The organism is Thiohalophilus sp. (assembly GCF_034521165.1).
Lineage (GTDB): Bacteria > Pseudomonadota > Gammaproteobacteria > UBA6429 > Thiohalophilaceae > Thiohalophilus.
The window spans coordinates 1-115,343 of record NZ_JAXHMV010000001.1 but is presented as its reverse complement, the minus strand read 5'-3'; the positions used below and the strand labels follow the sequence as shown (position 1 = coordinate 115,343).

The 115,343-nt window shown below is 55.1% G+C and carries 112 protein-coding genes and 2 pseudogenes (1 of these 114 running past the window's edge); 61 read left to right on the top strand and 53 right to left on the bottom strand.

Annotated features, from left to right (window positions below):
* The 5 genes from U5K34_RS00570 to dapA form a co-directional block, all read right to left on the bottom strand.
* Positions 1 to 1,959: the 5' portion of a methyl-accepting chemotaxis protein gene (locus U5K34_RS00570; protein ID WP_322566591.1), read on the bottom strand. It extends 102 nt beyond the left edge of the window; only the first 1,959 of its 2,061 coding nucleotides appear in the window; the start codon lies at positions 1,957 to 1,959; the stop codon falls past the left edge of the window.
* Positions 1,960 to 2,189: 230 nt separating this feature from the next.
* The gene (gene purC, locus U5K34_RS00565; RefSeq protein WP_322566590.1) at positions 2,190 to 2,903 is read right to left on the bottom strand and encodes a phosphoribosylaminoimidazolesuccinocarboxamide synthase; all 714 of its coding nucleotides are present in this window, start codon (positions 2,901 to 2,903) and stop codon (positions 2,190 to 2,192) included.
* A 39-nt stretch (positions 2,904 to 2,942) separates the two neighbouring features.
* The gene (locus U5K34_RS00560; protein WP_322566589.1) at positions 2,943 to 3,701 is read right to left on the bottom strand and encodes an MBL fold metallo-hydrolase; all 759 of its coding nucleotides are present in this window, start codon (positions 3,699 to 3,701) and stop codon (positions 2,943 to 2,945) included.
* Positions 3,702 to 3,733: 32 nt separating this feature from the next.
* On the bottom strand, positions 3,734 to 4,825 hold the full coding sequence (gene bamC / locus U5K34_RS00555; protein ID WP_322566588.1) for an outer membrane protein assembly factor BamC: 1,092 nt from the start codon (positions 4,823 to 4,825) through the stop codon (positions 3,734 to 3,736).
* Positions 4,826 to 4,856: 31 nt separating this feature from the next.
* The gene (dapA, locus tag U5K34_RS00550; protein ID WP_322566587.1) at positions 4,857 to 5,738 is read right to left on the bottom strand and encodes a 4-hydroxy-tetrahydrodipicolinate synthase; all 882 of its coding nucleotides are present in this window, start codon (positions 5,736 to 5,738) and stop codon (positions 4,857 to 4,859) included.
* Positions 5,739 to 6,105: 367 nt separating this feature from the next.
* Between dapA and U5K34_RS00545 the strand changes: the two genes are divergently transcribed.
* The 3 genes from U5K34_RS00545 to U5K34_RS00535 all read left to right on the top strand — a co-directional run bounded on the left by U5K34_RS00545 (position 6,106) and on the right by U5K34_RS00535 (position 9,537).
* Entirely contained in the window at positions 6,106 to 7,188 is a 1,083-nt protein-coding gene (locus U5K34_RS00545; protein ID WP_322566586.1) for a DUF4931 domain-containing protein, read from the top strand.
* Positions 7,189 to 7,389: 201 nt separating this feature from the next.
* Complete coding sequence (locus U5K34_RS00540) at positions 7,390 to 7,863, top strand: peroxiredoxin (protein WP_322566585.1); 474 nt, start codon at positions 7,390 to 7,392, stop codon at positions 7,861 to 7,863.
* 243 nt (positions 7,864 to 8,106) lie between these two features.
* Positions 8,107 to 9,537 (top strand): PhoH family protein, encoded by a 1,431-nt coding sequence (locus U5K34_RS00535; protein ID WP_322566584.1) that lies wholly within the window; start codon positions 8,107 to 8,109, stop codon positions 9,535 to 9,537.
* A 192-nt stretch (positions 9,538 to 9,729) separates the two neighbouring features.
* Here U5K34_RS00535 and U5K34_RS00530 read toward each other — a convergent pair whose 3' ends face one another.
* The 6 genes from U5K34_RS00530 to U5K34_RS00505 all read right to left on the bottom strand — a co-directional run bounded on the left by U5K34_RS00530 (position 9,730) and on the right by U5K34_RS00505 (position 17,862).
* Entirely contained in the window at positions 9,730 to 10,830 is a 1,101-nt protein-coding gene (locus tag U5K34_RS00530; RefSeq protein WP_322566583.1) for an AI-2E family transporter, read from the bottom strand.
* 5 nt (positions 10,831 to 10,835) lie between these two features.
* Positions 10,836 to 11,180 (bottom strand): hypothetical protein, encoded by a 345-nt coding sequence (locus tag U5K34_RS00525; RefSeq protein ID WP_322566582.1) that lies wholly within the window; start codon positions 11,178 to 11,180, stop codon positions 10,836 to 10,838.
* Positions 11,181 to 11,219: 39 nt separating this feature from the next.
* Positions 11,220 to 12,122 (bottom strand): selenium metabolism-associated LysR family transcriptional regulator, encoded by a 903-nt coding sequence (locus U5K34_RS00520; protein WP_322566581.1) that lies wholly within the window; start codon positions 12,120 to 12,122, stop codon positions 11,220 to 11,222.
* A gap of 157 nt (positions 12,123 to 12,279) precedes the next feature.
* Complete coding sequence (locus U5K34_RS00515) at positions 12,280 to 15,501, bottom strand: efflux RND transporter permease subunit (RefSeq protein WP_322566580.1); 3,222 nt, start codon at positions 15,499 to 15,501, stop codon at positions 12,280 to 12,282.
* Positions 15,498 to 16,511 carry an efflux RND transporter periplasmic adaptor subunit gene (locus tag U5K34_RS00510; RefSeq protein WP_322566579.1) on the bottom strand — a complete coding sequence of 338 codons (1,014 nt, stop codon included), beginning with the start codon at positions 16,509 to 16,511 and terminating at the stop codon, positions 15,498 to 15,500. The genes U5K34_RS00515 and U5K34_RS00510 overlap by 4 nt, the downstream gene beginning before the upstream one ends.
* A 163-nt stretch (positions 16,512 to 16,674) precedes the next feature.
* A complete protein-coding gene (locus U5K34_RS00505; protein WP_322566578.1) occupies positions 16,675 to 17,862 on the bottom strand; it encodes a methyl-accepting chemotaxis protein in 1,188 nt (395 codons plus the stop codon).
* 207 nt (positions 17,863 to 18,069) lie between these two features.
* Here U5K34_RS00505 and ettA point away from each other — a divergent pair, with 207 nt between their 5' ends.
* Entirely contained in the window at positions 18,070 to 19,734 is a 1,665-nt protein-coding gene (gene ettA / locus U5K34_RS00500; RefSeq protein ID WP_322566577.1) for an energy-dependent translational throttle protein EttA, read from the top strand.
* A 29-nt stretch (positions 19,735 to 19,763) separates the two neighbouring features.
* Here ettA and U5K34_RS00495 read toward each other — a convergent pair whose 3' ends face one another.
* From U5K34_RS00495 to U5K34_RS00485, 3 genes are all read right to left on the bottom strand, one after another.
* Positions 19,764 to 20,030, bottom strand: coding sequence for a DUF6763 family protein (locus U5K34_RS00495; RefSeq protein WP_322566576.1), 267 nt, complete (start codon positions 20,028 to 20,030; stop codon positions 19,764 to 19,766).
* A 242-nt stretch (positions 20,031 to 20,272) separates the two neighbouring features.
* On the bottom strand, positions 20,273 to 20,863 hold the full coding sequence (locus U5K34_RS00490) for a DUF2914 domain-containing protein (RefSeq protein WP_322566575.1): 591 nt from the start codon (positions 20,861 to 20,863) through the stop codon (positions 20,273 to 20,275).
* Positions 20,864 to 21,015: 152 nt separating this feature from the next.
* On the bottom strand, positions 21,016 to 21,987 hold the full coding sequence (locus U5K34_RS00485) for a 2-hydroxyacid dehydrogenase (RefSeq protein WP_322566574.1): 972 nt from the start codon (positions 21,985 to 21,987) through the stop codon (positions 21,016 to 21,018).
* A 107-nt stretch (positions 21,988 to 22,094) separates the two neighbouring features.
* Between U5K34_RS00485 and hemH the strand changes: the two genes are divergently transcribed.
* Positions 22,095 to 23,180 (top strand): ferrochelatase, encoded by a 1,086-nt coding sequence (hemH, locus tag U5K34_RS00480; protein ID WP_322566573.1) that lies wholly within the window; start codon positions 22,095 to 22,097, stop codon positions 23,178 to 23,180.
* A gap of 267 nt (positions 23,181 to 23,447) precedes the next feature.
* Here the strand turns inward: hemH and U5K34_RS00475 are convergent, their stop codons facing one another.
* The 3 genes from U5K34_RS00475 to U5K34_RS00465 all read right to left on the bottom strand — a co-directional run bounded on the left by U5K34_RS00475 (position 23,448) and on the right by U5K34_RS00465 (position 26,993).
* Positions 23,448 to 24,692, bottom strand: coding sequence for an ISL3 family transposase (locus U5K34_RS00475; protein WP_322566572.1), 1,245 nt, complete (start codon positions 24,690 to 24,692; stop codon positions 23,448 to 23,450).
* Between the two features lie 94 nt (positions 24,693 to 24,786).
* On the bottom strand, positions 24,787 to 26,604 hold the full coding sequence (gene soxB / locus U5K34_RS00470; protein WP_322566571.1) for a thiosulfohydrolase SoxB: 1,818 nt from the start codon (positions 26,602 to 26,604) through the stop codon (positions 24,787 to 24,789).
* Positions 26,605 to 26,852: 248 nt separating this feature from the next.
* Entirely contained in the window at positions 26,853 to 26,993 is a 141-nt protein-coding gene (locus U5K34_RS00465; RefSeq protein ID WP_322566570.1) for a hypothetical protein, read from the bottom strand.
* Positions 26,994 to 27,245: 252 nt separating this feature from the next.
* Here U5K34_RS00465 and U5K34_RS00460 point away from each other — a divergent pair, with 252 nt between their 5' ends.
* Positions 27,246 to 27,890 (top strand): hypothetical protein, encoded by a 645-nt coding sequence (locus U5K34_RS00460; RefSeq protein ID WP_322566569.1) that lies wholly within the window; start codon positions 27,246 to 27,248, stop codon positions 27,888 to 27,890.
* A gap of 154 nt (positions 27,891 to 28,044) precedes the next feature.
* Here the strand turns inward: U5K34_RS00460 and clpB are convergent, their stop codons facing one another.
* Entirely contained in the window at positions 28,045 to 30,636 is a 2,592-nt protein-coding gene (gene clpB / locus U5K34_RS00455) for an ATP-dependent chaperone ClpB (RefSeq protein WP_416223984.1), read from the bottom strand.
* Between the two features lie 316 nt (positions 30,637 to 30,952).
* Positions 30,953 to 31,306, bottom strand: a complete 354-nt coding sequence (locus U5K34_RS00450) for a TraR/DksA family transcriptional regulator (protein WP_322566567.1) — start codon at positions 31,304 to 31,306, stop codon at positions 30,953 to 30,955.
* A gap of 255 nt (positions 31,307 to 31,561) precedes the next feature.
* Between U5K34_RS00450 and U5K34_RS00445 the strand changes: the two genes are divergently transcribed.
* Both U5K34_RS00445 and U5K34_RS00440 read left to right on the top strand, forming a co-directional pair.
* Positions 31,562 to 33,052 (top strand): SulP family inorganic anion transporter, encoded by a 1,491-nt coding sequence (locus U5K34_RS00445; RefSeq protein ID WP_322566566.1) that lies wholly within the window; start codon positions 31,562 to 31,564, stop codon positions 33,050 to 33,052.
* Positions 33,053 to 33,065: 13 nt separating this feature from the next.
* A complete protein-coding gene (locus U5K34_RS00440; RefSeq protein WP_322566565.1) occupies positions 33,066 to 33,908 on the top strand; it encodes a universal stress protein in 843 nt (280 codons plus the stop codon).
* An 8-nt stretch (positions 33,909 to 33,916) separates the two neighbouring features.
* Here the strand turns inward: U5K34_RS00440 and U5K34_RS00435 are convergent, their stop codons facing one another.
* The 3 genes from U5K34_RS00435 to rluD all read right to left on the bottom strand — a co-directional run bounded on the left by U5K34_RS00435 (position 33,917) and on the right by rluD (position 36,695).
* Entirely contained in the window at positions 33,917 to 34,690 is a 774-nt protein-coding gene (locus U5K34_RS00435) for a ZIP family metal transporter (protein ID WP_322566564.1), read from the bottom strand.
* Between the two features lie 290 nt (positions 34,691 to 34,980).
* Positions 34,981 to 35,724, bottom strand: a complete 744-nt coding sequence (gene pgeF / locus U5K34_RS00430; RefSeq protein WP_322566563.1) for a peptidoglycan editing factor PgeF — start codon at positions 35,722 to 35,724, stop codon at positions 34,981 to 34,983.
* Entirely contained in the window at positions 35,721 to 36,695 is a 975-nt protein-coding gene (gene rluD, locus U5K34_RS00425) for a 23S rRNA pseudouridine(1911/1915/1917) synthase RluD (protein WP_322566562.1), read from the bottom strand. Before rluD ends, pgeF begins: the two co-directional genes overlap by 4 nt.
* Before the next feature lie 74 nt (positions 36,696 to 36,769).
* Between rluD and U5K34_RS00420 the strand changes: the two genes are divergently transcribed.
* Complete coding sequence (locus U5K34_RS00420; RefSeq protein WP_322566561.1) at positions 36,770 to 37,540, top strand: outer membrane protein assembly factor BamD; 771 nt, start codon at positions 36,770 to 36,772, stop codon at positions 37,538 to 37,540.
* A gap of 540 nt (positions 37,541 to 38,080) precedes the next feature.
* On the opposite strand, the gene U5K34_RS00415 is transcribed toward U5K34_RS00420, so the two are convergent.
* From U5K34_RS00415 to sucC, 4 genes are all read right to left on the bottom strand, one after another.
* Positions 38,081 to 38,419, bottom strand: coding sequence for a P-II family nitrogen regulator (locus U5K34_RS00415; RefSeq protein WP_322565148.1), 339 nt, complete (start codon positions 38,417 to 38,419; stop codon positions 38,081 to 38,083).
* Positions 38,420 to 39,093: 674 nt separating this feature from the next.
* A complete protein-coding gene (locus tag U5K34_RS00410) occupies positions 39,094 to 40,755 on the bottom strand; it encodes an NAD+ synthase (protein WP_322566560.1) in 1,662 nt (553 codons plus the stop codon).
* Between the two features lie 158 nt (positions 40,756 to 40,913).
* Entirely contained in the window at positions 40,914 to 41,786 is an 873-nt protein-coding gene (gene sucD, locus U5K34_RS00405; RefSeq protein ID WP_322566559.1) for a succinate--CoA ligase subunit alpha, read from the bottom strand.
* Positions 41,786 to 42,952 (bottom strand): ADP-forming succinate--CoA ligase subunit beta, encoded by a 1,167-nt coding sequence (gene sucC / locus U5K34_RS00400; protein WP_322566558.1) that lies wholly within the window; start codon positions 42,950 to 42,952, stop codon positions 41,786 to 41,788. Before sucC ends, sucD begins: the two co-directional genes overlap by 1 nt.
* Positions 42,953 to 43,239: 287 nt before the next feature.
* Between sucC and U5K34_RS00395 the strand changes: the two genes are divergently transcribed.
* The 8 genes from U5K34_RS00395 (at position 43,240) to U5K34_RS00360 (ending at position 50,296) form a co-directional block, all read left to right on the top strand.
* Complete coding sequence (locus U5K34_RS00395; protein WP_322565144.1) at positions 43,240 to 43,488, top strand: PP0621 family protein; 249 nt, start codon at positions 43,240 to 43,242, stop codon at positions 43,486 to 43,488.
* A gap of 41 nt (positions 43,489 to 43,529) precedes the next feature.
* The gene (locus U5K34_RS00390; protein ID WP_322566557.1) at positions 43,530 to 45,143 is read left to right on the top strand and encodes a sensor histidine kinase; all 1,614 of its coding nucleotides are present in this window, start codon (positions 43,530 to 43,532) and stop codon (positions 45,141 to 45,143) included.
* A 198-nt stretch (positions 45,144 to 45,341) separates the two neighbouring features.
* A complete protein-coding gene (locus U5K34_RS00385; protein ID WP_322565142.1) occupies positions 45,342 to 46,694 on the top strand; it encodes a sigma-54 dependent transcriptional regulator in 1,353 nt (450 codons plus the stop codon).
* 278 nt (positions 46,695 to 46,972) lie between these two features.
* Complete coding sequence (locus tag U5K34_RS00380) at positions 46,973 to 47,158, top strand: type IV pilin protein (protein ID WP_322565141.1); 186 nt, start codon at positions 46,973 to 46,975, stop codon at positions 47,156 to 47,158.
* Positions 47,159 to 47,197: 39 nt separating this feature from the next.
* Positions 47,198 to 47,599 (top strand): hypothetical protein, encoded by a 402-nt coding sequence (locus U5K34_RS00375; protein WP_322565140.1) that lies wholly within the window; start codon positions 47,198 to 47,200, stop codon positions 47,597 to 47,599.
* A gap of 95 nt (positions 47,600 to 47,694) precedes the next feature.
* On the top strand, positions 47,695 to 48,510 hold the full coding sequence (locus tag U5K34_RS00370; protein WP_322566556.1) for a hypothetical protein: 816 nt from the start codon (positions 47,695 to 47,697) through the stop codon (positions 48,508 to 48,510).
* A gap of 5 nt (positions 48,511 to 48,515) precedes the next feature.
* Positions 48,516 to 49,364 (top strand): hypothetical protein, encoded by an 849-nt coding sequence (locus U5K34_RS00365; RefSeq protein ID WP_322565138.1) that lies wholly within the window; start codon positions 48,516 to 48,518, stop codon positions 49,362 to 49,364.
* Positions 49,361 to 50,296 (top strand): ABC transporter ATP-binding protein, encoded by a 936-nt coding sequence (locus U5K34_RS00360; protein WP_322565137.1) that lies wholly within the window; start codon positions 49,361 to 49,363, stop codon positions 50,294 to 50,296. Before U5K34_RS00365 ends, U5K34_RS00360 begins: the two co-directional genes overlap by 4 nt.
* 52 nt (positions 50,297 to 50,348) lie before the next feature.
* On the opposite strand, the gene U5K34_RS00355 is transcribed toward U5K34_RS00360, so the two are convergent.
* Complete coding sequence (locus U5K34_RS00355) at positions 50,349 to 51,845, bottom strand: O-antigen ligase family protein (RefSeq protein ID WP_322565136.1); 1,497 nt, start codon at positions 51,843 to 51,845, stop codon at positions 50,349 to 50,351.
* Between the two features lie 223 nt (positions 51,846 to 52,068).
* On the opposite strand from U5K34_RS00355, the gene U5K34_RS00350 reads away from it, so the two are divergent.
* The 8 genes from U5K34_RS00350 (at position 52,069) to yacG (ending at position 59,993) form a co-directional block, all read left to right on the top strand.
* Positions 52,069 to 53,606 (top strand): IS3 family transposase gene (locus U5K34_RS00350; RefSeq protein ID WP_322565135.1). Its coding sequence is split into 2 segments (ribosomal slippage): positions 52,069 to 52,531 and positions 52,531 to 53,606, totalling 1,539 coding nucleotides; the frame shifts between segments, so codons are not numbered across the junction.
* Positions 53,607 to 53,648: 42 nt separating this feature from the next.
* Entirely contained in the window at positions 53,649 to 53,783 is a 135-nt protein-coding gene (locus tag U5K34_RS00345; RefSeq protein ID WP_322565134.1) for a hypothetical protein, read from the top strand.
* A gap of 528 nt (positions 53,784 to 54,311) precedes the next feature.
* On the top strand, positions 54,312 to 56,030 hold the full coding sequence (pilB, locus tag U5K34_RS00340; RefSeq protein ID WP_322566555.1) for a type IV-A pilus assembly ATPase PilB: 1,719 nt from the start codon (positions 54,312 to 54,314) through the stop codon (positions 56,028 to 56,030).
* Between the two features lie 20 nt (positions 56,031 to 56,050).
* Positions 56,051 to 57,274 carry a type II secretion system F family protein gene (locus U5K34_RS00335; protein ID WP_322565132.1) on the top strand — a complete coding sequence of 408 codons (1,224 nt, stop codon included), beginning with the start codon at positions 56,051 to 56,053 and terminating at the stop codon, positions 57,272 to 57,274.
* A 9-nt stretch (positions 57,275 to 57,283) separates the two neighbouring features.
* Entirely contained in the window at positions 57,284 to 58,180 is an 897-nt protein-coding gene (locus U5K34_RS00330) for an A24 family peptidase (protein WP_322565131.1), read from the top strand.
* A gap of 29 nt (positions 58,181 to 58,209) precedes the next feature.
* The gene (gene coaE / locus U5K34_RS00325; RefSeq protein ID WP_322565130.1) at positions 58,210 to 58,809 is read left to right on the top strand and encodes a dephospho-CoA kinase; all 600 of its coding nucleotides are present in this window, start codon (positions 58,210 to 58,212) and stop codon (positions 58,807 to 58,809) included.
* Positions 58,810 to 59,022: 213 nt separating this feature from the next.
* Positions 59,023 to 59,790 carry a cell division protein ZapD gene (gene zapD / locus U5K34_RS00320; RefSeq protein WP_322565129.1) on the top strand — a complete coding sequence of 256 codons (768 nt, stop codon included), beginning with the start codon at positions 59,023 to 59,025 and terminating at the stop codon, positions 59,788 to 59,790.
* The gene (gene yacG, locus U5K34_RS00315) at positions 59,787 to 59,993 is read left to right on the top strand and encodes a DNA gyrase inhibitor YacG (protein ID WP_322565128.1); all 207 of its coding nucleotides are present in this window, start codon (positions 59,787 to 59,789) and stop codon (positions 59,991 to 59,993) included. The genes zapD and yacG overlap by 4 nt, the downstream gene beginning before the upstream one ends.
* Positions 59,994 to 60,225: 232 nt before the next feature.
* Here yacG and U5K34_RS00310 read toward each other — a convergent pair whose 3' ends face one another.
* From U5K34_RS00310 to U5K34_RS00285, 6 genes are all read right to left on the bottom strand, one after another.
* Positions 60,226 to 60,732, bottom strand: a complete 507-nt coding sequence (locus U5K34_RS00310) for a hypothetical protein (protein ID WP_322565127.1) — start codon at positions 60,730 to 60,732, stop codon at positions 60,226 to 60,228.
* Positions 60,733 to 61,680 carry a Nudix family hydrolase gene (locus U5K34_RS00305; RefSeq protein WP_322565126.1) on the bottom strand — a complete coding sequence of 316 codons (948 nt, stop codon included), beginning with the start codon at positions 61,678 to 61,680 and terminating at the stop codon, positions 60,733 to 60,735.
* 257 nt (positions 61,681 to 61,937) lie between these two features.
* Complete coding sequence (gene argJ, locus U5K34_RS00300; protein WP_322565125.1) at positions 61,938 to 63,146, bottom strand: bifunctional glutamate N-acetyltransferase/amino-acid acetyltransferase ArgJ; 1,209 nt, start codon at positions 63,144 to 63,146, stop codon at positions 61,938 to 61,940.
* A gap of 21 nt (positions 63,147 to 63,167) precedes the next feature.
* Positions 63,168 to 65,879: a preprotein translocase subunit SecA gene (gene secA / locus U5K34_RS00295; RefSeq protein ID WP_322565124.1), complete on the bottom strand. Its 2,712-nt coding sequence runs from the start codon at positions 65,877 to 65,879 to the stop codon at positions 63,168 to 63,170.
* Positions 65,880 to 65,959: 80 nt separating this feature from the next.
* Entirely contained in the window at positions 65,960 to 67,117 is a 1,158-nt protein-coding gene (locus tag U5K34_RS00290; protein WP_322565123.1) for a CapA family protein, read from the bottom strand.
* Positions 67,118 to 67,149: 32 nt separating this feature from the next.
* A complete protein-coding gene (locus U5K34_RS00285; protein ID WP_322565122.1) occupies positions 67,150 to 68,085 on the bottom strand; it encodes a M23 family metallopeptidase in 936 nt (311 codons plus the stop codon).
* An 82-nt stretch (positions 68,086 to 68,167) separates the two neighbouring features.
* Between U5K34_RS00285 and U5K34_RS00280 the strand changes: the two genes are divergently transcribed.
* A complete protein-coding gene (locus U5K34_RS00280) occupies positions 68,168 to 68,623 on the top strand; it encodes a DUF721 domain-containing protein (protein WP_322565121.1) in 456 nt (151 codons plus the stop codon).
* 141 nt (positions 68,624 to 68,764) lie between these two features.
* Here the strand turns inward: U5K34_RS00280 and lpxC are convergent, their stop codons facing one another.
* The 12 genes and pseudogenes from lpxC to U5K34_RS00220 all read right to left on the bottom strand — a co-directional run bounded on the left by lpxC (position 68,765) and on the right by U5K34_RS00220 (position 82,206).
* Complete coding sequence (gene lpxC, locus U5K34_RS00275) at positions 68,765 to 69,676, bottom strand: UDP-3-O-acyl-N-acetylglucosamine deacetylase (RefSeq protein WP_322565120.1); 912 nt, start codon at positions 69,674 to 69,676, stop codon at positions 68,765 to 68,767.
* 248 nt (positions 69,677 to 69,924) lie between these two features.
* A complete protein-coding gene (ftsZ, locus tag U5K34_RS00270) occupies positions 69,925 to 71,070 on the bottom strand; it encodes a cell division protein FtsZ (protein ID WP_322565119.1) in 1,146 nt (381 codons plus the stop codon).
* A 63-nt stretch (positions 71,071 to 71,133) separates the two neighbouring features.
* On the bottom strand, positions 71,134 to 72,369 hold the full coding sequence (ftsA, locus tag U5K34_RS00265) for a cell division protein FtsA (RefSeq protein WP_322565118.1): 1,236 nt from the start codon (positions 72,367 to 72,369) through the stop codon (positions 71,134 to 71,136).
* A 24-nt stretch (positions 72,370 to 72,393) separates the two neighbouring features.
* Positions 72,394 to 73,146: a cell division protein FtsQ/DivIB gene (locus tag U5K34_RS00260; protein WP_322565117.1), complete on the bottom strand. Its 753-nt coding sequence runs from the start codon at positions 73,144 to 73,146 to the stop codon at positions 72,394 to 72,396.
* Entirely contained in the window at positions 73,130 to 74,122 is a 993-nt protein-coding gene (locus U5K34_RS00255; protein ID WP_322565116.1) for a D-alanine--D-alanine ligase, read from the bottom strand. Before U5K34_RS00255 ends, U5K34_RS00260 begins: the two co-directional genes overlap by 17 nt.
* A complete protein-coding gene (murB, locus tag U5K34_RS00250) occupies positions 74,109 to 75,029 on the bottom strand; it encodes a UDP-N-acetylmuramate dehydrogenase (protein WP_322565115.1) in 921 nt (306 codons plus the stop codon). The genes U5K34_RS00255 and murB overlap by 14 nt, the downstream gene beginning before the upstream one ends.
* A gap of 4 nt (positions 75,030 to 75,033) precedes the next feature.
* Complete coding sequence (gene murC / locus U5K34_RS00245; RefSeq protein WP_416223977.1) at positions 75,034 to 76,482, bottom strand: UDP-N-acetylmuramate--L-alanine ligase; 1,449 nt, start codon at positions 76,480 to 76,482, stop codon at positions 75,034 to 75,036.
* Positions 76,475 to 77,563, bottom strand: a complete 1,089-nt coding sequence (gene murG, locus U5K34_RS00240; protein WP_322565114.1) for an undecaprenyldiphospho-muramoylpentapeptide beta-N-acetylglucosaminyltransferase — start codon at positions 77,561 to 77,563, stop codon at positions 76,475 to 76,477. The genes murC and murG overlap by 8 nt, the downstream gene beginning before the upstream one ends.
* Complete coding sequence (gene ftsW / locus U5K34_RS00235; RefSeq protein ID WP_416223983.1) at positions 77,560 to 78,738, bottom strand: putative lipid II flippase FtsW; 1,179 nt, start codon at positions 78,736 to 78,738, stop codon at positions 77,560 to 77,562. The genes murG and ftsW overlap by 4 nt, the downstream gene beginning before the upstream one ends.
* 23 nt (positions 78,739 to 78,761) lie before the next feature.
* Positions 78,762 to 80,129 (bottom strand): UDP-N-acetylmuramoyl-L-alanine--D-glutamate ligase, encoded by a 1,368-nt coding sequence (gene murD / locus U5K34_RS00230; protein ID WP_322566553.1) that lies wholly within the window; start codon positions 80,127 to 80,129, stop codon positions 78,762 to 78,764.
* An 18-nt stretch (positions 80,130 to 80,147) separates the two neighbouring features.
* Positions 80,148 to 81,047 (bottom strand): annotated as a pseudogene (mraY, locus tag U5K34_RS00225) (phospho-N-acetylmuramoyl-pentapeptide-transferase); the annotation flags it as partial.
* 700 nt (positions 81,048 to 81,747) lie between these two features.
* A pseudogene (locus U5K34_RS00220) lies at positions 81,748 to 82,206 on the bottom strand (S24 family peptidase).
* Between the two features lie 2,123 nt (positions 82,207 to 84,329).
* Between U5K34_RS00220 and U5K34_RS00215 the strand changes: the two are divergent.
* The 14 genes from U5K34_RS00215 to U5K34_RS00150 all read left to right on the top strand — a co-directional run bounded on the left by U5K34_RS00215 (position 84,330) and on the right by U5K34_RS00150 (position 94,337).
* Positions 84,330 to 84,617 carry a hypothetical protein gene (locus U5K34_RS00215; RefSeq protein WP_322566552.1) on the top strand — a complete coding sequence of 96 codons (288 nt, stop codon included), beginning with the start codon at positions 84,330 to 84,332 and terminating at the stop codon, positions 84,615 to 84,617.
* 231 nt (positions 84,618 to 84,848) lie between these two features.
* The gene (locus U5K34_RS00210) at positions 84,849 to 85,343 is read left to right on the top strand and encodes a hypothetical protein (RefSeq protein WP_322566551.1); all 495 of its coding nucleotides are present in this window, start codon (positions 84,849 to 84,851) and stop codon (positions 85,341 to 85,343) included.
* Positions 85,279 to 85,617: a hypothetical protein gene (locus U5K34_RS00205; protein WP_322566550.1), complete on the top strand. Its 339-nt coding sequence runs from the start codon at positions 85,279 to 85,281 to the stop codon at positions 85,615 to 85,617. Before U5K34_RS00210 ends, U5K34_RS00205 begins: the two co-directional genes overlap by 65 nt.
* Before the next feature lie 43 nt (positions 85,618 to 85,660).
* Positions 85,661 to 86,230 carry a hypothetical protein gene (locus U5K34_RS00200; RefSeq protein WP_322566549.1) on the top strand — a complete coding sequence of 190 codons (570 nt, stop codon included), beginning with the start codon at positions 85,661 to 85,663 and terminating at the stop codon, positions 86,228 to 86,230.
* A 359-nt stretch (positions 86,231 to 86,589) separates the two neighbouring features.
* Positions 86,590 to 87,150 (top strand): ATP-binding protein, encoded by a 561-nt coding sequence (locus U5K34_RS00195; protein ID WP_322566548.1) that lies wholly within the window; start codon positions 86,590 to 86,592, stop codon positions 87,148 to 87,150.
* Positions 87,143 to 87,376 (top strand): hypothetical protein, encoded by a 234-nt coding sequence (locus tag U5K34_RS00190; RefSeq protein ID WP_322566547.1) that lies wholly within the window; start codon positions 87,143 to 87,145, stop codon positions 87,374 to 87,376. The genes U5K34_RS00195 and U5K34_RS00190 overlap by 8 nt, the downstream gene beginning before the upstream one ends.
* Positions 87,377 to 88,574: 1,198 nt before the next feature.
* Positions 88,575 to 89,228, top strand: coding sequence for a hypothetical protein (locus U5K34_RS00185; RefSeq protein WP_322566546.1), 654 nt, complete (start codon positions 88,575 to 88,577; stop codon positions 89,226 to 89,228).
* Between the two features lie 263 nt (positions 89,229 to 89,491).
* On the top strand, positions 89,492 to 90,148 hold the full coding sequence (locus U5K34_RS00180) for a hypothetical protein (RefSeq protein WP_322566545.1): 657 nt from the start codon (positions 89,492 to 89,494) through the stop codon (positions 90,146 to 90,148).
* Positions 90,149 to 90,644: 496 nt separating this feature from the next.
* Positions 90,645 to 90,812 carry a hypothetical protein gene (locus U5K34_RS00175; protein ID WP_322566544.1) on the top strand — a complete coding sequence of 56 codons (168 nt, stop codon included), beginning with the start codon at positions 90,645 to 90,647 and terminating at the stop codon, positions 90,810 to 90,812.
* A 286-nt stretch (positions 90,813 to 91,098) separates the two neighbouring features.
* Positions 91,099 to 91,434, top strand: a complete 336-nt coding sequence (locus U5K34_RS00170) for a hypothetical protein (protein WP_322566543.1) — start codon at positions 91,099 to 91,101, stop codon at positions 91,432 to 91,434.
* 238 nt (positions 91,435 to 91,672) lie between these two features.
* Positions 91,673 to 91,936, top strand: a complete 264-nt coding sequence (locus U5K34_RS00165) for a hypothetical protein (RefSeq protein ID WP_322566542.1) — start codon at positions 91,673 to 91,675, stop codon at positions 91,934 to 91,936.
* 12 nt (positions 91,937 to 91,948) lie between these two features.
* On the top strand, positions 91,949 to 92,257 hold the full coding sequence (locus tag U5K34_RS00160; RefSeq protein ID WP_322566541.1) for a hypothetical protein: 309 nt from the start codon (positions 91,949 to 91,951) through the stop codon (positions 92,255 to 92,257).
* Positions 92,199 to 92,780 carry a hypothetical protein gene (locus U5K34_RS00155; RefSeq protein ID WP_322566540.1) on the top strand — a complete coding sequence of 194 codons (582 nt, stop codon included), beginning with the start codon at positions 92,199 to 92,201 and terminating at the stop codon, positions 92,778 to 92,780. Before U5K34_RS00160 ends, U5K34_RS00155 begins: the two co-directional genes overlap by 59 nt.
* A gap of 633 nt (positions 92,781 to 93,413) precedes the next feature.
* Positions 93,414 to 94,337 carry a hypothetical protein gene (locus tag U5K34_RS00150; protein ID WP_322566539.1) on the top strand — a complete coding sequence of 308 codons (924 nt, stop codon included), beginning with the start codon at positions 93,414 to 93,416 and terminating at the stop codon, positions 94,335 to 94,337.
* A gap of 721 nt (positions 94,338 to 95,058) precedes the next feature.
* On the opposite strand, the gene U5K34_RS00145 is transcribed toward U5K34_RS00150, so the two are convergent.
* The 7 genes from U5K34_RS00145 to U5K34_RS00115 form a co-directional block, all read right to left on the bottom strand.
* Positions 95,059 to 95,232, bottom strand: a complete 174-nt coding sequence (locus U5K34_RS00145) for a hypothetical protein (RefSeq protein WP_322566538.1) — start codon at positions 95,230 to 95,232, stop codon at positions 95,059 to 95,061.
* 364 nt (positions 95,233 to 95,596) lie between these two features.
* Positions 95,597 to 95,869 carry a hypothetical protein gene (locus U5K34_RS00140; RefSeq protein WP_322566537.1) on the bottom strand — a complete coding sequence of 91 codons (273 nt, stop codon included), beginning with the start codon at positions 95,867 to 95,869 and terminating at the stop codon, positions 95,597 to 95,599.
* 310 nt (positions 95,870 to 96,179) lie between these two features.
* The gene (locus U5K34_RS00135) at positions 96,180 to 97,451 is read right to left on the bottom strand and encodes a phage portal protein family protein (RefSeq protein ID WP_322566536.1); all 1,272 of its coding nucleotides are present in this window, start codon (positions 97,449 to 97,451) and stop codon (positions 96,180 to 96,182) included.
* Complete coding sequence (locus tag U5K34_RS00130; RefSeq protein ID WP_322566535.1) at positions 97,448 to 97,813, bottom strand: hypothetical protein; 366 nt, start codon at positions 97,811 to 97,813, stop codon at positions 97,448 to 97,450. Before U5K34_RS00130 ends, U5K34_RS00135 begins: the two co-directional genes overlap by 4 nt.
* Positions 97,810 to 98,658 carry a hypothetical protein gene (locus U5K34_RS00125; RefSeq protein ID WP_322566534.1) on the bottom strand — a complete coding sequence of 283 codons (849 nt, stop codon included), beginning with the start codon at positions 98,656 to 98,658 and terminating at the stop codon, positions 97,810 to 97,812. Before U5K34_RS00125 ends, U5K34_RS00130 begins: the two co-directional genes overlap by 4 nt.
* Positions 98,659 to 98,886: 228 nt before the next feature.
* Positions 98,887 to 99,093 carry a hypothetical protein gene (locus U5K34_RS00120; protein WP_322566533.1) on the bottom strand — a complete coding sequence of 69 codons (207 nt, stop codon included), beginning with the start codon at positions 99,091 to 99,093 and terminating at the stop codon, positions 98,887 to 98,889.
* Positions 99,093 to 99,353, bottom strand: a complete 261-nt coding sequence (locus tag U5K34_RS00115) for a hypothetical protein (RefSeq protein WP_322566532.1) — start codon at positions 99,351 to 99,353, stop codon at positions 99,093 to 99,095. Before U5K34_RS00115 ends, U5K34_RS00120 begins: the two co-directional genes overlap by 1 nt.
* A gap of 337 nt (positions 99,354 to 99,690) precedes the next feature.
* Here U5K34_RS00115 and U5K34_RS00110 point away from each other — a divergent pair, with 337 nt between their 5' ends.
* From U5K34_RS00110 to U5K34_RS00065, 10 genes are all read left to right on the top strand, one after another.
* Positions 99,691 to 100,131, top strand: coding sequence for a phage protein Gp36 family protein (locus U5K34_RS00110; RefSeq protein ID WP_322566531.1), 441 nt, complete (start codon positions 99,691 to 99,693; stop codon positions 100,129 to 100,131).
* The gene (locus U5K34_RS00105) at positions 100,124 to 100,249 is read left to right on the top strand and encodes a hypothetical protein (RefSeq protein ID WP_322566530.1); all 126 of its coding nucleotides are present in this window, start codon (positions 100,124 to 100,126) and stop codon (positions 100,247 to 100,249) included. Before U5K34_RS00110 ends, U5K34_RS00105 begins: the two co-directional genes overlap by 8 nt.
* 16 nt (positions 100,250 to 100,265) lie before the next feature.
* A complete protein-coding gene (locus tag U5K34_RS00100) occupies positions 100,266 to 100,571 on the top strand; it encodes a hypothetical protein (RefSeq protein ID WP_322566529.1) in 306 nt (101 codons plus the stop codon).
* Positions 100,564 to 101,082 carry an ATP-dependent Clp protease proteolytic subunit gene (locus U5K34_RS00095; protein ID WP_322566528.1) on the top strand — a complete coding sequence of 173 codons (519 nt, stop codon included), beginning with the start codon at positions 100,564 to 100,566 and terminating at the stop codon, positions 101,080 to 101,082. The genes U5K34_RS00100 and U5K34_RS00095 overlap by 8 nt, the downstream gene beginning before the upstream one ends.
* Positions 101,079 to 101,243 (top strand): hypothetical protein, encoded by a 165-nt coding sequence (locus U5K34_RS00090; RefSeq protein ID WP_322566527.1) that lies wholly within the window; start codon positions 101,079 to 101,081, stop codon positions 101,241 to 101,243. Before U5K34_RS00095 ends, U5K34_RS00090 begins: the two co-directional genes overlap by 4 nt.
* The gene (locus tag U5K34_RS00085; protein ID WP_322566526.1) at positions 101,240 to 101,530 is read left to right on the top strand and encodes a hypothetical protein; all 291 of its coding nucleotides are present in this window, start codon (positions 101,240 to 101,242) and stop codon (positions 101,528 to 101,530) included. The genes U5K34_RS00090 and U5K34_RS00085 overlap by 4 nt, the downstream gene beginning before the upstream one ends.
* A 370-nt stretch (positions 101,531 to 101,900) precedes the next feature.
* Positions 101,901 to 102,173 carry a hypothetical protein gene (locus tag U5K34_RS00080; protein WP_322566525.1) on the top strand — a complete coding sequence of 91 codons (273 nt, stop codon included), beginning with the start codon at positions 101,901 to 101,903 and terminating at the stop codon, positions 102,171 to 102,173.
* A gap of 712 nt (positions 102,174 to 102,885) precedes the next feature.
* Positions 102,886 to 103,104, top strand: a complete 219-nt coding sequence (locus U5K34_RS00075) for a hypothetical protein (RefSeq protein WP_322566524.1) — start codon at positions 102,886 to 102,888, stop codon at positions 103,102 to 103,104.
* Positions 103,101 to 103,382 (top strand): hypothetical protein, encoded by a 282-nt coding sequence (locus tag U5K34_RS00070; protein ID WP_322566523.1) that lies wholly within the window; start codon positions 103,101 to 103,103, stop codon positions 103,380 to 103,382. The genes U5K34_RS00075 and U5K34_RS00070 overlap by 4 nt, the downstream gene beginning before the upstream one ends.
* Before the next feature lie 39 nt (positions 103,383 to 103,421).
* The gene (locus tag U5K34_RS00065; protein ID WP_322566522.1) at positions 103,422 to 103,628 is read left to right on the top strand and encodes a hypothetical protein; all 207 of its coding nucleotides are present in this window, start codon (positions 103,422 to 103,424) and stop codon (positions 103,626 to 103,628) included.
* Positions 103,629 to 103,669: 41 nt separating this feature from the next.
* Here the strand turns inward: U5K34_RS00065 and U5K34_RS00060 are convergent, their stop codons facing one another.
* Positions 103,670 to 103,840 carry a hypothetical protein gene (locus U5K34_RS00060; RefSeq protein WP_322566521.1) on the bottom strand — a complete coding sequence of 57 codons (171 nt, stop codon included), beginning with the start codon at positions 103,838 to 103,840 and terminating at the stop codon, positions 103,670 to 103,672.
* 178 nt (positions 103,841 to 104,018) lie between these two features.
* Here U5K34_RS00060 and U5K34_RS00055 point away from each other — a divergent pair, with 178 nt between their 5' ends.
* The 11 genes from U5K34_RS00055 (at position 104,019) to U5K34_RS00005 (ending at position 115,309) form a co-directional block, all read left to right on the top strand.
* Positions 104,019 to 104,510, top strand: coding sequence for a CHAP domain-containing protein (locus U5K34_RS00055; protein ID WP_322566520.1), 492 nt, complete (start codon positions 104,019 to 104,021; stop codon positions 104,508 to 104,510).
* A gap of 181 nt (positions 104,511 to 104,691) precedes the next feature.
* On the top strand, positions 104,692 to 104,958 hold the full coding sequence (locus U5K34_RS00050) for a hypothetical protein (protein ID WP_322566519.1): 267 nt from the start codon (positions 104,692 to 104,694) through the stop codon (positions 104,956 to 104,958).
* A gap of 96 nt (positions 104,959 to 105,054) precedes the next feature.
* On the top strand, positions 105,055 to 105,300 hold the full coding sequence (locus U5K34_RS00045) for a hypothetical protein (protein WP_322566518.1): 246 nt from the start codon (positions 105,055 to 105,057) through the stop codon (positions 105,298 to 105,300).
* Positions 105,301 to 105,404: 104 nt separating this feature from the next.
* Positions 105,405 to 105,584, top strand: a complete 180-nt coding sequence (locus U5K34_RS00040) for a hypothetical protein (RefSeq protein WP_322566517.1) — start codon at positions 105,405 to 105,407, stop codon at positions 105,582 to 105,584.
* A gap of 2,462 nt (positions 105,585 to 108,046) precedes the next feature.
* A complete protein-coding gene (locus tag U5K34_RS00035; protein WP_322566516.1) occupies positions 108,047 to 108,358 on the top strand; it encodes a hypothetical protein in 312 nt (103 codons plus the stop codon).
* 99 nt (positions 108,359 to 108,457) lie between these two features.
* The gene (locus tag U5K34_RS00030) at positions 108,458 to 108,607 is read left to right on the top strand and encodes a hypothetical protein (RefSeq protein WP_322566515.1); all 150 of its coding nucleotides are present in this window, start codon (positions 108,458 to 108,460) and stop codon (positions 108,605 to 108,607) included.
* 1 nt (position 108,608) lies between these two features.
* Positions 108,609 to 109,292, top strand: coding sequence for a phage tail tape measure protein (locus U5K34_RS00025; RefSeq protein ID WP_322566514.1), 684 nt, complete (start codon positions 108,609 to 108,611; stop codon positions 109,290 to 109,292).
* A 1,633-nt stretch (positions 109,293 to 110,925) separates the two neighbouring features.
* The gene (locus U5K34_RS00020) at positions 110,926 to 111,246 is read left to right on the top strand and encodes a hypothetical protein (protein WP_322566513.1); all 321 of its coding nucleotides are present in this window, start codon (positions 110,926 to 110,928) and stop codon (positions 111,244 to 111,246) included.
* A 2,212-nt stretch (positions 111,247 to 113,458) separates the two neighbouring features.
* Complete coding sequence (locus tag U5K34_RS00015) at positions 113,459 to 113,767, top strand: hypothetical protein (protein ID WP_322566512.1); 309 nt, start codon at positions 113,459 to 113,461, stop codon at positions 113,765 to 113,767.
* Between the two features lie 478 nt (positions 113,768 to 114,245).
* The gene (locus U5K34_RS00010) at positions 114,246 to 114,518 is read left to right on the top strand and encodes a hypothetical protein (RefSeq protein WP_322566511.1); all 273 of its coding nucleotides are present in this window, start codon (positions 114,246 to 114,248) and stop codon (positions 114,516 to 114,518) included.
* 473 nt (positions 114,519 to 114,991) lie between these two features.
* The gene (locus tag U5K34_RS00005; protein ID WP_322566510.1) at positions 114,992 to 115,309 is read left to right on the top strand and encodes a hypothetical protein; all 318 of its coding nucleotides are present in this window, start codon (positions 114,992 to 114,994) and stop codon (positions 115,307 to 115,309) included.
* The last annotated feature ends 34 nt before the right edge of the window (positions 115,310 to 115,343 follow it).

The window sequence follows — 115,343 nt, the reverse complement described above, 5'->3', positions numbered from 1 at the left end:
CGCCACGTGCGTAATATTGATAATACTCTCGTTAATCTCCTCGGCCACCTGGCCCTGCTGGCGGGCCGCTTCAGCGATTTGCTGATTCATACTGGTAATCCGGTTGACCGCCTCGGTAATGCTTTGCAATGACTGCCCGGCCTGCCCGGCCTGTTCCACGCTGGAGCCGGCCTGGCTGCGACCTTCCTCCATCACCTTGACCGCATCCCGGGCGCCGGCCTGCAGCTTGTCGATCATCTGTTTGATCTCTTCAGTCGACTCCTGGGTACGGCTGGCCAGGTTACGCACTTCATCGGCCACCACCGCAAAACCGCGACCCTGTTCCCCGGCGCGGGCCGCCTCGATAGCGGCGTTCAACGCCAGCAGGTTGGTTTGTTCGGCAATGCCCTGGATCACCTCCAGCACGGTGCCGATCTGCTCGCTGTCTTTCTCCAGGTTGTTGATGACATTGGCGGCCTTTTCCACTTCCGAGGCCAAACGGTCGATCGAGTCAATTGTATTGTTGACCACTGAGCGACCTTCCACCGCCTGGTTATCCGCATTGCCGGCCGCTTCGGCCGCCGAGTCGGCATTATTGACCACTTCCTGCACGGTGGCGGTCATCTCGTTCATGGCGGTGGCCACCTGCTCGGTTTCATTACGCTGGCGATTCACCCCGTCGCTGGTTTCGTTGGTAATGATCGACATTTCCTCGGCGGCCGACGCCAGTTGCGTGGTCGCGCCCGAAACCTGTTTGATGGTTTCCTGAATCTTGTCGGCAAACCTGTTAAATGCTCCCGCCAGCTGGGCCATCTCATCCTTGCCCTGCACCTCCAGGCGCCGGGTCAGATCGCCTTCCCCTTCGGAAATATCTTCCATGGCGGTGACGGCGGCACGCATGGGCCGGGTAATCAACCCCGCCAGCAACAGACCGCCGCCCACACTGACGATCAGACCGATGATCAAGAGGATACCGACCAGGCCCTGGGTGGCCGTCACTTCCGTCAGCAATGATTGGGAAGATGCTTCCACTTCGGTACGTTGATCGTTAACCAGCCAGTCGATGTCGGTTTTGATCGCATCGATCAGCGGACCGATCTCGGTCCGGATCAGATGGGAATCGGTGCGCCATTGCTCACCACTGTGGACCTTGAACAGTTGATCCTGAAAATCAATATACTCTTGTGCCAGGGATCGGATCGACCCCACCGCATCCAGCTGTTCGAAGGTCAGCAACGCCTCCTGGGCGGCAATTTTATCCAGCGCCTCGAGAAACCCCTCGCGATAGAGCTTGACGTTGGACATATTCGAAGGGCCGCGGAAGGAGATAAAGGCCCGGTTCTCGTTCAGCACGTTCATCCAGATCTGGCGCAGCTCAACCATTTCCAGTAGCAGCTCACGGCGTTGCGGGGTCGCCGGTTCGGTGCTTTCGGAGCGAATCATCTGGCTCAGGTATTGCTGGATATCGGCGGCCAGCGGGGCCATCTTGGAAGAGGAGAGACCAATACCGGGCTGGTTCTGATCAAAGTTGGTCGCCAGCTCCAGCATCCGCGGTTTATAGGTGGCATATTCGGCAATGTTGTCGGCAATCTGGTTAATGCGTTGCTTGATTTGCGGGTCGTCCACCCGTTCGGTCAAGACTTTTAACTGATTCAGTTCGACGTCCAGTTCCTGCAGATTGCGTTCATACTCCTGTTTATCGCTTTCTTCCTTGCTCAACAGATAAAAGCCCAGTGCCGCACTGGTTCGATCGAGCCGGTCCGCCAACTGCATCGACGCCAGCACCATCGGCTGGCTCACTTCGACGACTTCGCCCAGTTTGTTCTGCGCACTGTTGAGACTGGTCAGGGCCGTGACAGAGACGATCACCAGCAGCACGGCCATACTGCCAAAACCCAGCCACAGCTTGTGACTGATCTTGAAACGCGCGAACAGGGACTGGACGGGACTCCAGAAGGAATTTTTGTTCGATGGGGACATGTGTCACCTCCGTCTCTGCGACAAGTCCTTCTGTGCAAGACCTCGTATATAATGGTTTACTGATATTGCTCGGCAGCGACAGAAACAACCCTGTCGCCTTAATTTACATGTCGGCCCAACGGACGGTAACTTTATAGTAATAATCAGGGTTTACCCTGAGAAAGTTTTAGCGCGGGGAAATTTCCTTATCGAATACCGTGGTTTGAGCGGGGTCAAAAACGCCCGGCGAGTCAACTCAAAGCAATGCCCAGCCGGCGGGCGACTTCCTCGTAGGCTTCGACGACGCCGCCGAGTCCCTGGCGGAAACGATCCTTGTCCAGCTTGTCGCGGGTTTGCGCATCCCACAGACGACAGCCATCGGGCGTGAACTCATCGCCCAGCAGCAGTTCCCCCTCGAAGCGGCCGAACTCCAGCTTGTAATCCACCAGCAACAGCCCGGCCTGTTCAAACAAGCGCTTCAGCACGTCATTGACCGCAAAGGTCAGCTGTTTCATGCGTTCGATTTCCGCCGCCGTGGCCCAGTCGAACGCCAGGATGTGGTAATCGTTGATCATGGGATCATGCAGCGCATCGTCCTTGAGAAAAAATTCGAATACCGGCGGATTCAACGACTGGCCTTCCTCGACGCCGAGGCGGCGGCACAGACTGCCGGCGCTGAGATTGCGCACCACGCATTCGATAGGCAACATCGCCAGTTTCTTGACCACCGATTCCTGATCGGACAGCAGGCTTTCAAAATGGGTGGGGATACCGGCCTGTTGCAATTGCTGCATGATGAAGGCATTGAACTTGTTGTTGACCATACCCTTGCGTTCCAGCTGGGCCAGTTTCTCCCCGTCGAAGGCCGAGGTGTCGTTACGAAACTCCAGGATCAAGCGATCCGGGTCATCGGTGGTAAAAACGGTTTTGGCCTTGCCAGCGTAGAGTTCCTGCTGTTTTTGCATGCGGTGTATCCTCACAAGCAGTTATGCGGTTAATGGGCTTCAGACATCGCGCCAGTCGGTTCCCTGTTCCTGACAGGCCACTTCGATATCGGCGAGCTTGCAGCCCAGCGCCCCGGCCAGCGCGTCACGCGCCAGTGCCGGGGTATTGTTCTTGTCGCTCAAATGGGCCGCCACCAGATAATGCAGGCCACCGGTATCGATCTCGGTCAGTATCCGCGCGGCCTGGGCATTACTCAAGTGGCCCCAGTCGCCGCCAACCCGTTGCTTGAGACCCGTTGGATAGGGCCCTTCGGCCAGCATCTGCGGATCGTGATTGCATTCGAGAATCAGCGCATCGCAATCTGACAGGCAGGCATGAATATGCGCTGTACTGCAGCCGGTATCGGTCAACAGCCCCAGCGTCCGATCGCCGTCACTGAACAGAAACTGGCAGGGTTCGCGGGCATCGTGCGGGACCGGAAACGGCTGCAGCTCGAGATCGCCAATCGCCAGTGACTGATGGACATCAAACAGGTTCAACTGCGGCACCTTGCCCGGCTGCGTGCCATTGACCGTGCCGCGCGTGGCCCAGACCGGCACCCCGTAGCGCCGCGCCAGCAGCCCCACGCCGCGAATATGATCGCCGTGTTCATGGGTTACCACGATCGCATTCAGCGACTGTGGTTCGCAGCCCAGTCGCCGCAGGCGCGCTTCGGTCTCGCGCAGGGAGAAACCGCAATCGATCAGAATACGGGTTTGCCCGTGCTCGATGAGCGTCCCGTTCCCCTTGCTGCCGCTGCCGATCAGTGCAAATCGCACAACTGCTCCCCATTCATGCCCGAGGCGACCGGTTAGCGCAGGTGGACTTCAATGTCCTCCAGCAGGCGTTTGACCAGTGCCGGTTCGACCTGCGCGCCGTCTCTGTCACGCAGTCGTATATTCGTTACCTCTCCCTGCTGTTGCACCCGTAACAGCAGCTCATCGACTGTTTCGCCCTGCTCCTCGTCACTCAACAGGCTGGCCCAGAATCCTTTTTGTTCCTTGGCCTTGAACTCCTCGGTCAAACGGATGAAGTAGGTGCCTTCGGAACGATTGCGATCCTCGACCCGCAAACCGACGCGATCCAGCGCCAGCCCGACCCGGCGCCAGGTGCGGGCAAAGGTCTCGTTGACCTGCAAAACCCGTTCATCCTGTTGCTGCACGAAACGGGTCCGCTTGGCCGGTTCACTGTCAGCGACGATCTGCTCGGCCTGCTCCGCCTCACCGCCCAGCGAGATCAAAAAGCGTTGCAGCAGTTCGGTTTCCAGACCCGGGTCCGGCTCGCGCGGGACCCAGGCGGTCTCGACAACATCAACCCCGCCTCCGCCGGTGACGATCTCTTCCAGTCCCCGATGGCTGATAAAGACCCGCGAGCCCCCCTGCGGCAGACGTTCCAGGCGCAGCCGGTAACGATCCTGATAACCGCTGGAACTGAACTTATCGAGCATTTTTGTCAGCCAGTTGCCCGGGATCCGCTCGCGCCGCTCCTGCCAGTTGGTCTCCATCACCCCGACCTGCCGGTCTTCGCGGGTAATCTCGAAGCCCAGTGACTGGAAAAACTCGCGACCGGCGTCCCAGACCTGTTCCGGGGCCAGGGTCACTTCCAGCCAGTGCATGTCCCCTTCGCGAACGAAACGGGCCTGCCGGGAAGTGGCGACGACGCGGTCAGTCGCGCCGGCGTCCGGCTGGCCCGAATAGCGGGCCTGATCGCCGATCGAGGGGATCTGCATCTGCGCGTTGCCCCGCGGGCGACCAAGTTCCGGGGGCACATCCAGCGTTCGGGCTTGTTTTTCCTCCGCCTGGGAATAAATCGCCCGATAATCCTTTTCCGGCGATCCGGCACAGGCGCCGAGGCCCAGGGCCAGCGCCAACACAATCAACTCATAGCCGTAACGGCGCGTCATGTAAGTCAGTCCTTCTGCAAATGAAAATCAATCAGGCGTCGACCAGGCCCAGTTTGCGCAATTCGTCATGCACAATGGTCTGATGCTCGGGGGCGAGTACCGTCAGCGGCAGGCGAATCCCGATCGGAATCAGCCCCATGTCGTACAGGGCCCATTTGACCGGAATCGGGTTGGCTTCGAGGAACAGGTTGTTGTGCAGCCCCATCAGCTGATCGTTGAGGCGCGTCGCGGTCTCCCGCTCGCCGGCGATCGCCGCCATGCACATCTCGTGCATCATTTTGGGCGCCACATTGGCCGTCACCGAGATATCGCCGTGGGCGCCGGCCAGCATCAGCGCCATGGCGGTCCCATCGTCGCCACTGTAGACCTCGAAATCCGGACCACACTGAGCAAGAATATCGCGGGCCCGTTGCACATCCCCGGTGGCATCCTTGATACCGACAATATTGTCGATGGCCGACAGGCGGGCCACGGTCTCGGGCAGCATATCGACCGCCGTGCGCCCCGGGACGTTGTACAGGATCTGCGGGATCGCCACCGCCTCGGCCACCGCCTTGAAGTGCTGATAGAGCCCTTCCTGGGTCGGTTTGTTGTAGTAGGGCGTCACCAGCAAACAGGCGTCCGCGCCGACCTCTTTGGCACAGCGGGTCAGCTCGATGGCTTCACGGGTGGAATTGGAGCCGGTACCGGCGATCACCGGAATCCGGCCACGGGCCTGCTCGACCACCTGTTTGACCACCTGGCAGTGCTCGGTCTCATCCAGTGTCGCCGATTCACCGGTGGTGCCCACCGCGACAATGGCGTCGGTCTGGTTCTCGATATGGAACTCCACCAGCGCCGTCAGCGCGGCCTCATCGACCCGGCCATCCTCGTGCATGGGGGTGGCCAGTGCCACCATACTCCCCTGAAACATACCCCTCTCCGCAAAAAACGCTCATGGTACTTGGGCCCACCAGCCCTGACAAGCGGCCCGCCACCGGACTCAAACCGGGGGTTGCCGCCAAATTTACCGGTTTGCGCGCCGGCCACCCGGGAATACCGGCACCAGCGAGCACACGGAAAACACCGGAGTCACTGAACAGAAATTCACCATCAGCTGGCCCGTTTTCGGTGTTTTCCGCATAGTTGGTGCTTTCGGTGGTCAACCGACCTGGCTGACAACCTCGCCCTGCCGGGCGAATATTAAGCCACCCTGTAGGGCCATAAAATATAACTGTTCAACAAGCGCGGCGAATCCCGGTATTTTCACCCGAATCCCCCGCATAATACAGGAGTCGGGCATGTCCGAAACGGAAAATGGTATCCGCGAAATCCGCATCAACCCGATTGTGCCCAGCGAATCGGTCCTGATCGCCACCGCCCGCAGCATGCGCCCGCGCAAGGAGGAGGCCCCCGCCCCGCGCGACACCCGCCGGCATGTGGAAACGTGTCCGTTCTGTCGCGGTAACGAGGAAAAAACCCCCCCGGAACTCAAACGCTACGAAGAAAATGGCGAATGGATCGTGCGCCTGGTGGAGAACCTCTATCCGGTGCTGGGCGATGACCGCGACAAGGCCGGGCTGGTGTTTGGTCTGCAGCAGGCCATTGACGGCTATGGCCGGCACGAGGTCATCATCGATCATTACGCCCACGGTATTGCCGTTCATGAAATGAGCGAATCCCATCTGGCCACGCTGTTTCAGGCCTATCAGGACCGTTCCGCCGAACTGTATGCCCTGGATGACCGGCTCAAATACATCCTGATTTTCAAAAACTTCGGCCCCGCCGCCGGTGCCAGCATGGCCCATACCCACAGCCAGCTCATCGCCCTGCCGGTGGTCCCCCAGAATCTGCACGAAGAGGTCGAACACAGTCGCGAATATTACAAAAAACACCACCACTGCATCTTCTGCACTCTGATCGACGAGGCTCTCACTTTCGAGACTACCATCTACGATCGGGACTCGGGCAAGATCGTGCGCCGAATCAATGTCGGCCAGTATGTGGTCGAACGGGGGGAGCGGTTTATCGCCATCAAGCCCTTCGCCAGCCGCTATGAATGGGAAATTCACATCCTGCCGCTGGAACACAACAGTGATTTTCTCGACGCGTCGGCCGAAGATCTGGCGGATCTGGCGCGGGTACTCAAACGTACCATGGCCCGGCTGGACGCGGTCATCGGGGGCGCGCAATACAATTACTTCTTGCACACGCGACCGCGGGGCGAGGACTACGGCGATTGCCGCGGCAGCTATCACTGGCATCTGGAGATCTGCCCCCGCACCAGCATCCCTTCCGGGTTTGAGCTCGGTTCCGGGCTGTTCGTCAACACCATCAGCCCGGAAGAAGCCGCCGAGCAACTGCGTACGGTTAATATCGACTGAGCAGGAATATGCTGAACCACCGGCAACACCGAAAGCACCGAACCCACTGAAACAGAAACTGCACAAAGAGCAAAAAAGCTACTTTTATTTCGGTGCATTCAGTGTTTTCGGTGATCCCGTTGTCGTGATTTGCCCATGGAGCCGGTTTGAAGCTACTATCATTTACAGGCGACATTTTTTAGCAGGGAGAATCAAACCGTCATGAGCGACACAGTGAGCCTCGGCAAGAAAGTCCCTGACTTCACCCTGCCGGCCACCGGCGATCAGGACATTGCCCTGTCCGATTTCAAGGGCAAGAACGTGGTACTGTACTTCTATCCCAGGGACAGCACCCCCGGCTGCACCCGCGAGGGGCAGGCCTTTGGGGACAACCACGCCAAATTCAAACGCCAGAATACGGTGGTCCTCGGCATCTCCCGCGACAGCATCAAATCGCACGAAAACTTCAAGGCCAAACAGGAATTTCCCTTCGACCTGTTGTCCGACAAGGAAGAGACCGTCTGCAACCTGTTCGATGTCATCAAAATGAAAAATATGTACGGCAAAAAGGTGCGCGGTATCGAGCGCAGCACGTTTCTGATCGACGATAAAGGCAAGCTTCGTCAGGAATGGCGCAAGGTCAAGGTCAACGGCCATGCCGAGGAAGTCCTCGCTGCCGTCAAGCAACTCAACTAGACCTGGATCCGGCAACGGATCTTCGTTTGCATGCGGCTTTGCCTGTATTCCAGGGCATGAGGAATTTGACCACCGATGACACTGAGTACACCGAAAACACTGAAAAATATTCCAGCAAAATGCTTCACTATTGGTGACATCGGTGTATTCGGTGTTTCGGTGGCGACACTTCACAATCGAACCAGCGCACTGCATTGCCCGAAGCGGGCCCCTTCATCCCAACAACCAGGTTGTCAGTAATTTATGAGTAAACGTCTGTTCGTCGTGGATTCCAATGTACTGATGCACGATCCCACTTCTTTGTTCCGGTTTCAGGAACACGATGTGTTCGTGCCAATGATGGTACTCGAAGAGCTGGATAACAATAAAAAAGGCCGTACCGAAGTCGCGCGAAATGCGCGTCAGGCCAGTCGCTTTCTGGACGAACTGCTCTCGGGCGCCAGCCATGAAACGATCGAACAGGGATTGCCGCTAAACGCGCAACTGGAATCGCTGACAAATCAAAAACCGCAAAACGGCAAGGAGCTGGCTCAACAGCTCAATGGCAAACTATTTTTCCAGACCCGCGCCTATCCCGATTCTCTGCCCCATCACCTGCCCGGTAACCTGCCCGATAACAACATCCTGGGCACCGCCCTGGCTCTGCAGGAAAACCGGCAGGACCAGCAGGTCACCCTGGTCACCAAGGATATCAATCTGCGTATCAAGGCCGCCGTGGTCGGCATCCACGCCGAGGATTACCGTAACGACCGGGTCCTGGAAGATGTGGACCTGCTGTATACCGGGCATTATCAGCTGGAAAAGGCGTTCTGGGATCGCCATGCCCGTGAGATGGAATCCTGGATCGAGGAGGGGCGCACGTTCTATCGACTCAAGGGGCCGGATATTGAAAACTGGTCACCCAACGAGTTTCTGTTCAGCGATCAGGAGAGTACCCCGTTTGATGCCATCGTGCGTCGCATCGAGGGTGACGACGGCGCCGTCATAGAAACGGTTCGCGATTACCGTAATCCCAATCATGCCGTGTGGGGTATCAACGCCCGCAATCGCGAACAGAACTATGCGCTCAACCTGCTGACGGATCCCGACATCGACTTTGTCAGCCTGCTCGGCATGGCCGGCACCGGCAAGACCCTGCTGACCCTGGCCGCCGGCCTGGAACAGACGCTGGAGCAAAAACGCTACAGCGAGATCATCATGACCCGGGTCACTGTCCCGGTGGGCGAGGATATCGGCTACCTGCCCGGCACCGAAGAAGAGAAAATGACGCCCTGGATGGGGGCTTTAATGGACAATCTCGAAGTGCTGACCAACACCGAATTCGGTGGCGAATGGGGACGTCAGGCCACCAACGATCTGCTCAGCAAGCGGATCAAGATCCGCTCGGTGAACTTCATGCGCGGGCGAACCTTCCTGAACCGCTATATCATCATCGACGAGGCGCAGAACCTGACCTCCAAACAGCTCAAGACCCTGATCACCCGCGCCGGCCCCGGCACCAAGGTCATCTGCCTGGGCAACATCGCCCAGATCGACACCCCCTACCTGTCCGAAACCACCTCCGGACTGACCTACGTGGTGGATCGTTTCAAGGGCTGGGAACACAGCGGCCACATCACCCTGGTCCGCGGCGAACGCTCCCGCCTGGCCGACTACTCATCGGAAGTGCTCTAGATATACTGCTGGAAAAAACGCGGAGGACGCAAAGACGCCAAGAACGCAAAGAAGTCTTTTATAAAGTTTTTAGAATATAAGAGTTTTGGCGGCTGGTTACGACAGATATAACCCCGGGGTAAATTCAAAAACCAATAACTTTGCGTCCTCCGCGTCTTTGCGTTCTTGGCGTTACTTTCCACAACTCTCTCACTACTGGGTTTGCTGGGCCTGTTGTTCGCGTTGTTCTTCCTCCTTGTGGATGCGTTCGGAGGCGCGGGGCCAGGCGCTGAGGGAGGCCTTGACCAGGGTGGCGAGCGGGATGGCGAAGAAGATGCCCCAGAAGCCCCACAATCCGCCGAACACCAGCACGCTGACGATGATGGCGATGGGATGCAGGTTGACCACTTCGGAGAACAGCAGCGGTACCAGCACATTGCCGTCCAGCGCCTGGATGATGCCGTAGGCGACAACGACCCAGACAAAGTCCGGTCCCACGCCCCACTGCATGTAAGCTACCAGCGCCACCGGTATCGTCACCACCGTGGCGCCGATATAAGGTACCACCACCGAGACCCCGACCAGTGCCGACAGCAGAATGGAATATTTAAGGCCCAGCAATTCGAAAGTTACATAGGAGGTAATACCGACGATCAGAATTTCCCAGAACTTGCCACGCACATAGTTTCCCAGTTGCTGGTCCATCTCGGCCCAGACCTGGTTGGCCAGGGCGCGTTCCTTTGGCAGGAAACTGGTAGCCCAGGCAATGATGGGCTTTTTGTCCTTGAGAAAGAAGAACACCATCAGCGGCAGCAGCACCGCGTACACCATCAACACCACCAGGTTGGTAATCGATGCCAGTGACAGGGTCACGATCTTTTGCCCCAGTGAGGCAATCTCGCGATTAACCAGCTGGGTCAGATCCTTGACCTGCTCTTCGGAAATAAAAGCATAGTGTTCCGGCAGCTCCAGCAGGCTCTGTTGCAAACGATAAAAATACCGGGGCAATTCCTGGATCAGTTCCTGTAACTGCGAGGTGATGACCGGTGCAACGCCCAGAAACAGGAAGAATAAAAAGATCAAAAACACGATAAAGACCAGCACCACTGCCCAGAAACGCGGAACCCGGTGATCTTCCAGCTTGCACACAATGCCTTCCAGCAGATAGGCAATGACGACGGCCGCCAGCACTGGGGCGAGCATGTTGCCCAGAGTGAGGATCACGGTAAAACCGATGATCAGGATGAATGCCAACAGCACCGCCTGGGGATCGGAAAAATAACGGTTGTACCAGTTTTTGAGCAGTTCCAGCATGCGGCTTATTCTTCTTTGTTGAGCGACTGATAATGGCGCTCGAAAATGCGCTCCAGTTCATCGATCACTTCGACCGCATCGCGCCCGCGCATCATGTGTTCGGTGACCAGTCCGGAGGTCTCGTGCAGCAGCTTGTCCTTGTTCAGCATCGGGTAGGTGCGGGAGAGGCGCTTGATGGCCGCGATCACGGTTTCATTGTCCGGGCGGGGCAGATTCAGGGGCTCATCGGTTACCGGCGAGCTCACGGCATGGCGCTGCACCAGAAATTCGGCGAAATCCAGCAGATTTTGCCGCGCCTCGTCAGGTAACTGATAAAAACAGTCAAGTAGTTGGTTTTCGGGCTTACTCACTGATCGGTCCCGTGTTGAGAGTCACAGACCGATGATAAATCAATGTGGGTGGGACTTGCAGTAGGCGCGGGCGAAACTGAGCAGCTCATCCATCGCCCGAATCTTGAATTTCTGCTTTTGATGGACGAAGGAAAAGGGCCGTTCCACCGGGGGATCCAGCTTGACCGCCACCAGGGTCCCCAGCTTGAGCTCTTTTTCGATCGTCGCGCTGGACAGTACCGAGACGCCCATGCCGGCCTCCACCGCGCCCTTGATCGCCTCCAGACTGCCGAGCTCCATGGACAGATTCAGATCGGTGGCGTGGATCCCGGCCCGGGTCATACTCTCCAGCATCACCTCGCGGGTCCCGGAGCCTTCTTCGCGGCAGATAAAGGGATAATCGGCGATCTGCTTGACCGGTACCACGTCCTGCTGCGCCAGGGGGTGTTCCGGGGGCACGATCAGCACCAGCTTGTCGGTGCGACACTCCTCGACCACCAGATTCTTGTTGCTGACCGGCGCCTCGACCACGCCCAGGTCGATGGCATTGTTCTCCACCATGCTGACGATACCGTCGGTATTGGCCACGCGCAGGCGGATGGTGACATCGGGGTATTGTTTTTTGAAATCGCGCAGCAGCTCGGGCAGCATGTATTCGGCAATGGTCGAACTGGCACCGATGATCAGTACCCCGCTGACATCCCCGGTCAGCTCGCGCACCGCGTTGTCCATTTCGGCATACAGCTCGAAGATCCGGTTGGCACACTCATACACGCGCTGTCCCGCATCGGTCAGGCTGATGCGGTTGTGAGTGCGATCAAACAGGCGGGTATTGAACTGCTCTTCCAGCTGGCGCACCTGGAAGGTCACTGCCGGCTGGGTCATGTGCAATTCTTCGGCCGCCTTGGTAAAGCTCAGCAACCGGGCCACGGTCTGAAATACCTGTAATCGTCTGTCCGCCATCCGTCCTCTCGGGCACTACCGTGATAATAATCTTTATCTATGTATGCATCGGTAAAACTAAGGGACGAAATGGTAGCAAGTCTGGCGGCAAAACAAAACGCATTTTTGCCGCCTGGGACCGTTTTAACCTGCTGAATTTCAGGATTTTTCGTTCGGGCTAGGCTTCCATACGCTTGTACATGAAGGCGTAGTACAGCACCGGAATCACCACCAGGGTGAGCAGGGTCGAGACCAGAATCCCGAAGATCAGCGACAGGGCCAGTCCGCTGAAGATGGGGTCATCCAGAATAAACATGGCGCCGAGCATCGCCGCCACCCCGGTCAGGGCAATCGGCTTGGCCCGCACCGCGCCCGAGCGCAACACCGCGTCCTGGAATGGCACGCCGGCGGCGACCTCCTGATTGATGAAATCCACCAGCAGGATCGAGTTGCGCACGATAATCCCCGCCAGGGCGATCATGCCGATCATAGAAGTAGCGGTGAACTGGGCGCCCCACAGGGCGTGGCCCGGCATGACGCCGATGAGCGTCAGCGGAATCGGCGCCATGATGATCAGCGGCACCAGATAAGAGCGGAACTGCCCCACCACCAGCAGATAGATCAGCAGCAAGCCGACCGAATAGGCGATGCCCATGTCGCGGAAGGTCTCGTAGGTCACCTGCCACTCGCCGTCCCACTTGATGCCGTACTGATAGGGATTGTCGGGCTGACTGATCAAAAACTGGTTGAGCGGCCGCCCCTGACCGATATCCAGTTCGTCCAGACTGCCGTAGATATCGAACATGGCGTACAGGGGACTGTCGAGCTGGCCGGCCGCATCGCCGTTAACAAACACCACCGGCAGCAGATCCTTGTGATAAATGGCATGTTCGCGACGGGTCGGCACGATCTCGACAAAGTCGGACAGGGGCACCAGGTTGCCCTCACGGCTGCGAATCGGCAACAGCAACAGACTGTCGAGCCGCGCCTTGTCGGCCACCTTGAATTCCATCCGGATCGGCAGCGGGTACTTGAGATTCCCCGGATGCAGATAACTGGCATCCTCGCCGCTGAGCGCCGCCGACAGCGCGGTCACCACCGACTGCTGGCTGATGCCCAGCAGGGCAGCCTTCTGTTGATCGACCCGCAGGATATATTTGGGCGACTGGACCTCGATGCTGTCATCCACGTCGACCACATCCGGGGTCTGTTCAAACACCTCGCGTACCTGCTTGGCCACGCGGATCTGGCCCTCGTAATCCAGCCCGTAGACCTCCGCCACCAGCGGCGACATCACCGGCGGACCGGGCGGCACTTCGACCACCTTGACGTTGGCGTCATAGCGGCGCCCGATCTCCTGCAAGGGGCCGCGCACGGCCTGGGCGATCGTATGGCTTTTGCGATCCCGTTTGTCCTTGTCGACCAGATTGACCTGAATGTCCCCGACATTGGCCCCTTCACGCAGATAATACTGGCGCACCAGCCCATTGAAATTGATCGGCGAGGCATTGCCGGCATACATCTGGTAATCGGTCACCTCGGGCACACCGGCCAGGTAACGACCCAGTTCACCCAGTACCCGATCGGTCCGCTCCACGCTGACCCCCTCGGGCATGTCCACGACCACCTGGAATTCGGATTTGTTATCAAACGGCAGCATTTTCATCACCACCAGCTTGAACCCGACCAGGCTGACCGACAGGACAATCAGCGCCATGATCACATAGAACAGCTTGCGCCGCCGCGACTTGCCCTGCTCGCGGTTCATAAACGGCGCGAGATATTTTTTGAACAGCCCGTGCAGATATTCGGTGACCCGATCTTCGCTGGCTTCATGCGAGGTGGCGTGCTGGCGGCCCAGTACCTTGTTGGCCATCCAGGGTGTCACCACAAAGGCGATGATCAGCGAGATCAACATCCCGATACTGGCATTGATGGGGATGGGACTCATGTAGGGCCCCATCAGGCCGGTCACAAACGCCATGGGTAGCAGCGCGGCGATGACCGTAAAAGTAGCCAGAATCGTCGGCCCGCCCACTTCATCCACGGCCACGGGAATCGCTTCCAGCAGTTTCTTGCCGCCCATCTGCATATGCCGGTGAATGTTCTCCACCACCACGATGGCATCGTCGACCAGAATGCCAATGGAGAAGATCAGCGCGAACAACGAAACACGGTTGAGGGTAAAGCCCCAGGCCCAGGAGGCGAACAGGGTTATGGCCAGCGTGATCACGACCGCCGCGCCAACGATCAACGCCTCGCGCCAACCCAGTGCCAGCAGGACCAGCAAGACCACCGAGGCGGTGGCGAAGACCAGCTTGGTGATCAGGGTCATGGCCTTGTCATTGGCGGTCTTGCCGTAATCACGGGTTACGGTGACATTGACCCCGTCGGGAATAAAAATACCCTTGATCTGTTCCACCCGCTCGATCACATTCTCGGCAATATCGACCGCGTTGGTGCCCGGCTGCTTGGCAATGGCGAGCGTCACGGCCGGAAACTCGCCTTGTGCGCCAATCCCCTTGTCCGCTGCCGACGGGCCGGTACCCAGACGCACATAGTGTTCGGGTTGATCCGGCCCGCGCCGCACAGTCGCCACATCGCGCAGGTAAACCGGTTTGCCCTCATGGACGCCGACGATCAGATCCTTCACCTCGGCCTCACTGCTCAGAAAGGTCCCGGTCTGGACCGGAATTTCCCGGTTCTCATTGACCAGATAACCGGACGGCCGGGTGGCGTTACTCTGTTGCAGGGCGCGACGCAGATCGGAGACCGCCAGGTTATAGGCGGCCAGGCTGGCAGGATCGAATTGCACATGCACCACCTGATCCGGCCCGCCGATGGTGTAAATATCCCGGGTGCCCTTGACGCGTTTGAGTTCCGATTCGATCGAATGGGCGACCTTGCCCAGATCCTCACCGCTGTAACTGTCGTCCTCGCTCCACAGGGTCAGGGAGACGATGGGCACATCGTCGATGCCCTTGGGCTTGATGATCGGCTGGGCCACACCGAGGCCCGGCGGTAGCCAGTCCTGCTTGGAATACAGCGCGTTATACAGGCGCACGATCGCCTGGGTGCGATCCTCGCCCACTTTGAACTGCACGGTAATGGTCGACATGCCGGGGCGCGAGACCGAATAGACATGCTTGAGTCCTTCCAGCTCGGAGAGAATCTGTTCCGCCGGGGTACTGACCAGCTCCTCGACCTCTTTCGCCGAGGCGCCGGGAAAACCGATAAAGACATTGGCGAAGGTGACATTGATCTGCGGCTCTTCCTCACGGGGTGTCACCATCACCGCAAATACCCCGAGCAAAAAGCCGACCAGCGCCAGCAGCGGGGTAATTTCCGAGGTCAGAAACTTCCGGGCCAGCGAGCCCGAGACACCCAGCTTATCGCTCATTGTGCATCACCCGTCCACTGTTCCTTGTAGGCCGCCGTGGCCCGGATTGGATCCAGCGCCACCCGCTCGCCTTCGGCCAGGCCGGCCAGAACCTCGACCATGCCGTCGGCGAAGTGCTCGCCGGTTCGAATCTGACGCAATTGCAGCTGTTCCTGCGCATCGATCACGTACACCCCGGTCACTTCGCTGCGATGCACAATCGCTCCGGCCGGAATCACCAGTCGCTGTGTCTCATCCACCACAAAAGCGACTTTCGCAAACATACCGGGATAAATGCCATGCTCGCCCTCGGGCAAACGCACCCGCACATTAAAGGTGTGACTTTGCGGATTGGCATACGGTGAAATGCGTAACGTCTCGCCGGGAACACTGGTCTGGCCATTGGTGTCGAGTATCACCCGTGCCTGCTGACGTTCGCGGACCACGCGCACCATATCCTGCGGAATATCCACCGAAACACGCAGCAGCTCCAGGGAAATGCCGGTAAACAGCGGTTGTCCGACGTTGGCCAGCTCACCGACCTCCACATGGCGCTTGACCACGATGCCGCTGTAGGGCGCCCGCACGCGGGTATTCTCCAGCTCCTCAGAGGCCAGCTCAAAATCCGCCCGGGTCGACTTCAGGCGTGCCTCGGCCTTGTCGAGTGCCGACCTGGCCACCAGTTTTTTCTCGTAGATATCCTGGACCCGTTCGAATTCGGCGCGCGCTTCGTCGTAATTGGCCTTGGCCGCGTTATAGCGTGCCCGCTGATCCTTGTCGCGGAAGCGCAGTAATATCGCATCCTTTTCCACGTAATCATCAACATCGTAATTGATCTCGACCACGCGGCCGGAGGTCTGGGCCGAGACCGTCGCCTCATGCACCGCCTCGACCTTGCCATCGAGGACCCGCTCCAGGGGCCGGCTCTGCAATGTCGCCGCCGCAAAGTCCAGTTGCACCGCACCGGCCACGGGAAGCCCGCCGATAACCAGACTTATAATCAGGACAGATTGGGATAATGCGGACCGCATGCGCTGCTCCTCGCAGAAAGTTCGATGCGGTAATCATATCAACATCAGCCCGGCAGGGAACCCCTCCTGCTCAGGGACGAGTGACGAGGTAAAAACAGGCGAAACGCAGGGTTAGAGTTTGCGCTTTTCGCAAACCGTTCTTTGTGGTTTGGAATCCGTTGGTTTATTGCAGGCGGAAGTCGCTGACCAGCTGGTGGAGGCTGTCGGCCATGCGGGAGACTTCCTGGCTGACGCCGCTCAGCTGGGCGGTGCGCTCGCTGCTGTGCACGCTGGCATCGTTGATTTGCACGATTTGCTGGTTGACCTCTTCGATGACCGTACTCTGGTCTTTGGCGGCATGTGAGATCTGCTGGCTCATCTCGGCTATCTGCCCAATCGAGGCGGCAATCTCCGCCAGGGCGCTGGCCGCCTGTTCGCTCAATCCCGCGCCGCGCCGGGCCAGCTCACCGCTGCTGGACATGACGCTCACCGCGTCCCGGGTACCGGCCTGCAGGCGCTCGATCATGCCCCGAATCTCTTCGGTGGACTGCTGGGTGCGCGTGGCCAGGGTGCGCACCTCATCGGCGACCACGGCAAAACCCCGGCCCTGTTCGCCGGCGCGCGCCGCCTCGATCGCCGCATTGAGCGCCAGCAGATTGGTCTGTTCGGCAATCCCGGTGATCACCGTCAAAACGTTACCGATGTTATCGCTCTCCTGTTCCAGGTGACCGATCGTGGTGTCAGCCTGTTCCACATTGCGCGCCAGGGTATCGACCGCCTGTTTGGCTTCGCCGACCACTTCCCGGCCGGTACGGCCCTGCTCATCGGCCTGGCTGGCGGCACCGGCCGCGTCTCCCGCATGGCCCACCACTTGCCGGGCACTGGTCGCCATCTCGTTAATCGCGGTGGCAACCTGTTCCACCATGGTGCGCTGCGTCTGGATCTCGCTCGCATTGGTGTCCATGACCACCGACATATTATTGGCCGCCCCGTTGAGGGATTCGGCCTCATTGTGCAGGTTTTGAAGAATATGGCGCAGATTGTCGATCATGGTGTTAATGCTGGTGACAATCTCGCCCACCACATCATGACTTTCGATCGTGCAGTTATGGCTGAGATCCTTTTCACTGACCGATCGGGCCAGAACCGATATCTGACGTAGCTTGCTCAGCAGGATCCAGCGGACCAGATAATAATTGACGATACCGATCGAGGTCCCGGCCAGGATGCAGCCCAGGACAAACCAGACATACATGCCCGGTTTCCACTCGACAAAAAACTCCGCATAAAACGGAAAAATCAGCGCCACCGCTAACCCGAAGGTCAAAAAGGAAACAAACAGCCGCCGCAAAATGCTGGGGCGTGCACGCATAGGGGTTCGCATAGGACCTCACCAGTACCGGGGGCGCAGCCAGACGCGCCGCATCAATCATGACATCAGGCTGACAGCTTATCGGCCCGCTTCGGGCGAAACTTGATGCCCGGGTGAGCCGGGGCTATCCCGTATCCTCCTCGCGCCCGGATCCGGTACAATGTCGGCTTCTGAATAGAGACGATTTTCCCGGAGAAAAGCAGACCGATGGCTCAATATATCTACACCATGAACCGCGTCAGCAAGGTAGTCCCGCCCAAGCACACGATCCTCAAGGACATCTCCCTGTCCTTTTTCCCCGGCGCCAAGATTGGCGTACTGGGGCTCAATGGCGCGGGCAAATCGACACTGCTGCGCATCATGGCCGGGCTCGATACCGAGATCGAGGGCGAGGCCCGCCCGCAACCGGGCATCAACATCGGTTACCTGCGCCAGGAGCCGGAGCTGGACGACACCAAAACCGTGCGCGAGAACGTGGAAGGCGCCCTGCAGCACATCAAGGACGCCCAGGCCCGGCTGGAAGAAATCTATGCCGCCTACGCCGAACCGGACGCCGACTTCGACGCCCTGGCCGCCGAGCAGGGCGAGCTGGAAAACCTGCTCCAGGCCACCGACGGTCACAACCTGGAGCGGACCCTGGAGATCGCCGCCGACGCCCTGCGCCTGCCCCCCTGGGATGCCGAGGTCAGCAAACTCTCCGGCGGCGAACGACGCCGCGTCGCGCTGTGCAAATTGCTGCTCTCCAAGCCCGACATGCTGCTGCTGGACGAGCCCACCAACCACCTGGATGCCGAGTCGGTCGCCTGGCTGGAACGCTTCTTACATGAGTACAGTGGCACCGTGGTAGCGGTAACCCATGACCGCTATTTCCTCGACAACGTGGCCGGCTGGATCCTGGAGCTGGATCGCGGCGAAGGCATTCCCTGGCAGGGCAACTATTCCTCCTGGCTGGAACAAAAAGAAAAGCGACTGGAGATGGAAGAGAAGCAGGAGCAGTCACGCATCAAGACCATCAAGAGCGAACTGGAGTGGGTACGCACCAATCCCAAGGGGCGCCAGGCCAAGAGCAAGGCGCGCCTGGCTCGCTTCGAGGAGCTCTCGTCAAAGGATTATCAGAAGCGTAACGAAACCAACGAGCTGTTCATTCCGCCCGGACCGCGGCTCGGCGATCTGGTGGTCGAGGCCAACCACATTCGCAAGGGTTTCGGCGACAAGCTGCTGGTGGATGACCTCAGCTTCAACCTGCCGCCCGGCGGCATCGTCGGTATCATCGGCCCCAACGGCGCCGGCAAGACCACCCTGTTTCGTATGCTGGTCGGCCAGGAACAGCCCGATGACGGCGAACTGCGCGTCGGCGACACCGTGCAACTGGCCTACGTGGATCAAAGCCGCGATGCGCTGGATGGCAGCAAGACTGTCTGGGAAGAGATTTCCGACGCTCAGGACATCATGAGCGTCGGCGATTTCGAGATCAATTCCCGCGCCTATGTCGGGCGTTTCAACTTTCGCGGCAGCGATCAGCAAAAGCGGGTCGGCGACCTCTCCGGCGGCGAACGCAACCGGGTGCATCTGGCCAAGCTGCTTAAAAGCGGCGGTAACCTGCTGTTGCTGGACGAACCGACCAACGATCTCGACGTGGAAACCCTGCGCGCGCTGGAGCAGGCGTTACTCGAATTTCCCGGTTGCGCGGTGATCATCTCGCATGATCGCTGGTTCCTGGATCGCGTCGCCACCCATATGCTGGCCTTCGAAGGCGACAGCCAGGTCACCTGGTTCGAAGGCAATTACGCCGATTATGAAGAAGATCGCAAACGCCGGCTCGGCGATGACGCCCAGCCCCATCGCATCAAATATAAAAGTCTCGACAAGTAACAGGCACGCTGGTGGCAAGCCACCGGCTTTTATGCGCTCCACTGGCGGGGATGATAATCCTCGGCCAGAATATTCAGCTCATCCTCGAACTCGTCAAACGGGCCACTGGCATCATTGGGTTCGGCAATGGCAATGACCGCCAGTTCGTCCCAGATATCCATTTCCAGCTCTTCCACATCCCCGTCATAAAACTGGATTTCGATGCTGTCCTCGTCACTCGCCACGACTTCGAAAATCCTGTCATCAACATCCCGATACCACTGGCCCACAACAGGCTCAATTTGATTTTCTCGCATACGCCCTCCACCCGGACCAGTGCCGGCCGGGAATGATGCTGGATAGTTTGCGGCTCAGGCCGCCAATAATACAGTAGCAGCAGGACGATAAATGTCACCCCCGGGGCGACAAACGGAAGTTTATGCTCATTTTGAAACAGCCATTCAATATGGCGCGGGGTTGTGACCGGTATAACAACCAAAAAGGCCTTTCATCTCTGAAAGGCCTTGAAGTTTACTGGCTGAGTCGTTGAATCGCCGGACTATTCAAGATCACCGGTATTTTCCATGTCACCGGTGTTTTCCATCTCGACAGCGGCGGGCTCTTGGGACTCGGCGACATAGTCAAAGCTGTCTTCGGCAATCACTTCGTTGGCGGCGTTGACCACACTGACACGCCACTCGCCCGTCCAGTCCGGCACAAACCGTTTGCTGGACCAGACCCGCCAGCGCGGTCCCTTGACGTCAAATTCAACTTCAGCCATGACTTCGCCCTGATATTCCCAGCGATGCCTGGCGGTCTGACCTTCCATGTCGCGCAGTTCGGTGAAGTAATAAACTTCCTCGGTATCATTCTCCAGCCGGGCAACATCGTCCACCGGCTCACGATCCTCGATGCGGGTGGTGAATGCCGAGCGCATGACACTACCGGAAGAAAAACCGCTCTGCTCCATCGCCGCGGCCTGGGCCTTGCTGACCTGATCGTCGCCGGCCTGATCCTGGCTGGCCTGTTGCGATTCCTGTTCGGCCGGGATGTAAGGCATGCTGTCCTGTTCGTCCGCCGCGTCGTCGGCGGCGACCAGCTGGCCGCTGGCAAGCAGCAGGGCCAGGGTGAATCCGTAGTATGCTTTCATGATTTCGCTCCCCTTGAGTCGGTATGCATGAATTATTGGGCCGCCTATGTAACGGCGTTTTGACAAAGAGTTCTGTGAGTTTAATCACAGCCTGTCATGCCCTGGTGTGACCCGCTTTGCAGCCTGTGAAAAAACAAAAGTGATGCCAGCGGCTACAACAGGGCATTGGGAACATGCCCACCGTCCAGATAACCGGCAATGTTATCCGCCACCTGATCGAGCAGCCGCTGACGCGCGGCCCGGCTGGCCCAGGCAATATGCGGCGTCACGATCAGGTTATCCAGTGGCGCTGCTAGCAACGGATTATCCGCTGCCGGCGGTTCCTGCGCCAGCACATCCACACCGGCGCCGCCGAGGTGGCCTTCCTGCAGCGCCTGGTATAACGCCGACTCATCCACAATGCCGCCCCGGGCGGTATTGATCAACAGGGCACCGGGTTTCATCAGAGCCAGCTGTTCGGCGCCGATGAGATGGCGGGTCTCCTCGCTGAGCGGGCAATGCAAAGAGACAACATCCGCCTTTTGCAACAGTTCCGTCAGTGCCAGCCGGCCGGGACGCCGATCGTGTGCATTGCGTCGCGCGATCAGGCAATGCATCCCGAACGCCTCCCCCATGCGGGCCACGGCCTGGCCCAGTTCGCCGTAACCGATGATCCCGAGTCTCTTGTTCTGCAACTCGTCGACAGGATAGTCGAGCAGACAAAAATGCCGACTCTGCTGCCAGCGTCCGTCCCGCACTGCCGCACGATAGGCCGGCAGCTGGCGCAACAGGGCGAGAATCAACATGAACACATGTTGCACCACCGACGGGGTGGCATAACCGGTCACGTTGCACACCTGAATGTTTTGCCGGCTGGCCGCGTCCAGGTCCACATTGTTGACGCCGGTGGCCGCCACCGCGATCAGTTTCAGATCCGGCAACCGGGCAAGCTGCGCCGCATCCAGTACCACCTTGTTGGTCACCACCACCTCGGCCCCTTGCAAACGGTCCACGACCGCCTCGGATTCGGTGAACGCATGATAATGCCAGTCGATGGGCAAGGCTTTAATGGCCGCAAAATCGAGATCGCCGCGCTCCCCCGCTTTGGCCACCAGACTGCCTGTATCCAGAAAAACCCCGCGCATATCCCGCTCCCGTGCGGCTGCGATAATGTACCGAGTATATTTGCCACTTTTGCCGGCGCGCAAACTCCGGGATAATCCCCGCTACACTCATTAACAAGGTTTGGCGCATGGCTTTCAAGGGCACGCCCGGTTTCACCCACGATCAACCCGATCAGATCGGCATTCTGCTGACCAATCTCGGGACCCCCGACGCGCCGGATACGGCAGCGGTGCGCCGTTATCTGGCCGAGTTTCTCGCCGATCCGCGCATCGTGGAGATGCCCCGCTGGCTGTGGCGAATCATTCTGCACGGGGTGATCCTGCGCATTCGCCCGCCGAGAGTGGCCCATGCCTACGCCAGTGTCTGGCGCGAGGACGGTGCCCCACTGCTCGCCTATACCCGCAAGCAGGCACAGGCCCTGCAACCGGTACTGGAAACGAAATTTCAACAACCGCTTAAAGTGGCTATCGGAATGCGTTATGGCAATCCGTCGCTGGCCAACGGCCTGGCCGAACTGCAGGCTGCCGGGGTGCGTCGAATTCTGGTGCTGCCGCTCTATCCACAATATTCGGCCACCACCACCGCCTCCACTTTCGACGCCATCGCCGACGAACTGAAAACCTGGCGCTGGTTGCCGGAGCTGCAGATGCTGACCAGCTACCACGATCACCCCGGCTATATCAGCACCCTGGCCGACAGTATCCGGCAATACCAGCAAGAACACGGCACACCGCAAAAACTGCTGTTCTCTTTCCACGGTCTGCCCAAACGTTATCTGCTGGCCGGTGATCCCTATTTCTGCCAGTGCCACAAAACCGCGCGTCTGGTCGCCGAACAGCTCGCTCTGCCCGACGACGCCTGGCAGGTCACCTTCCAGTCCCGCTTTGGCCGGGAGGAGTGGCTGCAGCCCTATACCGACTTCACCCTCAAGGCGCTGCCCGGCGAAGGCATTCGTCACGTACAGGTGATCAGCCCCGGCTTTGCCAGCGACTGTCTGGAAACCCTGGAAGAGATCGACATGCAGAACCGGGAATTTTTCCTCGAGGCCGGCGGCGAACAGTTCGACTACATCCCGGCATTGAACGACCGTCCCGAACACATCCGCTTTCTCGCCGATCTGATCGGCGAGCACACAGGCGCCTGGCACGCGCTTTCGGCGACCGATACAGATGCCCGCCAACGGTTGGCGCAGGGGCTGGGGGCTAGTCTCTAGGACCTAGGACCTGGATCCTGGAAACAGAAAAGTCACGTAGGCTTCGCCAACGTGACCTACCCACTTGATAAAAGAAATTAACGCAGAGGCGCAAAGGCGCAGAGAACGCAAAAATTTTATTCAACTAAAAAACCCCGGCTCCACAGTTACACGAATACCAGCGTTTGTTGTTATACAGTTCATCAGATTTTATTTTAACTCTGCGCCCTTTGCGCCTTTGCGCCTCTGCGTTGAAAAGATTTTTCATAAAAAGGGTCTTCACCAGTTCTAGTGGGTTCCCATTTCGTATTTTTCGGGCATTAGCGATAAGCCACCAAAATGAAACAGGATGGCGGTTTTAAATCGCTCCCGATTTCGAAAGCCGCGCGCCTTGTCTTTGAGCATTTTGATTTTGCTGTTGAGACTCTCCGCCCGGACATTGGTGACATTTAATACGATGGCGTTGATGATACCCCACAGGTGTTGTTTAACCATTCGCGCGACTTTTTTGATCGGGGCCAGGCGGCTGCGAATGGCCCACTGATACCATTGCTGCCAGGCACGCTCGGCCCAGCCTCGGCGGAGGTAATGCCATAGCCCCTTGGCGTGTTCCTTGATGGCCCAGGCCCGACCGGTTTGGCGCGCCACGCGACTGAGTTGCACCAGTTCCTGGCGCAGCTGGCGTCTCAAGTCGGCCGCATTGCGCAACCAACCGTACTTGGTGCCCTTTAATGTCGCATCGCCCTGCTTCATGCGTTGCCGGTGCTCTTGTTTGCGCACCGCGTCGACGGCCTGGTTGAGATGCTGGTTGACGTGGAATTTATCGAAGGCGATTTTGTCTTCGGCGCCGGGGATATGCTCGAGGGTGGCACGGATATAAGCTGGCCACATGTCCATCGAAATGCTCTGAATTTGCGCCTTCTGGGCGTCGCTCAGCGGGCCATAGAAGTCATTGAGGCTTGTGCCACGGCGGTCATCGGCGACGTGCAGGACATCCCCATGGGCGTCATTGACCACCGTCACGTATTCATGGCGCTTTTGAAAGGCGACCTCGTCGATACCCAGATGGGCTAACGCCGGGTGGCCCCGACGGGACAAGCCCCGCTGTACCGCGCGCTGCATGATGCCGTCCACGGCATTCCAGCTCAGCCCCATCTGTCGGCTGACGGCGGAGGCGGTGTTCTCTTTCAACAGCAGAATGACCATCGCCTCAAACAGGACCGTGTAGCGGGCGTTATCTTGTGCCCAGGGGACTTCAATGGTCTGAACGCCATGATCAGGGCATTGGACACGCGGAACATCGGCTTCAACCTGCGTTTTGAACTGGCGGGTATCCAGGTGCCGCCAACGACGCCGACGCTTGTCGTAGCGCGGTGTTGACCTGCCACAGGTCGGGCAACGCAATAATGAATCCGCTTCGAGTTCAACATGGACCTCGACCGTCTTGTCCGGTTCAATGAACTCGATGCCGCTAACAAACCAGGGCGAGGAGATTCCCAGGATCTTTTCATATAACGTCGCTTCATCCATCATCGATTTAACCTAGCAAACCCACCACAATTGGGGAAGAGCCCATAAAAAAAGGGGAGCTGACGCTCCCCTTTTTTATCGTGATACGACAAGTCAATCAGGCGTTATAGTCCGCCAGGCCGGGATTGTCTTTCACATTAACCAGCTTGGGGGTATTGAGTTTCTTGACGGTTGCCACTTTCTCCGCTCGCAGATACTCGGCCACCACGTCCCAGATATCCTTGCCTTCGCGCGGATTGGCTGAAACCGATGCCCAGCCGGCCACGCTGTACTCCTTGTCGGCCTCGATCGGGGTACCGTCATCCAGACGCATGTCCTGAATACGATTGCCGATCTTCCTGGTCGGGTCGATGGTGTAATCCAGGCCGCCGACACGTACCATGTCCCCGCCCTGCTGGCGATAGGGATCTTCATGGAAAATGTTGTCGGCCACGTCTTCGAGAATCAGCTTGATATTTTCACCGCTGATGTTGTCGACATAGGTTTCCGGATAGGTCAGACAGGTCTGGGTCATGACATGTTCCATGGTGATCGGCTGGCCCGGCAACACGGAAACACCCCAGCGGAAGCCCGGTGAGAAGGAGATCTGGGCACCGCCCACTTCGCGCAGAGCATCGCAGATCAGCTGATCGAAGGTCCCATTGAAGTTACCACGGCGATAAAGCAGATCATCGGCCACCGCCAGCTCTTCATTGAGGGTATCCAGATACGGCTTGCGGACCTCTTCAATGTAGCTGGCCATTTCCTGATCCGGCTCCAGGAAATTGGAGAAGACCGGCAGCAGTTTGTAGTCGTAACCCTGAACCTTGCCGTTACGAACATCAAACTGCATCACACCCAGGAACTTGCCGTTGGAGCCGGCATTGGTCACCAGCGTGGTGCCGCCCTTGTTCTTCACTTCCATGGCGCCCGGCATACCGTCATGGGTGTGGCCGCCGAAGATGGCATCGATACCGCTGACCTGGGAAGCCATCTTGATATCCACATCCATGCCGTTGTGCGATAGCACCACAACCGCATCGGGTTTTTCGGTTTCACGCACCTGGTTAACGATGGTCTGCATCGCTTCGTCACGGATCCCGAAGGTCCAGTCGGGAATAAAGCGCTCACCCGGGTTGGCGATCGGGGTATAGGGGAAAGCCTGGCCGATCACGGCGACACGAATACCGCCTTCCATCTCCTTGATGGTGTAGGGCTTGAAGGCGCGCAAGGAGGACTCATTATAATGCTCAAAATCCTCGAATTTGTAATCAAAACTGGCTTCGGGTTTGACGAACACGTTTTGACAGACAAAATCACCGTCGAAATCCTTGACGTTGGAGATCACTTCTTTCTCATGGTAGGTGAATTCCCAGTGACCGGTCATTACGTCCACGCCCAGCAGGTTGGTCGCACCGACCATGTCCTTGCCGCGGGTCCAGTAGGCGGTCCCGGAGCCCTGCCAGGTGTCGCCGCCGTCCATCATTAGTGTACGACCGGCACCGTGGTCGGCACGCAGTTTTTTGATCAGCGTGCGCAGATGGGAGAAGCCCCCGACCTTGCCATATTTTTCCGCCGCCTCGGCGAAATTCAGGTGGGTAAACGCGTGAGCCTCGGGCGTTCCCGGTTTAATACCGTAATAGTCGAGCAATTCATGACCCACGATATGTGGCGGGCGCCCCCTGGCGTCATGCAGACCCAGGTTGACGTTCGGCTCGCGGAAATAAACCGGATTCAACTGCGCGTGGCAGTCGGTCATGTGCATGAACGTCACGTTCCCGAATTTGGGCACGTTGTACATATCTTCGGGGGCTACACCCTGGCCGGTTTTGGTCACCCCGGCTGTACCGCTTGACTTGTTGTCGCAACCCGGCAACATGCCCGCAGCCGCAGCCATACCCATGACCTGGATAAATTCACGGCGATTGATAGACATTCAGTCCTCCTCGTATACCTTCAAATTGTAAGTCTTGGTTTTCACTGTTGTAGTTTTGTTGTTCACGCCTGTCTCTGCAGGCTGCTCACCGGAATCACATTGTGTGACCTCGCAGCGGGATTGCGACATGATAGTACAAACTTTACCCGGATTGCATAGGTTTACGCCGATTGGTCGACAAAACCGGCACCGGCTATGCGGATTGCAGCCCGGCTCTCACCCGTGCAATGCCCTGGTTGCAGATTGCATCAGCGTCCGACCAGCACCTCAAACGGGTTGGCACCCAGCTGATGCTGGAAGAAACCCCAGCTCAACCACAGCACCGGCAGCCGCGCCAGCACAAACAAGACGGCCCGGATACGGGATAATTGATGGGCAACGGCAAACATTTTTGGCGAGAACTTAGAAGAACTTGCGAGGTCCATACCTTATATAAAGATGAGCCACCTGTTCGGCATAGCCGTTGAACATCAGGGTGTCGAGCATAAGCGGCCTCTGATTCGGGGATAACAGGTCGGACACCCGCCACGGGCACAAGTTCATCTGCATCATTCTTCGCTAATATACAAGCCACACGGCTGTTGTGACCTCGCCGGCTGGGCTATGATGCAGGACGCCTGAATCAGAACAAGACCGACGCAATGAGCGCCACCGAAACGCCCCACTCCAGTGCCGGCACCCGGCGGATTAACACCGTTTTGTCCCAACACGCGCGCAGCATGGGACAACGACGGCGTATTGAAATCTATAACGACAAGTTCGTGAAGGTCGCGGACCAGGATCTGTTCGGTCGCCAGAGTTATCACCTGAACCTGGGCATGCTGGAGCCGTGGCCGGTGCGCCACCGGCGTATTGCCTGGCGCTGGTTGCTCGGCACAGCCTATTTTTTCCTGGCCACCCTGGTGTTCGGCGTTTATCTGTGGCAGAACCAGACCACCCAGACGCTGAACCAGGTGCTGCCGTTTCTGATCGCCTTTATCCTGCTGACCTGCGGTTGCCTGATTCTGTTTGTCTACTACTCACCCAATGTCACCGAATTTCGCAGTCGCTACGGCAGTTGCCCGTTGTTACGCCTGCTCTACAACAAACCCGACCCCGAAAGTTTTCGGCACCTCGTCGCCGAACTCAGGACCCGCATCCTTGCCGCCAGCCAGGCCATTACCTTTGATAAAAAAGAAATGCTGGCGATCGAACTGAAAGAACTGCGTCGGCTGTCGGATGAAAGCATCATCACCCAGGATGAATACCGCCGCGCCCGCCAGCGCATCATGAACATGCACTTTTAAAATAAAAATAATCACCACCAAGGCTCAAAGACACCAAGAAACACAGTAATAATATTTCGTAATCCTGCAAACAGATCATGTGCACATAAAAATGCCGGCTTTCGCCGGCAAATTTATTTCTAACTTGGTGTCTTGGCGTCTTGGTGGTGTGCTTTTACGCCGCCGAGGCCTTGCGATCGGATTTGCCGAACACGAACTGGTCGTCTTTGACATCGACCTTGATCACATCGCCCGGCACGAACTTGCCGGAGAGGATCTCCTGCGCCAGGGTATTTTCCACCTGTTGCTGGATGGCCCGCTTGAGCGGCCGGGCACCGTAGACCGGATCGAAGCCGGCTTCGCCAATCTTGTCCAGTGCCGCCTCGGTCAGTTCAACATCCATGTGCCGGTCCTGCAGCCGCTGGCGCAGGTAATCGAACTGGATGCCGGCGATGGCGCGGATCTGTTCGCGCGCCAGCGGATGGAACACGACCACTTCGTCGACCCGGTTGATGAACTCGGGCCGAAAATGCTGGCCGATAATCTCCATCACCGTGGATTTCATCGCCTGATAGTTTTCCTCGCCGGCCATATCCTGGATCTGCTGTGAACCCAGGTTGGAGGTCATGACGATCACCGTGTTGCGAAAATCGACCGTGCGACCCTGGCCGTCGGTCAGGCGACCGTCATCCAGCACCTGCAACAGAATGTTGAACACATCGGGATGGGCCTTTTCGACCTCGTCGAGCAAAATGACGGAATAGGGTTTGCGGCGTACCGCCTCGGTCAGGTAACCGCCTTCTTCATAGCCGACATAGCCGGGCGGGGCCCCGATCAAGCGAGCCACGGAGTGCTTCTCCATGAACTCGGACATGTCGATGCGCACCATGGCAGCCTCGGTGTCGAACAGGAAGGCCGCCAGGGATTTGGTCAGCTCGGTCTTGCCTACCCCGGTCGGGCCGAGGAACAGGAACGAGCCGTTGGGTCGATTGGGATCGGACAGCCCGGCACGCGAACGGCGAATGGCATCGGCCACCGATTTGACCGCCTCGTCCTGCCCCACCACGCGCTGATGCAGGGCCTCTTCCATGCGCAACAGCTTGTCGCGCTCGCCTTCGAGCATTTTGGAAACCGGGATGCCGGTCCACTTGGAAACCACCTCGGCGATCTCCTCCTCGTTCACCGAGGTACGCAACAAGGTGGTTTCCTGCATTTCCGCCTGGGCGGCCATGTCCAGCTGTTTTTCCAGCTCCGGAATCTTGCCATACTGCAGCTCCGACATGCGCGCCAGATCACCGGCGCGACGCGCGGTATCCAGTTCAATGCGCGTCCGCTCCAGCTCTTCCTTGATGTGCTGGGTGCCCTGTACGGCGGCTTTTTCCGAATTCCAGACCTCTTCAAGATCGTGATATTCACGTTCCAGCTTGTCGATCTCGTCTTCCAGTTTGTTAAGCCGTTCGAGCGAGGCTTCGTCGCTTTCCTTCTTCAGCGCCTCGCGTTCGATCTTGAGCTGGATCAGTTTACGATCCAGGCGATCCATGGACTCGGGCTTGGAGTCGATCTCCATGCGGATGCGGCTGGCCGCCTCGTCCACCAGGTCGATCGCCTTGTCCGGCAATTGCCGATCGGTGATATACCGGTGTGACAGGGTCGCCGCGGCAACGATCGCCGGGTCGGTGATATCCACCCCGTGGTGCACTTCGTATTTTTCTTTTAGGCCGCGCAGGATTGCCACCGTGTCTTCCACGCTCGGCTCATCCACCTGTACTTTCTGAAAGCGCCGCTCCAGGGCCGCGTCCTTTTCGATGTACTTGCGATACTCATCCAGGGTGGTGGCGCCAATGCAATGCAATTCACCGCGGGCCAGTGCCGGCTTGAGCATGTTGCCGGCATCCATGGAGCCCTCGGCCTTGCCGGCACCAACCATGGTATGGATCTCGTCAATGAACAGGATCACCTGCCCTTCCTGTTTGGACAGGTCATTGAGTACGGCCTTGAGCCGTTCCTCGAATTCACCGCGGAATTTGGCGCCCGCCAGCAGTGAGCCCATATCCAGCGACAGGACCCGCTTGTTCCTCAAACCATCCGGGACTTCGCCGTTGATAATCCGTTGCGCCAGTCCCTCAACGATCGCGGTCTTGCCCACGCCGGGTTCGCCGATCAATACCGGGTTGTTCTTGGTACGCCGCTGTAACACCTGGATAGAACGGCGGATTTCATCGTCCCGCCCGATCACCGGATCGAGTTTGCCCTGTTCGGCCCGCTCGGTCAGATCGATAGTGTATTTTTCCAGCGCCTGACGCTGCTCCTCGGCATTGGGATCATCGACCTGCTGCCCGCCGCGCACATTCTCGATCGCCTTCTCCAGGGCTTCCTTGCTGGCCCCGGCTTTGCGCAACAGCTCGCCCAGGTTACTCTTGTCGTCCACCGCCGCCAGCACGAACAGCTCGCTGGAGATGTATTTGTCCTGGCGTTTTTGCGCCAGCTTGTCGGTCAGATTCAGCAGGCGTGACAGATCATTGGAGATGTGCACCTCGCCGGTGGCATCCTCGATCTGCGGCAGATGGTCCAGCGCTTCACCAAGCTGGGAGCGCAGCAGATTCACATTCGCATCAGCCTGGGCCAGCAGGTGCGAGACGCTGCCGCCTTCCTGATCCAGCATGGCGCTCATCAGATGCACCGGTTCGATCATCTGGTGATCGCGGCCGACCGCCAGGCTCTGGGCGTCGGCGATTGCCATCTGGAATTTGCTGGTCAGTTTGTCCATTCGCATTAGTCGTTTTCCCCTGTGGAAGTAAAATTTCAAATACTCCAACAAAAATAGGGTCGGTTGTGGGGGATTCAAGGTCGGCGGGCAAAACAGACCTTGAAAGACAGACCGGGATCAGACTCAAGGCGGCGGTCCTGCCGGGCCATCCGGCAATCAACGCGGAGGACGCAGAGTCGCGGAGACGCAGAGATTTTCTACTATAGGATTGTTCTGACTGGATGCGAAACGGCAGGCGCTAAATATGATCGATTTTACTTCTCAGCGCCTCTGCGTCTCCGCGTCCTCTGCGTTTTCATTACCACATTTGCGCGAGTCATTGTTCACTGGCGCTGGCGCAGCGGATGCACAGGGTGGCGGCGGGATCGGCATGCAGGCGGGCGGGGGCAATTTCTTCTTCGCAGCGCAGACAGTACCCGTAGTCGCCCTCGTCCATGCGCCGCAATGCCGACTCGATGCGTACCAGCATCTGCTGGCGCCGCTGACCGGCGGCCCGGGACATGGCCTGCCCCTGCAGGGCGTCCATGCGCGACAGGCGACCCACGCGGGTCTGATCCAGCTCCACGGTGGAACTGGCCTGGGCATTGGCATCGCGGGTTTCATCCAGCGCGGCCCGCTGTGCCAGCAGGGCGGCGCGCAGTTGCTCAAGTTCGGTATCCGTCAGGCTCATGGGGGTATGATACGCCTTAATCCGTTCGCAACACACCCGCCGTGCCTTTTTGTGGTATAGTGCGCGCCGCGTTTGCCCCGCACCCCACTCATGCAACTACCGATTTGCTGTCCGGTATGGCGCTCCGGCGGTGCCCGCCAATGCTTTCATTCTCCTGACTTGATAAGTCGTTGCCGCCACCTGGCGACGGTATTGCGCCGGCCCTGTGCCTGAAACGCATGGCGGACGACGATTGCGAACCGGAATACCGACAACATGTACCAGACCCTGAAAACCAACTGGCTCAGCAACCCGCGCGGCGATCTGCTCGCCGGTATCGTGGTGGCCCTGGCGCTGATTCCCGAGGCCATTGCCTTTTCCGTCATCGCCGGAGTCGATCCCAAGGTCGGCCTCTATGCCTCGTTCTGTATCTCGGTGGTGATCGCCTTCACCGGCGGGCGCGTGGGCATGATCTCCGGCGCCACCGGGGCCATGGCGCTGCTGATGGTGACCCTGGTCGGCCAACACGGGCTGGAATACCTGCTGGCCGCCACCTTGCTGACCGGGATATTGCAGATCGGCGCCGGCTATCTCAAGCTGGGCTCACTGATGCGTTTTGTCTCGCGTTCGGTGGTTACCGGCTTCGTCAATGCGCTGGCGATTCTGATTTTTCTGGCCCAGTTGCCGGAGCTGAACCCGGCCACCGAGGGGGTCACCTGGCATGTCTATGCCATGACCGCCGGGGGCCTGGCGATCATTTACCTGTTTCCCTATATCACCAAATCCATCCCCTCCCCGCTGGTCACCATCGTGGTGCTGACCGCGCTGGCCATCTGGCTGGATCTGGACATTCGCAACGTCGGCAGCATGGGCGAGCTGCCCGACACGTTGCCGGTGTTCCTGTGGCCGGACGTGCCGCTGAATCTCGAGACCCTGTGGATTATTCTGCCCTATTCGGTCTCGCTGACCGTCGTGGGCCTGCTGGAATCACTGATGACCGCCACCATCGTCGACGACCTGACCGACACAACCAGCGACAAGAACCGCGAATGCAAGGGCCAGGGCATCGCCAATATCGGCTCCGGCCTGCTTGGCGGCATGGCCGGTTGCGCGATGATCGGCCAGTCGGTCATCAACATCAAATCCGGTGGCCGCACCCGGCTCTCCACCCTGATGGCCGGGGTCTACCTGTTGCTGATGGTGGTGTTTCTCGGCCAGTGGGTGGCACAGATCCCGATGGCCGCGCTGGTCGCCGTGATGATCATGGTCGCCATCGGGACCTTCAGCTGGGAGTCGATCCGCAACCTGAAAAAACACCCGATGAGTACCAACATTGTTATGGTTGTCACGGTCATCGTCGTGGTCGCGACCCACAACCTGGCGTATGGTGTATTCGTCGGCGTACTGCTGGGCGCGCTGTTTTTCGCCAACAAGGTGGGCCAGTACAAATACGTGGTCTCGGAACGGGATGAGCAAAACGCCACCCGCACCTACCGGGTGGTAGGACAGGTCTTTTTCGCCTCGGCGGACAAATTTGTAGAGTCCTTCGATTTCAAGGAAGCGCTGAATAAAGTGGTCATCGATCTCTGCCAGGCCCACTTCTGGGACATCACCGCCGTGGCGGCGCTGGACAAGGTCGTGCTCAAGTTCCGCCGCGAAGGCACCGAAGTGGAAGTGATTGGCCTCAACGAGGCCAGTGCCACCATCGTGGATCGCTTCGCGGTCCATGACAAACCCGACGCCGTCGACAAACTGATGGCCCACTGACAGGATACGCCTTATGCCCAATGTCATTGCCTGTATCGACGGTACCGCGGTCTCGACCGCGGTCAGCGACTGCGCCGCCTGGGCCAGCCTGCAACTGGATGCCCCGCTGGTTCTGCTGCATGTACTGGACAAGTCGGAATACCCCGCCCAGCGTGATCTGAGCGGCAACATCGGCCTGGGCAGTCGCGAAACCCTGCTTCAGGAACTGGCGGAGCTGGATGAAAAGCGCGGCAAGCTGGCCATGGAACAGGGCCAGCTGATGCTCGAGTCCGCCAAACAGCGCGCGCTGGAGGACGGCGTCAACGAGCCGATCACCCACCAGCGCCACGGCAGCCTGATCGATTCGCTGCTGGCCATCGAACAGGACACCCGCCTGCTGGTACTGGGCAAACACGACGAGAAACTCAAACCCCACGTCGGCAGCCGCGTGGAAAGCGTGGTGCGCAGCCTGCACTGCCCGATCCTGGTTACCACCGAAACCTTCAGCGCACCACGCAAAGTCATGCTCGCCTTCGACGGCAGCGATACCACCCGCAAGGGCGTCGAGATGGTCGCCAGCAGTCCGCTATTTAAAGGGATTCCCTGCCACCTGGTGATAGCCGGCAATGACACCAGGACCCATCGCGAGCAATTAGACTGGGCGCGAAACACACTCGAACAGGCCGGCTTCGATGCCCCGGCCACGATCATCAGCGGGGATGTTGAACGGGTGTTATGTGACTACCGCGCGGCCAATGACATCGATATGCTGATCATGGGCGCCTGGGGCCACTCGGTGATTCGCCGGTTCCTGGTCGGCAGCACCACCACCAGCGTGGTGCGCAACGCCACCGTGCCGGTGTTGTTGCTGCGTTGAGAAACGCGCTAATGCAGGGTTGAGTGCGCCAGATAAATGACCACAACCCCCAGCAAGATAAGAATAATCTGCTGAACGGTTTGACTGAACTCGACGCGCTTGTGCAGGCCCGGAATCAGATCGGCCACGGCAATATAGATAAAGCTGGAGGCGGCGATCGCCAGCACATACGGCAGAGCCTGTTGCATATCGGCCAGGCTGTAATAGGCCAGTCCCGCGCCAATCAATGTCGTCAGGCTGGCCAGGATGTTATACAAAAATGCCTTGCGCTTGCTGAAACCGCCTTGTAACAGCACGGCGAAGTCGCCGACTTCCTGTGGGATTTCATGCGCCGCGACCGCCAATGCAGTAACGATACCCAGGTGAATGTCGGTCATGAAAGCGGCGGCGATCAGCACCCCGTCCACGAAATTATGCACCCCGTCGCCGATCAGGATCAGGGTACCTGCCGCGTTATCGTGGGCATGCGGTTCGGGCGTGTGCGCCTCGCAGACTTCGTGATGGCAATGACGCCACAGCACCATCTTCTCCAGCAGGAAAAACCCCAGTACCCCGAGCAACACGGTCATGCCCAGCAGATGAAAGTCGTCCGTGCCGGCCAGGCTGTGGGGCAGCAGCGCCAGAAAGGCCGCGCCCAGCAGGGCGCCGATGGCAAAACTGACAAAATGGGGCAGCAACCGATCCCGGGTAAAACCGGGAATCAGCAAAAACAGCGCGGCCGCCAGCACACTCAGCACCCCGCCGAGCAGACTGAACAGCAAAATCCAGGTAAATAACGACATCAGATTTCCAGATCGGCAAAAAACTTTAGCATGATACACAGGGTGGCGCTGGTTTGGGAGGCAGGAGACCCGTCCTCTGGCCGATTGTTTGGCGTGGTGCGGTGCGATCGGCGAGGTTGTATCGCCGAGGTGGCTCGGCTCCCTCAAGAGTACTGGAATCAGAATCGGGTTGGGGCCGGCCCAGATGACCAGGTAGGCCCGATATAGCGCAGCGGTATCGGGCACTCTTCGGGTTGCCGGACACCGCTGCGCTATGTCCGGCCTACCTGCCAGGACCTAGCCGCTGGGATCTAGCCCCTGTCATCTGGCGCCAGCCAGATGACACTCGCCATCCGCCCGGTCACGCCGTCGCGGCGATAGGAATAGAACCGTTCGGCATCGGTGAGGGTGCAATACTCGCCGCCGCTGATCTGCTCGACGCCGCGCTGCTGCAAACGGCGTCGCGCCAGTGCGTAGATATCCATCAGCCAGTGACCGGAGCGGGTCGGCGTGAACGCCTCGTCGCTGTCGGGATCGGGCTCGACAAAGGCCCGGCGCACCTCGTCGCCAATTTCATAGACCTCGGGCCCGATGGCCGGACCGAGCCAGGCCAGGATCTGATCGGCCGGGGCCTGAAATTGATCCAGCGCGGCCTCGATCACGCCACTGCTCAGACCGCGCCAGCCAGCGTGCACCGCGGCCACTTCCTGACCCCTGCGATCGCAAAGCAGTACCGGCAGGCAATCGGCAGTGAGCACCGCGCAGATCACCGCCGGCGTGCGGCTGTAGGCGGCATCGGCCTCGAGACCGATGCGGCCGTTGTGTTCCAGCACCGCCACCCGGCTGCCGTGGACCTGTTGCAACCAGCACGGTTCACCCGGCAATCCCAACCGAGCCCGGTTAGTGGCCACGGCCTGCGGGGCGTCGCCCACGTGGGATGCCGGATTCAGTGACGCATAGGGCGGTTCACTCACCCCGCCCTGGCGGCAACTGGTCCCGGCCAGCACTGTCGACGGGGCCGTCCAGTCCGGGATGATAAACACCTCGTGGTTCATTCGCACTCTCCCGCCCCGGCCAGATCCTGTTGCAACACACCGATCAGCTGCGCCATGTCCGCCGGCAACGGCTGTTCCCATTGCAGCATCTCACCGCTGAGTGGATGTTGCAGGCCCAGTTTGCTGGCGTGCAGGGCCTGGCGCCTGAAACCGCGCAGGGTTTCGATCAGCCCCTCGCTTGCCCCCTTTGGCAGGCGCAGGCGACCGCCATAAGTCGGATCGCCCACCAGCGGATGGTGGATGTGTGCCATATGGACGCGAATCTGGTGGGTGCGACCGGTCTCCAACGTCACCCGCAGCCAGGTATGGGCGCGAAAGCGCTGCGCGACCCGGTAATGGGTAATGGCCGGCTTGCCGTGTTCAACCACCGCCATGCGCTTGCGCTGGGTCGGATGGCGGCCAATCGGCGCCTCCACCGTGCCACCCGCGGTCAGGACGCCATTGGCCACCGCCTGGTATTCACGCAGAAAACGGCGCGCCTGGAGTTGTTCCACCAGCTGTTTCTGGGCCGCCAGCGTGCGCGCCACCACCAGCAAGCCGGAGGTCTCCTTGTCGAGCCGATGAACGATGCCGGCGCGGGGCACCGTGGCCAGATCCGGATCGTGATGCAACAGGGCATTGAGCATGGTTCCCTCGGGGTTGCCGGCCGCCGGATGCACAACCAGCCCGGCCGGCTTGTTGAGCACGATCAGGGCCTCATCCTCGAACACGATATCCAGCTCGATCGGCTCGGCCTGCCACTCTCCCTGTGGCTCGTGAACTGCCTCGATCTCGATCTGCTCGCCGCCGAATACCTTGTCCCTCGCCCGCTTCTGGCGACCGTCAACCCGGACACACCCCTGCTTCAGCCACTGCTGCAAGCGGGAGCGGGAATACTGGGAAAACAGTTGCGCCAGGGCCTGATCGAGCCGTTGACCGGCCAGGCTGTCGGGGATTTCGCCGTGGAGAAGTTCTGTCGATTGTGTCGTCATCGGCCTGTTTGCGGGTATAATGCCGGTCTGAACCAGGATCGTACTACAAATACACTCACCTTATCGGAATCATCATGCTCGCCCGTTATCTGCTTTTGCTCCTGCCCCTGTTGTTACTGTCCGGCTGCGGTTCCTCGCCGGAGGCGAATGATCCCACCTCGGGCATGACAGTGGAAGAGTTGTACGAGGAAGCCCACAGCGAGCTGGAAAATAAAAATTACGAAAGCGCCATTAATCTGTATGAACGGCTGGAGTCGCGCTTTCCCTACGGTCCCTATGCCGAACGGGCCCAGCTGGAGATCATCTACGCCTATTACAAATTCGGCGAAACAGAGACCGCCATCCTGTCCGCCGATCGGTTCATCAAACTGCATCCCAACCATCAGCATGTGGACTACGCGTACTACATGCGCGGCAGGTCCAGCTTCCGGCTGGAACCGTCCCTGCTTAACCGCTGGTTCGATCAGGACATGACCGAGCGGGATCCCCGCCCTTCACGCGAGGCGTTTCGCCACTTCTCCGAACTGGTGGAAAAATTTCCCAACAGCCAGTATGCCGAGGATGCCGTTGCCCGTATGTATGCCCTGCGCGATGCGCTGGCCGAATATGAAATGCATATCGCCCGCTATTATCTGAAACGCGGTGCCCTGGTCGCGGCGGTCAATCGCGCCAAACATGTGGTGGAAAATTACCAGCAAACCGCCGAAGTCCCCGAAGCGCTGGGCATCATGGTGCGCGCCTACCGGCAACTGGAAATGAACGACCTGGCCGACGATGCGCTCAAAGTGCTGGAACTCAACTATCCCGATCACAACGAAACGAAACAGGCCAAAGCAAGTTCCTGAAAAGCATTCACCACGAAGACGCGAAGGCACGAAGAAAATAATCCGCAACAGTGTGGTTACTAGCCCCTAGTACCCAGTACCTAGCAACTGGTCCTTCGGGACGAAGGACCTGGGCGATAGCCTGTGTGACACAACCTCGAACCGGAGCAAGGATACCAGGTACCTGTTCACCGCAGAGACGCAGAGAGCGCGGAGATTTAATAACTTCCCTGGTGTAACCGCATTGGGTATTCCCCGGGTTGCCGGACACCGCTATCGCTTTGTCCGGCCTACCCAACTACGCCAATCACAACGAAACGAAAAGTAGCGTAGGTCACGTTGGCGATAGCCTACGTGACACAACCTCGAACCAAAGCAAGGTCCTGAAAAGCATTCACCACGAAGGCTCGAAGATTGGAACAAGGTGACTTTGTGTTGTTACCCGCCGGGCAACAAGTTCTTAAATTGATTTCTTTTCTTCGTGCCTTCGTGTCTTCGTGGTGAAGCCTTTCCTCGTTACTCGTCCCTCGTAACCCGGCCCTGCCGTTCAGAAGAAACGGCTCAGATCGCTTCGTTGCCTTCCTCGCCGGTACGGATCCGGATCACCCGCTGCACATCGGTGACGAAGATCTTGCCGTCGCCGATCTTGCCGGTGCGGGCGGCGTTGGTGATGGTCTCGAGGGATTGATCGACCAGTTCATCGGCCACCACCACCTCGATTTTCACCTTGGGTAGAAAATCAATCACGTACTCGGCCCCGCGATACAGCTCGGTATGCCCTTTTTGCCGGCCGAAGCCCTTGACCTCGGTAGCGGTCATGCCGCTGACCCCGATCTCCGACAATGCCTGACGCACATCATCCAGCTTGAAGGGTTTAATAATCGCTTCGACTTTTTTCATAACACGGTTCCCCGGATTTGTTACACAACATTACGGTGCGCAAAACGCACTCTGCATCTTAAAAACATTCACCACGAAGACACCAGGGCACGAAGAAAAACTTAAAAGATTGTTACCCGGCGGGTGACAACCCACAGACTACCCTGTTCAAATCTTCGAGTCTTCGTATCTTCGTGGTAAAAGCTTTTCCTCGTTACTCATCCCTGCCGTTCAGCAGCGCAGGTCACCCTGGCAATAGCCTGCGTGACACAACCTCGAACCGAAGCAAGGACGCCAGGTAGTGCTGCGCGCGACCTGGCCTACAACTTCCTTCTTGCTGCCGGACACCGCTATCGCTTTGTCCGGCCTACTCGACTGAAAAAACATTCACCACGAAGACGCAAAGTTACGAAGACAATATCATAACACTTCGAGCCTTCGTGGCTTCGTGGTAAAAGCCTCTCCTCGTCACTCGTCCCTGCTCTGGCAGGCCTGGCCCGAGGTAATCGGATAATGCCGATCGCGGCCGAAGGCACGAAGAAAACGTTTCTCTATTACGGTACGCAAAACGCACTCCATATGTAAAAAAATCACCACGAAGACGCGAAGTCACGAAGTCACGAAGTCACGAAGTCACGAAGACAGTATCATAACACTTCGAGCCTTCGTGGCTTCGTGGTAAAAGCCTTTCCTCGTCACTCGTCCCTCGTCCCTCGTCCCTGATCAGGCAGGGCATAGCCCGAGGTGATCGGATAACGCCGATCGCGACCGAAGGCGCGCTGGGTGATCCGAATCCCCGGCGGCGCCTGACGGCGTTTGTATTCGTTGCGTGTCACCATATACGTGACTTTTTGCACGATCTCCCGGTCATAACCGTGGGAGACAATATCATCCAGTCCCATGTCCTTTTCCACGTACATTTCCAGGATTGCATCCAGCACCTCGTAGGGCGGCAGGCTGTCGGTATCCTGTTGATCCGGCGCCAGTTCGGCGGACGGGGGGCGATCGATCACCCGTTGCGGGATCACCGCCGAGAGGGTATTGCGATAATTGGCCAGTTCGTAAACCAGCGTCTTGGGCACATCCTTGAGCACATCGAAACCGCCGGCCATGTCGCCATACAGGGTGGCATAACCGACCGCCATCTCGCTCTTGTTGCCGGTGGTCAGGACCATCTTGCGTTTCTTGTTGGAGATCGCCATCAGCAACACGCCACGGCAACGGGCCTGGATATTCTCCTCGGTGGTATCCATCGGCAGGCCCGCAAATTCATCGGCCAGGATCTCGAGAAAGGCGTTAAAGGGCTTTTCGATCGCGATCACCCGGTAATTGACGCTCAGGGTGCGTGCCTGCTCGGCGGCATCCTCCACGCTCATATCCGCGGTATAACGCGAGGGCATCATCACCGCCTCGATCTCCTCACTGCCCAGCGCATCGACGGCGATGGCCAGGGTCAGGGCCGAATCGATCCCGCCGGACAACCCGATCACCACGCCGTTGAAGCCGTTCTTGCGCACGAAATCGCGCACGCCCAGTACCAGGGCCTGGTAAACACTGGCGGTGGTGGACAGCGGTGCCGGCAGGGCTTCGGCCTGGACCGGTTGCCAGTCTTGACCCTCCTTTTCAAACCGTACCAGTTCCAGTTTTTCAGTAAAGGCGGGAACGCGCTGAGTCACGCTGCCCTGGCCGTTCATCACGAACGAATCGCCATCGAACACCAGCTCGTCCTGACCGCCGACCAGGTTGGTGTACACCACCGGCAGGCCGGTTTCCCGACAACGATCCGCCACGGCCTGTTCTCGCTCGTAGCCTTTATTAATGTGGTAGGGCGAGGCGTTGATATTCAAAATCAAATCGGCACCGGCCTCCCTGAGCCGTTGCGGCGGCTCGGGAAACCAGATGTCTTCGCAAATGGTAATGCCGACACTGGCCCCCTTGATGTGAACCACGCAATTGTCGTGTTCCGGCACAAAATAGCGCTTCTCGTCGAACACGCTGTAATTGGGCAGGTTCTCCTTGCGCGCATGGGCGATGATCTTGCCTTCGCGAATCAGTGCGGCGGCGTTATACACGCCTTCGGGAGTATATTCCGGGTATCCCAGCAGCACATCGATGCCGCGAACCTGCTTTTGCAAGTGAAGCAGTGCCCGATCAATCCGTTCGTACATGCCGGGGCGTAATAACAGATCCTCGGGCGGGTAGCCGGTTAACGCCAGCTCGGGCGTCACCAGCACATCGGCCCCGAGCGTATCACGCGCCTCCTGCATTGCCGCGACGATTCGCCGGGCATTGCCCTCCATGTCGCCGACCAGCAGATTGATCTGGGCAATCGCGATCCGTAGTTCCTGCTCTGACATGCGCGCACTGAACTCCAAAATAAAATGCTTCCCAGCACGTTTATGTCGATCATTTCGGTGCCGGAGAGCCGGGAAAACAAATTCTAGATTATTTTATCTTTGCGCGCTCTGCGCCTCTGCGAGAGTCATTTTTTTATCTTCTGACAAGGCGGCGACTTTCAAGCGCTGAGTTGCTCCTGCATCAGGCGACCCATCTCGGCCGGGGAACGGCTGACGATGACCCCGGCGTCCTGCAGGGCGGCAAATTTACCTTCGGCCGTGCCTTTACCGCCGGAGATGATCGCGCCGGCATGGCCCATGCGTTTGCCCGGCGGGGCTGTCACCCCGGCTATATAGGCCACCACCGGTTTGCTGACGTGGTGACGGATAAATTCGGCGGCTTCCTCCTCCTCACCGCCGCCGATCTCGCCCACCAGAATCATGCCCCGGGTGTCGGGATCGTTTTCAAACAGCGACAGGCAATCAACGAAATTCAAGCCATGGATCGGGTCGCCCCCGATGCCGATGCAGGTGCTCTGGCCCATACCGTTCTGGGTGGTTTGATAGACCGCCTCGTAGGTCAGCGTGCCGGAGCGTGAGATAATACCGATCCCGCCCGGCTGATGAATGGCGCCGGGCATGATACCGATCTTGCACTGACCCGGCGTAATAATACCGGGGCAGTTGGGGCCAATAAGATAGCTGTCGCTGTCCTTCAAGGCCGCTTTCACCCGCAGCATATCCAGCACCGGGATGCCCTCGGTAATACAGGCGATCACCTCGATACCGGCATCGGCCGCCTCCAGAATCGCATCGGCGGCGAAGGCGGCCGGCACATAGATCATGCTGGCATTGGCGCCGGTCTCACGCACCGCATCGGCGACGGTATTGAACACCGGCCGATCCAGATGGGTGGTTCCGCCCTTGCCGGGCGTGACACCGCCGACCAGTTGGGTGCCGTACTCGATGGCCTGCCCGGCATGAAAACTGCCCTGCTTGCCGGTCAAGCCCTGCACGATCACCCGGGTTGTTTTATCCACCAGTATCGCCATCAGACCTGCCCTCCGGCGGCTTCGACCACCCGGGTGGCGGCGTCGCGCAACCCGTCCGCCGCAATGATGTCCAGGCCGCTTTGCTGCAGCAGCGCCTTGCCCTGTTCCACGTTGGTCCCTTCCAGGCGCACCACGACCGGCAGCGCGAGTCCGGTCTCTTTTACCGCCTGGATAATCCCCTCGGCGATGAGATCGCAGCGCACGATGCCGCCAAAGATGTTGACCAGGATCGCGTTGACCTTGCTGTCGGAGAGGATCAGCTTGAAGGCTTCGGCGACTTTCTCGGCGGTGGTGCCGCCGCCCACATCGAGAAAGTTGGCCGGCGCCCCGCCGTGCAGCTGGATCAGATCCATGGTCGCCATCGCCAGCCCGGCGCCGTTGACCATGCAGCCGATATTGCCGTCGAGGCTGACGTAATTGAGCCCGTGCTGGTGGGCGCGGTTCTCGCGCTCATCTTCCTGGCTGGCATCGCGCAGGGCCTGTAAATCCGGGTGTCGATAAAGGGCGCTGTCATCAAGATTGATCTTGGCATCCACCGCCAGCAGCTCGCCGTCACCGGTCAGCACCAGCGGGTTGATCTCCACCAGGCTCAGATCGTTGTCCATGAACAGCCGGTACAGGCCCTGCATGATGGCCGTCAGGGACTTGAGCTGTTTTTCCAGCCCCAGGCCGAAGGCCAGTTGCCGGCATTGATACCCCTGCAGCCCGGCGGCGGGATGAACCGGCACGGTAAGAATTTTCTCCGGCGTCTCGCGGGCCACCGCCTCGATGTTCATGCCGCCGGCGGCGGAGGCCATGAACACCACCTGCGAAAGCGCGCGGTCCACCAGCATGCCCAGATAATACTCCGCGGCGATGTCGCTCGGGCTTTCGATCAACACCTGGTTGATCGGCTGCCCGTCGGGGCCGGACTGGCCGGTGACCAGCCTGGAACCCAGCAGCCGGTTCGCCGCGGCTTCCAGCTCGTCCGCCGAGGCGGCCCTGACCACCCCGCCGGCCTTGCCCCGGCCGCCGGCATGCACCTGGGCCTTGACCATCCACGACCCGCCTCCCAGCTCGCCGGCGGCGGCCCGCGCCGCCTCGACCGATTCGGCGACCCGCGCCTCGGGTACCGGAATGTGATAGCGGGCAAACAGTTGCTTGGCCTGAAATTCGTGAAGATTCATATTGTTATTCGGCAGGGAACCAGCGTCTATTCTGGAACATTCGGGGGGTGGACGCAAAACCTTGTCCGGGGCTAACGACTCGCCCGGCAGGCGTCACCGGTTGCCGGGGTTTGGGATGCAATCTGTTAGGTTGTAGGAGGCCAGCCCTCTGGCCGATGGGTTGAGGATGGTGCGATCGTCGAGGGTGAATCGCCGAGGTGGCTCGGCTCCTACAAAATACGCCCGGGGTATCCCGCCCTGATCTGGGTTATCATGGGGCAGTTACAAACTTCGATACAGGATATTCCATGCCCGGACTTCTGCGCGTTATCGTCCTTGCCCTGCTGATCTGGCTGGTCATTCGTCTCTATCAACGCTTCAAGGCCCTGGCCCGGGCGCGCAGCACAAATTCGTCGAAGCCCGGCCGGCCCGTTGAAAACCCCGTTGAAAACATGGTGCGCTGCGAGCAGTGCGGCACCCATGTCCCGGAAAAAGAGGCGCTCAAGCGGGACGGTCATTACTATTGCAGCCGCGCGCATCTGCCTCACGACAGCTGACATCCGGCGCCGGCCTGATGCGCTAACATGACACCGAACGAATGCAACCTTTCCCGTTTGCCCATGCCGAGAGTGAGGCGCAGATCTGGAAGCCGCTGGCCCTGCTCAATCTCTATCGGCTGTTAATCAGCGGGCTGTTCACCGGGCTGTTCTACAGCGATTATCTGCTGCCCCCGCTGGCCAGCCACGATCCGGTGCTGTTTTATGCCGTTTCGCTGATCTATTTTGCGCTGGCGATCATTTTCATTGTCCTGATCAGTAATCGCTGGCCGCGGTTTGAACTCCAGATCTACCTGCAGATTGGCACCGACATCCTTGCTACCACACTGCTGATGCATGCCAGCGGCAGTATCAGCAGCGGCCTCGGCACCCTGCTGATCGTCACCGTGGCCGGCGGCAGCATCGTCATGGGTGGCCGGCATCCGCTGATGTTCGCCGCGCTGGCCACCCTGGCGGTACTGGGCGAACAGTTTACTGCCCAGTTTGTCGGGCTCGGGGAGCCCAACACCTACACCCAGGCCGGCATTCTGGGCCTGACGCTGTTCGTCACCGCCCTGGCGGTTCACGGCTTTGCCCGCCGCATCCGGGAAAGCGAGGCGCTGGCCCAGCGCCGCGGGCTGGACCTGGCCAACATGTCGCAGCTGACCGAACACATCATCCAGCGCATGCAAACCGGCATCATGGTCATCGATGAGGCGGATCGGATCCGGCTGATGAACGAATCGGCCTGGTACATGCTCGGCATGCCCTCGGCTACCCACTACAGCCGGCTGGCCGATCTCTCGGCACCACTGGCCGATCAGGCGCAACGCTGGCGGGCGGATCCGGCCGCCGAGATCGAGATGATCCAGCCCTCGGCGGAGCACCCCCGGGTCATGCCGCGGTTCGCCCGCATCGGTCAGGCGTCGGGCAGCGGGACCCTGATCTTTCTGGAGGATGCCACCGCCATGGCCCGCCACGCGCAGCAGTTGCAACTGGCCGCGCTGGGGCGCCTGACCGCCAGTATCGCCCACGAGATCCGCAACCCGCTGGGCGCCATCAGCCACGCCGGGCAGTTGCTGGGCGAATCGCCCCAGCTGGACGAGCACGACCGGCGCCTGACCGGCATCATCGGCGATCAATCCCGGCGTATGAATACCATCGTGGAGAACATCATGCAGTTGAGCCGCCGCGATCATTCCACTCCGCGGCTGATCGAACTGAACCATTTTTTGCCGAATTTCCTCCGCGAGTTCGTCGCCGGGCAGGGGCTGCGCCCGGAGCTGATCGGCCTCAACATCGATTCAAGCCCGTTGCGAGTCCGGTTTGATCCGAGCCAGCTGGAGCAGATCCTCACCAACCTGTGCCAGAATGCGGTGCGCTACAGCGAGGACTACCCGGGATTTCCCAAGGTGGTGATCCACGCGGCCCTGACCGGGGAATCGGCCCGGCCGTTTATCGATATTCTCGATCACGGCCCGGGTATCGATCCGCAAATCGCCGCCCACATCTTCGAGCCCTTTTACACCACTGCCACTTCGGGCACCGGGCTGGGGCTGTATATCTCACGGGAACTGGCCGAAGCCAACCAGGCCCATTTAAACTATGAACCGGTCGCTACCGGCGGCAGCTGTTTCCGGATTACCTTTCAGGATCCGCGCCGGCAGATGCACTGACGACACAGGGACGAGTTACGAGGAACGAGTGACGAGGAAAAACAACAGGCGTCATTCCGGGCAAGCCAGTGTCTGACGACACAGGGGTGAGTAACGAGTGACGAGGTCCAGAGCTGTATCCCCTCCCCTTCCAGGGGAGGGTTAGGGAGGGGTGATCAATTCAACACCTCAGTAAATAAAACGATTTCAAGGATTACCGTGACCGAACAACCACTGGCACTAATCGTCGACGACGAACCGGATATCCGCGAGCTGCTGGAGATCACGCTCTCGCGCATGGGCGTGGACTGCCTCAGCGCGGAAAATCTGGGGCAGGCGAAAACGCTGCTTACGCAGAATACGTTTGATCTCTGTCTGACCGATATGCGCCTGCCCGACGGCAACGGCATCGATCTGATCCGCCATATCCAGCAACAGTACCCTGATCTGCCGGTGGCGATGATCACCGCCCACGGCAATATGGAATCGGCCATCGAGGCCCTCAAGGCCGGGGCCTACGACTTCGTCAACAAGCCGCTGGACATCAACGATCTGCGCAGCCTGGTCACCACCGCCCTCAAGCTCGAACGACGGCCTGCCTCTAAAAGCCCGGCCGAACCGGGGCAAACCACCCTGCTGGGCGACTCGGCGGTGATGCAGCAGATTCGCCAGACCATTGCCAAGCTGGCCCGCAGCCAGGCGCCGGTCTATATCAGCGGCGGCTCGGGGGTCGGCAAGGAGCTGGCGGCGCGCCTGATTCACGAACAGGGGCCGCGCCGCGACCAGCCCTTCGTGCCGGTCAACTGCGGCGCCATTCCCGCCGAGCTGATGGAAAGCGAGTTCTTTGGCCACAAAAAAGGCAGCTTCACCGGGGCCAACGGCGACAAGGCCGGCCTGTTCCAGGCCGCCCAGGGCGGCACCCTGTTTCTCGACGAGGTGGCCGACCTGCCCCTGCACATGCAGGTCAAACTGCTGCGCGCCATCCAGGAAAAGGCCGTACGCCCCATCGGCAGCCAGCAGGAGATCCATACCGATGTGCGCATCCTCAGTGCCTCGCACAAAGATCTGGGCCAGCTGATTCACACCGGCGAGTTTCGCCAGGATCTCTATTACCGGATCAACGTCATCGAACTGCACCTGCCGGATCTGGCCGAGCGGCCCGGGGATATCCCTTTACTGGCGGACCATTTTCTGCAGCGCATCGCCGCCGACTGGCAGGTGGACGTTCCCCGCCTGAGCGACGATGCCCTGCAGGCGCTGCAAAGCTATTCCTTTCCCGGCAACGTCCGGGAACTGGAAAACCTGCTCGAGCGGGCCATGACCCTGTGCGAGGACAACCGGATCGACGCTGCCAGTCTCAACCTGCCTGCCAACCACACCGCCACGACCAGCAACCCCGCCCCGCACGCTGCCGAAGAGCGACCGCTGGACAATTCCCTGCAGGAACAGGAAAAAGAAGCCATCCGCCAGGCCCTGGAACAGACCCGCTACAACAAAACCGCCGCCGCCCGGCTGCTGGGACTGAGCTTTCGCCAGTTACGCTATCGCATCAAGAAACTGGGCATCGAATAACCCGTGACCTGACACGAACTGACCGTTCGTGTCAGAAAGTGACAAAACCGGTCACCTCGAAGTGACATAGCGGTGAAAACATCACCACTCAGACCACATCGCCAGGCGCCCGGATTTTTTACAAGTCATTGTAATTAAAGAACAAAATACGCCATCAAAAATTTTGTGATCGGGTCGATACCCATGTGGCACGCATACTGCTACAAGATACCCAACAAACGGCAAGCAATTGCCGCATACGGTTTTAAAACCTACCACCTGAAATATGGGAGAACGAAATGAAAGCGAAAAAAGCTATGAAGGGCTTCACCCTGATCGAGCTGATGATCGTTATCGCCATCATCGGCATCCTGGCCGCCGTGGCCATTCCGCAGTTTAACGAATACCGCGCCAAGGCCAATGACTCTACGGCCCAGGCTGACGCTAAAAACATGCTGACCGTGATGCTTGCCAGCAAACGGTAAACAACACAGTACTGTCAGAGAATCTTAAGGAGATTGATCATGAAAAAATTACTCATTACGCTTGGCGGCATTGTCGGCATTGCATTTTCAACATCTGTTTTCGCCGCAGACGATACTGATGAAGCCATTGCCGCTGACCAGATCGGAAACGGCGAAGGGACACAACAAACAATTCAAGTTGGTGACTGCTCACTGTTGACTGAAAATGTCTCAATTAACCTTTCCAGCGGTGTCGCCGGCGGCTACCACTGTGCTACAGCCAGCAACATTATTGCTGTGGGTACCTGTCATCCCAATGGCCGTAACGATGCCAGCAACAATAACTACATTTACACAGGCAGCTCTGCAGGTGGCTCAGTAGTTGGTTCTCAGGATGCAAACTGCGATTCAGCAGGCAGCGCTGCAGCAGGTGCAGCTGGTACGGTGGCCACATCGAGCTGATATAGTCAGTAACAACTGTTCGTGATATCAAATCAAAGGGAGGCACTTGCCTCCCTTTTTTTTATGAACAACGATTTTTGTGATACATTTTGCTTATGAAATACTTGGCCCCTGACTTCGTAACCGGCCTTTGGCTTGCGTGGCGTGCGCGTTTATTCACAGTCCTCTTCTGGATTGGCATGGTCCTTGTGGTTGCAACATTACTCGGCGCGCAATTCAGCGGTCGCCAGCCAGCTACTGTCGCATTGGATATTGGCCTGTCTGTCATACGACTGGGATTACCGTTACTGATCATATTGTTAATGCAGGAGCTATTCACACGAGAATTTGATCGACGCTACTATCTTACTTCACTAACAGCACCGCAACCTCGTTCTCATTTTTTACTCGGACGCTTCTCCGCACTAATTATTCTCACATTTGGCGCAATAATAATACTCGGCATTATTCTTGCCGCCCTCGTCGGTTATCTAAGTTATTATGGTTACCAACAGTCTACACCCGTAGATCTGGGCTTAGGATATGTAGTTACACTTGTATTTACAGCTATAGACCTATTCGTGATCGCCACGTTGGCTCTGCTGATTTCGATAGTAGCTGTAACACCCAGTTTCGTACTCATAGGCACCCTGGGTTTCCTGCTGGTTTCCCGCTCTTATTCTGGCATTATTGCCTTGCTAGAGAACGAACGCTACGTGGTAGATAACCCCGAGCTATATCGGGGCTCATTAGGCATTTTATACTACTTGTTACCTGATCTTGGCGCTTTAGATGTGCGGCGTATCAGCTTGTACAGCAAATGGGAGTTTCTGCCGGCAGACTGGCCTGGTTTAGTATTAAGCACACTTGCCTATGCACTTGCATTGCTGGCGCTATCAATCTGGTTACTTGGACGTAAACAATTTAACTAACTTATATGTGGCAACATCATTTATCTTTACTCGCCAGTATTCTGTTTGCGCTAATATTTTTTTTTGGCAATATAACGGGACCAGGCGACATATCTCGTACGGAGCACTCTCTCGAAGGACAAGTGGTAATTACTGCCCCTGTACAACTACTAATATTTGCTGGTGACCGCTTTCTGGCAGCCAATTTGGAGGCGATACGCAGCGCAACCATTACTCTTGACGACAGTAATGATCGGGAACGTGCTGTTTATCGTCTTCGTTCACATAGAGTGGTCGCCCAACTTAATCCCTGTCATGAAGACAACTATTACATGGGTAACGCTGTACTTACCTGGGGAGGAATGGAAGAAGCAGGAAACGACTTATTACAACGTGCGACTGAATGCCGTTTCTGGGATGAATATCCACCTTTTTTTCTCGGCTTTAATCAATATTTCTTTTTTCATAATATCGAGGAAGCACAAAACGAATTAGAAAAGGCCGCCAAACGTTCAACGAACAATTCTTCAGTCTTTCGCAAACTGGCGATTATGATTAACGCCGAAGAAATGAATGATGAGCAAATGGCTATTAATTATCTTAGTAATGAAATTAGAACAGCCCAAGATCCCAAGTTGCGGGAGATGCTCGAAAAACGCCTAGTTCGGTTACAGGGGCTCGTCACACTACGTAAAGCTCAGAATACTTACGAAGAAGAAACCGGCGAATCATTGGACAACCCGAAACAGTTAATAACTCAAGGTATTCTACATAATTTCCCTCAGGACCCACTCAATTTAGGCTATGAATTTATCAATGGTGAATTTCGTCTGCGGACCCATAAGATTCAGGGGATAAACGAGGGAGACTTATGACTTCAGTATTGGAATTCGACTCCGTCTCTAAATCATTCAGCAAGGGCCGAAAAACCGTCCATGCTTTACGTGATGTTAGCTTTTCTATCCCTAAAGGTGAAGTCTTTGGTTTTGTTGGCCCTAATGGTGCAGGCAAATCTACCACTATCAAAATCATGCTCGATATCATCAATAACTATCAGGGAGAAGTTCGGATCCATGGTATTTCTGCTCGCCTCGCTGAATCCCGTAGTGGTGTATCTTACCTGCCCGAGTCACCATCATTATATGAACAATTTACCCCTTTAGAAATCCTGCGTATGGCGTTGCGCCACTATGGTATAAAACGCAGCGATGATAAGGAATGGTGTGGATACTGGCTGGAACGTTTATCCTTGACGCCTTACGCCAACCGGCGAATTCGACAGCTTTCCAAAGGTAATGTGCAACGTACTGCTATAGCCCATGCAATGGTAGTAAAACCCCGTTTACTCGTGCTTGATGAACCGTTATCCGGACTTGACCCGATAGGGCGAAAGGATGTGATCGAACTATTGTTTGAATATAAACAGCAGGGTGGCGCAATATTTTTTACTTCTCACGTATTACATGACGTCGAACGCATCGCTGACAGATTCGGGTTCATTAATGAAGGTACTCTTGTAACTACACGTTCACCGAAGGAGCTTTTGTCAAGTTATACAGCCCGCTTTATTGTCAGGTACCAGATTGACGAGAACATAACCAGCGGGGAACAATTACGAAAAGGCGAATATGAAGAGGAAATTGAACAGGCAGATATGGCTGCTTGGCTCGTCGCACTAAACCAAAAAGGCGGGCAACTGATTGAAGCCAGGCCAGCAACATCCCTTGAAACTACTTTTTTTCGTATTTTAGAGGAACCAATACAGAAAAATAACCAGAAATCACAAAATGATCGTCACAACAGCTAGATAAAAAGTACATCCAAAATATCAGCTTCATGGATAGCACTAGAATATAATCTTACAATTCATAATACTCAACGACGAACTGAAAATCAGCCACAGCTAGAATCATAAGTAACAGCAAAACAAAAAACAGCAGCCCGTAATAAACTAATCGGCCATCTTCTTTGCGTACCCCATCTGATTTCAAGTCATCTTTAACAGGCATCATCATTGCTAAAAATAATGCAAAAAACATCAGCGAGTAACGTTGATACAATATCCCGTCATATCCTGAGGCAACCAGCAACATCAGCACTCCCCACAAAGGGATTAATGCATATGATTCACCTTCCTGAGCTGCGTTGACATTCATGAAAGTCCGCCACAGCATAGCCCCGCCTAACAAAAAAAATGCCACTGCACCCGGTATCCCCCACTCTAGCGGCGCCTGGATATGCACACCATGCGGATGGAGAGTCAGCGGAAACCCTTTGCCACAGCCATATCGAAAATTGTTCTGCCCTATCCCGAAAAAAGGATTATTTTTTATCTCATTCAAACAGGTCAGCCACATCTCTATCCGCTTCGACGGTGTTTTTTCCACTTCTATCAACGTCGAAAAGTCTTCTGGTACCCACAATAACTTCCCTATTAAATAATCTATACCATAACCGCCGGGGATAAGCAGTGATCCGAAAGCGCCGATGAAACAGGTGATAGCCACAAATAGTAAAAGTTGTTTGCTTTGCCTGAATCCTCCGTTAAGAAAAATAATTAACCCTAATGACACAAAGAATGCGACCAGCGGCCCCCTTCCTCCTGCCCAAAAAATCAAAGCCCATGCAACAACAGACAATACAGCCCCAATCCATAATGCTGCTTTCCCATAATAATGCCCTAAACCCACTCCCATACCAGTCGCCACAACTAAACCGATGGCAAAATAATATCCCAAATGACGAATATTTCTAAATCCGACTTCATCAAATGTTGCAGCAAAATTGATTTCTGGATTATAATTTTCGAACAGAAAATACGACCCACCAAAAAACAAACAATAAAAACAAAACCCTAGAAGAATAACCCATAGCAATATTTCTCTGCTGTATTTAAATTTCCGGATGAGCGCGTAAACCGAGAAACTAAACAACACTAAAGTTAAATGCTCTGCATATGTATACAAAGCCAAGAGCGGTCTTATAGCATCAACTGCAGAAAATAATGACCACACTCCCCAGTACGCAGCTAATGCAACCAAAAGACCAGGAAAGTTTTTCACAGAAGGGAAAGTGATCTCGCGATTTAAAATCACTAACACAACAAACGCGAGTTCCAAAAAAAATAGTTCTCTTTTATAAATAGTCTTAACATGAGGTTGATGTAACCCCTGCATCTCAGCAAAAAATGCCACGATCAGCACAAGCACGGTTATTGAGAGGAAGAAAAGCGGTTGTTTTTTTAATTCTTCTGCCAATCGCATTAAATAATCTGCCTTGTATAACTGGCCGTTAACAAAATAGCGACTCGTATAGTGTCTGTACTGGCCCTCGCCCAGCATGCCCGCCGCTTTCACGTACAAACCAGGGGAAACACGGAAAATTAATTCTCAATTTGCCGCCAGCGATGCCGATTTTACGGGATAGTAGTTTCCGCAGATTTCACAGAAAATTACCACAAAATATTATAATATTAAAAACAGGGTATTACACTATCGAGGCACACCCCCTGTGTCAGGATAGTTGTCGCCTCTTCTGAATCAGAAAGTAACCAAGACAGGGGGTGGAAAGCGACGAGAAATGCCCCGTTATTCAGAAGAACGCAAGGCTGCCGTGATGTGCATGCTGTTGCCCCCGCAAAACCGAAGTGTAGCCGATGTGGCTCGAGAGGAAGGGATCAGCGAAATGACCCTGTATAATTGGCGAAAACAAGCCAGAGAACAGGGGGTCCCGGTGCCGGGAAACGGAAAACAAAGCGACGACTGGTCGGGTGAAGCGAAGCTGGCGGTGGTGGTGGAGACCGCCGGCCTGAGTGAAGCGGAGCTGAGTGAGTATTGCCGTGGTAAGGGGTTATACCCCGAGCAGGTGAAGGCCTGGCGCACGGCCTGTGAGACCGGAGCGGACCAGGCGGCCAGTCGGCGACAGGCTGAGAAGGCCCAGGCCCGCGAGGATAAAAAGCGTATCAAGGAGCTGGAGCGGGAACTGCGGCGCAAGGACAAGGCGCTGGCAGAGACCGCCGCGCTGCTGGCCCTGCGAAAAAAGTTGAACGCCCTCTGGGGGGACGACGAGGAAGGATGACCTCGCTCCCGGAGCGGCGCAAACTGGTGGGTTATATTGAGGAGGCGGTGAGCGCTGGAGCCCGCAAGGCGCGGGCCTGCAAGGAAATCGGCATCACTGTACGCACTCTGCAGCGATGGACCCAGGGTGGGGAAGTTCATGCCGACCGACGGCCTGATGCTATCAGGCCCGAGCCGGCGAACAAGCTCACGCCCGAGGAGCGCGAGCGTATCCTGACCGTGTGCAATGAACCCGAGTTTGCGTCACTGCCGCCGAGCCAGATCGTGCCGAAGCTGGCGGACCGGGGTGAATATATCGCCTGTGAGTCGAGCTTCTACCGGGTACTGCATGCGGCGGGCCAGCGGCATCACCGGGGCCGGGCCCAGGCGCCGAAGAAAACGAAGGCGCCGACCACGCATGTGGCCGACGGGCCGAACCAGGTGTGGTCGTGGGACATCAGCTGGATGCCCAGCCGGGTGCGTGGACTGTTTTGGTACCTGTACCTCATTGAGGACATCTACAGCCGCAAAATCGTCGGCTGGGAAGTCCACGAGCGAGAGGCCGGCGAGTTGGCCGCACCGCTGGTGCAGCGCAGCGTGCTGGCCGAGCGGTGCTTTCGCCAACCGCTGGTCTTGCATGCGGACAACGGCAGCCCGATGAAATCGCAGACGCTGCGGATCAAGCTGGCGGATCTGGGCATATCGCCGTCATACAGTCGGCCGCGAGTGAGCAACGACAATGCGTTTTCCGAGTCGCTGTTTCGGACACTGAAGTATTGTCCGGCCTGGCCATCGCAGGGATTTGCCACGCTGGAAGAGGCTCGTGACTGGATGCTGAAATTTGTCGACTGGTACAACAACCGCCACTGCCACAGTGCGCTGAAATTTGTGACGCCGGCGCAGCGGCATCGAGGCGACGACCGGGATATCCTGAAACAGCGTGATCGGATCTACGAGCAGGCCAAGGTGCGGAACCCGCAGCGATGGTCCGGCAGAACGAGAAACTGGGTAGCGGTAGGACCGACGGCCCTCAACCCTGAGCGGGTGCAGCAAGCGGCTTAAGAACGGAAAAGGCGACAACTATCTTGAAAAACACCGCACATCATGTACTACAAAAAACTGTTCGCCTCCACCTCGATCAAACTGATGATGAATGTCGCCATCATCGGGATTCTGTCCGGGATCGCGATTCCTGTCTACAACAGTTCTCTCACCGAGAGCCGGATGACAAATGCGTAGTAAAACATGGCCGCGCTCGAGCTGGTCCATGAGGACTTTTATCTTGACTACAACAGCGACTTCTCCGGGAACAGTAACGCGCCCTGAAAACCGCCAGCGGTGGACCGTGGGAAGTCCAGGGCACGACTGGGAAGTGAGTTTTGATTACGAAGTGGATGTCAACAGCAGCACCTAATACCATTCCCACCACCGACAAGTCCGACACCCCGGTCCAGGTAAAACGCTCACCGACAGCCACTAGTAATCCGATAAATACAATTAAAACAATAACTTGGGGTTCACTTGCTTGATATTATTCACCACCGCTCCCGGCCAACCCCGTCGCGCGAGGATAAATTGGGCTTGACAGGTAGACCTGCCTAAATTAATACTTTTCCATCAATAACTTATAATTATTATTTCAGGCTGTTTCATTGGGCCTGTATCACGTTTTCCGCACACGGCCTCAAGCCTGCGCCGATCGGCGTCGATACAGTCTGACGAAACGGATATACTGATTACCCTGCTGTCATACCGGATTTGAAAAATATGGCCACCCCCGGCGTACAAATGCAATTAAGCGGCCTGGCCCGCAAGCTGGTGCAGGACGGGATCCTCTCGGATGCCGATGCCCAGAAAGCGTCCACCGATTCCATCCAGCAGAAGATGCTGTTCGTCAGCTATCTGGTACAGAAAGGGATGGCAGACGCCAGAAAAATCGCCCAGGCGGCGGCCGACGAGTTCGGCGTGCCGGTGATGGATATCGATGTCGTCGACATCGAGCCGGACACCATCAAACTGGTCAAGGAAGAGCTGATACGCAAACACCATACCCTGCCGCTGTTCCGGCGCGGCAACCGCCTGTTCGTGGCGGTCTCGGATCCCACCAACCTGCAGGCGCTGGACGAGATCAAGTTCCACGTCGGCATGACCACCGAGCCGATTCTGGTCCAGGACGACAAGCTGAGCAAGACCATCGACCGGGCCATGGAAGCGGCCGATACCGGCCTCTCGGCGCTGGCCGGCGACGATGATCTCGATGATGTGGAGTTCAGCGATGATGAGGCCGCCGCCGGCGAAGCCGTCACCGAATCCGATGCCGACGACACTCCCGTGGTGCGTTTCGTCAACAAGGTCCTGCTGGATGCCATTAACAAGGGCGCCTCGGATATCCATTTCGAGCCCTATGAGAAAAGCTTCCGGGTCCGTTTCCGTCAGGACGGGATATTGAAAGAAGTGGCCGCCCCGCCGGTGGGGATGGCGCCGCGCATCGCCGCGCGCCTCAAGGTGATGTCACGCCTGGACATCTCCGAGCGCCGCCTGCCCCAGGACGGCCGGATCAAGCTGAATCTTTCCAAGACCCGGGCCATCGACTTTCGTGTCAATACCTGCCCGACCCTGTTCGGCGAGAAGATCGTCATGCGTATCCTCGATCCCACCAGCGCCCAGATGGGGATCGATGCGCTCGGTTATGAGGAAGAGCAAAAACAGCTCTATCTGGAAAATCTCCATAAACCCTATGGCATGATTCTGGTCACCGGCCCGACCGGTAGTGGTAAAACCGTCTCGTTGTATACCGGGGTCAACATCCTCAATCAGCCGGATGTGAATATCTCCACGGCCGAGGATCCGGTGGAAATCAACCTGCCGGGGGTCAACCAGGTCAACGTCAATACCAAGGTAGGTCTTGATTTTGCCCGAGCCCTGCGCGCCTTCCTGCGCCAGGACCCGGACATCATTCTGGTGGGCGAGATCCGTGACCTGGAAACCGCCGAGATCGCGATCAAGGCGGCCCAGACCGGCCACATGGTCCTTTCCACCCTGCATACCAACGACGCGCCCCAGACCCTCAACCGCCTGATGAACATGGGGGTGCCTCCCTACAACATTGCCTCGGCAGTCAACCTGATCATCGCCCAGCGCCTGGCCCGGAGGCTATGCAACAACTGCAAGGAGCCGCAGGATATCCCCCGCGAGACGTTGCTGGAGGAAGGCTTCACAGAAGAAGAAATTAAGACCGGTTTCAAAATTTACGGTGCCAAAGGCTGCGATCAATGCACCAACGGCTACAAGGGCCGACTCGGGATCTATCAGGTGATGCCGATCTCCGATGCCCTGAGTCGACTGATCATGGAAGGGGCCAATGCCATGCAACTGGCCGACCAGGCGGAAAAAGAAGGTATACCGGATATCCGCAAATCGGGGCTGAAAAAAGTCAAGGACGGACTGACCAGTCTGGATGAGGTCAACCGTGTCACAAAAGACTAACAAACTAAGGTTAAAACACCATGGCACAGGCTGCTGCTAAACAGGATACCTTCCTCTGGGAGGGTAAAGACAATAAAGGTCAGACAGTCAAGGGCGAAGTCACCGGTCAGAGTATCGCCCTGGTCAAGGCCAACTTGCGCCGCCAGGGGATCAACCCGAAAAAAGTCAAAAAGAAACCCAAACCTCTCTTTGGCGGTGGCGGCAAAGTCAAGGCAGCGGATATTTCCATCTTCAGTCGCCAGCTGGCCACGATGATGTCTTCGGGGGTACCGCTGGTACAGGCGTTCGATATTATCGGCCGGGGTCATGAAAACCCCGCCATGCAAAAACTGCTGCTCGGCGTCAAGGCCGACATCGAAAGTGGCAGCAACCTGTCCGAAGCCTTGGCCAAGCATCCTTATCATTTTGACGATCTGTTCTGCAACCTGGTACGCGCGGGGGAACACGCCGGTATTCTGGACGATATCCTGGACAAGATTGCCCTCTATAAGGAAAAGACCGAGGCGATCAAGGGCAAGATCAAAAAAGCTATGTTCTATCCCACCGCGGTCATCGTGGTCGCCTTCCTCATCACCGCAATTTTGATGCTCTTCGTTATCCCTGAATTCGAGAACCTTTTTTCCGGTTTCGGCGCCGATTTGCCCGCCCTGACCAAATTCGTGGTCAATATGTCGGAAATTTTCCAGCAATACTGGTGGGCGATATTTGGCGGCATCATCGGTGGTGTTTACGCCCTGATACAGGCCAAGAAGCGATCGAAAAAATTCAATGTTTTTCTCGACAAGGTATTGATCAAGATGCCGATCCTCGGCCCGATCCTGAACAAGGCCGCCATCGCCCGGTATGCCCGGACCCTGGCCACCATGTTTGCCGCCGGTGTCCCCCTGGTCGAAGCCATGGAATCGGTGGCCGGCGCCGTCGGCAATGTAGTCTACGGTAACGCGGTATTACGCATGCGCGATGAAGTCGCCACGGGAACCCAGCTGAACGTCGCCATGAAGTCCGCCAACCTGTTTCCCAATATGGTGATACAGATGACCGCCATCGGCGAAGAGGCCGGCTCCATGGACACGATGCTGTCCAAGGTCGCCGACTTCTATGAAGAAGAAGTCGATAATGCCGTGGACAGTCTCAGCAGCCTGCTGGAGCCGATCATCATGGTCTTTCTGGGAGTGCTGATCGGCGGCCTGGTCATTGCCATGTACCTGCCGATCTTCCAGATGGGTAAGGTCGTCGGCGGCTAATTCAACTTCATGAGCTATCTCCAGCTGCTGCAGGACAGCCCGGTGTTATTTTTGGCCGTGGTGTTTCTGCTCGGCCTGATCGTCGGCAGTTTTCTGAACGTAGTGATTCTGCGTCTGCCGTTGATGCTGCACCGCCAGTGGCAGGGTGACTGCCTGGAGTATCTGACTGAACATCACCCCCACCAGCTCAAAACCGGGCAGCCGCCGGCGGAAAGCGGCCCGTATAATCTACTGACCCCCGCCTCGCGCTGCCCGCATTGCGGCCACGCCATCCGCGCCTGGGAGAACATCCCGGTCATCAGTTATCTGCTGCTGCGCGGGCGCTGCAATAATTGCCAGACCCCCATTTCAGCCCGCTACCCGATCATCGAACTGGTCAGTGGCCTGCTGGCGGCGCTCACCGCCTGGCAGTTCGGTGTCACGCCCACGGCCGTCTTCGCCATAGTACTGACCTGGGCGCTGATTGTGCTGACGATGATCGATTACGATCATTTTTATCTGCCCGACAATATCGTGCTGCCGCTGTTGTGGCTCGGGCTGCTGCTCAACAGTCAGGGGCTTTTTACCGATATCACTTCGGCCCTGTTCGGAGCCATGGCCGGGTATCTGGCACTGTGGAGCGTTTATCAGCTGTTCAAACTCGTGACCGGCAAGGAAGGCATGGGCTATGGCGATTTCAAGCTGCTGGCGATGCTCGGCGCCTGGCTGGGCTGGCAGATGTTGCCGGCCATTATCCTGCTCTCCTCGCTGGTCGGCGCCGTGGTCGGCATCGCGCTGATTCTGTTCAGGCAACATCAGGCCGGCAAACCGATTCCCTTTGGTCCCTATCTGGCGGCCGCCGGCTGGATCGCCCTGCTCTGGGGGCCGCAACTCAATCAGGCCTATCTGAACTGGCTTCAGGGCTAGTACCGTGACCCATGAGGCACGGAACTAGAATGTTGATCGTGGCGCTGACCGGCGGCATCGGCAGCGGCAAATCGACCGTCGCCGATGCCTTTGCCCGACGGGGTGTCCCGATCATCGACACTGATGTCATTGCCCGGGAGCTGGTCGCGCCCGGCCAGCCGGCGCTGGCACAAATCGCGGCGCACTTCGGTGACAGTATACTGACGGCGGACGGCCAGCTCGACCGGGGCGCGCTGCGCGCTATCGTCTTCGCCGATCCCGCCCGGCGCCGGGCGCTGGAGCAGATCCTCCACCCGCGGATCCGCGACGAAGTCCGGCGCCGGCTCGACGGGTTGCAGGGGCCATACTGCCTGGTGGTCATTCCCCTGCTGGCCGAAACCGGCGACTACCCCTTTGTTGATCGGGTGCTGCTGGTGGAGGCGGACGAGGAGACCCGGGTCCGCCGCACCATGGCCCGCGATCAACTCTCACGCGAGCAGGTCGCGCAGATCCTGGCCAGCCAGAGTAGTCGCGACCAACGTCGCGCCCTGGCCGATGACCTCATCGATAACAGCCGCGACCTGGAACAACTGGAACAGCAGATCGATACCCTGCACGAAAAATATCTGACGCTCGCCGGGACACACTGAATATGCACCGCGAATACCCAATCATCACGTCCAAAAGATTGCTTCGCCTGGCTCGCAATGACCAAAAATAGTGATGTCATTGCGAGGAACAACGTGACGAAGCAATCTCTCTGGACAGCCATTCGGAACACCTATTTAGATCCCCCGTTTTCGCCACCGGGGCTTTCCAGTAAGATAAGGCCACATTCATCCTCAAGCGGTTGATCATTTCACGTGGATAATCCGATCGTTTACGAGCAACCCCTGAACGAACGCATCCGCACCTACCTGCGGCTCGAGCACCTGTTCAAACAGGCAGCCTATACCCTGCGCGGCTTTTCGGTCTGGGACTCGCGCGCCACCGTCAATGCGTTGATCGATATCCTGGAGATCGTCTCCCGGGGCGAGCTCAAGGCGGAAACCCTCAAGGAGCTGGATCGACTCCAGGCCGCGCTCTCCCGTCTGCGCGACATGCCCGGCGTGGATCGCGAGCAACTGAATACCATCCTCTCCCAGCTGGATGCCGCCCAGAAGGAACTGCATGGCCTGCAGGGCCACCCCGGGCAAAGCCTGCGCGACAATGAACTGATAGCCAGCCTGCGCCAGCGCGGGACCATCACCGCCGGCAGCTGCAGTTTCGATCTGCCCGGCTATCACTACTGGCTGCAGCAGGATCCCGAAGTGCGCATTGCCAAACTGGAGACATGGTACGAGGAGCTGAACACCATTCTCAAGCCGGTCAGCCTGATCCTCGGGATCCTCCGCGAGTCGGCCGACTCCCGCGAGGTGGTGGCGGAAAAAGGCTTTTATCAGCAAAGCCTCGACAGCCAGACACGGGCGCAGCTGCTGCGGGTCACGCTCGACAATTCGCTGGACTGCTACCCGGAGATCAGCGGCGGCAAACACCGCTTCAGTGTCCGTTTTGTGCGCCCCGGCGACAGCGGGCGCCCGGTACAGATGGACGGGACGGTCAACTTCCAGCTGACCTGCTGCACCCTATGAGCCGTCTGGTCGTCAAATGCCCGACCTGCGGCAAGCCGGTGAGCTGGGATGAAAACGCCAAATGGCGTCCCTTCTGCAGCGATCGTTGCAGGCTGATCGATCTGGGCGAATGGGCCAGCGAAAGCCACCGCATTCCCGGGGATCGCAAACTGCCCGATGAGTTCATCGACGAACAAACCGATCCGGACGAAGATAAGGACTAATGCTGAATTTTGAATTTTGAATTTTCAGCTACTGAGTGCTGAAAGACCGGGAATCATCACATAGGCTTCGCCAATGTGACCTGCGGCTGATTACTAAGTACTGAGTACTGAGTTCTGAGTTCTGAGCCGGTAGGGTGCGTTCTACGCACCGATTTCATCGCAGAAACGGGTGAAAAGGTGCGTAGAACGCACCCTACAGATGTTTTCCTCGTCACTCGTACCTCGCCCCTCGTTACTGTTGCGGGGCGCGCGTAACGTTTAATGGAAACACCGCTTCATAACGTCGCTCATCCCTGTCCAGTTGCACCGTTACTTGCCAATCCACGCGCCCCGTAACACAGAGGGGTAACAGTAACTCGCCCTGCCAGATCCCGTCTCCGGCCGGCGACAGGTTGAAGCGGTTGCGTCCCATGTCCATGCCGGTCATCGCCAGGTCCAGCGTGACCCGATCGAGTTGCGTGGCCCTGGCCAGGCGCAGCTCGGCCGCGAAGCGTTGCATGTAATACGCCCCGTCGGGAAAGCGCAGAGTGATGTCGCCCAGATCCGGATGCGTGGCCCGACAGGCCCCCGTTGTCTCCCGGCAGGCGATCGCCGTCACCGGCATCGACACAGTTTTGGCCGGTGTGGCCGGAGCAGTATCACGGTCAGTGTGGTAGATAGCGACCCAGCTGTAACCGCCGGCAAGGGCGATCAGCACGACCAGCAGCAACAACCCACCTGTTTTGACCCACGGTGACATTTACGCGTCTCCTTCAACAAACACTCGAATTCCGGCGATGCCCTGCCCGCCATACTGTCGGGCCAGGATCACATCACGGCGCTGCATGCCGCCCAGGGCGTACACCGGAAACGCGGCCGCGTCGGCCAGTTCCGCAAAGCCGGCCCAGCCCAGTGGCACCGCATCGGGATGGGTTCGGGTCGCCTGCACCGGGGCCACAAATGCGAAATCCACCTCCAGCCGGGTCGCCTCGGCCAGCTCGGCCCGGTTGTGAACCGAGGCCGACAGCCATTTGTCAGCTGCAACCGGCCGCGAGCTATAGCGTGACAATGTTGCCGAGGGTAAATGAAAGCCATCCACCGGCAGATGGGCGAACTGCGGCGGATCGGCATTGAGCAGGACCTGGCAACCATGGGCATGGCACAGGGCCAGCGCCTTGCGCGTCAGGGCATCGATCCGATCCGCGGCCAGCTCCTTGAGCCGTAACTGAACCAGGCGCACGCCCTGTTGCAGGCTTTTTTTGAGCACGGACAACCACTGTTCCTCGCTCTCGAGCGGCGGGGTAATCAGGCACTCGGCAGGCAGGCGCAGGGCGTTCACGATCGGCCGGTTGGCGGCCGGCATGGCATAGTCGTTCAGCCGGGGTGGCGCCACCCAGCGCACCGGCTGCCCCTCGCGCCCGTGCGCCTCGCCGCTAAAGGCCCGCACCGCACGGACATCCAGCACGACCCTGCGATCGGCATAATCATGCGGGATGCGAATCAACGGCTCGCTGTGACTTACCGTAATCCCCACCTCCTCATGCAGTTCGCGGGCCAGAGCCTGTTCCACCGTCTCGCCGGCTTCGATCTTGCCGCCGGGAAATTCCCACAATCCCCCCTGATGACGATGCTCCGCGCGCCGGGCCAGCAATACCTCGCCGGCCGCGTTGTAAATCACACCTGCAGCGACATGAATCACTTCAGACATCGTCGTGAATAACCGTTCCGGGAAGCAAGTCGCCCCATTTTTTCAGAGCGGGAATTAAACGCAGAGGACGCGGAGTCGCAGAGTCGCGGAGTAAAAGGGTTTCTGGCGTTAAAAAAATTACCTCATTCATTAGTATTTGACTGAAATTTTGAGAAGCTTGCAGGTGTTTCAACTTGGAATTCTCCGCGCCTCTGCGACTCCGCGTCCTCCGCGTTATATCCAGCGCCGCTGGCCAACATGACCTGATCGACGGATTGCTAGGTTCGGTATTCGGCGTTGATGCGCACGTAGTCGTAGGAGAAGTCGCAGGTCCAGACGGTGGCCGTGGCATCGCCGCGCTGCAGATCCACGGTGACGGTGATCTCGTCCTGATTCATCACCCGCTGGCCCTGTTCCTCGGTATAGCCGGCGGCGCGTCCGCCCGCCTCGGCCAGCAGCACGTCGTCCAGCCACAGGCTGACGCTTTCGACATCCAGTTCCGCGAGTCCGGCCCGGCCGACCGCGGCCAGCAGTCGGCCCCAGTTGGGATCGCTGGCGAAAAAGGCGGTCTTGACCAGCGGCGAATGGGCGATCGTATAGGCCACAGCCAGGCATTCGGTCTCGTCGCGTCCGCCGTTGACCACGAGATTGATCAGTTTGGTAGCCCCTTCGCCGTCGCGCACGATGGCCCGGGCCAGTGCCACACAGACATCCTGCAGGGCCTCGGACAGCGCTTTGGCCTCGACACTGCCGGCGGTCACGTTGACGCCGCTGGCCCCCGTGGCCGCCAGCAGACAGGCATCGTTGGTGGAGGTGTCACCGTCGACCGTGATCCGGTTGAAGGAGTGGTCCACCGCCTGCTGCAGCAGTTCCTGCAGCAAGGGCGCCTCGAGCGCCGCATCGGTGGCGATAAAGGCGAGCATGGTCGCCATATCCGGGCGAATCATGCCGCTGCCCTTGGCCATCCCGGTGAGCGTGACCGTGCGCCCCGCCAGGGTGAGCTGGCGGGAGACGAGTTTGGGGACGGTGTCGGTGGTCAGGATGCCGTGGGCCGCCTGGTCCCAGCCCGCCGCACCCAGCGCCGCACAGGCCGCCGGCAGGCCCTCGGTAATCCGTGTCACCGGCAACGGCTCGCCGATCACCCCGGTGGAGAACGGCAGCACCTCCTGAGTCTGACAACCGACCTGCTCGGCCAGCGCCGCGCAGCACTGACGGGCATCGGCCAGGCCGGCCGCGCCGGTGCCGGCATTGGCGTTACCGGTGTTGATCAGCAAATAGCGCGGCTGGCGCTGTTGCAAATGCTCGCGGGCGACGCTGACCGGGGCGGCGCAAAAAGCGTTGCGGGTGAAGACCGCGGCCGCCGTGCTTCCCGGGGCCAGCGCCATCACCACCAGATCGCGACGGCCCGGTTTTTTGATCCCGGCGCACGTCGTACCCAGCCGGATGCCGGGCACCGGTTCGAAGGCGGGATTGTGGGCATCAGCCATCGACGCGACTCCGTGACGGCGTCAGCTCAGCTTGCCGTGGCACTGTTTGTACTTCTTGCCCGAGCCGCAGGGGCAGGGTTCGTTGCGCCCGACCTTGCGCCCTTCCCGGACATAGGGAGTGGCGGCCGGGGCCGGCGCGGCGGCGGGCTCTTCCTCGCTCATGGCGCTGATCTCCCGATGCTGGAACTCCATGGCGTCGGCGTGTTGTTGCTGGCGGCGTTGCTGCTCCAGCGCATCCACGTCATCCTCGCTGCGTACCCGCAACCGGCTGAGAATGGTGATCGCCTCCTGCTTGATGCGATCCAGCATTTCCGTAAACAGCTGGAAGGATTCACGCTTGTATTCCTGCTTGGGGTTCTTCTGCGCATAGCCGCGCAGATGAATGCCCTGACGCAGCTGATCCATCATGGCCAGGTGTTCACGCCACTGCCCGTCCAATACCTGCAGCATCACCGCCTTTTCAACCTGGCGCATGACTTCACTGCCGACGCTCTCTTCCTTGGCGGCATAGGCCGCTTCGATCTCGGCCAGGACTTTCTCGCGCAGGGACTCTTCATGCAGACTGGCGTCCTCTTCCAGCCACTGGCGGACCTCCAGCTTGAGGCCGAACTCCGCTTCGATCATCTCTTCCAGGCCCGGCAGATCCCACTGCTCCTCGAGGCTCTGCGGCGGCACATACGGAGTGACCATGTTGTAAACCACGTCCTCGCGAATCGCCTTGACGGTGTCGCTGATGTCTTCGGCCGACAACAGTTCGTTGCGTTGCTCGTAGATCACCCTGCGCTGGTCGTTGGCGACATCGTCATATTCCAGCAGCTGCTTGCGCAGATCGAAGTTATGGCCCTCGACCTTGCGCTGGGCATTTTCGATCGCCCGGCTGACCCATGGATGTTCGATGGACTCGCCCTCTTTCATACCCAGACGCTGCATCAACCCGGAGACCTTCTCCGAGGCGAAGATGCGCATCAGGCTGTCTTCCAGGGACAGATAAAAGCGCGAGGAGCCGGGATCGCCCTGGCGTCCGGAGCGACCGCGCAACTGGTTGTCGATACGCCGCGACTCGTGGCGCTCGGTGCCGATGATATGCAACCCGCCGGCGTCCACCACCTGATCGTGGCGCTGTTGCCAACCCTGGCGATGCTGTTCCAGCGCCTGTTCGTCCGCGGCTTCGAACTCCGCCAGTTCCGCGTCCAGGTTACCGCCGAGCACGATATCGGTACCGCGGCCGGCCATGTTGGTGGCGATGGTCACCGCGCCGGGGCGCCCGGCCTGGGCGATGATCTCGGCCTCGCGGGCATGCTGCTTGGCATTCAATACTTCGTGCTGAATCTGCTCTTTTTGCAGCACACCGGAGAGCAATTCCGACACTTCGATCGACGTGGTGCCGACCAGCGCCGGTTGGCCGCGCTGCTTGCAATCGCGAATGTCATCCAGGATGGCCTGAAACTTCTCCTGCTGGGTAAGATAGACCTTGTCCACCATATCCTGGCGAATCATCGGCTTGTGGGTCGGGATCACCACCACTTCCAGCCCGTAGATGGTCTGGAACTCGTAGGCTTCGGTGTCGGCGGTCCCGGTCATGCCCGACAACTTGTCGTAGAGCCGGAAAAAGTTCTGGAAGGTAATCGAGGCGACGGTCTGGTTCTCGCGCTGGATCTCCACCCCCTCCTTGGCTTCCACCGCCTGGTGCAGCCCGTCGGACCAGCGCCGGCCCGGCATGGTGCGCCCGGTGAACTCGTCGACGATGACCACTTCGTTATCCTGCACGATGTAATCCACATCTTTCTGGAACAGCACATGCGCGCGCAGCGCGGCGTTAACATGGTGCAGCAGGCCGATGTTGGCGGCATCGTAGAGACTCTCGCCCTCTTCAAGCAGCCCGACTTCGGTGAGCAACTCTTCCACATGCTGGTGGCCTTCCTCGGTCAGGTAAATCTGCTTGTTCTTTTCCTCGACGCTGTAGTCGCCGGGACCGTCTTCCTCTTCCTGTTTGGTCAGCTTGGGAACCAGCGCGTTGATCTTGTGATAATGCCCGGAACTGTCTTCGGACGGCCCGGAGATAATCAACGGTGTGCGGGCCTCGTCGATGAGAATCGAGTCCACTTCGTCGATTACGGCAAAGCCCAGCTGACGCTGGAATTGCTCCTCCTTGCTGAACGCCATGTTGTCGCGCAGATAATCAAAACCGAACTCGTTGTTGGTGCCGAAGGTAATATCCGCGGCGTAGGCGGCTTTCTTGTCTTCAAACGGCATGCCGGAGCCGATGGTGCCCACCGACATCCCCAGAAATTCGTACACCTTGCCCATCCACTCGGCATCACGGCGGGCCAGATAATCGTTGACGGTCACCACATGAACGCCGGTTTGTGGCAGGGCATTCAGATAGCAGGCCAGGGTCGCCATCAGGGTCTTGCCTTCGCCGGTGCGCATTTCGGATATCTTGCCCTGATGCAGCACCATGGCACCGATCAACTGCACATCGAAATGGCGCATCCCCAGCGTCCGCACCGCCGCTTCGCGCACTACGGCGAAAGCCTCCGGCAACAGGTCGTCCAGTTTCATCCCGTCGGCCAGCCGCTGGCGAAATTCGACAGTTTTGTTTTGCAGCTCGGCATCGGAGAGGGCCTGCATGTCCGCTTCCAGCGCGTTGATGCGCTCGACGGTTTTACCCATCTGCTTGACCAGGCGCTCGTTACGGCTGCCGAAAACTTTTTTCAGGAATGGTTTGAACATAAATTTGCCTGTTGCAAGCTTTGGTGTAAGGGCTCACTTACTGGTTGGAGTATTGTGCCTGGAAAAATCTTTTTCCTGCTTTAAAACCGGGTATTGTACCGATCGTCGCGGGTTTTGTCCGCTTTCAGCGCAAACGGAACGGACAGGGGATAGAGATGGCCCCGGTGATCGAAGGCCAGCGAGGCGCGCGGGAAATCCTGCTGCGACAGGCGTGCGATCAGCCCCGCGGCACGCCGCTGCGCATCCCGGACCGGTCCCTGCGGGCGCTGCTGGACAAACGAATGAATCCGCCCCTCGATAAAGCGGCCCCGCGAATCCAGCCGCGCCTCGAGTAACGGCGCCAGACCCTTGCGGCCGCTCACGCTCATCCCCTGATAGGTGGCGAAATTCCCCAGGCTGTAGGCAATCAACCGGCCGCGGTAGAGCTCCATTGCCCGCGGCACGTGGGGACCGTGGCCGATTACCAGATCGGCGCCGGCCTCCACCGCCCGACGCGCAAAGGCGACCACATCCCCGCGCCGTTCGCCGTAATAGTGCTCTTCGGCAAAGGGCAGATGCAGGGCCTCCTCCCCCTCGGCGCCGCCGTGGAACGAGACCAGCACAATATCGTGCCGACGCTTGAGCGCATTCACCAGGGCGACCATGCGCGCCGTATCCAGCATGTCATGCGAGTCGATAAACGGGGCAAACGCGATGGCCGCCACCCGCAGTCCGTTAACCGTCCAGCTGGCGACATCCCCCCGGCGACCGGTATGCCGGATGCCGTGGCGGCGCAAGATCTGCATACTCGCCTCGCGGCCCGCCTCGCCGAAATCCCGGGCATGGTTGTTGGCCAGGCTCATGAGGGTAAAACCGGCTTGTTGCAGGTGCGCGGCATAGCGCGCGGGGGAGCGAAACAGGTAACAGGCCGCGGGATTCTGACAGGTTTTCACCGGCTCGCCGCCGTCCATCAGCACCCCTTCCAGGTTGCCAAAGGCAATATCGGCCTCACGCAGCACCGGTGCGACCTCGCGTAACAGCTCGGCGCCGTCTTCGGGCGGCAATCGGGGGTACGGAAAGTCGGTGCCCAGCATCACATCCCCGACCGCCGCAACGGTCAATACGCTGCGAGACGGCTGCGGATGCGGCTGCGGTTCGGACTGTATTTCACGGGTCGGTTCGGAGGGTGTTGTCGAGCAGGCCGCCAGCAACAACGCCGGCAGGAGGGCCCAAAACGGCAACAAACGACTGGCGGACATACGGATTAGCCGTCAGCAGGACGCAACACAGCTTAATTGCTGGCCATGATGTATTTTTTGGGATCGACAGTACGGCCGTTGAGCAACACTTCCAGGTGAACGTGCGGACCGGTAGAACGCCCCGAACTGCCCATTTTGGCAATCACCTGGCCCTTTTTGATGGTGTCACCGACTTCCACCAGGTTTTCCTTGTTGTGCCCGTAACGGGTCACATAGCCCTTGCCGTGGTTCACCTCGACCAGTCGGCCGTAGCCGGAGCGCTTGCCGGAATAGGTGACCACCCCGGCCGCCACGGCCACCACCTCGGAGCCTTCCTTGCCGGCGAAATCGATACCCGAATGATGGGTGCGTCGGCCATTGAAGGGATCGGTGCGCATACCGTAATAGGACGACAGCCAGCCGCGTTTGATAGGCCGCCCTGCCGGGACCACTTCGGCCTGCAGGTTGCGGGTCATGATCATCTCTTCCAGTACACCGAGCTGCTGGCTGCGGTCGTCGATTTTCGAAGACAGTTCTTCCAGCGATTCAATGAAATCCGGCACATTGATCGAATCAGCGGACAGCTGTTCGCTGCTTGATACAGGCCCGCCCTGGGCCGGAGCCTGCTCGAAATTGAATTCGCCGCCATCCAGATTGGCCATCTGGGTCAGGCGCTGTCCCAGCGCATCCAGCCTGACCACATGGGACTGCAGATTGCCCAGACGCAGTGCCAGCGCGTCCATGCTGTCCTGCGCGTTGCGGGTCACTTCCTCGATTCGCAAGCGCTGGGCATCGAGTTCCGATTGCAGGGCCAGGTTCAGATCGTCCGGGTTCGCTTTCATATGCGCGACGCCCAGATAATAGCCCACACCCATGAACGCCGCCGGCATCACAATGGCAGTGCTCAGAACAAGGCTGATCAGGCGATGTTTACTCAGGGTCCACAACCCCGAACAGCCTTTTTTCCGTCTCAGAACAACGATATTCATAGTGACAACACAGCTCTTGTTATTTTAATGTGAGGTTAAAGTGAATTTTCCGATTAACCGGGCAAACCCTTCATAATCCAGTATGAATACTCCCAGACCATTGTACAAGCTCCTGCACGGAGAAAAGACCCGGCTTGCGGACCTGGTCACAACCACCCGCCAGTTGCGGCGACTCAATCAGCATCTGTTAGCGGTGCTCGCTGCGCCGCTGACGGATCATTGCCAGGTGGCCCGCTATGATACCGAACAACTGATTATCCAGGTGGACTCACCGGTCTGGGCGTCGCGTTTGCGTTATTACGTTCCCACCCTGCTGCAAGAGCTTAAGCAAAATATCCCTGATTTACAAGGACTTAAATCCATAAAAATCCATGTCGCCCCGGCCACGCCGACGCCGGTCGAAAAGCCCCCGGACAAACGCGAGATTACCCCCGCCGCCAGCCGAAATATCCAGGCCATGGCCGAGGCCATTGACGATCCCGTCCTGCGCGAGGCCCTGCAACGATTAAGTCGGCCCCGTCGGACCGGGGATAAATAAGTAACTCTTATACATTCGACTCGAATGATAAGCTTTTCGGGTCGCGATCTTCCGGATCCGCGCACCAGTCCCACATGATTCGTCCCGCCCAAATAAAAACACCGGCGATTGCCGGTGCTTTTGGGGTGTCACAACGCGGTTTCAGGTGACCTGAACCGGCTGGACAAAGGAGATGGGCGCCTTGGCCGGATCCTCGAAAGTTACCTCTTCCCAGGCTTCTTTGTTGGCCAGCAACTCGCGCAACAGGCGGTTGTTCAGGGCATGGCCGGATTTGTGGCCGCTGAAGGCACCGATCAGGCTGTGTCCCAGCAAATAGAGATCGCCGATGGAATCCAGAATCTTGTGTTTGACGAATTCGTCCACATAGCGCAGACCGTCCTCATTCAGTACCCGGTATTCATCCACGACAACTGCATTGTCGAGGCTGCCGCCCAGCGCCAGATTATGGGCCCGCAGGTTCTCAATCTGGCTCATGAAACCGAAGGTCCGGGCCCGGCTGACCTCCTTGACGAAGGAGGTAGTGGAAAAATCGATCATCGCAGTCTGATTTTGATCCTTGAACACCGGGTGGTCAAAATCAATGGTGAACGACACTTTGAACCCCTCGAACGGTTCAAAGCGCACCCATTTATCGTCTTCTTCAATCACGATCGGCTTTTTAATCCGGATGAACCGTTTTGGTGCCTTTTGCTCCTGAATGCCAGCCGATTGCACCAGAAACACAAAGGGGCCGGCACTGCCGTCCATAATCGGTACTTCCGGCGCATTCAGATCAATATAGGCGTTGTCGATGCCCAGCCCGGCCAGAGCCGACAGCAGGTGCTCCACGGTGGAGACCCGAATGCCGTCCTTGATCAGGGTGGTAGACAGGGTCGTATCCCCGACATTCTCGGGAACGGCCGGGATTTCAACCGGTTCCGGCAAGTCCACGCGTCTGAAAATAATGCCCGTATCCGCTGCAGCTGGTCGAAGGGTGAGGTAGACTTTTTCACCGGTGTGCAGACCCACGCCGGTGGCGCGAATGACATTTTTCAGTGTACGCTGGTTAATCACTAGCCGTTTTCTCCTTTTTGATTCTCAGGTCTTCCTGGGCGATGCAAAATTCAGGCCTGCTTCACTACGAACGAGTGCGTGGGCGTAAGTATAGCACCGCGAGAAAACCCGCATAATAAAACAAGTTCACATCTTACAGCAACTTATGGCGATAAACGGCGATTTCAGGGAAAACTTGATACCTCTATCACAGATAAATCCGCTACCTCCGTCACAGAAGCGTCCCGCCTCTGCGGCGGCAGCAGCATTCAGTCCGCCTGACGCCGCAGGAACGCCGGAATATCCAGATACTCCATATCCCCGTCACCCTGGCGAGAGCCTTTGCCTTCGGCCGCCCCCTTGTTGCGCATGACCGTCGGGCGATCCAGCTGATTGTAATCCACCTCGCCATCGCTTTTCTTGTTGACCACCAGTTTCGGCTTGTCGCCCTGTTTCAACTCGTTGCCCAGACCGGTTGCCACCACGGTAACCCGCAGCTCGCCGGACATCGCCGGATCAATCACGGTTCCCACCACGACCGTGGCGTTCTCGGAGGCAAACTGCTTGACCGTGTTACCCACCTCTTCGAACTCACCGATGGACATGTCCATCCCGGCGGTCACGTTGACCAGAATCCCGCGTGCCCCGGCCAGGTTGACGTCTTCCAGCAAGGGACTGGCAATCGCCGCTTCGGCCGCTTCGCGGGCCCGATCTTCACCGGAGGCCCGACCGGAACCCATCATGGCCATGCCCATTTCGGACATGACGGTTCGCACATCGGCAAAGTCGACGTTGATCAGACCCGGACGGGTGATCAGCTCGGCAATGCCCTGCACCGCGCCAAGCAACACATCGTTGGCCGCCTTGAAGGCATCCAGCAGGCTGATGTTCTTGCCCAGCACGCTGAGCAGTTTTTCATTGGGAATGGTGATGAGCGAATCGACGTACTGCTTGAGCTCATCCATCCCGGCCATGGCCACTTCCATGCGCTTTTTGCCTTCAAAGGGAAACGGCTTGGTGACCACCGCCACGGTGAGAATGCCCATGTCGCGGGCAATCTGCGCCACGATCGGCGCACCGCCGGTGCCGGTTCCGCCACCCATGCCGGCGGTGATAAAGACCATGTCGGCGCCTTCCAGCACTTCCTGGATGCGTTCACGATCTTCCATCGCCGCATTACGTCCGGTTTCCGGATTGGCCCCGGCCCCGAGTCCCTTGGTGACACCGCCACCCAGTTGCAACAGGGTCTTGGCAGAGCTGTTTTTCATGGCCTGGGCATCGGTATTGGCGCAGATGAAATCCACCCCTTCGATACTCTGGACCACCATGTGTTCGACGGCATTACCACCACCGCCACCTACACCGATCACTTTTATCACGGCGTTCTGACTGTAAGTATCCATTAGTTCAAACATTTCTTTACCCCTCCTCACTGACAACGCAGTTGGTTGTTACATTGTGTCTACGTCACAAATCCTTTAGAAATTTCCCTGAAACCAGCTCTTCATCCGTCGCAAGACGGTTGTAAAACCACCGCCCATGCGTGTTTCCGCTTCACGCAAGGCACGATTCTGATAACCGAACAGCAGTAACCCGACCCCGGTGGAATAAATGGGATTACGCACCACATCCACCAGCCCGCTGACATATTGCGGCAGGCCCTGGCGCACCGGCATGTGGAAGATCTCCTCGGCCAGTTCCACCGTGCCTTCCATCTTGGAACTGCCCCCGGTCAGTACGATGCCGGCGGCACACAGATCCTCGAATCCGCTGCGACGCAACTCGGCCTGAATCAGCGTGAACAGCTCTTCGTAACGCGGCTCGACCACCTCGGCCAGGGTCTGGCGGGCAAGACGTCTTACCGGTCGTTCACCGACACTGGGCACTTCAATGGTTTCATCGGCGCTGGCCAGCTGGGTCAGCGCACAGGCGTATTTGATTTTGATCTCCTCGGCATGCTGGGTCGGCGTGCGCAGAGCCACGGCAATATCATTGGTCACCTGATCGCCGGCGATGGGAATCACCGCGGTGTGGCGAATCGCCCCCTCGGTGAACACAGCAATGTCGGTGGTGCCGCCGCCGACATCCACCAGGCAGACCCCCAGTTCCTTTTCGTCCTCGGTCAATACCGAATGGCTGGACGCCAGCTGCTCGAGAATGATGTCGTCCACTTCCAGTCCGCAGCGACGGACGCACTTGATAATGTTCTGCGCAGCACTCACCGCACCGGTCACCATGTGTACCTTGGCTTCCAGGCGCACGCCGGACATGCCGATCGGCTCACGGATGCTTTCCTGATCGTCGATAATGAATTCCTGCGGCATAATGTGCAGCACCTTTTGATCGGCCGGTATCGCGACCGCCCGCGCCGCATCGATCACCCGTTCGACATCGTACTGGGTCACTTCCTTGTCCCGGATCGCCACGATGCCGTGCGAGTTAAGGCTGCGGATATGGCTGCCGGCGATTCCGGCATAGACCGAGTGGATCTGACAACCGGCCATCAGTTCCGCTTCCTCCACCGCGCGCTGGATCGACTGCACCGTGGATTCAATATTCACCACCACACCCTTTTTCAGACCGCGGGACGGATGCGAACCCAGCCCGATAATTTCGATATCATTCTCCGGGGTAACCTCACCGACAATCGCAACCACCTTGGAGGTGCCGATATCGAGTCCGACGATCAGGTTTTTTTCTGTTTTCTTAGACATTCAATGTCACTCCCGAACGCGTTTTCATGTCCTGTTCTGTTCCCATGCCACCGCCATGCCGTTGGTGTAGCGCAAATCAATCCGTGTCACGCGACCTTTGTCCAGCGAACTAAGCCGGGGGTAAACCCGGACGAAGCGCGCCAGACGTTCAAATTCATGTTCACGCCCCAGTTTCAGGTGAATGCCGTTATCCAGGCTGATTCGCCACGCCTGGCGTTGATCCAGTTTCAATTTCACAATCTGCATTCCCAGTGGTGCCAACAATCCGGAAAAACGTTGATGGGCATCCCGCATTTTGCCGCTCAATTTTTCCGGCCCCTGGAAAACCGGAAGATCCGGGGGAAAGGTTGATGCAGCCGGTTTGAATATGTCGCCGTTCCGGTTTAGCAACCCGCCAGCCGCCCAGACAGCCAGGGGTTGTTGTTCAATAAAATGGATTGCCAGCGTATCGGGCCAGATGCGTCGCACGGTCGCATGTTTAATCCAGGGCAGACTCTCGACCTGTTGCTGCACGGCGGCCACATTGATATCGAAATAACCGACACCGGATAAACTTTTCGAAAGCGGATTGAGCATGGCCTCGGTTACATTGACAAAGCTCCCCTGCACGCGAATTTTATCCACCGGTACGTTCAGCGGATTAACCAGGCTCTGGATACCCCAGTACAGCAATACCCCCGACAATATCACCGACAGAATCAGCAACAGTCGCCCGGGGCGAAATTTGAAAAGCTCCCCGCCTTGCATAAGTACTGCCTGGTTAGCCCGCGCCGACATGGCCACCTCCATGCTGATGGTCGCCGTTATGGCCTTCCAGTGTCTGGGCAAGAATTGCGTAAACCAGCTGATCGAAGTCCATACCAATAGCTCTGGCCGCCATGGGAACCAGGGAGTGATCGGTCATGCCCGGCACGGTATTCAGTTCAATTACCCAGGGCTTGCCGTCTTCCGAGCAAAGAATGTCAACCCGTCCCCAGCCACGCGCTCCCACCGCCTTGAAAGCCGCCAGAGCCAAACGCTGCAATTGACCTTCCTGTTCGGGATCCAGTCCGCAGGGACATAAATAACGGGTCTGATCCGACTGGTATTTGGCCTCGTAGTCATAAAACTCATTCGGGGTTTCGAGTTTAATCACCGGCAACGTCTGTTCGCCCAGTATGGTCACGGTATATTCGCCGCCCTCGATCCAGCGTTCGGCAATGACCGCGCCGGGAAATTGCGCGGCCGTCGTATAAGCGTCACGCATCTGCTGCGGCTCATTAACCCGGGTCATGCCGATACTTGATCCTTCCAGCGCCGGTTTGACCATCAGCGGCAAGCCCAGACTGGCGACCACATACTCCGGATCGGTATCGTCATCCAGCACCATGTAATCCGGCGTCGGCAACCCGGCGGCCTCGAGAATCATCTTGCTGCGCAATTTGTCCATGGCCAGTGCCGAGGAGAGCACGTCGCTGCCGGTATAGGGGATATCCATCACCTCAAGGACCGCCTGGATTCGACCATCCTCACCGCCGGGACCATGCAAGACAATAAAGGCGCGATCGTAATTACCCGCTTCCAGCGTCTGCAGGACAGTCTCTTTATTAACGTCAATACCCTGCGCATCGACACCACTGCGCAACAGGGCATCCAGTACCGCCTGACCGCTGCGCAACGAGACCGCCCGTTCGGCGGACCAGCCACCCATCAATACCGCGACCTTGCCAAAGGCCCGCGGCTCGATAGTTTTGTTGTCCTCAGTCACGCTCATGCGGTTCTCCGACAATCTGCACTTCCCTGACAAGTTTGATGCCGCTTGCCTGTTGCACTTCATCGGCAACCCGTTCAATCAACAGTTCAATATCCCGGGCCGTGGCCGTCCCGGTATTGATAATAAAATTGGCGTGTTTTTCCGACACGCAGGCCCCGCCGACGCAGGTGCTTTTCAAGCCGCACTGTTCGATCAGGCGGGCCGCATAATCCCCCGGCGGATTGCGGAACACCGATCCCGCATTGGGCTGACTGGTCGGCTGCGTCGCGCCGCGCCGGGCCAGATGCTGTTTAATCTGTTGCAAGCTCTGGCTGGCATCGCCGGCTTCAAGCTGCAACGTGGCACCGACGAACCACTCATCCACTCGGCCGCGAACATGACGATAACTTGTCTCGAATTTATCAGCCTGACGGAGCCTCAGATTGCCCTGGCGATCGATCATCTTCACCGATTCAACGATGTTCCAGGTTTCCCCGCCCATGGCACCGGCATTCATGGCCAGAGCCCCGCCAAAGGTGCCGGGAATACCGCAGAGAAATTCGGCGCCGTGCAATCCCCGCCGGGCCGTTTGTCGGGCCACCTGCGGGGAGGCCACACCAACTTCCACATACACCCGGTTATCTTCCAGCCACTCGATACCGTTGAGCACACCACTGGTACAGATCACCGTGCCGCGAATACCGCCATCACGCACCAGCAAATTACTGCCCAGCCCCAGCCAGAACAGCGATTCCCGGGCCGGCAACTGCTGCAACAACTGCTGCAGATCGGCGACATCCGCCGGCCGATAGAAATGCTCGGCCACGCCGCCCACGCGCCAGGATGTATGGCGGCTCATCGGTTCAAGCTGTTTCATTTCGCCCCGCAGTTGCATGGTCCCGGTCTCTATTGTGTCCATCTGCATCATGTTGTTACTGCCCGCTCAACTGCTGCTCGAGTCGGGCCGCCGCGGCGCCAATGTTCCCGGCCCCGAGTGTCAGTACAATATCCCTGTCCTGTAATACCCCGTTCAACACCGCCGGCAACTCATCCAGCTCTTCGACAAAAATCGGTTCAACCTGGCCCCGCGTCCGAATGGCGCGGGTCAATGAGCGTCCGTCGGCCCCGTTAATGGGTGTCTCACCGGCGGGATACACTTCCAGCAAGACCAGGGCATCCACTTCCGACAGTACCCGGGTAAAGTCTTCAAACAGGTCCCGGGTACGGGTATAGCGGTGCGGTTGAAATACGACGACCAGGCGCCGTTCGGGCCAGCCGGCGCGGATCGCCTGAATGGTTGCTTCCACTTCGCGCGGATGATGACCGTAATCATCAACATGAATCACCCGCCCCTGGGCAAGTTCATACTCCCCATAGATCTGGAAACGGCGGCCGATCCCCTGGAAATTATCCAGCGCCCGGGCAATATGCTGGTTTTCGATGCCGATCTCATGCGCGACCGCGATCGCCGCCAGCGCATTCAGAACATTGTGATGTCCCGGCATATTCAACGTGACATCAAAATGTTCACCTGAATCGCGCTGTACAATTGTAAAATGAGTCTGGTTTGCCACCTGGGTAATATCGACCGCGCGCACATCCGCGTCCTCGTTCAGCCCATAGGTAATCATGGGCCGACTGATGTGCGGCATCAGATCGCGAATTTCCTCGTCATCAATACATACCACCGCCAGGCCGTAAAACGGCAGGTGATGCAGAAACTCGACAAAGGTCTGGCGCAGTTTTTCAAAATCCCCGCCGTAGGTTTCCATATGATCCGCATCGATATTGGTTACGATGGCCATCATCGGTTGCAGATGCATAAACGAGGCATCGCTTTCATCGGCTTCCGCCACCAGATAGCGCCCGCTGCCCAGACGTGCATGGGTACCGGCACTGTTGAGACGCCCGCCAATCACAAATGTCGGGTCCACGCCGCCTTCGGCCAGGACGCTGGCAATCAGGCTGGTTGTCGTGGTTTTGCCGTGGGTTCCGGCTACGGCAATGCCGTAACGAAAGCGCATCAGTTCGGCGAGCATCTCTGCGCGCGGTACCACCGGAATACGCTGCTGGTGCGCGGCCCTGACCTCCGGGTTATCCGCAACAATCGCGCTGGAGATCACCACCACATCGCAGTTGCGGATATTTTCCGCGGCATGTCCCTGAATAATAGTTGCCCCCAGTTGGGCCAGATGACGGGTCACGGCATTTTCATGAATATCCGAACCGGTAACCTCGTAACCGAGATTGATGAGTACTTCGGCGATCCCGCCCATGCCGACACCACCGATGCCGACAAAATGAATACAGTTAATCCGCCCCATACCCGGTTCACCCTGACCGGAGGGCAGATCGGTGAAGCGTCTCAGCTGTTTAGCCATGCATCACCTCCAGACAGCGCTGACCCACGATCCGGGTGGCATCGGGCATAGCCAGTTGACGAGCCCGTTGTGCCATATCCAGTAATCGGTCCCGGCCCTGTTCCAGCAATTCCCGTAATACTGAGGCCAGGCGTTCGCTGTTGAACTCGGCGGCCAACATTACTCTGGCCGCACCGGCCTTCTGCAAATAGCGGGCGTTGGCCGTCTGATGATCATCCACTGCATAGGGGTACGGCACCAGGATGGAAGCCAGACCTGCAGAAGCGAGTTCAAAAACGGTCAGGGCGCCGGCGCGGCAGATCACCAGATCCGCCCATTCGAACGCTTCGGCCATATCCTCAATAAACATGACGGTCTGGGCCTCGACACCGGCCGAGGCATACGCCTGCCGGGCCGACTTCAGTTTATCCTTGCCGGCCTGATGTCGAACCGTGACCGGCATCTGTGCCGGTAGCCGGCTGAGTGCTTGCGGCACGGTTTCATTCAGAACCTGCGCACCAAGGCTTCCGCCGACAACCAGAATACGAATTGCCCCCTCGTGTCGGGCAAAGCGTTGTGCCGGTTGCGGTAAATCCACAATGTCCTGACGCACCGGATTACCGGTGTGCAGGACTTTGTCATTTTTAAAGCTACCCGGAAACGCCTCCATCACCTGCAAGGCCAGATGGCTGAGCAAACGGTTGGTCAGTCCCGGAATGGCATTTTGTTCGTGGATCAATAATGGCCGGCGTAACAACCAGGCGGCCAGCCCCCCGGGGCCGGTGACGAAGCCGCCCATTCCCAGTACGGCATCCGGTTTGAGTCGCAGACAAATCGCTACCGCCTGTAACAATGCATAGGAGAGTTTAAACGGTGCGAATAATAATCCGGACAGACGTTTGCCCCGCAAGCCACTGACGGAAATAAATCGGATACTGAAACCCGCCTGCGGAACAACCCGTGACTCCAGCCCCCGGCGTGTACCCAGCCAATAGATCTCCACACCCTGGTCCTGGAGGTAACGTGCAACAGCCAGTGCCGGGAAGACATGCCCTCCCGTGCCGCCGGCCATAATCAAAATGCGTCGGGGATGGCGATTCATGAACGCCTCCCTTGCGGCATTTGATTACGACGATCATATTTTCGGGTTTCATAATCGATGCGAAGCAGCAAAGCCACGGCAATACACATGACCAGCAAACTGCTGCCGCCATAACTCATCAAGGGTAGTGTGAGACCTTTGGTGGGCAATACACCCATATTGACACCGATATTGATAAACGCCTGCACACCGATCCAGATTCCCAGGCCATAGGCCACATAACCGGCGAATGGCTGCTCACGTTTCTCGGCACGGCGACCGATACTCAGCGCCTTGTAAATCACAAACAAATACGCCACTACCACCAGTATTACCGCAAACAGTCCCAACTCTTCGGCCATGACAGCGAATAAGAAATCAGTATGTGCTTCGGGCAGATAAAACAGTTTCTGGATGCTCGATCCGAGCCCCACGCCGAACCATTCACCACGACCAAAGGCAATCAGGGCCTGGGTCAGCTGAAAGCCGCTATCATAAGGGTCAGCCCAGGGATTCAGAAATGTTGTCAAACGCTGTAACCGATAGGGTGAAGTCAGAGCCAACAAGGCCAGCGCACTGGTCAAAGACATCAGCAATAATATGAACTGGGTAAAGCGCACGCCGCCAAGCCACATCATGCCAAAAGCCGTCAGAAACAGGACCACGACTGCGCCATAATCGGGTTCCAGCAACAACAACAGACCCAGCAGGGTCAGCAGGATAAGCGGCCGTAGAAATCCGACAACCCGCGAACGTACTTCCCCGTGATGACGGACCAGATAACCGGCCAGATAAATTACCGAAAATAGCTTGACGAATTCAGAGACCTGCAAGGAGAGTGGACCCAGCATAATCCAGCGTTGACTGCCATTGACCTCACGTCCCAGTCCGGGAACGAAAACCAGCATCAGTAACAGAATGCTTAGCAATATAAGCGGCATTCCACTCTTTTCCCATATTTCCATCGGCACGCGTATTATGGCACCGGCGGCAATCAGCCCGATTATCATGTAGCCCAACTGACGCCAGAAAAAATAGAAGGGATCATTGACCATTTTTTCAGCGATTGAAGTTGATGCCGAACCGACCATCACCAGCCCAAGACATAACAGGGACAGAACGACAAGTAACAATGGCTTGTCAACCACATCCAGCAGACGCACTTGCTCATTCCGGTTATCCGGCTTTTGAAACAAGCTGGCGATGTGAGTTGCTGTTATCACTGACACAGGCTCCTGACACACTCGATAAACGTATCGCCGCGATGTTCAAACCCGTTAAACATGTCAAAGCTGGCGCAGGCCGGGGATAACAATACCGCGTCATTCGTTCGGGCCATTTGCGCCGCTTTATTAACGGCTTCCTGCATGGTGCCGGCACTTGCAACCGGTATCACATCACCCAATGCGTTTCGCAGGGATGGCGCATCCTCGCCAATCAGAACAATGCCCCTGGTTCGCCGCGCCACAACATCGCGCAAAACACTAAAATCCTGTCCCTTACCCTGGCCGCCCATAATCAGGACCAGTTTTTCACCCGGGATCCCTTCAATGGCGGCAATCGCCGCACCGACATTGGTCGCCTTCGAATCATTAATCCAGGTCACGCCGTTGTGTTGTCCCAGCCACTGGCACCGATGCGGCAGTCCGGCAAAATTCCGTAGCGCATCAGTCATAACCTCTGACGTCAGACCGGCTGCCTCCCCGAGAGCCAGAGCCGCCAGGGCATTGGCCAGATTGTGTTCACCGGTGATTTTCAGATCATCGACGGCAATCAGCATCTGGTGACCCCGGCATAACCAGCGTTCCGCATCCTGCTGACAAATCCCGTAGTTATCGCCTTCAGGCATCCCCAGACTGAAACTGATCTGCTTACGCCCGGCACAAAACAGTCGAGCGGTTGCCATCACTTTTTCATCATCGGCATTGACCACCAGCACACCGGAGCCATAGAAAATTCTGGCCTTGGCCGCCGTGTAGTCCGCCAGGGTGTCATAACGATCCAGATGATCTTCGCTGATATTGAGTAATGCTGCCGCGACCGGATCCAGTGACTCGGTGGTCTCAAGCTGAAAACTGGACAGTTCCAGCGCGCAGATCTGATTGTCTTCTTTGAGCAGTTCCAGTGCCGGCTTCCCGATATTGCCGCCGACACCCGCCTTGATACCGGCCTTGTGAAACATCTCGCCAACCAGGGTGGTCACCGTACTTTTTCCATTGGAGCCGGTAATCGCCACCACCGGCACATTGACAAACCACGCAAACAACTCGATATCACCAATAATTTTTGCGCCTCTGGCACATGCCTCAACAATCAATGGCTCGCGTAACGATATTCCCGGACTGACCAGGATGATATCCGCACGACGGAACGCCAGCTCATCAAAACCACCGACAAACACTGCCATATCGGGCAATTCTTTCTGCAATGCAGACAGGCAGGGCGGCTCGCCCCGACTGTCTGTGATCGCAATATCAATCTCATAGGCCGACAAAAAGCGAGCACAGGAGAGACCCGTCTGGCCCAGACCGACGATCAGGACCTTCTTGTCTTGCAAGTACTCTGCTGCCTGTCTGCTCATTGTCATGTGTGTTGCCAGCATTAGTTATCGAATCTTCAACGTTGCCAAACCGATCAACACCAGAATGACGGTAATAATCCAGAAGCGGACGATCACTCGCGGTTCCGGCCAGCCTTTTAACTCAAAATGATGATGTAGCGGTGCCATGCGAAATATTCGCTTGCCGGTCAGTTTGAATGATAAAACCTGCAAAACAACCGAAAGGGTTTCCACAACAAAAACGCCGCCCATAATAAATAAAACAAGCTCTTGTCGGACAATTACGGCCAAAACTCCCAGTGCGGCACCGAGGGCCAACGCACCAACGTCACCCATAAATACCTGCGCCGGATAAGTGTTAAACCAGAGAAATCCGAGGCCGGCACCAACCAGCGCCCCGCAAAAGATCACCAGTTCACCGGCACCGGGAACGTTGGGAATCTGCAGATATTCAGAAAAGCCGGCATGTCCGGATGCATAGGCGAATATCCCCAACGCCCCGCCAACCATGACCGTCGGCAATATGGCCAGGCCATCCAGACCGTCCGTCAGGTTTACCGCGTTGCTTGACCCGACAACGACAAAATAGGTCAACAGCACATAAGCGATCATACCCATTTCGATGGAGATGCTCTTGAAAAACGGCACAATCAATTGTGTCTCAACCGGCAGTGCCGTCTGGTATAAATAGATGCCAACGGCAATAGCGATAACCGACTGCCAGAAGTACTTCCAGCGTGCGACCAGACCACGCGGATCTTTTTTAACCAGTTTTTTATAATCATCGATCCAGCCGATCACGCCAAACAGGAAAGTAGTCAGAATAACCACCCAGACATAGCGATTACCCAGATCCGACCACAGAAGCGTGCCGATCGCGATAGCAATCAAAATCAGGGCACCCCCCATAGTCGGTGTGCCCGCTTTGATTAAATGGGTTTGGGGCCAATTTTATAGGTTTATTAGGGGGGTGCGACAGTTACAACAGCAGATAGTTACAAGCAAAAGCGCCCTTTGTGGGCTTTGCAGGGGTTTTCAGGATTTATGGGTTCGAGCGCGCGCGGTTTTATGCTTTTTGTGGTGTTTTGTCGCAATTATTGAGGGGTTATTTTGCACTCTCCAAGCTATCAATGAAGTTCCTGGGTATCTTGTAGATTTCAAAATTCAATATTCTTCTTGTGCTTTTTTAGCAGTTTCAGTTGCCGGATAATTTTCTATATAATGATTCAAGCTGCTCAATGACTTTACCATATTCTTCAATATCAATATATGTATAAGCTAATGAGTATGATGATTCTGAATTTCATTGTTCGGCCCAGGATCTAAAGCGTTCTGAATACCAGGAAAAAGTGAAGCCCAGGATAGAAATTAAAGTGACTACTCCACAGTGATAAGCATCGCTTCGTTTAAATCCATCGCTTGAACTCTCTTCTTTTATGTTTTTTATTTCATTTTCAAGTGAGGATAATTCAACTCTTAATTCAGATAAATGTTCGTCGTGTTTTTTTAAGCTGTGTTAGGATCTAACCCACAGTGAAAAGTAGCACGATCCAAAAGGATCACTAATACTATTACGATTGAGATTACGATGATAAATGTTGCTCCTAATTCTCCCACAAATTGTACCTCGACTTTTTAGTTATTGTTAGACGTATTTACTGGTTTGGGCGTGCCAGATGATTTCGCCGATGATGCGGAAGCCTTCGTGCTCTGGATCTATGACCATTGGTTTGTAGGTTTCGTTGATGCTGTGTAATTCGATTTTGCCGCCGGGGAGTTTGCGGATGAGTTTGCAGTATACCTGGCTCTCTTGACGACGTAAGCCGGGGCCGCTCTTTTATTTCCTTGCCAGTCAATCTATTGAGGTAGTTCGCATGCCGTCTGGGTACATGGGTGCCATGGAGTCTCCTTTCATGCGGACCATGAAGCAGTTGCGCCAGTCCGTGTAAACGGTGGAGTTGAAGAAGCGGCGGCGGAAGGCTACATCTACAAAGACTTCGTTTTCGGTTACGCGGCCAAAGCCGGCACTGGCGTATACTTTATAATAAAAGGGTACGACTACAAATTCTTCCGGGTCCCAGGGAACGCCTTCTTCGTTTAGCATTTCTTCCGGGTAGGTCTTCCGGGTCCCTGGTCTTTATGTCTTTTGGGTGCAAGTAGAGTCGTTCGGGTTCTGGGTGTGCTGACGTTAGGCACCATTGATGGTGCTGTGCGCAATCATTGGCAATCTTTTTCTCCAGTCAAAATATACGCTATGTCAGCGCCGTAAATGTCGCGCAACTTTAAAAGATAGTCAGACTTTATTGACGCTCCTTCCTCTACCTGGCGCTGCCAAGTTCTTCTGGAATAGCCAGTTTTATCTGCTATATCCTCGTAACTATCATCTATTAGAGTCGATGAAAGCCTTTAATCTCTTATTTGGAGAGTTGGAACATTTTTGTTCATTAGCGTAAAAATATTCGCTATTCGTCTTGACAAGCGCCAATTGTTGCGCTATATTCGTTCGTGAAACAATTAACACAAATAAAATGACTTTTCAAATGTCGCAAAAAATACCCCAAAAAACCACACTTATTGGTGTTCGAGATCTAACTGCAGGAAGATAAAGATCGTATCCGGTCTATGATCAAAAGAGGAGACGCGTGCAAAAATTGCGCGCCGTGTGTTGAGTGTCACTTATGCGACTGTGATGAACACTTTTAATAAGGAGCATGAAATCTGATGTGGATGAAGTCTGGCTTCGGGCTATTGAGTACCTGTCTGAGCTGCCTAAGGTTGAAATGAATACCAGGTATGCTCAAATGATCCTTGGTGATCGAGAGAGAGAAAGTGGAGGCTGCGTAATGAGTGAGCTTGTAAAGAACCGCCCGATACAGCAGGAGGTTTTTCCTTCTGATAACCCGTGAAGCTCTGCGCAAGAATCCCAGACGCCAAAGAAGTGGCTGAGGATTTGGGTTTGCATATCTGCTACCGTTTACCGCCATGCGGATGGGAATGGATTTTGGTCTGATAAAGCGCATGCGAAAGCTTGGCATAGATAATAAGGAGATGATCTTGTTTCTGTGTGAAGAGATGCACTTCGGAAAAGTGAGGCGGCTAAGAAGCTGGGGTTTTCCATTGGCTTATGTAAGTCAGGTTCTTTCTGAGCAGGAATCGGAGGCGGCGAATGAGTAAGACTGCCTATACAGTGACTTCACCCACGAGCAAAAGAAGCAGTTTAAGCAGCGCCAGATCCTTATCGACGAGGCGATTGAGAAAGGTGCTTTTCGGGATCGGCGACGAAGTTAAAGCCTGGATGAAGGATTTCTTTATGTTGAAGATACCGGTGATGCCAGATCAGTACCGGAATACAGCCTGACCGATAAGCAGTCAAAGCTTTTCTATCACGTGGCTATTGCATTTCACCGGAAAAGGTCAAGCGCCCTCACACCAGTAAAGCCGAAAGCCCAGGTTAGCTGATCAGCAGCTTCACCGGATCAATGAAGATTCAGAGTGAGCTTGGGTGGGGTATGTAGGACCTATCCAGATTTGTAATTCGCCAGACCGGCAAGCAAAAGATAGTTCCGAGCCTCTGGAAATACGAAGCCACTAAAGTAATCACCGGCATGGAGCGCATCCTTGCCGAACAACCATTTAAAATTAAAGAATTAGGATTTAACAATGAGTCAGAACCAGGAATTAGCAAAGTGTGTGCGACGATTCGGCACACGAATCGTGAAGTACACTGTATCTAACTGAGAATGCGTCACAGTAAGGGCTGTAGATCTTATGGATGCTAAACTTGAAGATGCGTCTTCTGCAGATGAGCTATCAGATACATGGCGGAGATAATTGATGAAAAACTGTACAAGGAGCTTGGGTATGATAGTGCTCGAAGGATTATTTCAGGCCAAACAGATTCCTGTCGATATGCAAGCTTATAGCTATGCATTATTGAGAAGAATCGGACTTACAAACCCTATTTGAAGATGAGTCAGGTCAGTAAATGAAAACCATATCCAGAGTCTTGGTACTTCGAAAAATTAGAAAGCTAATTGCTCAGAAAGCTGAAGATCAGGTCAGACGATCTGATGCAAAATGGTGAGATTGTCAATCGGTGATGAAGATATACAGCTGAAGAACTGAAAGGTTTTCTGCCATGAAGGTACTTGACGACCGTCATTAAAAAAATGTCCAAAAAAGTTCAGGACTATGAAGTCGTTCAGGAGCAAAAAAAGAACGCGGAGCTTGGAGCGGGATCACCTTAAGAAAGAGAATGATGAGCTGAAGCACCTTGATGATACGTACCGGGAAAAGTCGGTAACGATTGATCAGGTGAATACGGATATCGAACAGCTGGATGAGTGCTGGGAGAAGATCCAAAAGATTATCACGCGGGTAGAAGTTGAGGACCTGCCGGAGGAAGTGCAGCTTCGATTTGTGGAGCGCCTGAACCGCATACAGTCGGGCAGTGAACGCTTCAATAATATGCACATGGAATTGCTCTTAATTTTTAACGATCCAATCATTAATTAATGACCTGGTCTGACTCTCTCCTCTCTGAAATACGAACTGAACTTGAAGATGCGCCTCACGGTGAGAAGCGCTCTACGGCGGAGACTATCGCTGAGCGCCTCGATGTGTCGGTTGCTACCCTGTACCGACATATAGATATCACCAACGGAACGAAGCGTTGTGAGCGTGATCCGGTGGTGCCTCGCGGGTACATCAATATGATAGCCAAGGTGAAGACCGAGCCGTATCGCTATGGTGCTGGATGGCAGGTTGCTTTCAACCGAGGATGCCATCGAGATATTGGAGGAGGCCGGAGAGATTCCCGAAGGCGAAGTGACGGTGGCTACTGCCGACCGGAGATTACGAGAGATCGGATATCAACAGCCCCGCGCGTACACGCGTCATGAGGATGAGCACGTGAATCAGGTTCACATGATGGATTTTTCCCGCAGTGAATACTTTGAGGTGGGCGTAAGTGATGACGATGAACTGATCGTGAAGGTGGATGGCCGCCGGGGTCAGTGGGATTACAAGAATAAGCCTAAATCTGAGCGCTTGAGATTGTGGGTTGTGGGATATCTGGATACGGTTTCCCGCGCGTACCTGGTGCGCTACTTTGCCGCCACCGGTGAAAACATGATGATGACCGCCCGTTTCCTTCAATTTGCCTGGCAAAGAGAGGATGAAACGCATCCGTTCAAACATCTTCCCGGAAGTGCTGAAATTAGATCAGGGTGCTACCGGTAAGAACGCGGCTTTCAGGGATGGATTGAAAAAGCATTTGGGTATTCGGGTGGAGCTGGCCGCGCCTAAAAATGACCGCCTCGCAGACAATCAAAGTATGGGTAAGGTGGAGCGCAGATTCCGAACGCTATGGCAGCGGTTTGAACTTAAGCTCGCTTATAAGCTTAAGAAGAAAGGCGTGGATGTGATCACACTGGAAGATCTGAATGTGCTGGCGCATAACTACGCTACTCAGTTACTCAATCAGGCTCACCCCTACAAAAACCAAACGCATTGAACAGGTCTATAAAACAGGGCTTCGGGTGAAGGAGCAGCGGACCTTGAACACAGACATCTTCGCCATCCTATATAAGAAGGACGATCGCAAGGTGAATGCCTACGGGGAAATCTCGATTGATAATGAATTGTACCGGGTACCGGATAAGTACATCGGTCAGCGCGTGAATTTCTACATCAACCCGGATGGAGATCTAATGGGAAGTTCGAAGGATGGTAAGGATACCTTTGACTTGATCCCGGTTGATCCCGCCAATGCTACCGGCAAGAAACTGCATGATGAGACTGTGAAGGAGCAAGTGACGAAGGAGCCGCTTGAGCTTGAGGGTGCGCAGAAGATTGAGTCTTGGTTGGTCGTGAAGGTGAAAAGACAAACGGCAAAAGTGAAAGGGCTCCACAGCCTCACACCCTACCTCATTCTGAAAGTGATGTTGAGGCGGACACTCCCTTCCAGGCGAAGCCGGTTAAGCATGCCTTCACGGATTGGAATAAAGCGAAGATGTGTATCTGCCAGGTCTTTAATTGCCGGTGGGATGATTCTGAGCGCTACAGGCTCAGGATATATTTCGAAGAGCTGTTATGAGGCTGAGAAATTAACAGAAAGCAGTGATTGAAGGATTTACACCAAACCGCAAGTTAAACGGAGATATGATGATGAAGAGTGAAACGGCAAAAGTGAAAAGTGAAAGCGGAACATGTGGCCTGCGGATGAAGGCGACTAGGTTGAATGAGCCTTTGGAGCAGCGCAAGGGCCGAGCTGCAGCGCATCCTAAGCAGTGCTGGTTTCAAGATACAGAATGCGATTACCGGCTGACTGTGCGCAGATACCAGGTGATGAAGCAATAAATCAACAACTAAAAAAACGATACGATGACTACACAAACTGAACTATTTGCGCACTTTGGGATCAAGGACACGTCCGTCGATCATTAAGGGCGTAACCTATAATAAGGTGAAGGACATCCTGGAGAGTATGATCGAGGATCACAGCTGGGTGAGCTTTGCCGGCTCGATCGGCAGCGGTAAGACCGTTACGGTTTTTGAGGCGCTGCATGAACTGGAGAAGAACGAAAAGGTGGAATTTGTGGAGATCACCTCTCCCAACCGCCGCGGTATTGGAGATTCGGAGCTGCTTTGCTCTATCATTATGCGGCTGGGTGAGAAGTATGACGGATCGAAGTCTATTCCCCGAAGCAACATTGCCCGGAATCACATGGTGGAGCGTATTCTTGCCAAGGCTAAAACCAAAGGCATGACGATCGTTTTAGTGATTGACGAGGCGCAGGAGCTGAAGGGCGACACCTTCAACATCATTAAACGCTTTCGGGATATGAAGCTGCTTGGAACCGGAAACACCCTCGGCGTGGTGATGATCGGTCAGCCTAACCTGGTTGGATTGATCGAGCAGAATAAGGAGGTGAGCCTTCGCGTGCGCACGTACGATTTCGATTATACCAAGGCTGAGAAAACAGACCTGGCCCTTCACTTCTCTCAGGGATTGCTTAACCGAAGAACAGGCGCGTGTGGTGGCTGAGAAAGCCGTGTTTGATGAGTACGGCAAAGTGACCGCCCTTTCCATTGAAAGCGCCATCCTGAATGCCATGGATAATGCGTACCGGGTGGGCAATGAATCGCTGGACCTGTACCACTTCGAGTTCAAAAATCAACCCAAGGCGAATAAAAGTAAGCCCAGGAAGAAGATTCAGGTGAAGGCGACCGGTGCGGCGGATGTGAATGAGAAGATTAACAAGCAGGCTTAGCCGCTTCGCGGAATGTTAAATGTTAAAATTAAAATGATGAATTACTGGCGGAAATGAAGTACATGTTTGACCGAAAGCTATCCAGTCCTGCGGAGGTGGTGGAGGCGGTTGGCGACATGACACCTGGATGAGGTGCTGCAGGTTTAAGATCACAGGCTACAGTCGGCCGTGTTCACATAATGAATAAGCTATTGAAGAAGCCTATCCGTACGTGCGATTTCATGTATGAGACCTATCAATCAAGGCGAGTGAATTATGGATGTACATAACGACAATCAGAAAACAAAGAACGAATATGATGACGAAGTGAAAGCAGATCACAGTGAAACGGTGAAAGCAAGCTGATAACGGATGAGAAAGTAGAAATCAGGTGCGGATGTATCCTTCGGGGTTGATGGTGGACCCGATGAATATATCAGGCGGAGGATATCACCATTGAGGATATCGCGCATCACCTTTCGCGGATCTGCCGGTGGAATGGTGGTGTGCCGGGTTTCTATAGCGTGGCGGAGCATTCCCTGCGTGTGGCTTCGATGGTGGATCGCCGGCATTCTAAATGGGGCCTGCTGCATGATGCAGCTGAGGCGTACCTGGGGGATATCTGCCCGGCCTATAAAACAGCCGCACTTTCTATAACGGCTATATCGTTGAGGATGGCAGCATTAGATCCATGGTCCGGCTGAAGATATTGAGATGGAAATCCTGCAGGTGATCGCGTGATAAGTTTGAGCTGGAGTGGCCGATCCCGATGAGGTTTGGAAGGCGGATGATATACGTCTGGCTGAAGAGGACGAGCTTGATCAAGAATCATAAACTGCACGGGCAACCTTCCGAACGCTGCACAAACGTTGTTTATGAACGCATGGAACCATTTAACCAAATAGAGTGGATACTGCTGGTTTCATCCTTTAATATGGGTGAATGGCGGCATGGTTGGCATGGGATGCATTAAAGTTAAATTCAAAGTGATGATGAGTGAAAGAGTTCAAAATGATGGAAAGGCCGATGCGAAGAACTATGACGGATTCGAGTCACTTACATGAAAACAAGGCTGATTCAAGAATTTGACTGGAATCTGGCTCTTGATTAAAGACTGCAAGATATGAACGCTGAATTAGATACCGCACGAATATGACCTCTGTGAGCCGGTCGGCTGATACCCGGCGGCTCTCTTAACACCTAACAATTAAACCCAAGAATGATGGCAACAGAATCAAAAGTGAAAAGTGAAAAGGCAAAGCCCGACACTAAGAAAAGCAGCAAGCGGACTTATCCGTATAAAAAGGCGCATCGTGAGATCCTTGATTTCACGCTGACCGAGCAGACCACGGAGATGCTGATTGAGCAAATCCTGATGCTGGACAAAGCACGGATCAGGGCTATGAACGACCTGCACAACTTTGTACTCGATCGCATTGTGGATCGCGTGATTGAGCCGGGTAACGCAGAGCTTGATCCTTCTATGCAGCAGACAAGCCTGACGATCTACAGTCCGGATGGTAAGTACAAGTTCAGCTGCAATCAGCAGATCAGCCGCCAGTTTGATGATCGTGCGCAGCAGGCCACGGCATTGATCCAGAGCTTCATCAACGAGCACCGCAATGTGGAGGATGATAAAGAGGTGGCCTTCCTGATGAACATGCTGGAGGCGATGCTGTTTGGCGCTTCCAGGAAGAAGCAATTCCGATGGACGCCGGAGCTGAAGAAGTTCATGGAAATGGAAACGGACGAGCTGCCGGATGAACGATTGGTGAAGGCTCGGGATATCCTCCGCGAAGCCTTCCACACCCACCGCTCGAAATGGTACTACGGCTGTGGAAGTGTGGGACGATCAGAACGCATGAATATGTGAAGCATGAGGAGTATCTCAGTGAGTGATACTAACTCTGCCCGATTGGTTTGATGAGGACTGCGGAGCAGGAGCTGGCGAAGGCTGAGGAGCTTTTCACGAAGTACCCAAAGCACGCACTGGCGTTTGCGATCTCGAAGATGCTTTCTCAGAAACTGGTTCACCCGGAGTTGGTGCAGATGAATTGAATCTGCTCGAGGCATGGATGCGATGAAGGAAGATACCGCTGAACGCTGTTTAGTCGATGAAATGAATGAAGGACAGAAATGACCGGACTTAAACAGATCTCGAATCTTAATTACCTGGTGGCGGTGCCACTGATTGTTATGAGCTATCACATCTTCAACTTTTATGAGACCGAACCGTGGGTGATTCGCCTGGGGCTGGCCGCATCGTTCGATGTGATGGTGGTGGTCTGCTTCTACCTGCTGAAGGATGAGTTTATCAGCAAGGTGAAGATCGCCCGGCAGGTTACGTGGGCTACGCTGGTGATCCTGATCCTCTTCCAGCTGTATGTGAACATCTGGGCGTATGCGGATCTGCATTGGTTCCGCGCCCTGATCTCGGGCTCCATCTTTCCCCTGGTGGTTGGGTTGATTTCCTACATCGCCATGATCCGGGAGAAGACGGTGGAAACCGAAGTGGCACAGCAGCAGAAAAAGCAGTCGGTGTTGAAGCAGCTTGAATCGGTGAAGGACCCGGCTATGATCGCCGCCCTTGCCGAGGACCGTCCCTACCGTGATAAGCGGGTGGATAAGACGGAGGTGATCAAAGCGTATCACAATGCAAAAACGGAAACGAATCCGAAACCAAATATCGAAGGACCTCTTCGGGAGATCTTTTTGGGATCTACGAATATGAAGAGTGTGGATCGGTGGTTGGAGAAGTTGGACGCGGGGAAGCCCCTTAATTCTAAATGTTAAAAATTCGAAATGAAAAATGATGGCAAAAGTGAATACGGTGAAAGTGAATGCAGATTATTGACGAGATGCGCATAAGATCAGATGAACGACTATGTAAAGGCAAAGCCGGAGATGGTAAGACGAATACGAGATGCTTGTATTCAAATAATCAGCTTAATTGTACAATCCGAAGTCGATCAGTAGAAATGGCATTGAGGTACTGGCAGAATTAATCGCGAAAGGCTAATAGAATAACGGAGCTGATGATGAATTAAAACTGAACCGAAAGTGAATATGAAACTGATGGAGTTGGCAAGTCTAAGTTCAGTTTCCATTAACGAGAGCGAGATGATTGCTGAGACGATCAAGATGACGCAGACTAAGTAAGAATACAAGTATGCGAATGACGCAGATGCTAGTGAGATCAGAATGCAGAATTGAGTGAGCAACTGGAAGGTGAGGCTGAGCTAGGAATGCTCATTGAGCGGATGTAGGATCTGCTGCAGGATTTCGCGGCATGAAACGCTATTATATGAAGCCGTTCATTACGAATGACGGACTGGAGGCTCGTAAAGCGATCGATGCCTATGTGACCGATAACACGTGCACGGTGGGAGCTATTAACGATCTGTTCTGGTTTCACACGATTGTAATCCCCATTAATGACGAGAGGAAAAGCGCCTGAAAGTGGAATGCCCTGAAGTGTGGACATAAAGCGATTGTAGTGGATAAGGAGGAGTATCGGCATGAGGCCGGCGATCCGCTGAGTGAGGTGCGCACCTATGCCTGCATGAACGAGGGCTGCCTTCACGGCTTCCAGTATCGTAACTCATTCCTTAAGCCCACAGATCGCCTTGATGTAGCAAAATTCATACGAAGATATAAGGAGTCGGTGAGTAAGGGGCAGGGTGAGATTGAATTTCAGGACAATTGAAAAATTCAAAAGTTTGAAAATTAAAAAGTCCAAAGCCATGACGCATAACGAAGCTGTATTGATTGCCTTGCTGAAGAACGCGAACCGGTGGGTGGCGTTGCCGGAGATCCGGGAGTTCACTAAGCACATGTGCAAGAGTGAGTGCTACCCGGTTCATTCCCGCAGCAGTGACCTGAAGAATAATTATGGCTACGCTACCGAGAACAAAACCGAGAACCGCGATGGCGTGAAGCATAGCTTCTACCGCATCCGCATTTCGGAGAAGGAATTGGTGGTGCTTCGGCGGTTGTATAAGAAGGGATCGATTCCGCACTTCAGTCAGGTGAGTGGCGAAGCTGAAACCGAATCAAGTCGGATATGGTTGGAGTGTTAGGTGAATCAAAGTGATAAAGGTGAAACGGCGAATGTGAAAGGTGAAAAGGATATGATTGATTTGAGTGATAGTGGAAATGGGAACTTATGAGCCGGCTACGTGGCAGCCGCTTCAGAAGCTGAAGACCAGCCAGACCTTCGATGCGTGTGGTGGTCTACATCATGGAATATGCATAAGGACCGAATGATTCGGCGAACAGCAGTACCGATAGTTTTTAATTAAATAGGAGATTTTAGATATGAGTAGTGAGATGAAAGATAAGGAGCAGTCAGCTGTTAGCGATCAGCTTTCAGCTTATTCCGAGGAAATGGAGCTTGCAGAATTAGCTATGAAGCTTATGAATAAATACAGCAAGCCCTCTATGGCTTTGGCTCTTGCTCTCCTTCTCGAACGAGGTTCCATGTTCCGAATTTGTGACATCGTTCAAAACACTCTGGATATTTCTCCTAACCTGTCAAAAGATGAAATTGAAAACCTGTGCAAACTGAAAGCTGAGGGCTGAAAGCTGATAGCTATGGAACAACCCATCGACAAAGAGAAATTGAAGGCGTACATCAGCGAGGAGCTGGAGAATGTTTTGAAGCTGAAGAAGCAGCTGACGGATGAGCAGATCGATAAGCTGGAGGAGGAGTTCGATAAGAAGGAGATCCACGACACCCTGCTTGAGATGGAGAATTATAACGGACTCTCGAAGAAGTATGTGAGCGTGTATTTAACCCTGAGAAATTGGATCAAACTGAAACGCAAAAAGACCGGAGGCGGAAGTGGCGGATTCAACCGAGCTACAAAAGGCGACGACCACGCAGACTACCTCCTCAACTAAGCAGCTTGCTTTGGTTGAGACGAAGGCGCAGGCCATCCAGCGCTTTGGCGGGTTGAAGACTGCCGAGCCTATCCCGGCCACGCAGGACCGTAAGAACCTGTACCTGCTGTTCATGAAGATCGGGGCCACGGGCGAGCTGCCTTCCCGGAAGGAACTGAAGGATGCCATGCTCAATGATTTCTGGCTGGACCTGTACTGGAAGAACCCGATCGTGCCGGCACAGATTCCCTTTGCGGTGATCATCCGGGAGTTCAAAACCTACGCCGTGCAGAACAGCCACGAACGCAAAGGCAATAACCAGGGCGAGATCATCCGCCAGTTCAACCAATGGATACAGCGCCCGAAAGTCCTCGAAGATCTCGTCCACCTCCGCAATGAATTGTTCCCGGAGTTGAAGCCGAAGGAGCTGCAAGCCACCACAGAAGAAAAGCCGATCGAGAAATGGCAGGACTCCGAACTCAAAGAGGAACTGGAAAAAGCCCGAAAGCAAAAAGAGCTATTGCCGATTCCTTATTATAGATAAGTGGATCACAAAACTTAGAAGCAGGAAACGGAACTGAAGCGAAATGAGGTTGATAACGTTGAATCTTAGATCGGATGCCGAATATTCAATCGACAATGATTAACAGATCACGGAGAACATGCCTTGATGCAGCATCAGAATTACCATGATTCGAAATGATGCGACAGGTCGCAACTTGATCGCAATTGTTAAGTGGTTACGAATAATGTGAATTTGCTACACGCAATATAGACGGTAAGCCATACAGTGGCAATAGAAGTAATAAAATGAGGCATAACGGAGAAATTTGATTAGTTGAGCTAATTTAAGGATGCCGAAAATGGTATTGAAGCGCATGATTACCGTGTCATAAGGAGTTATGGGCATACTACAAGTCGAAGATCAGAACCGTATTGAGACTCCTGATATGAGTACTATGAGCATTCTAAGCCAATAGAAATACATGATGCGCTGATTAGAACAAAGATCAGGATCATAAGTCGCATGAACGCGATGTTATGCGGCGAAGCGGATGAGCGAGTCCGTGGATGCAACAGTCCGTGTTATGTCACCGGCAGTGGAAGTCCAAAATTGAAACATTGCTTGCAAGCATTGAACCTAACACATTGATAAACAAACCTAACACCTAAAAAAATGTCAATTTTCGACGATATCGAGAACCTCGAACAAAAGCTCCAGTCTGAATTAGCCAAGGCCGGAAGCTACTCCAGTGTGGATGATTTTGTGAAGGCGTACACGCAATCCATTATGGATGCCCTCGCCGGCTTTTCTCCGGAGCAGCTTTCCAATGCCAACCTCGATTCCATTGTGGACGATGCCCTGCAGAATGCGCGGAGCATCATCAACACCGATCTGGCCGGACAGATACAGACGAGCACCAAGCAGATCCTCACCGATACCAAAGATTTCTACTCCGGACTGGGGCTTTCCCTCCCGAACCTGAACGATGCCGTGCAGCGCTCGAAGGATGCGGAGGCGCTCACCAACCTGTTCCGCACCAACATGTCGAAGATGCGGGAGGAACTCCTGGAGGGAACCATTGACACCCTCAGGCGGGAGATTGCGCAGGGCCTCATCAACCGTGCGGATATGGAGGACCTGATCTTCCAGTACGCAGATGGCAAGGCGCACTTCGCACGGGTGAACTCCAAGATGATCGTGAGTTCCTACAACCGGATCGGGCGGGAGCAGGTGCGCGATTCTGCGGGATTGAAGGACGGCCTCTACTATGGCGATGCCCGTGATAACACCCGCCCGTTTTGCCTGCGCTGTATTGGCAGGGTGTTCACGCTCGAGCAAATTGAGGCGATGGATAACGGCCAGCTTTCACCGGTCAAGATCTATGCCGGCGGATGGAATTGCATTCACTCCTGGCTGTGGGTGGACCCGGAGTGGGACGATGAACTGAAGGAGAAGCAGAGTGATGCGGAGATCGTGGAGTTCTCGGATGATTATTTGAATCTCTCTGTTCCCAATACTCGACTTATTGACAATGTGCGGTTCGTGGTGTACATTTGGAGTAATCCGAAAAAACACATTACAATCGCACTGCATTAGGCTCTATTGAGAAGTAGCCGGTGCAATAAAGAGTTTACATGCCGGTGCGTGCATCAGTTTCGATCTGATGGATGGTATCACGTGATGTACCATTTGGGAGCGCATCGGCACCTTTTTTTAATCCGATAAAACCAATACAATGAGCAAATCAAAAGACATCGTTAAATTTCAGGGAACTGAAATTCTCACCTGCTCTGAAAACGACCAACACTCATCGCATCAAACATCTGTGAGAAGTTTGGAATTGCGTACTCATGGATAAATGAGCTCAAAGCAATATCATTCTAAAATCGCTTATAATGAGATGAAGAGATTCAAGTTGAAAACCTGAGATAGGATCGCTCGAAAGAATCGTCTATAAAATCAAGCTGGTTGAAAAGCGATAATTGAATTATTTCAAAATGGAGCTGCAACAAGAATGTATTCCTGATTCAGCAAATATGAAAGTTGGTAGATTGTTGATTAGAGAAGCTTGAAACGGAAGACAGCCATGATGCAGATCCACAAAGAAAAGCGGAACAATTGGACGACAGACTGGCGATCTTGCAGGCTCCGTAACGGCTGCCATTGTACAAGGTCGAGGAGATGGCAGAGTATTCAAGGTACGTATGCACTCTACCGAAGCCTTGAGGATTTCAAAGATTCCCTCGAGGAATTTGCACAGGTGAAAGCCTGTGGTTAATCTCAAAGACTCGATGAAGAGACGGCTTATCTCATCTACTTATGTGCACCAGATCAGGATCACCAGCAAAAACCCACCTAAGATTCCGATCACAATCCAACCCCAGTTTGGCATCTCTTTTTCGACTACGGTGGTTTCGATCTTTTCGGTGATCGTCTTTTGTGGCACCTTCACTCTTACGGTTTCCGGCTTGATGGTGTAGTCGATCTGCATCCAGTCTGGCAAGTGATTGGAAAGTTACGGTGTCCATTTCGGCATCACATTCCGATCGGCACTGTTGGGCATTTCGTATTTCGGCATTTGGAGGAGTCGGCAGCGTTCTTGTAAGCTCACAGGCGTAGCCTGTCATCTTCAAGTACACGAGTCGCTATGCCACGGCAACAGAAGTCGTCATGCTCGCTATACCGGCACTGGCACTTCAACCTCCACAGAATCAACCCTCACAGAGCGCTCTGTGGTGATCTTTTCAATAGCCGAACATGCCGTAGCAATACTGCCGATTACGACGAGTAGCGAGATAACGTTGACGTCCGTGCTGTAACTTCGATGTTCCATAGTGGGTAACCTCCGATGTCGATTAATTATTGAATTCATCCTGAATGTTTTTCGCCACGCGCTTGCGCAATGACTTGATGACCTGCTGCTCTTCCGACTTCGTTAAGCCGATGTAGCGGTACAGCACATGATTGATTCCGACGCCTTCGTCGTTCATGTAGCCTGCCAGTGTGGTGGCCGCCGCTTCCGAACGTCCGGGAATGTAACCCACGTCGAGCGTCACTTCGCCTTCGCTCACTTTGCCTTTGTAGGCCATCGCTTCCAGCAATCCCACGGAGCCGTAGAACAAAGTCACCCGGTCGATCGGGAGTCCGCGATTGGCACGCTTCTTCTTCCAGCTCTCGGATTTGTACTGCCGTTTCTGAGCCGTTCCCCCGGTCTTGCTGGTGAGGTATTTCCCCCGGCTGGTCCGCAGCAGAATAATGCTCTGAATCTGCGCCCCGGCTGAGTCGATATCCCCTCTGCTTCACAGAATCATCCACAGCGGATTTGAGCTTCTTAGTGATCCGGTCGACGGCGTCGCTTTTCGATATTGAGTGACTGAAGTCAGTTTGCATAAGGTGAGAATTAGTTGAATGGTGATTAGTTACATTTTGAATTTTGAATTAAAAGCCGAAGGTTGCCGCGTTGTTCTGCCTTGAGATGGTGTCTTCCTCATCTTCGGAATCCGGGGCGGGGAAGTTGAATTTGTTGCGGATGTGTTTGGCGCTTCCGTCCATGTGCTTCAGCAGCGTATCGATCACGCGCACTTCCTGTACCTGGTCTTCCACTCCTTCAATATGCAGGTCGATATCCACAAGGATCTTCCCACCGAAGTTCATCTCCACAATAGGAAGGATGAACCGACGCCTTAAGATCTGCATCAATTGACGTCTGAGCTTCTTCGCCACATCAACCCTGATGCCGTTGGTGGTGTACATGGCCGCGTAACTTCCGGAGCTCCCCATGTTATCGGTCAGGCTTTCGCTCTTGATGATCTTGGCGATGCCCTTGCTCAGGTTCTCACTGAACCGCTCAAACGCATCCACACTGCCCGGCTGATTCGATTGCGGAAACTCGATGGTGTCTCCGTCGTTCACGGTAGCGCGTGCGGCGTTGCCCATTTCGTTAACGGCTTTCTGCACGGTGTCCCGATCTCCACCGGGACCTACTTTCCCAAGGATCAGCGGCGTAGCGAACACCTCGTTGAAGGCCGCCCAATCCTCATAATCAAAGTACTTGAAGGTTGCCAGGCGAATACAGGCCACGCCCGTTCCGAAGCTCGTAAAGTCAATGTCTTTGTAGCTCGGGAGTTTCTTCTGGCTGAACAGCATCACTGATCCGGGCGCGTAGGTGTAGTACGGTTCGTCACCGATGTAGATGGTATTCCAGTCGTCCGACTTCTCTTCCTTTTTGGCATAGATCCATTCGCGGGGAATCACCTCGTAGGTGGTCGGCAGCTGGTAGGTTCGCCCGTCCACGGTTTGAGCCTCCCACGCCTCCGGAGGAATGTTGACCGCGCTGAAGCCATAGAAATGGCCGTCCAGCAATTCATCGGCAAGGCCCTGAATATCGAGCCGTTCAAACAGATGCTCAAAGACTTCCTGCTGGCGGAGCGACTCATTGTCGTTTTCATCCTGGGGCGTGATCACGAAAGGCTCACTCAGCAAAGCAGACTTCAGGGATTGCATGGCCGCCGGGATCTCGTCATCCAGCTTGTAGAAAAACTCAAGGATCTGAAACAGATGTCCGGGGTTTCCACTCTGCGCTGCGCGGAAAGCCGTGCGGAAATCCGAAGGGGTTACATGTTTTGAAATGGTTGGGTATGCTCGCGTGGGCGGTTTGGAAACGGTGGTCCCGTTCTTCACAGCCTGTAATTTTGGTTGGTGATGCTTCATCGTCTGCTCCTTGAGTATCTTCTTTTTTGTTGAACGTTAACTTCGGTTTTGCCGCGTTTGAATCGTCGCTTCACATGGTTGATGCAGGCTTCGAGGGCATCGGGGCCATCGAGGTAGGGCGAGTCGGGATAGTTTTCCAGCTGGTCTTTGATGGTCTGCAGGTCTTCGTTCAGGTTCTTCGGCCACAGCACGCGCTCCTGATCAAACAGCCCCTCCATGCTTTCGATGCGGGCTTCCTTCTGCCCCTTGTTATCGTAGCCGCGCACGTTCAGGAATTGTCCGTGGCGTTCTTCCGCCAGTTCCAGATCTTGGTTGAACCGCTGATCCTGCGCAAAGGTATTTTCAAAGCCTCCGTCCTTCAATCCGTAGGGTGCCCACTTGTCAAAGGCTTGATACCACCGGTCGATCGCTTCACTGATAGCGGTTCCCTGCCTGCAGTATCCATCCAGTATGAAAAAGAAGTGGCCATCGTAAGCCACCACCGGCCAGCATTTGTAGGAACTGTTTTTGCTCCGTCCCCAGGCGGGATCAAACCAGCTGAAAACCACCAGTCCGTTTTCTTCCAGGGCGCGGTCGAGATCTTCTCTCGTATAGCGCGGGAAGTTCTTGAAGATCTTGCCGGGTGCGATCGGGTTTCCGTTGTACTCTCCCTCATAGCGGTATCCCAAGGGTGCGGCGTTTTGGAAGCGTACCATTTTGAGCCAAAGCGTTCCGGCCACAGTTTGGAGCCGTCGGGATATTCGGCTTTGAAGATGAACCCGCGCATGAGCTCGAGTCCGTCTTTGGTATTCAGCTTGCCGCCGTTCTTGGCGCAGGCCTTGGCAAACAATCCGGGCGGTGAGCCTTTGGTTTTGAACTCCTTCAGCTCCTCCTCGTTTTCGTAGATGTGCTCAAAGCCCTGATGCAAAGCGGAGGTCTTTCGCCCCATGTTCCCCAGCCAAACCAGCGGTCCGGTGATGGCACCGTACAGTTCCTGCAGTACAAAATCGAGTTTCTTTTTTCCGTTTGCCGGGTTGAGGGTTTCCTTGGTGGTTTCGAGATCATCCACCAGCGCACCCTGCGGACGAAGGTTCATGAAGAGCAATCCTTTCCCGGAGGTCTCATCCGAAAGCGCCTGCAGCCGGAAGTTGTTTCGCTTGCCCGTAGCCTTGTGGGTGATCCGTGCCTGGTAGATCCCGTTGATGGAATCCGCCCGGCTCACCTTCACTTCATAATCCTGCTTGATCCGTTCGTTATGAACCAGATCCGCGTTGATGTATTCGATGTGCTGCCACGCCTGACTGAACTTTTCTCAGCCCCAAACACCCAGTATTCGATGCGCCCGTTCATCACCCCTTCCATAACATTGAGCCGGCACTGCACCGACTTGGCATGTTCGCGCGGACCATGAACCGGAAACAAGGCCTGCTCCGGATATTGCATCATGGCATCCAGATCATTGTGGAAGACCGCCGAATTCCGAATCCACATAGTGCGGAACGTAGGTCTTCTTAAACTCCTCGATGTTCCCCAGGGTTTTATCCCGGCGTTCCTTTTGGGCCTCTTTGGAAGTATCCGAAAAAGGAGCCGTCTGTTTGGAAAGCTTCTCGACAAAGGCTTCGAGTTGATCCTGTACTTTACGTTGAGCCGAACGTGTAGCCATTACAGATCCCCGAATTTCTCAGCGAGTTGCTGGGTGAACTCCATGCTGTATTCGGCCACGGCGTTGAACAGATCCTCGTCCTTCTCCCGCAGCATTTCCATGAACAAGCCCATCGCCTCAATGCCGTTTGAAACGAATGAAAGGTCTTTGTTAAGCCCCTCCATCATCTTGCGATGCTTGCTCACCTGGTCCACTTCTTTAGAGGAAAGCAGCTCTCCGCGTTCCTTCGCCTGGCGGTAGATCTCATTGATCTGCCACATGGCATGAAGTCCGATCTGAAGGCTGGATGAATTCCGCAGCTGGCGCTGTTCATTCCACCCGCCTTCATCGGCCCACCGGAGAATGGTAGTTGCCGTTGGTCGATAAAATTGCAGAAATTTGTTCAGCGCTCATGCCCAAAAGCACGTAGTACGTGCGGGCAGTGGCTTTTACGGTCTCATCATAGGTCTTAGGCATCGCGTTCGAAGTTCGTTTTTATTGGCTCGCCTCAAACTTCGTCAACCCCCCGACAAACTAAAGGGGAAATAGCCTATTTCCCCTTTTAAGCTGAATAACCTTCCTCATCTTTGGTGCAGTTAATTAAAACAACTGCACGAAATGGCATACTGTAACCAACAAGACATTGTAGATCGCAAAGGATCTGAGCGGCTCGCTGAGCTGACCGGGGATTCTACCGGGCAGAGTATCAACGCCGCCCGTGTGACTAAGGCGATCAACGAGTTCGGCAACCGGATCGACAATGCCGTGCGGGTGAACTATCCTAAACTGCCTTTCGATGAAACCAATGCTTTTCTGAATGGACTGAATATCGAGGGCGCTTACCTGATCCTGGAACGGGATAAGGAACTGGGATGGAGTGAAGATCAGCGTGCCGACTGGAAGCTGCTGGAAAAAGACCTGGAGAAAATAGCCCAGGGAATGTACGACCTGAGAACAGAGACCGAAGAAGAAGTTGAAGCCAAGGGTACATTCAAATCAAACCCGCGCCTGTTCAACCGAAATTCATTAAACGGCCCGGAGGATCACAACCATGTCTGATATGATCTCCGGAATACAAAGCGCACTGGTTACGCTTTTTGACGATGCAAAAACAGCCACGCCTGCCAATGCCCCGAAAGTAATTGAAGCCTACGGCGGACAGTTTGAGAACCCGTAAGAAGCTGGTTCGGAACATGCCTGCGCTGTATGTGAATCTCTCCAATCAATTCAACCTGAACGCCGATGATATTGAAGGCGCTCTGCTTTCCGGCACGTTCAGTGCAGATATCATTCTTTTTGACAAAAACAATTTGAACCAGGAGAAGACCTACGGTGAGATGGCCGTGCTGATCGACTGGACCATTAACGCGCTGCGGGGTGAAACGATCACCGTTGGCGGCGTGCCTATTCCTGTTTCCGAAGATATTCAGGGGGAATTCTTCCCCGCCCTCAACGCCGTGGTGCTAACCCTCAACCTTGGAGCTTTTGACGATGAGTAATTTTTTCAACATACGGGCGCTGGCCGGGACCATCATTCTTGAAATTTACGGGGTGATCACCGAGTACGACATGTTCGAAGAATACCTGCGCTGGCAGATCAGCGAGATGGGCGATGATGCTCCGCTTGCCGTTCGCATGAGTTCCCCCGGTGGAGATCCGCGCATTGCCATGAGCTTGTACCGGATCATCAAAGACCATAAAGGTCCAACCGATTGCTACATCGAATACATGTGCGACAGCGCCGCAACGCTTGTGGCCTGTGCGTGTGATAAGGTGATCGGGAATGAATTTCCTTTTGAGTACATGATCCACGATCCCGAGATGCAGCCGGACTGGTTCCGGGTTGAAGAAGGCCAGGCACTGGTTGACTTCCTGAAAAAGACCCGCGACGACATGGTGAGAATCTACACCGAAGAAACCGGCATGAGTGAAGATGCTATCCGACAGCATGATGCAGGACACCACTTTCATGAACTCCCAGGAAGCACTCGAGTTTGGCTTTATCGATGAGATCAAAGACGGTAGAGCAAACGCTGGATGCCAAGGTGGATTACAAAGTAGCCGCCAATGCTTACAAAGAGCAGCGGCCAAAAGAATTTAAAATCGAAGGCGGCGGCAAGTCGTCCGAATCCGAATCTAACACTAAACCAAACCAAAGGTTCAAGCTATGAGCGAATCAAAAACATGGATAGAAAAACTCAGAGCCTCGATATTCGGCCTGGGCGACACTGCTGACGAAGCCGATGTTGTCATTTCCGCAAAGACCCTGTCTTCTGACCTGAAAGCGAAGAAAGAAAAAGTCGAAGCTCTTAAAGGTACCATCGACGAGAAAGACGAAGAAATTACCAAGCTGAAGGCGGATCTCGAAGAAGCCGAAAGAGCAAACTCCCTTCTGAAGAGGAAGAGGAAGCGAAGAGCTGAACAAGCAGGTAGAAGCCGCAGCTGGAAGCAGCTGTGAAAGACTTCAAGATTCAGGCTGCCCAGTAAAAAAGGCATGGCAGAACGCTTAGCAGAGGTAAATCCCGACGACTTGAAAGCCACTCCGGAATTAATCCCTGAAGGTGCGCTGAAAGGTAAGTAACGATGGTGCAAAACCGAAATCGAAAGAGCCAACGCGCTGAATGCCGGCAGGTTAAGACCACGTAAGAAAGTGGCCGTGGACCCCAAGAATAAACTGAACGCCGTACGGCAATAAATCTAAATCAAAGCTAAAAAACACAATATTATGGACATTATTCAAGCAACTGCACAAGCTACAGCCAGCCGTTACTGAGCGCGGCCAGCGGCTTCATTACACAAGTGATTGAGAGTACTCACTGCTGCTTCGGATGATGATGAACTTTCAAGATCAGAGGCGACTGAGCATCAATACCGCCCATGCTGTAGGAAGTCAAGCGCTGGCCGGACGCGCCAAGAACGCGAACTACAGCGGAGAGGATCTCGATCCAGCCGCATTGTTAGCCGGTGAGTTGGCGCTCCACGGGTTTCTACCTGAAGTACGACATGACTTATCAAGCGCGATCGTGAACTCGGTATTGGTATCGACATGGATGCAGTGGTACGATGACGAACTGGACGAACGCAGCTTTCGATACCGCTGATGAGATCGAAAAGCTGCATCATTGCCGGTGACGGATCTACCAACACGTATGGAAGGTATCGCTGCTATCCTGGACGGAACGCAACGTTCCCGGTCTTGGAATATCAATGGTGATTGATGCGCTTACAGGCTCACGGTCTTGCAGCGAGACAGCTTCGATCTTACCACTGCAAACAACTACGACAAGTTCCTCGAGCAGCTTGAGAAGATGGAAGACTGAAGTTAGAGGAGCGCAACGCTGTTGATTGTGTAACGACAGTATGGCTGCTCGCCTGGCGACCATTGCCCGCAAGTTCCACAGCTACAGTCAGGGAGTGGATGAATTCGGCAAGCCTGGTTGACCAGATGCAACGGCCTCGACATTGTACATGTGGATGATGATGTGATCACGAAAACAGAAGATGATAACGCCGGTACTCCGGTAGCGTGAAACGACTTCCATCTTACGCTGGTTAGCAACCGCGAAGGCTCACTGGAACGTCAACACCAACTCCGGGCTTGGCGTTCTACGATCATGGCGAATTGAGCGGAGAAATGCAGGAAGGTGTTTCCTTCGAGTTCCGCGCCAAAAACGAGATCAAGCGCAAACGCGCTATCCGTCGCGTACGAAATATTAAGATCTAACTTCACCGCTGCGACACGCTGAAGTCATCATATCGAGAACCTCCGGTGTAAAAGCCGGGGGCTCTTTTTAAAACAAAAGGAGAAAGAAAATGAGTGAAGAAAAATTAACCGCTAAGGAAGTGATCGAGCAGATCGAAGCGGCTGAGTCCGTGGAAGATGTGAAGGCACTTGCTGAAGGCGACGATCGAAAGACTGTTGGTGAGGCTGCGGATAAACGAGTGGCTGAGTTGACTGAAGATCCGGAAGTGAAAAGGCAAAAGGCAAAAGTGAAAGCGATGCCGATGCTGATTCCGAGATTGAAACCGTGAAGGTGGATAAGAAGGTTTTTGAAACCACCAAGGATGCGGTGGATGAAGTGCTGGAATTTGAAAACAGTCTGCGCGGAACGAGTAAGAAGCCTCGTGAGAACGAAGCCAAACTGCTTGAAGCTGCGGAAGTACTGAAAGCCGATCCCAAGAACGTACCGGCTGAAGGCTGGGCGGATCTGGAGAAAGCGATCCTTGAGCACCTGCAGTACGATCAACAGCGCCGAGGACTTAGCCAGCCCGTGCCGGCTATCAGCGAAACTGCAAGCGGCTTACGATAAGCTGACGGAATCAGAATCTTAACCTCAAACCAATATCGAATGTCTTTTCAGGAAGGAGCAAATGCGGCCATTAAAGCAACGATAGGAATTACAGGGACGGCCTTCAGCATAATGCTGGAAAACATATCCCTGATCGCCTCCATCATAGCTGCTTTATCTACCGCTGTATTTATGGCTCAACAATGGCGCAACGCCAGAGACAAAGGACAGGCATTCAAAGAGGACCGGGATAATGAAAATAGCTGAACGCCTTAAAACCCCTTTGTTTTTCATCATCACCATCCTGCTTACGGCAGTCTGCTATCTGGTGGACCTTCTACACGTTTGTGGAGTTCTCCGGCTTTGCCGCTGCCCTGGGTAAAGCGGTGATCGGCGTCTCGTTTTTCATTGCCTACGATAAAATTGTTCTCCGAGAGGTGGACACCATAACCGAAATCAAAAAAGGAAACATAGCTCATGCGATCTTTATTCTTTCACACGCGATTATTATTGCTGCCTGTATTGCTGTTGCTTAGTGTCGGCTGTGCCGATTTTGAGCGATCAGCTGTCAGCGATCAGCATTCAGAAACATTCAACTGAAACACATGGACGCTTGACTTGTCAGACGAAGATATTGCAACAGGCTGATGTGAACAGGTGCCGCACCTGGAACTGGCTGAAACGTATGTCGGGACCACGGAACTCTCCGGGGAAAATGACGGGCCGGAGGTGGAACGCTTTCTGGCATCGGTCGGACTGCAAGCCGGCAATCCATACTGCGCTGCCTTTATAAGCTTTACTCTTGATGAAACCGAAGGGATCAAATATCCCACTGAAGTGCGATCCGGTTTAGCTTCACACTTTATCACTGATCAATCCATTAGCGCCAAACAGGTACTACGCGGCACGGTGGATATTGAACCGGGGACGGTGCTGATCTGGCGCAAAGGCAATACGATTTATGGCCACGCGGGATTTGTAACCACCCAAACAGCGATCAACGAATTTGAAACCATTGAAGCCAACACGTCGGGAGGCGTGTATGGCAATCAAGCCGATGGCGACGGAGTGTGGCGAAGGTCGCGCTCCATCCAGGCGGGAAACTATTTCAGGATCACCGACTTCACGCCGGTGGTCTATCACTCTTAAGACCTAATTATCATGGGAAAGTATAGCAAAAAACGAATTGACTGGGTTGAAGACTCAACCGTAGGCATCACCGGTCTGGGCCGATCTTGGTCCCCTGGTACCGGATAGCTTCACACTTCCGGAAACCGCACAGGAAGAAGCCAGCTGACGGCTCAGGAACTGTACGCGCGGCACGCAGGAAGTGTACGAAGTGCAGAGCTTTTCGGAGTCGCAATACACCGCCCTGAAAGCGAAGCAGGACGCCGATGAGATGGTGGATCTACGCATCCGCAGCCTGGACGACAACGAAGCCGATGAGGTTGAGGAGGGCTTTTCCGTGAAGCTGCAGGAAACCAAAACTATTTCAACCACGCGCCCGGCAGAAGTACCACTTCCGCTTTGTGCGAACATTCATTTAAGTAAGGAGCAATCATGGGATTTTGGCATAAAAAACGAATATCGAAAGTGACTGGTGCCGGTAGGTGCCAGGTATCCTTCAGCCGACCTGGGAAACTGAAGACCGACTCTTCACACTCACCGGAAACCGCACAGGAAGAAACAGCCGATGGCGGCGAAGTGTACGGAGGCAAGCAGGACGTGTACGAACTGCCAGGTCTATGACACCAGCAAGAAAGCCGCGCTCCGCACGGAGATGCTGGCCGACGGCTTAGTGGATCTTCGCTTCACCGACGCTGAGGGCAACGTGGGCGACTGGGACGAAGGCTTCTCCGTCATCGTAAGCGAGCCCAAGCAATTTGCAACCCGAACACGGGCGTTCTTTAATGCTCGGTTTGTGAAGAGTTCGGTGTAAGCTGAATCGGGAATAACGGAGCACATAGCGCCACCCTGTACAACGCTGCGGACGAGACCGAGTACGTGACCGTCCGGAAGCTCACGCAGGACAGTGACTTCAATATGGAAGGCATTGCCGAGGAAGATCTGGATGGCAACGTGGTGTGGATCGAAGACTGTGCCCGGCCTCTGATCGGCTTCATGGACGATGCAGATATGGAGCAGCTCCGCACGTGGTCCCGGAACTCGAACCCTGCTGAAAGCGGTGGTGTATGGAAACCAGGACTATATCTTCTGGGATGAAAGCTCCACCATCCGCGTCATTGAACCCGCTAAATTTACCTGCCCGAGGCCGCAACCGAACCCGACTCGAAATGCGCCGCCAGGGCGATGATCTCGCGATCGAAAAAACACCCGGCTTCTGGATCATGGCAGACGGGAAAAGCTCGAGGGATTTGTGGGGATCAGTGAGGATGAAGACGGCGTAACCGCCAGGAACTTCCCGCCGGCCCAGGTAGGCGCAGACGGAAGCATCACCTGGATGGGAATTAACATAGAAACTGTAACACTGGAAACGGCTTAGATAAGATGGCAAACGTAGAAGTAGAAAAAGAGTGCGATTCAGGATGCGATTGATGCGTACAACGCTGCTAAGATGATCTGGCTGCATGGTCTGAATAACCTCGCAAACGAATGACCAGCAGGTGCAGGATGCGATTGACCAACTGGATAGTGCGGTTGCCACTGCCAACGCTTACGGGCCTGTTAATTTCCAGCGTGGCTTTGCCGGGGATGATGATCTCACCGTAAAACCGGCCACCGGAAATGGAGAAGATAACGGGGACATCTCTTATTATTCTAAAAGACGGGGATAAATTTCAGTTGATTAGATTTTCAACTGCTACTGGAGCTTGGGAAGATTTCTCTGAGCCGGTTACTACTGAAGAAGTATGTTGATGATAAGGCCTCATTATCAGGGTTGGTAGTGAAGCCACACTGCGAACTCAAGTCTACAGCGTTGATATCCTGCTACGATGAGGCCAGCTACTCACGCTCCAACGGTTATCATGAATTGATGGATGACTGGAAATGGAGGTGATTTTTATTACAGCTACTCTGAGGAAACCGCATAGTGGTTCGGCAGTATATAACCGCTGGATTGCGTTGGAAGTGCCAAAAGAGTGTTCCTGAAGGTCTGATTGTTACATGGTATGAGACTACGTGATTATACACAGATGATGGTTTGGATTCAGATGCATCAGACATGTTGTAGCTGACGGACCTGACAGTTTATACCCTCTAGTGTAGTTCTAAAGGAATGTTGTACTCAATAGAGGCTGAGAGGATGGACTCTGGAATGTCTATTCATGGAGGGCGTGAAGCAGGAACATTAGCTCAGTAGGGATTATTCGATGAAGACAAGTATTAATAGAGTACTGTTAGATGCACGTTCAAGAACCTGAAATTATATACAGTTCCTAATTGTTTCATGCCAATAAAGACTGGTACATATGGATTCACGGCGTAGGAATCAAACGATCTCGGACCACAATTCTGGGCTTTAGAACGATGGAAAGCTATGACAAGTTGGAGCTAGCAACTAATTGACAGGACTAGGGGGCTGTTTTTACATGGATTCAGTAGATACTGATGTTGGATGTAGACACGGTAGACAAGTTCTATGGATTTAGTATCGTTACTAAACAGCTCATCAAGTTTGATGGGGTGTACTGTATAGTCAATGGTGATGTATGGGCTTAACTGCAGATCGGCAACAAATGCTAACTACAGGTATCGATATGATTACTAAACGCAAGTCGTAAGACTTCACCCGATGAGTAAATTCAGCTGATCAAACATGTATTTTATAGAACACTTTGGGTGTTAGGCTTGAGCAAACGGATCGACCGAACTCTGCACACTATCTGATAATGTTACAGCAATTTGAATATATCGAAAATGAGGGCGTTAGCTTATGATGGCATCATACATGTTGGTAGGAATAGCTGCTTAGGTTTATACCTGAAAACGCAGCAAGACGCGTGTATATACGAAATAGCATGACTTTACTACGGATGCTTTAGTTTTAATTGTTTCTAATAGCGTTGTTTGCACGCCAACTAATATGGTAGATGGGGCATCCAGAATGTGGTGGACTGAGAACACGGACTCGGTAGAGTTACAAATACTGCCACGATAGATAGTGTCAGGCGATTGTTATGATAACAATGTTGGCACGGTATTGCGGCTATTCACTGACAAATAATGTTGTAGGTTAGCAGGGTGCAATATGCTCATATGATCGCCGCAGAATGCCCGAAGGTGCCGCATGGGGACTTTACCAACCGTGAACGCCCACTCAAAAGATCTATGGACACCTATCGAACATATAGCAACATTTGTCCGTTCACGATAAAAAATATGTAAGACATGGCTAATGAGACAGAAGATCGGCATTGGAGTGATTGGAGTATAGCTGTACGCCAGGGGCAAGTTGGCTCATCGACCGACTTCTGACAGCAAAAGCAGGATACAGTTTGATGAGTGGATAGTTACCGCAATTACTTAGATAGACAACACCTCGTTATCACCGAAAAACCACCACACTTAACCAAAAATTTAAACCAGATATGAAGACGTACAACCCACTCGCAAAGCAAAACGCAACCCTCGCTCCTACAACTGTGGCGCGGGAGCGGAAGATTCATGAACTGCAGGTTCGGTATGCCGGGGTGAGTTTGCAGGAGAAGAAGCAGATCTGCGAGATGCAACGGTGGAAGCCCGAGGAGAAGATCCCGGAGCTGAGCAAGGATGTCCGCGTGAGTGTGGATGCCCTGGCGCAGATGGTGGAGCGGAACAATGAAGATCCAGGCAAGACCCACACTGACTTGCAGAACATCATCAAGCGGCACAAGGATGAGCATGTGGACCCGCCGGAGGCGATCACCACTGCCGAGTACTGGCTGGGACTGGCCGAGGCGCTGTTCGAGGATTTCGACGCCGCCAACACGGACCCGGACGAGCTGAATTTCAGTGAGATCCAGAGGGCATACGGGGATTTTCACGGGCTTCAGTAAAAGATTATTCAGAGGCTGAGAAGATACTGGAGCTCGCCGATAGTTACCCTCAGCCCTGATCGATTTAATGAGCAACAGGAACCCCAACAGATCTGGAAGATGCAAACGCAGGAAGTACTTAACGAAGAGATGAACCACTGGGAGTACCTCGCCTTCCGTGCTGCTGAAACCAGTGCCGAGCAAAAAGACCTGTTCCATTCCACCCGCCGACAGATCGCGCTAACCTACATCCATAAACTGGTAAGCTGAGATGGCAAAAGAAGAAATTAAAGTATCGGTCGTATTTGCCACAGCAGGCGCAAAACGCAATGTGAAGGAGTTCACCGGCGAGCTGAAGGAGATGGAAGGTCAGACCAAAAAGACCTCCAAAAACGCCTCCGGTTCCTTCGCCAATATGCGCAGCTCTGCCATGCGGAACCTCGGGAAAGCAGGTCTGGCCGGGATAGCCGTTGCCGCCACGGGCGCGGTGGTTATGGGCTTCAACCGCATGATGGAAAAGGGCAAGGAATACCAAAACAGCCTTGCCGACCTCGAAGCTATTACAGGGATCACCGGGGACCAACTCGACGAACTTTCCTCCAACGCCCTTGATCTCTCCGTGAAGTACGGGGAAGCCGCTAACAACATCATTGAGGCGAATAAGCTGGTAGCCTCGCAACTGGCTGAGAAGATCGACTTCGGCACCGCCGAGGGACTCCAACAGCTGCAGGAAGTGAGCGAGCAGGCCGTGGTGCTACAGAAGGCTGCCGGTGTAGATCTGGCCACGTCCGTTCGTACCCTCACCACGGCCATCAACCAGTTCAACCTTCCCGCCTCCGAGACCGAACGGCTCATTAATTCCATTGCCGCCGGTTCCAAATTTGGAGCGGCTGAGGTGGCGCGATCAGGCGGATGCCTACCAGTGAAGTCGGTATCGGTAGCCGGCTGCGGCTAATCTGCATTTGAGGACGCTGAACGCCTCCACGTTCAGGTGCTGGCGGCCAATGCCATTCACCGGGCTCCCAGGCCGGTACGCAGCTGCGGAACGTGATTCCTTACGCTGAACAATTCTGCCAAGCTTGCCGAGGCAGGAATTGAAGGCGTGGACATTGCAAAGCGACGGACTGTCAGCCACACTGAACAAGCTCGAACCCACTCCTGGAAGACTCCGCTGCCTGAGAGAAACTCTTCGGACGTGAAGCCATCACCGCCGCCCAGATCCTTATCAAAAACGCCGATGCCGTGGGCGAAATGACGGAGAAGGTGACGGATAGTAATGTGGCGCAGGAGCAGTTGAATGTTCAGATGCAAGACGTTTGAGACGGCCTGCGAAGCGGTTGACTAACGCCATTGATAATGAGTTGATCAAGCGCTTTCCAGGAACTTAATGGGCTGACGGTTAATGGCATAAATGCTTGCCAGTAGAGTTAGACCGAGTACTGATTGGTGAAGGCTCAACGGTATGGCTTCATGTCAAAGCGCGTTGAGCAAAAGTTGACATCGCATCAACGTATTGTTGAAGCGATATAAGTCGCGAGGTTGAATGCTGATCGTGCTCAAAAGAAATGGCATGCTTGATAAAGCCGGTAATATGCACGCTGTCAATGAAGATGTGAGTAAGGTATGAGCAAGCTGGATTATAGCGTAGATCTGAACTGCAGAATGAATATTGAAATATAACATAGGCCGACAATTATTTAGAATACGAGCTCAGAACATTAAGGAAGACAAAACCTAAATATGATGCTCTTTCAGAGAATAATCACGTGGGAACTTTAAAAGGAAATCAGAAATTGCCAAGCTCATTGAAATTGAAGTCTATTATGCAGTATAGAGATATGTAGGAGGCGATGCACTGGAATAAAGTCTTGCAGAAAGTATTCGATCGAAGCCGAAACTGTAGCTGGTGAAAATATCATCAAGAAGCTCAAATCACTGTGCTGAACTAATGAACGAGCATAAGCTGAGTTCCAATACAAGGCAGAAATGTCTGAGAATAGCTGATTCGCACGATGTTAAGCCTGATAATCGACTGGATGTTGATTAGTACTGTAAATGATCGGAAGCATCCACTTTGAGAGAGATTGATCATGCCAATTGATGCGCACGCAATGCAACGGAGATTGACGACACAGTATATAGGCAGTTTCTTCCGTGCTGGAAGATCATACCAACGACGTTAATTTCGCAATGCAGAAAACAGCTGAATGACTGATCGATATCTGATTGCCGACTGGTTATTCAATCGCTATGGGCGATGAGATTCAGTCCTGAAGGAGAAATACGAAGAGCCTCATGAACGCTCAGCAAGCTCAATAGCGTTGTATGCCAATCAATGGCCAAGTGATCAGATCAAGAGCCTGGCTGATATTGGGAATGCTGTTCGTGAGCAGGTCCTTACGGCGCCATACAAAGCTAAGACATTGCCAGAAGCCGTTGCTGCTTCAGATTGCAAACGATACTGAGTACGGTTCCGTTCTCCTTTTACAGCATTAGCCGTCCGGCCGGGCGTCGGTAGCTGCTATATCAGCACTTGTTCAACCAGATACCCGAAATTCAACAAAGGCGTAGATGATTACGAAGGCGGTATGGCCAAGGTTCACAAAAACGAGGTGATCACCTACCTGCCCAAAGGCTCGAATGTCATCACCAATAAGAATGTGGAAGCTATGGAGCGCATGAATCGCTCACGGCCATTTATTCCCGATACCGGAGGCCGTGGATCAGTGACGGTTCAACCCGCAGACAATCGCGACATCTTACGAGCCATTGAGCGCCAAACCGACCGCATGGAGCGCATGGAACGCAAGGTGGAATTGAACATCTCGGAGTTTGAGCGCATGCTCCAAATGGGTGAAAAAGGAAGCGGGGCTCAAACTGCATTTTATTATCGCATATCGCAAATATGAATCCCGTGATTATTCGGTGAAATTTCATGAGCTTTCACATCTGCAAACCCAGCCAACGCAAAAAGATTTTATTGTAAAGGATGAGATTTGTTCAGGCAAGGCGCACGGAGCCCTTTGCCACTCATCTACGCGGAGAGATTCAGCTGCAGATCTCCGCCAGCGCGATAAATTACTATCGCGACCTTTTCAAATCATTCACCCCTGGTAGATACTATGTTAAAATCGATAACGGACAACGCGTTTTGTACTGATTCCCAACGTCAAGCTTCATGCCTTCGCGGTTCTGAGCAACAGAAATCCGCACATTTGTCTTTTCAGATGGTCTCAGCGTCCTAAAATCACAGGAGAATGACTATACATCCCCCATTCAGTTGGGGTGATTTCTTTTATGATATTTTAGGTGATATTGGTTTATCGCTCCCCTTGTACGGGTGCTTTTTCGATATAAGCACTATCAGTCTGTAGGAACGTTCTGGGTAAAGAAGTTTAGCAATTGCAGATCCTTCCGTCGACTTGTTGATAACATCAGGTCTCCTCCAAACATGATGTTTTAATGGCCGTGCTTAATCATTTCAAAACGTTCTTTAGATCTGGCAGCAGGATGGAGAATGGTATATAGCCCAGCGCACCGCTTAATAACTGGGCTACGTGGGCACGGTGTGAAGGTGGATCATGGAGCACTTACGAGTCAGATCCTATTCGGCTTCATCCAACGGTCCTCTTTTAAGAGCTGAAGACACAGAGGACATGGAATTCTCCGGCCTCAATAAGTTGGTAGAACTCATTAACGTATATTTTATTACAGATAATCCAAACTTTGCCAACTGGACTAACGGCACTCCGGATGATTGGGAAGAAACAGGATCTGGATCGATTGTACAGATCGTCTGAAATTCTTTTGCCACGGGTGCAGCGGCATTAGATGAGCAACAAAGGCTATTTTAGATATTGCCTTGGCTACATGGTGCCGGAGATACCATTCGTTCACAGGATTTAGGTAGTCAACTGGATTGAGAATCAAACACCGGGAGATCATACGGCAAACTGTCGCATATGTGAAGCGAACCTCTTTGCTGGCATGGCGATTCTGTTTATTTGCAAAATGATGCATGGGATGCTAATTTATCAGGGCTCACCGAAACGGAAGACAGTGGAGATGAGGTGTAGCTCGAAACAATCGAGTTTACCTTTACCAAGAGCTTCCCTTCGCAGGCAGTTTTATTCATGAGATCATCCTTCAGCATGCTGGCGACAAACATCTGCCTCTGAGCGTTGACACCATGATGCTGATTTGATAGTCCCGTCAGCATTGATGCCCAATTAGACGAGATTAAGTACATAGGGAATGACTGAAATGGGCAAACATCTTTCAATAATGAGTCAGAAACGGCCTTCATAGATGACGTTCTCACGCATTAACTACGATCCAGGCATGATTACTATGATGGATCAAATTGGCAAAAAGCCGAGGATTGGTCTTCTGACGGAATTGTTGTCAGTCTCCACGCAAAATAGTCCCTAAGGATTATCTGGAGCAATGATCGATTATAAACAGGACTGCATTCAGCTCCATAATTCATGCCGTCGATCTATCGGACATGACAGAGCTTACCTGGATAGACGAGGAGAAGGAGTTTATGGTCTACTATGCTCAAGGTCAAGTAAACAAGAGTGAAAGATAATTGAATATCTGCGAAGTGAGTGAAGGTCAAGCCTCAGTAGAACTAGAGATCCAGTATATCAATTAGGTTAAGTAACTTACGACTAAGGGAAAAGCATTTGGTCGCGATTATTGCGGGAAGCTGTCGCGGTTTTGTAATCTGTTGTTTGATATTACGGAACCACTTTCCCCCAAATGACTGGCAAGCATCGGCGGCGCTTAGCCCTGCATCCCTGCGTTCTCGCCCATGCAAGAATGTCATCGCCAATAAACAGGATCACACCGTTTCAGTTATAGATGGAATCACGCAGTGTGGAAGCCGTGATCGAAGGGAGGGACTGGCTTAACCCCATGGCGCAGCGCTTTCGCTGGATGGGAAATTTCTCTATATCACCAGCAAGATATCGGACGGCACCTACAATCCCAACCAGGCTACGGAAACTCAGATTTTGCCGGAACGGTAACTGTCATAAACACGGAAACCGATACCATTGTGAAAGTCATCGAGCGGGAACACGCTTCCGGAATTGGAACAAATGCGTTAAGAAGATATTGAAAATCTACACAACGCGAATTATCATACTTATACTTTCTTTCGCCCTGCTTTTTACCGGCTGTAGTCTTTTTAAAACTACGGGTGATTCAACGGATTCATCATTCCAAAACTACCAGCAACAGGTGAACCCATTTCCAGTATATGATGAAGCCGGATCGCTGATCTCATTCCCATTCCTTGGGATCAACGCCCCTCGTCCACAGTTTGTGGATATTGATGACCACGATCCCGACCTGTTTGTTCAAGGAAATACGGATGACCTGAAATTCTTTGAGACACCAATTATGCCAGTGAAGTCCCCTTAAAATGGCAGACAAATAAATTTCAGGATCTCCACACAGGAGAGTGGGTTCTCGTTCGCTCTCAGATGGATCAGGATGGAGACTTAGATCTGATCTTGAGCAGCCGTACAGCTACATTCGCTATTACAAAAACGAAGGAAATGCGAAGGAACCGAAGTTCGTGCTGGCAGCCGATTCACTCCGGGATGTAAACGGAGAGCCCCTTTCTCCGGGACCGGCAAAATATTCCCAACGTCACGGATATTGACAATGACGGAAACCTGGATCTGTTCATAGGTCGATTAGAGGGAACACTGACCCGTTATGAATCAGTGGGCCTGGAATGACACCTTACAATTCGACAGTTTGAACTGGTGACCGATAAATTTGAGAACATTGAGATCGTGAAGCAGTTTGGGACGCTGCACGGAGCCACAATGGCTTTTATGGATATAGATCAATATGGCGATCAGGATATTCGGGGCGATTCTCTGAGCCCAGTGTGTTGTTGCTCGAAAATGAAGGTGATCCCACCGATCCCGATTTCCAGAGTGAACCACGTCCGTTTCCCGAAAATGATCCGGTTCAAACCAGCGGCTATAATGCCTCAACACTTACCGACTGGGGCAATGACGGCGATGTCGATCTCTTCCTGGGCGCTGGCTGGGCCTACAACGCCAATCAAACCCTGGCCGAAAATTTCTATTTCTACGAACAGCAGGCCAATGGTGACTTCGAAATTGCGACAAACGAAAGAGTTTTTAAGCACCCTTGATGTCGGGAATGAAAGCATACTTACGACCGGAGATATGGACGGTGATGGAGATCAAGACCCTACGCCTGCGCAATAAAATAGATCCTGATAATGAAATACGTCCATTATTTATATCTATGAAAATAAGGGGTCAGAAAAAGTCCCTGAGTTTCATCAAACCGGCATGTCTGAGCTGCCTGAAGCCTACCATGATGCACCGGCGTTATAGCCGATCGAGAACGACGGGCTGGACGATCTGCTGATCGGAAGATGGCGAGGCGGCGTAGCGTATTACCAAAACACCGGCGGAACTTTTGAGCTGGTGGAAGACACTTGTCGAATTGCCCAGGGGAACAACGCCGTGCCGAACTTGTTCATCTTGATGAACGGGGGTGACCTCGACACGCCGTGGGTTCTTCGGGGAGGAGTGGTGTACTTCGAAAATAGGTAGCGAACAAGGGCTCCAAATTTTGAGTTGGCCGAGCAACTTGTGTTTGAAGGAGTGGGAAGGGGCAGACAGAAAGTTACCCGCCTTTTACGATATTGATGGCGATGGTGATTTCGACCTGTTTTTAGGTTCTAAAGAAGATGGGATTGCTTCTCAGAAATGTGGGAACGCCGAAATGCCGAAATTTCAAAAAGAGGAAATGCCCATTACTGTTCAGGTCACCCAGGCCAATCCAGTGCCTTATTTTTCTGATTTGGATGGAGACAGAATTCCAGAATTTCTTCTCCGAAACAAGGAAGGTGGAATTTTCCTCTTAGTCGATAAAGTTCTCCTCTTTGAGATGGAATATGATCGTTACCTGTAGCATAAATTGTAAATCAGTGATCCGGTTCAAATGT

Coding starts and splice junctions, on each gene's coding strand:
- U5K34_RS00165 (WP_322566542.1), top strand. CDS start 91,673: ATGAGTAGTGAGATGAAAGATAAGGAGCAGTCAGCTGTTAGCGATCAG.
- U5K34_RS00260 (WP_322565117.1), bottom strand. CDS start 73,146: ATGTCGGCGCGGGCTAACCAGGCAGTACTTATGCAAGGCGGGGAGCTT.
- U5K34_RS00145 (WP_322566538.1), bottom strand. CDS start 95,232: ATGCAGATCGACTACACCATCAAGCCGGAAACCGTAAGAGTGAAGGTG.
- secA (WP_322565124.1), bottom strand. CDS start 65,879: ATGTTCAAACCATTCCTGAAAAAAGTTTTCGGCAGCCGTAACGAGCGC.
- pilB (WP_322566555.1), top strand. CDS start 54,312: ATGGCCACCCCCGGCGTACAAATGCAATTAAGCGGCCTGGCCCGCAAG.
- U5K34_RS00115 (WP_322566532.1), bottom strand. CDS start 99,353: ATGTGGCAGATCAATGAGATCTACCGCCAGGCGAAGGAACGCGGAGAG.
- U5K34_RS00435 (WP_322566564.1), bottom strand. CDS start 34,690: ATGTCGTTATTTACCTGGATTTTGCTGTTCAGTCTGCTCGGCGGGGTG.
- U5K34_RS00150 (WP_322566539.1), top strand. CDS start 93,414: ATGTCAATTTTCGACGATATCGAGAACCTCGAACAAAAGCTCCAGTCT.
- U5K34_RS00170 (WP_322566543.1), top strand. CDS start 91,099: ATGACGCATAACGAAGCTGTATTGATTGCCTTGCTGAAGAACGCGAAC.
- U5K34_RS00510 (WP_322566579.1), bottom strand. CDS start 16,511: ATGCGGTCCGCATTATCCCAATCTGTCCTGATTATAAGTCTGGTTATC.
- U5K34_RS00075 (WP_322566524.1), top strand. CDS start 102,886: ATGAGTGAAGAAAAATTAACCGCTAAGGAAGTGATCGAGCAGATCGAA.
- murG (WP_322565114.1), bottom strand. CDS start 77,563: ATGAATCGCCATCCCCGACGCATTTTGATTATGGCCGGCGGCACGGGA.
- ftsZ (WP_322565119.1), bottom strand. CDS start 71,070: ATGTTTGAACTAATGGATACTTACAGTCAGAACGCCGTGATAAAAGTG.
- U5K34_RS00445 (WP_322566566.1), top strand. CDS start 31,562: ATGTACCAGACCCTGAAAACCAACTGGCTCAGCAACCCGCGCGGCGAT.
- ettA (WP_322566577.1), top strand. CDS start 18,070: ATGGCTCAATATATCTACACCATGAACCGCGTCAGCAAGGTAGTCCCG.
- U5K34_RS00290 (WP_322565123.1), bottom strand. CDS start 67,117: ATGTCCGCCAGTCGTTTGTTGCCGTTTTGGGCCCTCCTGCCGGCGTTG.
- U5K34_RS00365 (WP_322565138.1), top strand. CDS start 48,516: ATGTGGCAACATCATTTATCTTTACTCGCCAGTATTCTGTTTGCGCTA.
- murD (WP_322566553.1), bottom strand. CDS start 80,129: ATGACAATGAGCAGACAGGCAGCAGAGTACTTGCAAGACAAGAAGGTC.
- U5K34_RS00160 (WP_322566541.1), top strand. CDS start 91,949: ATGGAACAACCCATCGACAAAGAGAAATTGAAGGCGTACATCAGCGAG.
- U5K34_RS00530 (WP_322566583.1), bottom strand. CDS start 10,830: ATGCTGGAACTGCTCAAAAACTGGTACAACCGTTATTTTTCCGATCCC.
- U5K34_RS00535 (WP_322566584.1), top strand. CDS start 8,107: ATGAGTAAACGTCTGTTCGTCGTGGATTCCAATGTACTGATGCACGAT.
- U5K34_RS00135 (WP_322566536.1), bottom strand. CDS start 97,451: ATGAAGCATCACCAACCAAAATTACAGGCTGTGAAGAACGGGACCACC.
- U5K34_RS00515 (WP_322566580.1), bottom strand. CDS start 15,501: ATGAGCGATAAGCTGGGTGTCTCGGGCTCGCTGGCCCGGAAGTTTCTG.
- U5K34_RS00100 (WP_322566529.1), top strand. CDS start 100,266: ATGCCTGCGCTGTATGTGAATCTCTCCAATCAATTCAACCTGAACGCC.
- U5K34_RS00375 (WP_322565140.1), top strand. CDS start 47,198: ATGAAAAAATTACTCATTACGCTTGGCGGCATTGTCGGCATTGCATTT.
- U5K34_RS00415 (WP_322565148.1), bottom strand. CDS start 38,419: ATGAAAAAAGTCGAAGCGATTATTAAACCCTTCAAGCTGGATGATGTG.
- U5K34_RS00485 (WP_322566574.1), bottom strand. CDS start 21,987: ATGCGCGGGGTTTTTCTGGATACAGGCAGTCTGGTGGCCAAAGCGGGG.
- sucD (WP_322566559.1), bottom strand. CDS start 41,786: ATGGCGATACTGGTGGATAAAACAACCCGGGTGATCGTGCAGGGCTTG.
- U5K34_RS00035 (WP_322566516.1), top strand. CDS start 108,047: ATGCAACGGTGGAAGCCCGAGGAGAAGATCCCGGAGCTGAGCAAGGAT.
- U5K34_RS00255 (WP_322565116.1), bottom strand. CDS start 74,122: ATGAGCGTGACTGAGGACAACAAAACTATCGAGCCGCGGGCCTTTGGC.
- clpB (WP_416223984.1), bottom strand. CDS start 30,636: ATGGACAAACTGACCAGCAAATTCCAGATGGCAATCGCCGACGCCCAG.
- U5K34_RS00520 (WP_322566581.1), bottom strand. CDS start 12,122: ATGGCGGACAGACGATTACAGGTATTTCAGACCGTGGCCCGGTTGCTG.
- U5K34_RS00120 (WP_322566533.1), bottom strand. CDS start 99,093: ATGGCTACACGTTCGGCTCAACGTAAAGTACAGGATCAACTCGAAGCC.
- sucC (WP_322566558.1), bottom strand. CDS start 42,952: ATGAATCTTCACGAATTTCAGGCCAAGCAACTGTTTGCCCGCTATCAC.
- U5K34_RS00490 (WP_322566575.1), bottom strand. CDS start 20,863: ATGAAAGCATACTACGGATTCACCCTGGCCCTGCTGCTTGCCAGCGGC.
- U5K34_RS00475 (WP_322566572.1), bottom strand. CDS start 24,692: ATGATGGATGAAGCGACGTTATATGAAAAGATCCTGGGAATCTCCTCG.
- U5K34_RS00450 (WP_322566567.1), bottom strand. CDS start 31,306: ATGAGCCTGACGGATACCGAACTTGAGCAACTGCGCGCCGCCCTGCTG.
- ftsA (WP_322565118.1), bottom strand. CDS start 72,369: ATGTCTAAGAAAACAGAAAAAAACCTGATCGTCGGACTCGATATCGGC.
- U5K34_RS00335 (WP_322565132.1), top strand. CDS start 56,051: ATGGCACAGGCTGCTGCTAAACAGGATACCTTCCTCTGGGAGGGTAAA.
- U5K34_RS00065 (WP_322566522.1), top strand. CDS start 103,422: ATGTCTTTTCAGGAAGGAGCAAATGCGGCCATTAAAGCAACGATAGGA.
- dapA (WP_322566587.1), bottom strand. CDS start 5,738: ATGTTTCAGGGGAGTATGGTGGCACTGGCCACCCCCATGCACGAGGAT.
- U5K34_RS00180 (WP_322566545.1), top strand. CDS start 89,492: ATGACCGGACTTAAACAGATCTCGAATCTTAATTACCTGGTGGCGGTG.
- U5K34_RS00540 (WP_322566585.1), top strand. CDS start 7,390: ATGAGCGACACAGTGAGCCTCGGCAAGAAAGTCCCTGACTTCACCCTG.
- U5K34_RS00020 (WP_322566513.1), top strand. CDS start 110,926: ATGGCCAAGGTTCACAAAAACGAGGTGATCACCTACCTGCCCAAAGGC.
- purC (WP_322566590.1), bottom strand. CDS start 2,903: ATGCAAAAACAGCAGGAACTCTACGCTGGCAAGGCCAAAACCGTTTTT.
- pgeF (WP_322566563.1), bottom strand. CDS start 35,724: ATGAACCACGAGGTGTTTATCATCCCGGACTGGACGGCCCCGTCGACA.
- U5K34_RS00495 (WP_322566576.1), bottom strand. CDS start 20,030: ATGCGAGAAAATCAAATTGAGCCTGTTGTGGGCCAGTGGTATCGGGAT.
- U5K34_RS00095 (WP_322566528.1), top strand. CDS start 100,564: ATGAGTAATTTTTTCAACATACGGGCGCTGGCCGGGACCATCATTCTT.
- soxB (WP_322566571.1), bottom strand. CDS start 26,604: ATGTCTATCAATCGCCGTGAATTTATCCAGGTCATGGGTATGGCTGCG.
- U5K34_RS00460 (WP_322566569.1), top strand. CDS start 27,246: ATGAGCGCCACCGAAACGCCCCACTCCAGTGCCGGCACCCGGCGGATT.
- U5K34_RS00040 (WP_322566517.1), top strand. CDS start 105,405: ATGGAAGGCATTGCCGAGGAAGATCTGGATGGCAACGTGGTGTGGATC.
- U5K34_RS00030 (WP_322566515.1), top strand. CDS start 108,458: ATGCAAACGCAGGAAGTACTTAACGAAGAGATGAACCACTGGGAGTAC.
- U5K34_RS00090 (WP_322566527.1), top strand. CDS start 101,079: ATGAGATCAAAGACGGTAGAGCAAACGCTGGATGCCAAGGTGGATTAC.
- bamC (WP_322566588.1), bottom strand. CDS start 4,825: ATGACGCGCCGTTACGGCTATGAGTTGATTGTGTTGGCGCTGGCCCTG.
- U5K34_RS00310 (WP_322565127.1), bottom strand. CDS start 60,732: ATGTCACCGTGGGTCAAAACAGGTGGGTTGTTGCTGCTGGTCGTGCTG.
- U5K34_RS00390 (WP_322566557.1), top strand. CDS start 43,530: ATGCAACCTTTCCCGTTTGCCCATGCCGAGAGTGAGGCGCAGATCTGG.
- U5K34_RS00175 (WP_322566544.1), top strand. CDS start 90,645: ATGAAACGCTATTATATGAAGCCGTTCATTACGAATGACGGACTGGAG.
- U5K34_RS00045 (WP_322566518.1), top strand. CDS start 105,055: ATGGCGGCGAAGTGTACGGAGGCAAGCAGGACGTGTACGAACTGCCAG.
- U5K34_RS00410 (WP_322566560.1), bottom strand. CDS start 40,755: ATGTCAGAGCAGGAACTACGGATCGCGATTGCCCAGATCAATCTGCTG.
- U5K34_RS00370 (WP_322566556.1), top strand. CDS start 47,695: ATGAAATACTTGGCCCCTGACTTCGTAACCGGCCTTTGGCTTGCGTGG.
- U5K34_RS00395 (WP_322565144.1), top strand. CDS start 43,240: ATGCCCGGACTTCTGCGCGTTATCGTCCTTGCCCTGCTGATCTGGCTG.
- U5K34_RS00345 (WP_322565134.1), top strand. CDS start 53,649: ATGTACTACAAAAAACTGTTCGCCTCCACCTCGATCAAACTGATGATG.
- U5K34_RS00205 (WP_322566550.1), top strand. CDS start 85,279: ATGAAACGCATCCGTTCAAACATCTTCCCGGAAGTGCTGAAATTAGAT.
- rluD (WP_322566562.1), bottom strand. CDS start 36,695: ATGACGACACAATCGACAGAACTTCTCCACGGCGAAATCCCCGACAGC.
- murB (WP_322565115.1), bottom strand. CDS start 75,029: ATGATGCAGATGGACACAATAGAGACCGGGACCATGCAACTGCGGGGC.
- coaE (WP_322565130.1), top strand. CDS start 58,210: ATGTTGATCGTGGCGCTGACCGGCGGCATCGGCAGCGGCAAATCGACC.
- U5K34_RS00195 (WP_322566548.1), top strand. CDS start 86,590: ATGATCGAGGATCACAGCTGGGTGAGCTTTGCCGGCTCGATCGGCAGC.
- U5K34_RS00285 (WP_322565122.1), bottom strand. CDS start 68,085: ATGAATATCGTTGTTCTGAGACGGAAAAAAGGCTGTTCGGGGTTGTGG.
- yacG (WP_322565128.1), top strand. CDS start 59,787: ATGAGCCGTCTGGTCGTCAAATGCCCGACCTGCGGCAAGCCGGTGAGC.
- U5K34_RS00420 (WP_322566561.1), top strand. CDS start 36,770: ATGCTCGCCCGTTATCTGCTTTTGCTCCTGCCCCTGTTGTTACTGTCC.
- U5K34_RS00185 (WP_322566546.1), top strand. CDS start 88,575: ATGATGGCAACAGAATCAAAAGTGAAAAGTGAAAAGGCAAAGCCCGAC.
- murC (WP_416223977.1), bottom strand. CDS start 76,482: ATGGCTAAACAGCTGAGACGCTTCACCGATCTGCCCTCCGGTCAGGGT.
- U5K34_RS00085 (WP_322566526.1), top strand. CDS start 101,240: ATGAGCGAATCAAAAACATGGATAGAAAAACTCAGAGCCTCGATATTC.
- U5K34_RS00210 (WP_322566551.1), top strand. CDS start 84,849: ATGGTGCTGGATGGCAGGTTGCTTTCAACCGAGGATGCCATCGAGATA.
- hemH (WP_322566573.1), top strand. CDS start 22,095: ATGGCTTTCAAGGGCACGCCCGGTTTCACCCACGATCAACCCGATCAG.
- U5K34_RS00305 (WP_322565126.1), bottom strand. CDS start 61,680: ATGTCTGAAGTGATTCATGTCGCTGCAGGTGTGATTTACAACGCGGCC.
- argJ (WP_322565125.1), bottom strand. CDS start 63,146: ATGGCTGATGCCCACAATCCCGCCTTCGAACCGGTGCCCGGCATCCGG.
- U5K34_RS00060 (WP_322566521.1), bottom strand. CDS start 103,840: ATGAGCTATGTTTCCTTTTTTGATTTCGGTTATGGTGTCCACCTCTCG.
- U5K34_RS00080 (WP_322566525.1), top strand. CDS start 101,901: ATGATGATGAACTTTCAAGATCAGAGGCGACTGAGCATCAATACCGCC.
- U5K34_RS00025 (WP_322566514.1), top strand. CDS start 108,609: ATGGCAAAAGAAGAAATTAAAGTATCGGTCGTATTTGCCACAGCAGGC.
- U5K34_RS00505 (WP_322566578.1), bottom strand. CDS start 17,862: ATGCGTGCACGCCCCAGCATTTTGCGGCGGCTGTTTGTTTCCTTTTTG.
- U5K34_RS00440 (WP_322566565.1), top strand. CDS start 33,066: ATGCCCAATGTCATTGCCTGTATCGACGGTACCGCGGTCTCGACCGCG.
- U5K34_RS00330 (WP_322565131.1), top strand. CDS start 57,284: ATGAGCTATCTCCAGCTGCTGCAGGACAGCCCGGTGTTATTTTTGGCC.
- U5K34_RS00380 (WP_322565141.1), top strand. CDS start 46,973: ATGAAAGCGAAAAAAGCTATGAAGGGCTTCACCCTGATCGAGCTGATG.
- U5K34_RS00545 (WP_322566586.1), top strand. CDS start 6,106: ATGTCCGAAACGGAAAATGGTATCCGCGAAATCCGCATCAACCCGATT.
- U5K34_RS00110 (WP_322566531.1), top strand. CDS start 99,691: ATGGCATACTGTAACCAACAAGACATTGTAGATCGCAAAGGATCTGAG.
- U5K34_RS00360 (WP_322565137.1), top strand. CDS start 49,361: ATGACTTCAGTATTGGAATTCGACTCCGTCTCTAAATCATTCAGCAAG.
- U5K34_RS00465 (WP_322566570.1), bottom strand. CDS start 26,993: ATGTTTGCCGTTGCCCATCAATTATCCCGTATCCGGGCCGTCTTGTTT.
- U5K34_RS00280 (WP_322565121.1), top strand. CDS start 68,168: ATGAATACTCCCAGACCATTGTACAAGCTCCTGCACGGAGAAAAGACC.
- U5K34_RS00105 (WP_322566530.1), top strand. CDS start 100,124: ATGTCTGATATGATCTCCGGAATACAAAGCGCACTGGTTACGCTTTTT.